General features: G+C 66.5%; 105 protein-coding genes and 3 tRNA genes (2 of these 108 only partly in view). 62 read left to right on the top strand and 46 right to left on the bottom strand.

Annotated elements, in window-relative coordinates; translation table 11 throughout:
- Positions 1-859, top strand: the 3' portion of a protein-coding gene (gene ligA, locus CFB39_RS11510; protein WP_089473102.1) for an NAD-dependent DNA ligase LigA. The gene continues 1,217 nt to the left of window position 1, outside the view; 859 of the gene's 2,076 nt are visible here — the last part of the coding sequence; the start codon falls outside the window, past its left edge; its stop codon occupies positions 857-859.
- Positions 856-1,389: a peptide deformylase gene (gene def / locus CFB39_RS11505; protein WP_089473101.1), complete on the top strand. Its 534-nt coding sequence runs from the start codon at positions 856-858 to the stop codon at positions 1,387-1,389. Before ligA ends, def begins: the two co-directional genes overlap by 4 nt.
- Before the next feature lie 89 nt (positions 1,390-1,478).
- Here the strand turns inward: def and CFB39_RS11500 are convergent, their stop codons facing one another.
- From CFB39_RS11500 to map, 3 genes are read right to left on the bottom strand one after another with little or no spacing between them, the layout of a single operon-like run.
- Complete coding sequence (locus CFB39_RS11500; RefSeq protein WP_089473100.1) at positions 1,479-3,344, bottom strand: pseudouridine synthase; 1,866 nt, start codon at positions 3,342-3,344, stop codon at positions 1,479-1,481.
- A 16-nt stretch (positions 3,345-3,360) separates the two neighbouring features.
- On the bottom strand, positions 3,361-5,937 hold the full coding sequence (locus CFB39_RS11495; RefSeq protein WP_089473099.1) for a [protein-PII] uridylyltransferase: 2,577 nt from the start codon (positions 5,935-5,937) through the stop codon (positions 3,361-3,363).
- Between the two features lie 45 nt (positions 5,938-5,982).
- Positions 5,983-6,798, bottom strand: a complete 816-nt coding sequence (gene map, locus CFB39_RS11490; protein WP_089425689.1) for a type I methionyl aminopeptidase — start codon at positions 6,796-6,798, stop codon at positions 5,983-5,985.
- Between the two features lie 378 nt (positions 6,799-7,176).
- Between map and rpsB the strand changes: the two genes are divergently transcribed.
- From rpsB to CFB39_RS11405, 16 genes are all read left to right on the top strand, one after another.
- Positions 7,177-7,917: a 30S ribosomal protein S2 gene (rpsB, locus tag CFB39_RS11480; protein ID WP_006752149.1), complete on the top strand. Its 741-nt coding sequence runs from the start codon at positions 7,177-7,179 to the stop codon at positions 7,915-7,917.
- 162 nt (positions 7,918-8,079) lie between these two features.
- Positions 8,080-8,961, top strand: a complete 882-nt coding sequence (tsf, locus tag CFB39_RS11475) for a translation elongation factor Ts (RefSeq protein ID WP_089425944.1) — start codon at positions 8,080-8,082, stop codon at positions 8,959-8,961.
- A gap of 163 nt (positions 8,962-9,124) precedes the next feature.
- Positions 9,125-9,838, top strand: a complete 714-nt coding sequence (gene pyrH / locus CFB39_RS11470) for a UMP kinase (RefSeq protein WP_011352459.1) — start codon at positions 9,125-9,127, stop codon at positions 9,836-9,838.
- Positions 9,839-9,929: 91 nt separating this feature from the next.
- Positions 9,930-10,490 carry a ribosome recycling factor gene (gene frr / locus CFB39_RS11465; protein ID WP_039342717.1) on the top strand — a complete coding sequence of 187 codons (561 nt, stop codon included), beginning with the start codon at positions 9,930-9,932 and terminating at the stop codon, positions 10,488-10,490.
- Positions 10,491-10,539: 49 nt separating this feature from the next.
- Entirely contained in the window at positions 10,540-11,322 is a 783-nt protein-coding gene (gene uppS, locus CFB39_RS11460) for a polyprenyl diphosphate synthase (protein WP_048248626.1), read from the top strand.
- Complete coding sequence (locus CFB39_RS11455) at positions 11,316-12,137, top strand: phosphatidate cytidylyltransferase (RefSeq protein ID WP_089473098.1); 822 nt, start codon at positions 11,316-11,318, stop codon at positions 12,135-12,137. Before uppS ends, CFB39_RS11455 begins: the two co-directional genes overlap by 7 nt.
- 15 nt (positions 12,138-12,152) lie before the next feature.
- Positions 12,153-13,349: a 1-deoxy-D-xylulose-5-phosphate reductoisomerase gene (locus CFB39_RS11450; protein ID WP_089473097.1), complete on the top strand. Its 1,197-nt coding sequence runs from the start codon at positions 12,153-12,155 to the stop codon at positions 13,347-13,349.
- An 11-nt stretch (positions 13,350-13,360) separates the two neighbouring features.
- Positions 13,361-14,731, top strand: coding sequence for an RIP metalloprotease RseP (gene rseP / locus CFB39_RS11445; RefSeq protein WP_089473096.1), 1,371 nt, complete (start codon positions 13,361-13,363; stop codon positions 14,729-14,731).
- 61 nt (positions 14,732-14,792) lie between these two features.
- Positions 14,793-17,102, top strand: a complete 2,310-nt coding sequence (gene bamA, locus CFB39_RS11440; protein ID WP_089473095.1) for an outer membrane protein assembly factor BamA — start codon at positions 14,793-14,795, stop codon at positions 17,100-17,102.
- A 64-nt stretch (positions 17,103-17,166) separates the two neighbouring features.
- Positions 17,167-17,664 carry an OmpH family outer membrane protein gene (locus CFB39_RS11435; RefSeq protein WP_174972625.1) on the top strand — a complete coding sequence of 166 codons (498 nt, stop codon included), beginning with the start codon at positions 17,167-17,169 and terminating at the stop codon, positions 17,662-17,664.
- Between the two features lie 16 nt (positions 17,665-17,680).
- Positions 17,681-18,760, top strand: a complete 1,080-nt coding sequence (gene lpxD / locus CFB39_RS11430; RefSeq protein ID WP_089473094.1) for a UDP-3-O-(3-hydroxymyristoyl)glucosamine N-acyltransferase — start codon at positions 17,681-17,683, stop codon at positions 18,758-18,760.
- 129 nt (positions 18,761-18,889) lie between these two features.
- Positions 18,890-19,357, top strand: coding sequence for a 3-hydroxyacyl-ACP dehydratase FabZ (gene fabZ, locus CFB39_RS11425; protein ID WP_011352450.1), 468 nt, complete (start codon positions 18,890-18,892; stop codon positions 19,355-19,357).
- Positions 19,358-19,415: 58 nt separating this feature from the next.
- Complete coding sequence (gene lpxA / locus CFB39_RS11420) at positions 19,416-20,204, top strand: acyl-ACP--UDP-N-acetylglucosamine O-acyltransferase (RefSeq protein ID WP_089473093.1); 789 nt, start codon at positions 19,416-19,418, stop codon at positions 20,202-20,204.
- 3 nt (positions 20,205-20,207) lie between these two features.
- The gene (gene lpxB / locus CFB39_RS11415; RefSeq protein WP_089473092.1) at positions 20,208-21,377 is read left to right on the top strand and encodes a lipid-A-disaccharide synthase; all 1,170 of its coding nucleotides are present in this window, start codon (positions 20,208-20,210) and stop codon (positions 21,375-21,377) included.
- Complete coding sequence (rnhB, locus tag CFB39_RS11410; RefSeq protein WP_089425680.1) at positions 21,374-22,018, top strand: ribonuclease HII; 645 nt, start codon at positions 21,374-21,376, stop codon at positions 22,016-22,018. Before lpxB ends, rnhB begins: the two co-directional genes overlap by 4 nt.
- Positions 22,015-22,797: an RNA methyltransferase gene (locus CFB39_RS11405; protein WP_089473091.1), complete on the top strand. Its 783-nt coding sequence runs from the start codon at positions 22,015-22,017 to the stop codon at positions 22,795-22,797. Before rnhB ends, CFB39_RS11405 begins: the two co-directional genes overlap by 4 nt.
- Positions 22,798-22,893: 96 nt before the next feature.
- On the opposite strand, the gene CFB39_RS11400 is transcribed toward CFB39_RS11405, so the two are convergent.
- Positions 22,894-23,709: a pyruvate, water dikinase regulatory protein gene (locus CFB39_RS11400; RefSeq protein ID WP_011352445.1), complete on the bottom strand. Its 816-nt coding sequence runs from the start codon at positions 23,707-23,709 to the stop codon at positions 22,894-22,896.
- Positions 23,710-24,085: 376 nt separating this feature from the next.
- Here CFB39_RS11400 and ppsA point away from each other — a divergent pair, with 376 nt between their 5' ends.
- The 3 genes from ppsA to CFB39_RS11380 all read left to right on the top strand — a co-directional run bounded on the left by ppsA (position 24,086) and on the right by CFB39_RS11380 (position 28,142).
- The gene (ppsA, locus tag CFB39_RS11395; RefSeq protein WP_089425678.1) at positions 24,086-26,485 is read left to right on the top strand and encodes a phosphoenolpyruvate synthase; all 2,400 of its coding nucleotides are present in this window, start codon (positions 24,086-24,088) and stop codon (positions 26,483-26,485) included.
- A 253-nt stretch (positions 26,486-26,738) separates the two neighbouring features.
- On the top strand, positions 26,739-27,173 hold the full coding sequence (locus CFB39_RS11385) for an NfeD family protein (protein ID WP_046545972.1): 435 nt from the start codon (positions 26,739-26,741) through the stop codon (positions 27,171-27,173).
- A gap of 33 nt (positions 27,174-27,206) precedes the next feature.
- On the top strand, positions 27,207-28,142 hold the full coding sequence (locus CFB39_RS11380; RefSeq protein ID WP_069248266.1) for an SPFH domain-containing protein: 936 nt from the start codon (positions 27,207-27,209) through the stop codon (positions 28,140-28,142).
- Between the two features lie 244 nt (positions 28,143-28,386).
- Here the strand turns inward: CFB39_RS11380 and smpB are convergent, their stop codons facing one another.
- Positions 28,387-28,833 carry an SsrA-binding protein SmpB gene (smpB, locus tag CFB39_RS11375; protein ID WP_039342760.1) on the bottom strand — a complete coding sequence of 149 codons (447 nt, stop codon included), beginning with the start codon at positions 28,831-28,833 and terminating at the stop codon, positions 28,387-28,389.
- Positions 28,834-28,931: 98 nt separating this feature from the next.
- On the opposite strand from smpB, the gene CFB39_RS11370 reads away from it, so the two are divergent.
- Complete coding sequence (locus tag CFB39_RS11370) at positions 28,932-29,369, top strand: type II toxin-antitoxin system RatA family toxin (RefSeq protein WP_034188832.1); 438 nt, start codon at positions 28,932-28,934, stop codon at positions 29,367-29,369.
- A gap of 4 nt (positions 29,370-29,373) precedes the next feature.
- Positions 29,374-29,697 carry an RnfH family protein gene (locus tag CFB39_RS11365; protein WP_043190875.1) on the top strand — a complete coding sequence of 108 codons (324 nt, stop codon included), beginning with the start codon at positions 29,374-29,376 and terminating at the stop codon, positions 29,695-29,697.
- 63 nt (positions 29,698-29,760) lie between these two features.
- Here the strand turns inward: CFB39_RS11365 and CFB39_RS11360 are convergent, their stop codons facing one another.
- The 3 genes from CFB39_RS11360 to CFB39_RS11350 all read right to left on the bottom strand — a co-directional run bounded on the left by CFB39_RS11360 (position 29,761) and on the right by CFB39_RS11350 (position 32,819).
- Positions 29,761-30,744: a DMT family transporter gene (locus CFB39_RS11360; protein WP_089473275.1), complete on the bottom strand. Its 984-nt coding sequence runs from the start codon at positions 30,742-30,744 to the stop codon at positions 29,761-29,763.
- Between the two features lie 136 nt (positions 30,745-30,880).
- Positions 30,881-31,567 carry a DUF5074 domain-containing protein gene (locus CFB39_RS11355; protein WP_089473274.1) on the bottom strand — a complete coding sequence of 229 codons (687 nt, stop codon included), beginning with the start codon at positions 31,565-31,567 and terminating at the stop codon, positions 30,881-30,883.
- 31 nt (positions 31,568-31,598) lie between these two features.
- A complete protein-coding gene (locus tag CFB39_RS11350) occupies positions 31,599-32,819 on the bottom strand; it encodes a helix-turn-helix domain-containing protein (RefSeq protein WP_089473089.1) in 1,221 nt (406 codons plus the stop codon).
- Between the two features lie 114 nt (positions 32,820-32,933).
- On the opposite strand from CFB39_RS11350, the gene CFB39_RS11345 reads away from it, so the two are divergent.
- The 5 genes from CFB39_RS11345 (at position 32,934) to guaA (ending at position 38,640) form a co-directional block, all read left to right on the top strand.
- On the top strand, positions 32,934-33,698 hold the full coding sequence (locus CFB39_RS11345; protein WP_089473088.1) for a DUF899 domain-containing protein: 765 nt from the start codon (positions 32,934-32,936) through the stop codon (positions 33,696-33,698).
- 28 nt (positions 33,699-33,726) lie between these two features.
- Positions 33,727-34,533: a DUF2182 domain-containing protein gene (locus tag CFB39_RS11340; protein WP_089473273.1), complete on the top strand. Its 807-nt coding sequence runs from the start codon at positions 33,727-33,729 to the stop codon at positions 34,531-34,533.
- A gap of 277 nt (positions 34,534-34,810) precedes the next feature.
- Positions 34,811-36,271: an IMP dehydrogenase gene (gene guaB / locus CFB39_RS11335; RefSeq protein ID WP_011352433.1), complete on the top strand. Its 1,461-nt coding sequence runs from the start codon at positions 34,811-34,813 to the stop codon at positions 36,269-36,271.
- 6 nt (positions 36,272-36,277) lie between these two features.
- Positions 36,278-36,904 (top strand): hypothetical protein, encoded by a 627-nt coding sequence (locus CFB39_RS11330; RefSeq protein WP_089473087.1) that lies wholly within the window; start codon positions 36,278-36,280, stop codon positions 36,902-36,904.
- A gap of 116 nt (positions 36,905-37,020) precedes the next feature.
- Positions 37,021-38,640 carry a glutamine-hydrolyzing GMP synthase gene (gene guaA / locus CFB39_RS11325; RefSeq protein ID WP_089431228.1) on the top strand — a complete coding sequence of 540 codons (1,620 nt, stop codon included), beginning with the start codon at positions 37,021-37,023 and terminating at the stop codon, positions 38,638-38,640.
- 131 nt (positions 38,641-38,771) lie between these two features.
- Here the strand turns inward: guaA and CFB39_RS11320 are convergent, their stop codons facing one another.
- The 9 genes from CFB39_RS11320 to CFB39_RS11280 all read right to left on the bottom strand — a co-directional run bounded on the left by CFB39_RS11320 (position 38,772) and on the right by CFB39_RS11280 (position 45,829).
- Positions 38,772-39,389 (bottom strand): PolC-type DNA polymerase III, encoded by a 618-nt coding sequence (locus CFB39_RS11320; RefSeq protein WP_089473086.1) that lies wholly within the window; start codon positions 39,387-39,389, stop codon positions 38,772-38,774.
- Between the two features lie 262 nt (positions 39,390-39,651).
- The gene (locus tag CFB39_RS11315) at positions 39,652-40,116 is read right to left on the bottom strand and encodes an acetyltransferase (protein ID WP_089473085.1); all 465 of its coding nucleotides are present in this window, start codon (positions 40,114-40,116) and stop codon (positions 39,652-39,654) included.
- A gap of 115 nt (positions 40,117-40,231) precedes the next feature.
- Positions 40,232-40,723, bottom strand: a complete 492-nt coding sequence (locus CFB39_RS11310) for an NUDIX hydrolase (protein WP_089473084.1) — start codon at positions 40,721-40,723, stop codon at positions 40,232-40,234.
- 50 nt (positions 40,724-40,773) lie between these two features.
- Positions 40,774-41,688, bottom strand: a complete 915-nt coding sequence (locus CFB39_RS11305) for an NAD(P)-dependent oxidoreductase (protein WP_373452726.1) — start codon at positions 41,686-41,688, stop codon at positions 40,774-40,776.
- A gap of 67 nt (positions 41,689-41,755) precedes the next feature.
- On the bottom strand, positions 41,756-42,043 hold the full coding sequence (locus tag CFB39_RS11300; protein ID WP_089473082.1) for a DUF971 domain-containing protein: 288 nt from the start codon (positions 42,041-42,043) through the stop codon (positions 41,756-41,758).
- Positions 42,040-43,035, bottom strand: a complete 996-nt coding sequence (locus CFB39_RS11295; protein ID WP_089473081.1) for a HEAT repeat domain-containing protein — start codon at positions 43,033-43,035, stop codon at positions 42,040-42,042. The genes CFB39_RS11300 and CFB39_RS11295 overlap by 4 nt, the downstream gene beginning before the upstream one ends.
- 31 nt (positions 43,036-43,066) lie before the next feature.
- Positions 43,067-43,312, bottom strand: a complete 246-nt coding sequence (locus CFB39_RS11290; RefSeq protein ID WP_039342800.1) for a ferredoxin family protein — start codon at positions 43,310-43,312, stop codon at positions 43,067-43,069.
- 10 nt (positions 43,313-43,322) lie between these two features.
- Positions 43,323-45,062: a fumarate reductase/succinate dehydrogenase flavoprotein subunit gene (locus tag CFB39_RS11285; protein ID WP_089473080.1), complete on the bottom strand. Its 1,740-nt coding sequence runs from the start codon at positions 45,060-45,062 to the stop codon at positions 43,323-43,325.
- Entirely contained in the window at positions 45,059-45,829 is a 771-nt protein-coding gene (locus CFB39_RS11280; protein ID WP_089473079.1) for a GntR family transcriptional regulator, read from the bottom strand. Before CFB39_RS11280 ends, CFB39_RS11285 begins: the two co-directional genes overlap by 4 nt.
- A 324-nt stretch (positions 45,830-46,153) precedes the next feature.
- Between CFB39_RS11280 and CFB39_RS11275 the strand changes: the two genes are divergently transcribed.
- The 11 genes from CFB39_RS11275 to CFB39_RS11225 all read left to right on the top strand — a co-directional run bounded on the left by CFB39_RS11275 (position 46,154) and on the right by CFB39_RS11225 (position 56,364).
- A complete protein-coding gene (locus CFB39_RS11275) occupies positions 46,154-47,374 on the top strand; it encodes an MFS transporter (RefSeq protein WP_089473078.1) in 1,221 nt (406 codons plus the stop codon).
- Between the two features lie 282 nt (positions 47,375-47,656).
- Entirely contained in the window at positions 47,657-48,058 is a 402-nt protein-coding gene (locus CFB39_RS11270) for a DnaJ family domain-containing protein (protein ID WP_006478536.1), read from the top strand.
- The gene (tadA, locus tag CFB39_RS11265; RefSeq protein WP_089473077.1) at positions 48,055-48,651 is read left to right on the top strand and encodes a tRNA adenosine(34) deaminase TadA; all 597 of its coding nucleotides are present in this window, start codon (positions 48,055-48,057) and stop codon (positions 48,649-48,651) included. The genes CFB39_RS11270 and tadA overlap by 4 nt, the downstream gene beginning before the upstream one ends.
- Positions 48,652-48,762: 111 nt before the next feature.
- On the top strand, positions 48,763-49,701 hold the full coding sequence (ldcA, locus tag CFB39_RS11260; RefSeq protein ID WP_039342808.1) for a muramoyltetrapeptide carboxypeptidase: 939 nt from the start codon (positions 48,763-48,765) through the stop codon (positions 49,699-49,701).
- Positions 49,702-50,017: 316 nt separating this feature from the next.
- Positions 50,018-50,722 (top strand): GntR family transcriptional regulator, encoded by a 705-nt coding sequence (locus CFB39_RS11255; protein WP_089425662.1) that lies wholly within the window; start codon positions 50,018-50,020, stop codon positions 50,720-50,722.
- A 150-nt stretch (positions 50,723-50,872) separates the two neighbouring features.
- Positions 50,873-52,357 carry an NCS1 family nucleobase:cation symporter-1 gene (locus CFB39_RS11250; RefSeq protein ID WP_089425661.1) on the top strand — a complete coding sequence of 495 codons (1,485 nt, stop codon included), beginning with the start codon at positions 50,873-50,875 and terminating at the stop codon, positions 52,355-52,357.
- Between the two features lie 10 nt (positions 52,358-52,367).
- The gene (locus tag CFB39_RS11245; RefSeq protein WP_089473076.1) at positions 52,368-53,159 is read left to right on the top strand and encodes an aspartate/glutamate racemase family protein; all 792 of its coding nucleotides are present in this window, start codon (positions 52,368-52,370) and stop codon (positions 53,157-53,159) included.
- Positions 53,160-53,307: 148 nt separating this feature from the next.
- Positions 53,308-54,261 (top strand): allantoinase PuuE, encoded by a 954-nt coding sequence (gene puuE / locus CFB39_RS11240; protein ID WP_027787128.1) that lies wholly within the window; start codon positions 53,308-53,310, stop codon positions 54,259-54,261.
- A complete protein-coding gene (gene uraD, locus CFB39_RS11235) occupies positions 54,258-54,779 on the top strand; it encodes a 2-oxo-4-hydroxy-4-carboxy-5-ureidoimidazoline decarboxylase (protein ID WP_089473075.1) in 522 nt (173 codons plus the stop codon). Before puuE ends, uraD begins: the two co-directional genes overlap by 4 nt.
- Positions 54,780-54,841: 62 nt before the next feature.
- Complete coding sequence (gene alc / locus CFB39_RS11230; protein WP_011352409.1) at positions 54,842-55,855, top strand: allantoicase; 1,014 nt, start codon at positions 54,842-54,844, stop codon at positions 55,853-55,855.
- A complete protein-coding gene (locus tag CFB39_RS11225; protein ID WP_089473074.1) occupies positions 55,852-56,364 on the top strand; it encodes an ureidoglycolate lyase in 513 nt (170 codons plus the stop codon). Before alc ends, CFB39_RS11225 begins: the two co-directional genes overlap by 4 nt.
- Positions 56,365-56,445: 81 nt before the next feature.
- Here the strand turns inward: CFB39_RS11225 and CFB39_RS11220 are convergent, their stop codons facing one another.
- Entirely contained in the window at positions 56,446-57,411 is a 966-nt protein-coding gene (locus CFB39_RS11220; RefSeq protein WP_089473073.1) for a LysR family transcriptional regulator, read from the bottom strand.
- Positions 57,412-57,562: 151 nt separating this feature from the next.
- Here CFB39_RS11220 and CFB39_RS11215 point away from each other — a divergent pair, with 151 nt between their 5' ends.
- On the top strand, positions 57,563-57,967 hold the full coding sequence (locus CFB39_RS11215) for a RidA family protein (protein ID WP_089473072.1): 405 nt from the start codon (positions 57,563-57,565) through the stop codon (positions 57,965-57,967).
- A gap of 31 nt (positions 57,968-57,998) precedes the next feature.
- On the opposite strand, the gene CFB39_RS11210 is transcribed toward CFB39_RS11215, so the two are convergent.
- Complete coding sequence (locus CFB39_RS11210; protein ID WP_089473071.1) at positions 57,999-58,814, bottom strand: aminotransferase class IV family protein; 816 nt, start codon at positions 58,812-58,814, stop codon at positions 57,999-58,001.
- Between the two features lie 133 nt (positions 58,815-58,947).
- Between CFB39_RS11210 and CFB39_RS11205 the strand changes: the two genes are divergently transcribed.
- Both CFB39_RS11205 and CFB39_RS11200 read left to right on the top strand, forming a co-directional pair.
- Positions 58,948-59,868 (top strand): LysR substrate-binding domain-containing protein, encoded by a 921-nt coding sequence (locus CFB39_RS11205; RefSeq protein ID WP_089473070.1) that lies wholly within the window; start codon positions 58,948-58,950, stop codon positions 59,866-59,868.
- A gap of 72 nt (positions 59,869-59,940) precedes the next feature.
- A complete protein-coding gene (locus CFB39_RS11200) occupies positions 59,941-60,357 on the top strand; it encodes an ACT domain-containing protein (RefSeq protein WP_089473069.1) in 417 nt (138 codons plus the stop codon).
- A gap of 92 nt (positions 60,358-60,449) precedes the next feature.
- Here CFB39_RS11200 and CFB39_RS11195 read toward each other — a convergent pair whose 3' ends face one another.
- Together CFB39_RS11195 and uraH are read right to left on the bottom strand one after the other, a co-directional pair.
- Positions 60,450-61,643 carry a urate hydroxylase PuuD gene (locus CFB39_RS11195; protein WP_039342830.1) on the bottom strand — a complete coding sequence of 398 codons (1,194 nt, stop codon included), beginning with the start codon at positions 61,641-61,643 and terminating at the stop codon, positions 60,450-60,452.
- A 52-nt stretch (positions 61,644-61,695) separates the two neighbouring features.
- Positions 61,696-62,049: a hydroxyisourate hydrolase gene (gene uraH, locus CFB39_RS11190; protein ID WP_089473068.1), complete on the bottom strand. Its 354-nt coding sequence runs from the start codon at positions 62,047-62,049 to the stop codon at positions 61,696-61,698.
- 510 nt (positions 62,050-62,559) lie between these two features.
- Here uraH and CFB39_RS11180 point away from each other — a divergent pair.
- Entirely contained in the window at positions 62,560-63,972 is a 1,413-nt protein-coding gene (locus CFB39_RS11180; RefSeq protein WP_089425650.1) for an 8-oxoguanine deaminase, read from the top strand.
- 97 nt (positions 63,973-64,069) lie between these two features.
- Here the strand turns inward: CFB39_RS11180 and CFB39_RS11175 are convergent, their stop codons facing one another.
- Together CFB39_RS11175 and CFB39_RS11170 are read right to left on the bottom strand one after the other, a co-directional pair.
- Positions 64,070-64,999, bottom strand: a complete 930-nt coding sequence (locus CFB39_RS11175) for a LysR substrate-binding domain-containing protein (protein ID WP_006762467.1) — start codon at positions 64,997-64,999, stop codon at positions 64,070-64,072.
- 221 nt (positions 65,000-65,220) lie between these two features.
- On the bottom strand, positions 65,221-65,430 hold the full coding sequence (locus CFB39_RS11170) for a dodecin (RefSeq protein ID WP_011352399.1): 210 nt from the start codon (positions 65,428-65,430) through the stop codon (positions 65,221-65,223).
- A 135-nt stretch (positions 65,431-65,565) separates the two neighbouring features.
- On the opposite strand from CFB39_RS11170, the gene CFB39_RS11165 reads away from it, so the two are divergent.
- Positions 65,566-66,459: an NAD(P)-dependent oxidoreductase gene (locus CFB39_RS11165; RefSeq protein WP_089473066.1), complete on the top strand. Its 894-nt coding sequence runs from the start codon at positions 65,566-65,568 to the stop codon at positions 66,457-66,459.
- A gap of 66 nt (positions 66,460-66,525) precedes the next feature.
- Here CFB39_RS11165 and CFB39_RS11160 read toward each other — a convergent pair whose 3' ends face one another.
- The 4 genes from CFB39_RS11160 to CFB39_RS11145 form a co-directional block, all read right to left on the bottom strand.
- Complete coding sequence (locus CFB39_RS11160) at positions 66,526-66,972, bottom strand: hypothetical protein (protein WP_027784713.1); 447 nt, start codon at positions 66,970-66,972, stop codon at positions 66,526-66,528.
- A gap of 332 nt (positions 66,973-67,304) precedes the next feature.
- Positions 67,305-67,736, bottom strand: a complete 432-nt coding sequence (gene mscL / locus CFB39_RS11155; RefSeq protein ID WP_006487991.1) for a large conductance mechanosensitive channel protein MscL — start codon at positions 67,734-67,736, stop codon at positions 67,305-67,307.
- A gap of 232 nt (positions 67,737-67,968) precedes the next feature.
- Complete coding sequence (locus CFB39_RS11150) at positions 67,969-69,135, bottom strand: tetratricopeptide repeat protein (protein ID WP_089473065.1); 1,167 nt, start codon at positions 69,133-69,135, stop codon at positions 67,969-67,971.
- An 88-nt stretch (positions 69,136-69,223) separates the two neighbouring features.
- Positions 69,224-69,904, bottom strand: coding sequence for a PspA/IM30 family protein (locus CFB39_RS11145; protein ID WP_059233905.1), 681 nt, complete (start codon positions 69,902-69,904; stop codon positions 69,224-69,226).
- A 444-nt stretch (positions 69,905-70,348) separates the two neighbouring features.
- Here CFB39_RS11145 and CFB39_RS11140 point away from each other — a divergent pair, with 444 nt between their 5' ends.
- Complete coding sequence (locus CFB39_RS11140) at positions 70,349-72,865, top strand: penicillin-binding protein 1A (protein ID WP_089473064.1); 2,517 nt, start codon at positions 70,349-70,351, stop codon at positions 72,863-72,865.
- A gap of 87 nt (positions 72,866-72,952) precedes the next feature.
- On the opposite strand, the gene CFB39_RS11135 is transcribed toward CFB39_RS11140, so the two are convergent.
- From CFB39_RS11135 to mfd, 4 genes are all read right to left on the bottom strand, one after another.
- On the bottom strand, positions 72,953-73,384 hold the full coding sequence (locus tag CFB39_RS11135) for a DUF3574 domain-containing protein (RefSeq protein ID WP_089473063.1): 432 nt from the start codon (positions 73,382-73,384) through the stop codon (positions 72,953-72,955).
- 145 nt (positions 73,385-73,529) lie between these two features.
- Complete coding sequence (locus tag CFB39_RS11130; protein ID WP_089473062.1) at positions 73,530-74,549, bottom strand: threonine/serine dehydratase; 1,020 nt, start codon at positions 74,547-74,549, stop codon at positions 73,530-73,532.
- Positions 74,550-74,566: 17 nt separating this feature from the next.
- A complete protein-coding gene (gene argE / locus CFB39_RS11125; protein WP_089473061.1) occupies positions 74,567-75,787 on the bottom strand; it encodes an acetylornithine deacetylase in 1,221 nt (406 codons plus the stop codon).
- 105 nt (positions 75,788-75,892) lie between these two features.
- Positions 75,893-79,363, bottom strand: coding sequence for a transcription-repair coupling factor (mfd, locus tag CFB39_RS11120; protein WP_089473060.1), 3,471 nt, complete (start codon positions 79,361-79,363; stop codon positions 75,893-75,895).
- A 108-nt stretch (positions 79,364-79,471) separates the two neighbouring features.
- Between mfd and ispD the strand changes: the two genes are divergently transcribed.
- Positions 79,472-80,182 (top strand): 2-C-methyl-D-erythritol 4-phosphate cytidylyltransferase, encoded by a 711-nt coding sequence (ispD, locus tag CFB39_RS11115; RefSeq protein WP_089425642.1) that lies wholly within the window; start codon positions 79,472-79,474, stop codon positions 80,180-80,182.
- Between the two features lie 27 nt (positions 80,183-80,209).
- The gene (ispF, locus tag CFB39_RS11110; RefSeq protein ID WP_089431208.1) at positions 80,210-80,695 is read left to right on the top strand and encodes a 2-C-methyl-D-erythritol 2,4-cyclodiphosphate synthase; all 486 of its coding nucleotides are present in this window, start codon (positions 80,210-80,212) and stop codon (positions 80,693-80,695) included.
- A gap of 129 nt (positions 80,696-80,824) precedes the next feature.
- On the opposite strand, the gene CFB39_RS11105 is transcribed toward ispF, so the two are convergent.
- From CFB39_RS11105 to ompR, 4 genes are all read right to left on the bottom strand, one after another.
- On the bottom strand, positions 80,825-81,352 hold the full coding sequence (locus tag CFB39_RS11105; protein WP_011352388.1) for a carboxymuconolactone decarboxylase family protein: 528 nt from the start codon (positions 81,350-81,352) through the stop codon (positions 80,825-80,827).
- Positions 81,353-81,428: 76 nt separating this feature from the next.
- The gene (locus CFB39_RS11100) at positions 81,429-81,977 is read right to left on the bottom strand and encodes a peroxiredoxin (protein WP_006478563.1); all 549 of its coding nucleotides are present in this window, start codon (positions 81,975-81,977) and stop codon (positions 81,429-81,431) included.
- 189 nt (positions 81,978-82,166) lie between these two features.
- Positions 82,167-83,528 carry an ATP-binding protein gene (locus CFB39_RS11095; protein WP_089425640.1) on the bottom strand — a complete coding sequence of 454 codons (1,362 nt, stop codon included), beginning with the start codon at positions 83,526-83,528 and terminating at the stop codon, positions 82,167-82,169.
- A 40-nt stretch (positions 83,529-83,568) separates the two neighbouring features.
- Positions 83,569-84,303: a two-component system response regulator OmpR gene (ompR, locus tag CFB39_RS11090; protein ID WP_006478565.1), complete on the bottom strand. Its 735-nt coding sequence runs from the start codon at positions 84,301-84,303 to the stop codon at positions 83,569-83,571.
- Positions 84,304-84,561: 258 nt separating this feature from the next.
- Between ompR and CFB39_RS11080 the strand changes: the two genes are divergently transcribed.
- The 3 genes from CFB39_RS11080 to CFB39_RS11070 all read left to right on the top strand — a co-directional run bounded on the left by CFB39_RS11080 (position 84,562) and on the right by CFB39_RS11070 (position 87,763).
- On the top strand, positions 84,562-84,840 hold the full coding sequence (locus CFB39_RS11080; protein ID WP_011352385.1) for a hypothetical protein: 279 nt from the start codon (positions 84,562-84,564) through the stop codon (positions 84,838-84,840).
- A gap of 132 nt (positions 84,841-84,972) precedes the next feature.
- Complete coding sequence (locus tag CFB39_RS11075; protein WP_089473272.1) at positions 84,973-86,475, top strand: DUF1800 family protein; 1,503 nt, start codon at positions 84,973-84,975, stop codon at positions 86,473-86,475.
- Between the two features lie 67 nt (positions 86,476-86,542).
- A complete protein-coding gene (locus tag CFB39_RS11070) occupies positions 86,543-87,763 on the top strand; it encodes a DUF1501 domain-containing protein (RefSeq protein ID WP_089431207.1) in 1,221 nt (406 codons plus the stop codon).
- Between the two features lie 10 nt (positions 87,764-87,773).
- On the opposite strand, the gene hpnD is transcribed toward CFB39_RS11070, so the two are convergent.
- Positions 87,774-88,607 (bottom strand): presqualene diphosphate synthase HpnD, encoded by an 834-nt coding sequence (hpnD, locus tag CFB39_RS11065; RefSeq protein WP_089473058.1) that lies wholly within the window; start codon positions 88,605-88,607, stop codon positions 87,774-87,776.
- A 241-nt stretch (positions 88,608-88,848) separates the two neighbouring features.
- Here hpnD and CFB39_RS11060 point away from each other — a divergent pair.
- Positions 88,849-88,935 (top strand) — tRNA-Leu (locus CFB39_RS11060).
- A gap of 494 nt (positions 88,936-89,429) precedes the next feature.
- Here CFB39_RS11060 and CFB39_RS11055 read toward each other — a convergent pair.
- Together CFB39_RS11055 and CFB39_RS39325 are read right to left on the bottom strand one after the other, a co-directional pair.
- Positions 89,430-89,987, bottom strand: coding sequence for a DUF4339 domain-containing protein (locus tag CFB39_RS11055; protein WP_089473057.1), 558 nt, complete (start codon positions 89,985-89,987; stop codon positions 89,430-89,432).
- Positions 89,988-90,118: 131 nt separating this feature from the next.
- The gene (locus CFB39_RS39325) at positions 90,119-90,877 is read right to left on the bottom strand and encodes a hypothetical protein (protein ID WP_144030252.1); all 759 of its coding nucleotides are present in this window, start codon (positions 90,875-90,877) and stop codon (positions 90,119-90,121) included.
- Positions 90,878-91,107: 230 nt separating this feature from the next.
- On the opposite strand from CFB39_RS39325, the gene CFB39_RS11050 reads away from it, so the two are divergent.
- The gene (locus CFB39_RS11050; protein WP_089473056.1) at positions 91,108-91,404 is read left to right on the top strand and encodes a hypothetical protein; all 297 of its coding nucleotides are present in this window, start codon (positions 91,108-91,110) and stop codon (positions 91,402-91,404) included.
- Between the two features lie 104 nt (positions 91,405-91,508).
- On the opposite strand, the gene CFB39_RS11045 is transcribed toward CFB39_RS11050, so the two are convergent.
- From CFB39_RS11045 to CFB39_RS11030, 4 genes are all read right to left on the bottom strand, one after another.
- Complete coding sequence (locus CFB39_RS11045) at positions 91,509-91,739, bottom strand: hypothetical protein (RefSeq protein WP_089425634.1); 231 nt, start codon at positions 91,737-91,739, stop codon at positions 91,509-91,511.
- Between the two features lie 114 nt (positions 91,740-91,853).
- Complete coding sequence (locus CFB39_RS11040; protein WP_089473055.1) at positions 91,854-92,963, bottom strand: class II histone deacetylase; 1,110 nt, start codon at positions 92,961-92,963, stop codon at positions 91,854-91,856.
- Between the two features lie 16 nt (positions 92,964-92,979).
- Positions 92,980-94,188 carry an MFS transporter gene (locus CFB39_RS11035; protein ID WP_089473054.1) on the bottom strand — a complete coding sequence of 403 codons (1,209 nt, stop codon included), beginning with the start codon at positions 94,186-94,188 and terminating at the stop codon, positions 92,980-92,982.
- A 19-nt stretch (positions 94,189-94,207) separates the two neighbouring features.
- Positions 94,208-95,254 (bottom strand): porin, encoded by a 1,047-nt coding sequence (locus CFB39_RS11030; RefSeq protein WP_089473053.1) that lies wholly within the window; start codon positions 95,252-95,254, stop codon positions 94,208-94,210.
- 303 nt (positions 95,255-95,557) lie between these two features.
- On the opposite strand from CFB39_RS11030, the gene CFB39_RS11020 reads away from it, so the two are divergent.
- Together CFB39_RS11020 and CFB39_RS11015 are read left to right on the top strand one after the other, a co-directional pair.
- Positions 95,558-96,703 carry a helix-turn-helix transcriptional regulator gene (locus CFB39_RS11020; RefSeq protein ID WP_089473051.1) on the top strand — a complete coding sequence of 382 codons (1,146 nt, stop codon included), beginning with the start codon at positions 95,558-95,560 and terminating at the stop codon, positions 96,701-96,703.
- 109 nt (positions 96,704-96,812) lie between these two features.
- A complete protein-coding gene (locus tag CFB39_RS11015; RefSeq protein WP_089473050.1) occupies positions 96,813-97,811 on the top strand; it encodes a 2-dehydropantoate 2-reductase in 999 nt (332 codons plus the stop codon).
- A 173-nt stretch (positions 97,812-97,984) separates the two neighbouring features.
- Here CFB39_RS11015 and CFB39_RS11010 read toward each other — a convergent pair whose 3' ends face one another.
- On the bottom strand, positions 97,985-98,434 hold the full coding sequence (locus CFB39_RS11010) for a MarR family winged helix-turn-helix transcriptional regulator (protein WP_089473049.1): 450 nt from the start codon (positions 98,432-98,434) through the stop codon (positions 97,985-97,987).
- A 62-nt stretch (positions 98,435-98,496) separates the two neighbouring features.
- The gene (locus tag CFB39_RS11005) at positions 98,497-99,642 is read right to left on the bottom strand and encodes a glycerate kinase (RefSeq protein ID WP_089473048.1); all 1,146 of its coding nucleotides are present in this window, start codon (positions 99,640-99,642) and stop codon (positions 98,497-98,499) included.
- Positions 99,643-100,030: 388 nt separating this feature from the next.
- Between CFB39_RS11005 and tig the strand changes: the two genes are divergently transcribed.
- The 7 genes from tig to CFB39_RS10970 all read left to right on the top strand — a co-directional run bounded on the left by tig (position 100,031) and on the right by CFB39_RS10970 (position 108,795).
- Positions 100,031-101,377, top strand: a complete 1,347-nt coding sequence (gene tig / locus CFB39_RS11000) for a trigger factor (protein WP_046545923.1) — start codon at positions 100,031-100,033, stop codon at positions 101,375-101,377.
- A gap of 140 nt (positions 101,378-101,517) precedes the next feature.
- Positions 101,518-102,171 (top strand): ATP-dependent Clp endopeptidase proteolytic subunit ClpP, encoded by a 654-nt coding sequence (gene clpP / locus CFB39_RS10995; RefSeq protein ID WP_010092137.1) that lies wholly within the window; start codon positions 101,518-101,520, stop codon positions 102,169-102,171.
- A gap of 163 nt (positions 102,172-102,334) precedes the next feature.
- The gene (gene clpX / locus CFB39_RS10990) at positions 102,335-103,606 is read left to right on the top strand and encodes an ATP-dependent Clp protease ATP-binding subunit ClpX (protein WP_006489345.1); all 1,272 of its coding nucleotides are present in this window, start codon (positions 102,335-102,337) and stop codon (positions 103,604-103,606) included.
- A 197-nt stretch (positions 103,607-103,803) separates the two neighbouring features.
- Positions 103,804-106,227 (top strand): endopeptidase La, encoded by a 2,424-nt coding sequence (gene lon, locus CFB39_RS10985; RefSeq protein ID WP_011352361.1) that lies wholly within the window; start codon positions 103,804-103,806, stop codon positions 106,225-106,227.
- A gap of 204 nt (positions 106,228-106,431) precedes the next feature.
- Positions 106,432-106,507, top strand: a tRNA-Val gene (locus CFB39_RS10980).
- Between the two features lie 23 nt (positions 106,508-106,530).
- A tRNA-Asp gene (locus tag CFB39_RS10975) sits at positions 106,531-106,607 on the top strand.
- A 253-nt stretch (positions 106,608-106,860) separates the two neighbouring features.
- Entirely contained in the window at positions 106,861-108,795 is a 1,935-nt protein-coding gene (locus CFB39_RS10970) for a SurA N-terminal domain-containing protein (protein ID WP_089473047.1), read from the top strand.
- Positions 108,796-108,865: 70 nt separating this feature from the next.
- On the opposite strand, the gene CFB39_RS10965 is transcribed toward CFB39_RS10970, so the two are convergent.
- On the bottom strand, positions 108,866-109,540 hold the full coding sequence (locus CFB39_RS10965; RefSeq protein ID WP_089425623.1) for an arylesterase: 675 nt from the start codon (positions 109,538-109,540) through the stop codon (positions 108,866-108,868).
- On the opposite strand from CFB39_RS10965, the gene CFB39_RS10960 reads away from it, so the two are divergent.
- Positions 109,539-110,252 (top strand): ABC transporter ATP-binding protein, encoded by a 714-nt coding sequence (locus CFB39_RS10960; protein ID WP_089456377.1) that lies wholly within the window; start codon positions 109,539-109,541, stop codon positions 110,250-110,252. The genes CFB39_RS10965 and CFB39_RS10960 overlap by 2 nt on opposite strands.
- A gap of 68 nt (positions 110,253-110,320) precedes the next feature.
- Here the strand turns inward: CFB39_RS10960 and pgi are convergent, their stop codons facing one another.
- Positions 110,321-111,796, bottom strand: the 3' portion of a protein-coding gene (pgi, locus tag CFB39_RS10955) for a glucose-6-phosphate isomerase (protein ID WP_089473046.1). Its footprint extends 147 nt past the window's final position; the window shows 1,476 of its 1,623 coding nt (coding positions 148-1,623); its start codon lies beyond the right edge, outside the window; the stop codon is at positions 110,321-110,323.

Below are 111,796 nucleotides of genomic sequence, written 5' to 3'. Positions count from 1 at the left end.
CGCGCTGCTCGACCGGCGCCCGGCCGATGCGGCCGAGTTCGTGATGCCGACCGAATGCCCGGTGTGCGGCTCGAAGATCGAGCGCTTGCCGGACGAGGCGATCGCGCGCTGCACGGGCGGCCTGTTCTGCCCGGCGCAGCGCAAGCAGGCGCTGTGGCATTTCGCGCAGCGCCGCGCGCTCGACATCGACGGGCTCGGCGAGAAGATCATCGACCAGCTCGTCGAGCTGAATCTCGTGCGCACGCCGGCCGACCTGTTCAATCTCGGCTTTGCGACGCTCGCCGAGCTCGACCGGTTCGCCGAGAAGTCGGCACAGAACCTGCTCGACTCGCTCGAGAAGGCGAAGCATACGACGCTCGCGCGCTTCATCTACGGGCTTGGCATCCGCCACGTGGGCGAATCGACCGCGAAGGATCTCGCCAAGCATTTCGGCTCGCTGACCCCGATCATGGACGCGTCGATCGAAGAACTGCTCGAAGTCAACGACGTCGGGCCGATCGTCGCCGAGTCGCTCCATCAGTTCTTCGCGGAAGAGCACAACCGGACCGTGATCGAGCAGTTGCGCGCGCCGGGCAAGGTGACGTGGCCGGAAGGGCCGCCCGCGCCGAAGGCGCCGCAGGGCGTGCTGGCCGGCAAGACGGTCGTGCTGACGGGCACGCTGCCGACGCTCACGCGCGATGCCGCGAAGGAAATGCTCGAAGCGGCGGGCGCGAAAGTGGCCGGTTCGGTGTCGAAGAAGACGGATTACGTGGTCGCGGGCGCCGAAGCCGGCAGCAAGCTCGCGAAGGCCGAGGAACTCGGCATCCCCGTGCTGGACGAAGACGGCCTGCACCAACTCCTGGAGGGTAATACGCCATGATTCGCGAGATCCTGAAGATGGGCGATCCGCGCCTGCTCGAAGTCGCCAAGCCGGTCGAGCGGTTCGATACACCCGAACTGCACGAGATCGTCGCGGACATGTTCGAGACGATGCACCACGCGAACGGCGCCGGCCTGGCCGCGCCGCAGATCGGCATCGGGCTGCAGATCATCATCTTCGGCTTCGGCAACAACAACCGCTACCCGGACGCGCCGCCGGTGCCCGAGACCGTGCTGATCAACCCGAAGATCGAGTACATGCCGCCGGACATGGAAGAGGGCTGGGAAGGCTGCCTGTCGGTGCCGGGCATGCGCGGCGTCGTCAGCCGCTACGCGAAAGTGCGCTACAGCGGCTTCGACCAGTACGGCGAGAAGATCGACCGCGTGGCCGACGGCTTTCACGCACGCGTCGTCCAGCACGAATACGATCACCTGATCGGCAAGCTGTATCCGATGCGGATCACCGACTTCACGCGCTTCGGCTTCACGGAAGTGCTGTTCCCGGGGCTCGATCCGGCTTCCGACGATTGATTGGCCGGCGTTGCCGGCTTCTCGCAGACAAGAAAAAGCCCGCTTGCGCGGGCTTTTTCGTTGCGTCGCGCACGTGTATGCGCCCGCGATCAGAACGTCTCGTCGGCCGACAGATAGCGCCATTGACCCTGCGGCAGGGCGCCGAGCATCACGCGGCCCATCCGGACGCGCTTCAGGCCGATCACGTCGAGGCCCACCAGCTCGCACATGCGACGGATCTGGCGCTTCTTGCCTTCGCGCAACACGAAGCGCAACTGCTCGCCGTTCTGCCAGCTCACCATCGCGGGCTTCAGCGCGACGCCGTCGAGCTCGAGGCCGTGGCGCAGCTTCGCGAGCGATTCCGCGGGGAAGTGCTGATCGATGTCGATGAGCCGTTCGCCGAAGCGCACGCGCACCAGGTACTCCTTGTCGATGTCCGACTGCTCGCCGATCAGCTGCTTCGCGATCACGCCGTTCTGCGTCAGCACGAGCAGGCCGGTCGAATCGATGTCCAGGCGGCCGGCCGGTGCGAGGGCGTGCAGATGCTGCGGCGAGAAGCGCACCGGCGAATGGTCGCCGCTCCAGCGGTTCGCGCGCGTGATCAGCACGGCCGCGGGTTCGTAGCCGTCTTCCGCCTGGCCCGACACGTAGCCGACCGGCTTGTGCAGCAGGATCGTCACTTGCGCGGCCTGCGCGGCGCTCGCGCGTTCGTCGATCTCGATCTTCTGGTCCGCGCGGACCTTGGTGCCGAGCGTGTCGATGCGTTCGCCGTCGACGAGCACCCAGCCCTTTTCGATCCATTCGTCGGCTTCGCGGCGCGAGCACATGCCGAGCTCGGACATCCGTTTCGACAGGCGCATCAGGCCCGATTCGTCACCGTAGTCGACGTCGGCGGCGGCGCGCTTGACCGGTTGCGCGGTCTTGACCGCACCGAACGAGCGACGCTCGCCGTCGCGTGCGGGGCGGGCCGGGCGGTCGCCGAAGCTGCGCTTCGCACCTTCGCCGGCAGGCTTGTCGCGATACGACGGGCGCTTGCCGTCGTCAGCGCCTGCGCGGCGCGGGCGGGCATCGTCATCACGGCGCGGCGGGCGATCGGACGACGTGCGGCGGTCGCCAAAGCTGCGCTTCGCGCCTTCGCCGGCTGCCTTGTCGCGATAAGGTGCGCGTGCGCTGCCTTCACTGGAACCTGCGCGACGCGGACGTGCATCGTCATCACGGCGCGGCGGGCGATCGGACGACGTGCGGCGGTCGCCGAAGCTGCGCTTCGCACCTTCGCCGGATGCGTTGTCGCGATACGACGGGCGCTTGCCGTCTTCGGCGCCTGCGCGGCGCGGGCGGGCATCGTCATCACGGCGGGGCGGGCGATCGGACGACGTGCGACGGTCGCCGAAGCTGCGCTTCGCGCCTTCACCGCCTGCGTTGTCGCGATACGGCGCGCGTGCGCCGCCTTCGCCACCCGCGCGACGCGGCCGTGCGTCGTCATCGCGGCGAGGCGGACGATCCGACGACGTGCGGCGGTCGCCGAAGCTACGTTTTGCACCTTCACCGCCTGCGTTGTCGCGATACGGCGCGCGTGCGCCGCCTTCGCCACCCGCGCGACGCGGCCGTGCGTCGTCATCGCGGCGCGGCGGACGGTCCGACGACGTGCGGCGGTCGCCGAAGCTGCGCTTCGCGCCTTCCCCGGCCGCGTTGTCGCGATAAGGGGCGCGCGTGCCGCGTTCCGCACCGCCGTCACGCGGTGCACGCTTGGCCGATGCGCGATCGTCGCCGGGGCGCTCGGCGCCCGCGGCAGCGCGCGGCTTGAACGTGCGTTCGCCGGCGCCGGCCGGGGGCGCCTTCTTCGGGCGGGCCGGCTTGTCCCCGGCGGGAGGCGTGGCGGGACGCACCGCCTTGCGGGCGACGAGGCTGCCGGAGCGGACAGGGGCGCGGGTCGGCGACGCCGGCTTCGGATTCTTGACGGTTAATTTGGTGCGCATAAACGCTGGAATTCATTCAGACTGCGATCGCACGCAGCAATTCGGTTTCGAGCTGGATCTGCAGGCGGTTGTCGGACAGGCCGGCACCCGCGAGCAGGAAAATGTCCTCGACGCGTTCGCCGAGCGTATTGATCCGCGCCGCGTGGACGCCGATCCGATGCTCGGCGAGTACGCGCGCGATCGAATAGAGAAGGCCCGGCCGGTCGTTGGCCGACACGGACAGGATGTAGTACTGGCCGCGCTCGTCGGCCCGCAGGTCGACGCGCGGCGTGATCGGAAACGTCCGGGACAGCCTCGACAGGCGGCCCTTGGACGGCTCCGGCAGCGGTGCGGTTTCGGCGAGCCGCGACGCGAGTTGCTGCTCGACGAGATTCGCGATGTCGCGATACCGCACGTCACTTTCGGTCTGCGTGACGATGAAGTTGTCGAGCGCATAGCCGTGCCGCGTCGTGCTGACCCGTGCGTCGAGCACCGACAGCCCGTTGCGGTCGAAATACGCGCAGATGCCCGCGAACAGGTCGGGACGATCCTTGACGTACACGAGCACCTGCAGCGCGTCGCCGATCGGCGACGGCCGCGCGCGGACGATCGCGGTTTCGGCATTCACGTGCCGGTACAGCACGCGTGTCTGCCACGCGATGTCGGCCGCGTCGTGACGCAGGAAGAAGCCGACATCGAGCTGGTCCCACAGCGCGCGATGCGCGTCGTCGGGCACGGTTTCGAGACGCAGCAGCGCGAGCGCCTGCTCCTGCCGCGACTTCAGCTCCGAATGCGCGTCGGGATTGGCCCCGCCGAGCACCGCGAGCGTGATGCGGTACAAGTCCTCGAGCAGCTTGCCCTTCCACGTGTTCCATACCTTCGGGCTCGTGCCGCGGATATCGGCGACGGTCAGCAGGTACAGCGCGGTGAGGTAGCGCTCGTTGCCGACGACTTCGGCGAAGCGCTTGATGACTTCCGGGTCGCTCGTGTCCTGCTTTTGCGCGACCTGGCTCATCGTCAGGTGATGCTGGACGAGCCACACGATCAGCGCCGCATCGTCGCCGGCGATGCCGTGCTCGCGGCAGAAGCGCCGCGCATCGGCCATCCCGAGCGTCGAGTGATCGCCGCCGCGGCCCTTCGCGATGTCGTGGAACAGTGCCGCGACGTACAGCACCCACGGGCGCTCGAAGTTGCCGATCAGCTGGCTGCAGAACGGATATTCGTGCGCGTGCTCGGCCACCGCGAAGCGGCGGATGTTGCGCAACACCATCAGGATGTGCTGGTCGACCGTGTACACGTGGTACAGGTCGTGCTGCATCTGGCCGACGATGCGGCGGAAGTTCAGCAGGTAGCGGCCGAGCACGCTCGTCTGGTTCATCAGCCGGAACGCGTGCGTGATCCCTTCGGGTTGCTGAAGGATCCGCATGAACGTGTCGCGGTTCTGCGGATCGCGGCGCCACGTGTTGTTCATGATCTCGCGCGAGTTGTACAGCGCGCGCAACGTACGGGCGGACAGGCCCTTCACGCCACGGGTCGTCTCGTACAGCAGGAACGCTTCGAGGATCGCGTCGGGGTGGCGTTCGAACACGCCGTCGTCGACGATCTCGAGCATGCCCTGCTTCTCGACGAAGCGGTCGGGCGACAGCACGCGCGTGATGCCGCTCGTCGCGGGGAAGAGCTGCGCCTCGATGTTCTGGATCAGGATCGTCGCGAGCTGCGTGACGGCTTTCGCGGCCCAGTAGTAGCGGCGCATCAGCTGTTCGCTCGCGCGCTTGGCCTGCGTCGCCTGATAGCCGAAGCTCTCGGCGGCCTGCGTCTGCAGGTCGAACACGAGCATGTCCTGGCGGCGGCCGGCGATCACGTGCAGCCGCGCGCGCAGCGTCTTCAGGAAACCTTCGTTGCGGCGCAGCTCGCGCGCCTCGCGATCGGTGATGAGACCACGCGTGTCGAGCTCGCGCCAGCTGCTGCCGAAACCGGCCGCGCGCGCGATCCACAGGATCGTCTGCAGGTCGCGCAACCCGCCGGGGCTTTCCTTCACGTTCGGCTCGAGGCTGTACGGCGTGTCCTGGAACTTCGCGTGGCGCTGGCGCATCTCGAGCACCTTCGCGGTGAAGAACGCGCGGGCGTCGAGCGCCTCGTGGTACCGCACCGTGAAGCGTTCGAACAGCGCGGTGCTGCCGACGATGCGGCGTGCTTCCAGCAGCGAGGTCTGCACCGTGACGTCCTGCGACGCCTCCTCGATGCACTGCGCGACCGTGCGCACGCTGCTGCCGATCTCGAGGCCGAGATCCCACGCCATGCCGATGAAGCGCTCGATGCGTGCATCGAGCGCCGGGTCGTGCGCATCGGGCAGCAGCACGAGGATGTCGACGTCGGAATAGGGCGCGAGCTCGCCGCGCCCGTAGCCGCCGACGGCGACGAGCGCGAGCGTCGCGGGCAGCCCGCAGTCGTCCCACACGCGCTTCAGCGCCTCGTCGGTGAGTTTCGACAGCGCGTGCATCAGCGACGCGACGTTCGCCGCGCGGCGAAAGCGCTCGAGCATCTCCGCCTTGGCGGCCTTGAATTCGGCGCGCCGCGACAGCGCTTCGGGCGAGGGGGCAGCGTGAGCGCTCATGGGCGGCCGTTCAGGTGCGGGTGGGGCGGGCTGGCGCGGCGGCGCTCAGACGGCGGCGGCCGGTTGTGAGAACACCGGGCGCGCCGGCGTGCCGGCCGATACGGTCAGCACCTCGTAGCCGGTTTCGGTGACGAGCACCGTGTGCTCCCACTGCGCCGACAGGCTGCGGTCGCGCGTCTTGACCGTCCACTGGTCGGGCATCGTGCGGATGTCGCGCTTGCCGGCGTTGATCATCGGCTCGATCGTGAAGATCATCCCGGCCTTCAGTTCGATGCCGGTGCCCGGGCGGCCATAGTGGACGACCTGCGGATCTTCGTGGAACACCGTGCCGATGCCGTGGCCGCAGTATTCGCGCACGACGCTGTAGCCCTGCGCTTCCGCGTGCTTCTGGATCGCGTAGCCGATGTCGCCGAGGTGCGCGCCGGGCTTGACCTGGTCGATGCCGAGCCACATGCATTCGTAGGTGGTCTGCACGAGGCGCTTCGCGAGGATCGAACCCTCGCCGACGATGAACATGCGGCTCGTGTCGCCGAAGTAGCCGTTCTTGATCACGGTGATGTCGATGTTCAGCGCATCGCCGTTCTTGATCACCTTCTCGCCGGGAATGCCGTGGCAGATCACGTCGTTGACCGAAATGCAGGTGGCCTTCGGGTACGGCGGGTAGCCGGGCGGCTGGTAGTTCAGCGGCGCCGGGATCGTGCCCTGTTCGTTGAGCATGAACTCGTGGCAGAGGCGGTCGAGTTCGGCGGTCGTGACGCCCGCGACGACGTGCGGCGTGATGAAGTCGAGCACTTCGCTCGCGAGACGGCAGGCGACGCGCATCTCGGCGATATCGTGTTCGTTTTTGAGCGTAATAGCCATCGAGGTATGCCTGGAATGCGGTGAATTGACGGATTATCGCACCTTCTGGCAGGCCTCGCAGCCCCTGCCGGCGGTGCGGATGCGGGTTTTCGCGGATTGTCCGGCCGGCTGCCGCGCGGCAAGCGAAAGTGGTGAGCGACTTGAGAGCGGACAAATCGGCGTGCTATACTCTTTGGCTAAGTCGATATCCAATTGCCGAGCTTGCCCCATGTTGGGGCGGCATCGCGGATGGAAGGCTTACGGCACGGGCGTTTGCACGTGTCGAATCGCAAGCCGGCGCAACCAGGGTGCCGGCCGCGCGGAATTCGTGCCCTTCGGGGCGGGATCGCGCGGCGGTACGGCGGCCGGCTTAAGACCCAACCCTCGTGGAGAATTTACATGGCAGTTACGATGCGCCAAATGCTGGAAGCGGGTGTCCACTTCGGTCACCAGACGCGCTTCTGGAACCCGAAGATGGCTCCGTTCATTTTCGGTCACCGCAACAAGATTCACATCATCAACCTCGAAAAGACGCTGCCGATGTTCACGGACGCACAGAAGTACGTGCGCCAGCTGGCAGCGAACCGCGGCACGATCCTGTTCGTCGGCACGAAGCGTCAATCGCGTGACACGATCGCCCAGGAAGCGCAGCGCGCAGGCATGCCGTTCGTCAATGCACGCTGGCTCGGCGGCATGATGACCAACTTCAAGACGCTGAAGGTATCGATCAAGCGCCTGAAGGACATGGAAGCGGCAGTCGAGGCAGGCGAGCTCGAAAAGATGAGCAAGAAGGAAGCGCTGCTGTTCGAACGCGAAATCGCCAAGCTGCAAAAGTCGATCGGCGGCGTGAAGGACATGGGCGGCATTCCGGACGCGATCTTCGTCGTCGACGTCGGCTACCACAAGATTGCTGTCACCGAAGCGAACAAGCTGGGCGTGCCGGTCATCGCCGTGGTCGATACGAACCACTCGCCGGAAGGTGTGGATTACGTGATCCCGGGTAACGACGACTCGAGCAAGGCAGTCGCGCTGTACGCTGAAGGCGTGGCCGACGCGATCCTCGAAGGCCGTGCGAACGCGGTCAACGAAGTGGTCCAGGCCGCACGCGGCGACGACGAGTACGTCGAGGAAAACGCGTAACTGGCCCCGAGCCGGCGCAAAAAGGGGGCTCTCAACAGGCCCCCTTTTTTTAAGCTTGTGCGCCGGACCTGATCGCGCCTGATTGGTGCGGGTCCGGAAACGAATCTCGGCCGTTCGCGTCCAAGCGGGCGGCGTTGTGAATACAGACTCAAGGAGCGAATGATGGCGGCAATTACCGCAAGCATGGTGGCAGAACTGCGCGCAAAGACCGACGCACCGATGATGGAGTGCAAGAAGGCGCTGACGGAAGCCGACGGCGATCTGGCCAAGGCTGAAGAGCTGCTGCGCGTCAAGCTCGGCAACAAGGCGAGCAAGGCGGCATCGCGCGTGACGGCAGAAGGCGTCGTCGCCTCGTTCGTCGGCGGCAACGCAGGCTCGCTGGTCGAACTGAACTGCGAAACCGACTTCGTCGCGAAGAACGACGACTTCCTCGCATTCTCGAAGACGGTTGCAGAACTCGTCGCGACGCAAAACCCGGCCGACGTGGCTGCGCTGTCGGCGCTGCCGCTCGAAGGCTCGACGGTCGACGCAGTGCGCCTGGCGCTGGTCGGCAAGATCGGCGAGAACGTCTCGATCCGCCGTTTCGTCCGTTTCGAAACCGCGAACAAGATCGCAACGTACCTGCACGGCGCGCGTATCGGCGTGATCGTCGAGTACACGGGCGCGGACGAGCAGGTCGGCAAGGACGTCGCGATGCACATCGCGGCAATGAAGCCGGTCGCGCTGTCGTCGGCTGACGTGCCGGCGGAACTGATCGAGACGGAACGCCGCGTGGCCGAGCAGAAGGCTGCGGAATCGGGCAAGCCGGCTGAAATCGTCGCGAAGATGGTCGACGGTAGCGTCCAGAAGTACCTGAAGGAAGTGTCGCTGCTGAACCAGACGTTCGTGAAGAACGACAAGCAGACGATCGAGCAGATGCTGAAGGCAGCAGATGCCGCAGTGCAGAAGTTCGCACTGTTCGTCGTCGGCGAAGGCATCGAGAAGCGCCAGGACGACTTCGCCGCCGAAGTGGCCGCGCAAGTCGCAGCAGCAAAGCAGCAGTAAGCCGTCAGCAGTCAGGCAGTATCCGCGGCGGGCGTCCGCTCCGCCGCGGTCGGCGCCGCCGCCGGCCGGCCGGGAAACCCGGTCCGACCGTCGGCGCTTGCCCGAATCAGTATTTCGCCCCTACAGTTCGTGGTTGTCATCCTCTCGTCGCTCGGAAGCCCCTATGTCCAATGCCTATAAACGCGTCCTCCTCAAACTCTCCGGCGAAGCGCTGATGGGCGACGATGCCTTCGGCATCAATCGCGCGACGATCGAACGGATGGTGGCCGATATCGCCGAAGTCGTGCGTCTCGGTACGCAGCTCGCGGTCGTGATCGGTGGCGGTAATATTTTCCGCGGTGTCGCGGGTGGCGCGGCCGGCATGGATCGCGCGACGGCAGACTACATGGGGATGCTCGCGACGATGATGAACGCGCTGGCGCTGCAGGACGCGATGCGCCACGCCGGCATCGAGGCGCGTGTGCAGTCCGCGCTGCGGATGGACCAGGTCGTCGAGCCGTACATCCGGCCCCGTGCGATCCGCCAGCTCGAGGAAGGCCGCGTCGTGATCTTCGCGGCCGGTACGGGCAACCCGTTCTTCACGACGGACACGGCCGCCGCGCTGCGTGGTTCGGAAGTGGGCGCCGAGGTCGTATTGAAGGCGACCAAGGTCGATGGCGTATATTCTGCCGATCCGAAGAAGGATCCGTCGGCCACGCGTTACACGACGATCACTTTCGACGAGGCGATCAGCCGCAACCTGCAGGTGATGGACGCGACGGCCTTTGCGCTGTGCCGCGACCAGAAGCTGCCGATTCGCGTGTTTTCGATCAACAAGCCGGGCGCGCTCAAGCGCATCGTGCTGGGCGAGGACGAAGGTACGCTCGTCCACGTGTAAACTCCCGCGGATGCGGGTCATCGGCCGCGGCGCACCCGATGCGCCGGGCGGGGCCCGTGTTCTTTGAAGGTTAGAAGGTTCGGAGGTTGAAATGAGTGTCGCTGATACCAAGAAGGGCGTCGAGCAAAAGATGCAGCGCTCGATCGAAGCGTTCAAGAACGATCTGGCAAAGATCCGTACGGGCCGTGCACACACCGGTCTGCTCGATCACGTGCAGGTCGACTACTACGGCTCGATGGTGCCGATCTCGCAGGTCGCCAACCTGACGCTCGTCGATGCGCGCACGATCGGCGTGCAGCCGTGGGAAAAGAACATGGTCGCGAAGGTCGAGAAGGCCATTCGCGAAGCCGACCTGGGCCTGAACCCGGCCACCGCCGGCGACCTGATCCGCGTGCCGATGCCCGCGCTGACGGAAGAGCGCCGCCGCGAGCTGACCAAGGTCGTCAAGAGCGAAGGCGAAACGGCCAAGGTCGCGATCCGCAACCTGCGCCGCGACGCGAACGAAGCGCTCAAGAAGCTCGTGAAGGACAAGGAAATCTCGGAAGACGACGAGCGCCGTGCGAGCGACGACGTGCAGAAGCTGACCGACAAGCACGTGGCCGAAATCGACAAGCTCGTGCAGAGCAAGGAAGCCGAGATCATGACGGTCTGACGACCGTCCTCGCGCGCCGCCTTCTTCCCGCATTACTGTCTCAACGGCCATGACCTATACCAGCTCTACCGTTCGCGTGCCTGACGTCGGCGTCGTGCCGCGTCACATCGCGATCATCATGGACGGCAACGGCCGTTGGGCGACCGAACGCCGCTTGCCGCGCGTCGCGGGGCACACCCGCGGCGTCGATGCCGTGCGGGCGGTGGTCGAAGGCTGCGCGCGCGCCGGCGTCGAATACCTGACGCTGTTCGCGTTCAGTTCGGAGAACTGGCGCCGTCCGAACGACGAAGTGTCGTTCCTGATGCGCCTCTTCATCACCGCGCTCGAGCGCGAGGTCGGCAAGCTTCACGCGAACGGGATCCGCCTGCGTGTCGTCGGCGATCTCGACCGCTTCGAGCCGCGCATCCGCGAGCTGATTCGCCGCGCCGAAACCAAGACGGCGCGCAATACCCGTCTTACGCTCACCATCGCGGCCAACTACGGCGGCCGATGGGACATCCTGCAGGCGACGAAGAAGCTCGTCGAGCAGGCCGTGCGCGAGGGTCGCGAGGTCGAAGTGACCGAGGACGCGTTCGCGCCGCACCTGGCGATGGCCTATGCGCCGGAGCCCGATCTCTTCATCCGTACCGGTGGCGAGCAGCGCGTCAGCAACTTCCTGCTGTGGCAACTCGCGTACGCCGAATTCTATTTCACCGACAAATACTGGCCGGATTTCGACGGCGCGGCGCTGGCCGACGCCATCGCGTCGTATACGGAGCGCGAACGCCGTTTCGGCCGCACGAGCGCACAGCTCGAACCGCAATCGCAGAACGCCGACTCCCTTTCATGCTGAAAACCCGTGTGATCACGGCGATCGTGATGCTGGCGGTCCTGCTGCCGGTGACGCTGTTCGCGCCGCTCACCGCGTTCGGCGCGCTGATCGGCGTCGTGCTCGTGTTTGCCGCGTGGGAATGGGCGCGCCTGCTCAAGCTCGGCGGCGCCGGCCCGGTCGTCTATGCAGTCGTCGCGGCGCTGGCGCTCGCGGCAACGGCGCCGCTCGGCGTCGATGCGGCTTCGTCCCGTCCCCTTTTCATGGCAGCCGGCGTGTTCTGGCTGCTGGTCGGCCCGTTCACGCTGCGGCGCAAGCCCGAGCTCGCGGGCGGCGTTTGGCGGCCGTTCCTGCTCGCGGCCGGCCTCGTGGTCTTCGCGGCCTGCTGGCATGCGCTCGTCGCGGCGCGTGCGCAGGGCGTGCCGTTCGTGCTGTCGCTGCTTCTGGTCGTCTGGCTCGCCGATATCGGCGCATACTTCGCGGGCAAGGCCTTCGGAAAGCGTAAACTGGCCATCACGATCAGCCCCGGCAAGAGCTGGGAGGGCGCGATCGGCGGCTGGCTCGCCGTGATGGTCGTCGCTGGTGTCGCGATGGCCGTGCATGCGTTCGAGCCGACCCTGTTTTCCGCGTTCGCCGTGCGCTACGGGATGCCCGGCGCGTGGGCCGCACTGACGCTGCTGGTCGCGTACAGCGTGATCGGCGACCTGTTCGAGTCGTTGCTGAAGCGGCAGGCGGGCGTGAAGGATTCGAGCGGACTGCTGCCAGGCCATGGCGGCGTGCTCGATCGTGTCGACGCGCTGCTGCCGGTGCTGCCGCTCGCGATGCTGCTGCTTGGTTAAACCACTCATTCTTTTATGCAAAAACGTCTGACATTGCTCGGTTCCACGGGCTCGATCGGAGACAGCACGCTCGACGTGGTCGCGCGCCATCCCGAGCGCTTCTCGGTCTATGCGCTGACCGCACACCGCAACGGCGACAAGCTGGTCGAGCAATGCCTGCGCTTCGCGCCCGAAGTGGCGGTGGTCGGCGATGCCGAGACGGCCGCGCACGTCGACGCGAAACTGCGCGCGGCGGGCAGCAAGACGACCGTGCTGCACGGGCCGCAGGCGCTCGTCGACGTGTCGAAGAGCGATGGCTGCGACACGGTGGTCGCGGCGATCGTCGGTGCGGCCGGCATGGCGCCGAGCCTCGCGGCCGCGCGCGCCGGCAAGCGCATCCTGCTCGCGAACAAGGAAGCGCTGGTGATGTCGGGCGCGATCTTCATGGACGCCGTGCGCGACCATGGCGCGATCCTGCTGCCGGTCGACAGCGAACACAACGCGATCTTCCAGTGCATGCCGCGCGACGCGGCCGAGCATGGCGGGATCTCGAAGATCATCCTGACCGCGTCGGGCGGCCCGTTCCGCACGCGCGAACCGGCCACGCTCGTCGATGTGACGCCGGAAGAGGCGTGCAAGCACCCGAACTGGGTGATGGGCCGCAAGATCTCGGTCGATTCCGCGACGATGATGAACAAGGGCCTCGAGGTGATCGAGGCGCACTGGATCTTCGGGCTGCCGGGCGAGCGCATCGACGTGCTGATCCACCCGCAGAGCGTGATCCATTCGCTCGTGTCGTATCGCGACGGCTCGGTGCTCGCGCAGCTCGGCAACCCCGACATGCGCACGCCGATCGCGCACGCACTCGCGTTCCCCGAGCGTGTCGATGCGGGCGTCGAACAACTCGATCTCGCGCAAATTGCCCAGCTGTCGTTCGAGAAGCCCGATTACGCGCGCTTCCCGTGCCTCGCGCTCGCGCTGAAGGCGCTTGAGGAAGGCGGCATCGCGAGCGCCGCATTGAACGCGGCGAACGAAGTCGCGGTCGAAGCGTTTCTCGAGCGCCGCATCGGCTTCATGGCGATTGCGGCGACGGTCGACGCCGTGCTCAACACGCTGCCGAACCGTACGCCCGACGGGCTCGAGGACGTCCTGGCGGCGGATGCCGAGGCACGCCGCCTCGCCGCCGAGATCATTGCGAAAGCGCCTGCGCCACGCGTGGAGCGCACTGTCTGAATGGGGTGCTCATGAACGTGCTGGTCGAACTGATCGCGTTTGCGGTGGCGATCGGGGTGCTGGTCGTCGTGCATGAGTACGGACACTATCGCGTCGCGCGCTGGTGCGGCGTGAAGGTGCTGCGTTTCTCGATCGGCTTCGGCCAGCCCGTCGCGCGCTGGGTCAGCCGCAGGACGGGCACCGAGTGGACGCTGTCGGCACTGCCGCTCGGCGGCTACGTGAAGATGCTCGACGAGCGCGATCCCGGCCCCGGCATCGCGCCCGAGGAGCTCGGCCAGGCATTCAACCGGCAGTCCGTCTACAAGCGCATCGCGATCGTTGCAGCCGGGCCGATTGCCAACTTCCTGTTGGCAATCGCGCTGTTTTCCGTCGTATTCGCCACCGGTGTAACCGAGCCGGCCGCGATCGTCGCACCGCCGGCCGCCGGCACGGTGGCGGCGCGGGCGGGCTTCGACGGCAGCGAGAAGATCGTGTCGATCCGCAACGCGCAGGGCGGCGAGGCCGAGCCGGTGCGGTCGTGGTCGGACCTGCGCTGGAAGCTGCTGGCCGCTGCGTTCGATCACCGCGAGATCGTGCTCGGCGCACGCGACGGCAACACGACGTTCGATTTCCGCGTCGACCTCCGCCAGGTTCCCGAAAGTCAGCTCGACGACGATTTCATGGCCCATCTGGGCTTCGAGACCGGCGGCGGCACGCTGTCGGTCGCGTCGGTGCAGCCCGGCAGCGCGGCGGAGCAGGCCGGCCTGAAGTCCGGCGACAAGCTGGTCGCGCTCGACGGCAAGCCGATCGGCGGCGCGTCGCGCTTCATCGATTTCGTGAAACACCATGCGGGCAAGCCGCTCGACCTGCAGATCGAGCGCGACGGCGCCGCGCAGACGGTGTCGATCGTGCCGCAGATGCAGCGCGACGACGAGTCGGGGCAGCAGGTCGGCCGTATCGGCGCGGCGCTGTCGATGCATGCGCCGTCCGTCGACGTGCGATATGGGCCGATCGAAAGCCTGCAGCTCGGCGCGCACCGTACGTGGGACATCTCCGTGTATTCGCTGAAGATGTTCGGGCGCATGATCACGGGCAACGCGTCGCTGAAGAACCTGTCCGGACCGGTGACGATCGCCGACTACGCGGGCAAGAGTGCGCGGCTCGGTCCGTCGGCGTTCCTGTCGTTCCTCGCCCTTGTCAGCATTAGCCTTGGCGTCCTGAACTTGTTGCCGATTCCCGTTTTGGACGGGGGGCATCTGTTATATTATGCGGTTGAAGCCGCGACCGGGAAAGCCGTCTCGGAGCGCTGGCAGCTGATTCTGCAAAGAGCCGGGTTGATCTGCATCGTCGCATTGTCGGCGATCGCGCTGTTCAACGATCTGGCTCGGTTAATCCATTTCTGAAGCGTCAGGCGGCCGCCGCTGGGCAGCCGCCTGATTTGATGCAGCTAAATATTGGGGATGCATGTTGTTCAAACCTCATCGCTTTGTACCTAAGACAGTTGCAGCGGCCGCGCTCGCCGCGCACGGCCTCGCGGCCCATGCAGCGGCACCGTTCGTGGTGCAAGACATCAAGATCGAGGGGCTGCAGCGCGTCGAAGCGGGTTCGGTGTTCGCCTACCTGCCGATCAAGCAGGGCGATACCTTCACGGACGACAAGGCATCCGAAGCAATCCGCGCGCTGTACGCGACGGGCTTCTTCAACGACGTACGCATCGCCACGCAGGGCAACGTCGTGATCGTGCAGGTGCAGGAGCGTCCGGCCATCGCGTCGATCGACTTCACCGGCACGAAGGAATTCGACAAGGACAACCTGACGAAGGCGCTGCGCGCAGTCGGCCTCGCCGACGGCCGCTACTACGACAAGGCGCTCGTCGACAAGGCGGAGCAGGAACTCAAGCGCCAGTACCTCACGCGCGGCTTCTACGCGGCCGAGGTCAAGACGACGGTCACGCCGGTCGACGCGAACCGCGTGTCGATCCTGTTCGCGGTGGCCGAAGGCCCGAGCGCGAAGATCCGCCAGATCAACTTCATCGGCAACAAGGCATTCAGCACCAGCACGCTGCGCGACGAAATGCAGCTGTCGACGCCGAACTGGTTCTCCTGGTACACGAAGAACGACCTGTACTCGAAGGAAAAGCTCACCGGCGACCTCGAGGCGGTGCGCTCGTACTACCTGAACCGCGGCTATCTCGAGTTCAACATCGATTCGACCCAGGTGTCGATCTCGCCCGACAAGAAGGACATGTACCTGACGGTCACGCTGCACGAAGGCGAGCCGTACACGGTGTCGGGCATCAAGCTGTCGGGCAACCTGCTCGATCGCGAAGCCGAACTCAACAAGCTGATCAAGATCAAGCCGGGCGATCGCTTCTCGGCCGAAAAACTGCAACAGACCACCAAGTCGATCGTCGACAAGCTCGGCGAGTACGGCTACGCATTCGCGACCGTCAACGCGCAGCCGGACATCGATCAGGCGAACCACAAGGTGAACCTGAACCTCGTCGTCGATCCGAGCCGCCGCGTGTATGTGCGCCGCATCAACGTCGTCGGCAACACGCGCACGCGCGACGAAGTGGTGCGCCGCGAAATGCGCCAGCTCGAAAGCTCGTGGTTCGATTCGAACCGCCTCGCGCTGTCGAAGGATCGCGTGAACCGTCTCGGCTACTTCACCAACGTCGACGTGACGACGCTGCCGGTCGAAGGCACGAACGACCAGGTCGACGTGAACGTGAAGGTCGACGAAAAGCCGACCGGCGCGATCACGCTGGGCGCCGGCTTCTCGTCGACGGACAAGGTCGTGCTGTCGGCGGGCGTGTCGCAGGACAACGTGTTCGGTTCGGGTACCAGCCTGTCGGTGAACGTCAACACCGCGAAGAGCTACCGTACGCTGACCGTCACGCAGGTCGACCCGTACTTCACGGTCGACGGCATCAAGCGGATCACGGACGTCTACTACCGCACGTACCAGCCGCTCTACTACTCGACGAGCTCGAGCTTCCGGATCATCAGCGCGGGCGGCAACCTGAAGTTCGGCATCCCGTTCTCGGAAGTCGACACCGTCTACTTCGGCGCGGGCTTCGAGCAGAACCGCCTCGACGTCGATTCGAACACGCCGCAGAGCTACCAGGATTACGTGAACCAGTTCGGCCGCGTGTCGAACACGGTGCCGCTGACGGTCGCGTGGTCGCGCGACGCGCGTGACAGCGCGCTGATTCCGAGCCGCGGCTACTTCACGCAGGCGAACATGGAGTACGGCGTGCCGGTCGGCAAGATCCAGTACTACAAGGCCGACCTGCAGGCCCAGTACTACTATTCGTTCTCGCGCGGCTTCATCCTGGGCCTGAACCTGCAGGGCGGCTACGGTAACGGTATCGGCAACCCGTACCCGATCTTCAAGAACTACTACGCGGGCGGTATCGGCTCCGTGCGTGGCTACGAGCCGAGCTCGCTGGGCCCGCGCGACACGAAGACGAACGACCCGATCGGCGGTTCGAAGATGGTCGTCGGCAACATCGAGCTGACGTTCCCGCTGCCGGGCACGGGCTACGACCGCACGCTGCGCGTGTTCACGTTCCTCGACGGCGGTAACGTGTGGGGCAACGCGCCGGGCGGCACGAGTACGGGCGCCAACGGCCTGCGTTACGGCTACGGTGTGGGTCTCGCGTGGATCTCGCCGATCGGCCCGCTGAAGCTGAGCCTCGGCTTCCCGCTGCAGAAGCACGAAGGCGACCAGTACCAGAAATTCCAGTTCCAGATCGGGACGGCGTTCTGACCGAACGCATGACAACAGCAACGAGAGGGTAATTTTGCTAACCGGTAAGTTTTCGAAACGAGTGATGTGCGCGCTGACCGTTGCGCTGGCCTTGGGCGCGGCAACGGTGCACGCACAGGACGTCGCCCGCATCGCGGCGGTCAATTCGGATCGGATCCTGCGCGAGTCGGTGCCCGCGAAGGCGGCGCAGACGAAGCTCGAAGCCGAGTTCGCGAAGCGCGACAAGGATCTGCAGGATCTGGCGGCGCGCCTGAAGTCGATGTCCGATTCGCTGGACAAGAACGGCGCGTCGCTGTCGGCGGGCGACCGCGCGCAGAAGCAGCGCGATCTCGCCCAGCTCGATACCGACTTCCAGCGCAAGCAGCGCGAGTTCCGCGAAGACCTGAACCAGCGCCGCAACGAGGAGCTGGCGGCCGTGCTCGAGCGGGCGAACAAGGTCATCAAGCAGATCGCCGAGCAGCAGAATTACGACCTGATCGTGCAGGAAGCCGTGTACGTCAGCCCGCGCATCGACATCACCGACAAGGTGCTCAAGGCGCTCGCGTCCGGCTCGACGAACTGAACGGAGCAGACGACGAATGGCATTGACGCTTGAGGAACTCGTAAAGCGGTTCGGCGGCGAGATCGCCGGCGACGCACAGTGCAAGGTGGGCGGGCTCGCACCGCTCGACCAGGCAGGCCCGCAGCAACTCGCGTTCCTCGCGAATCCGAAGTACCTGTCGCAGGTCGAGTCGACCCGCGCCGGCGCGGTGCTGATCGCGCCGAAGGATCTGGAAAAGCTGGGCGCGTCCGCAAGCGGTCGCAACTTCATCGTGACGCCGAATCCGTACGCGTACTTCGCGCGCGTCGCGCAGATGTTCATCGACCTGGCCACGCCGCAGCGCGCCGCCGGCGTGCATCCGAGCGCGACGATCGATCCGGCCGCGCAGGTCGCCGCGAGCGCGGTGATCGGCCCGCACGTGACGGTCGAGGCCGGTGCGGTGATCGAGGACGGCGTGCAGCTCGACGCGAACGTCTTCATCGGCCGCGGCACGACGATCGGCGCGGGCTCGCACCTGTATCCGAACGCGTCGGTGTACCACGGCTGCAAGGTCGGCCCGCGCGCGATCATCCATGCGGGCGCCGTGATCGGCTCCGACGGCTTCGGCTTCGCGCCGGATTTCGTCGGCGACGGCGATGCGCGCACCGGTAGCTGGGTCAAGATCCCGCAGGTCGGCGGTGTCACGATCGGCCCGGACGTCGAGATCGGCGCGAACACGACGATCGATCGCGGCGCGATGGCGGATACCGTCATCGAGGAATGCGTGAAGATCGACAACCAGGTGCAGATCGGCCACAACTGCCGGATCGGCGCCTACACGGTGATCGCCGGCAGCGCCGGGATCGCGGGCAGCACGACGATCGGCCGCCACTGCATGATCGGCGGCGCGGCCGGGATCGCCGGCCACGTGACGCTCGGCGACTATGTCATCATCACCGCGAAGTCGGGCGTATCGAAGTCGCTGCCGAAGGCCGGCATCTATACCAGCGCGTTCCCGGCCGTCGACCACGGCGAGTGGAACAAGAGCGCCGCGCTCGTGCGCAACCTCGACAAGCTGCGCGAGCGCATCAAGGCGCTCGAAGCCGCGCTCGCCGCCCAGGGCGGCACGGACGCCTGAGCGCATCATGCGAGACCTCGAACCGGGCACGGCCAGCGCAACCGGCCCGGTTTGCCAGACTGGGCCGCACGCCGGCCCGCTTCAGCCTTTGCATCACCACCGCGCAGCCTCTGCGTGAGACGAACCATCATGAGCACTGAAAAAATCAATCTCGACATCCACAAGATCCTCACGCTGCTGCCGCATCGCTACCCGATTCTGCTCGTCGATCGCGTGCTCGAACTCGAACCGCACAAGGGCATCAAAGCGCTGAAGAACGTGTCGATCAACGAGCCGTACTTCCAGGGGCATTTCCCGAAGCGGCCGGTGATGCCGGGCGTGCTGATCCTCGAAGCGCTCGCGCAGGCCGCGGCGCTGCTGACCTTCTCGGAAGAGCAGCCGAAGGATCCGGAGAACACGCTGTACTACTTCGTCGGGATCGACGGCGCGCGCTTCAAGCGTCCGGTCGAGCCGGGCGACCAACTGATTCTGAACGTGACGTTCGAACGCTACATCCGCGGCATCTGGAAGTTCAAGGCGGTGGCGGAAGTGGACGGCAAGGTGGCGGCGGAAGCCGAACTGATGTGCACGGTCAAGACGACCGACGTGGCGCCCTGAGCGACGCGGCACGGACAGGCAACGCAACGCGACACATCACATCGAGAGGCAACGGCGCATGACCAGGATTCATCCCACCGCGATTGTCGAACCGGGCGCGCAGATCGACGAATCGGTCGAGATCGGCCCGTACGCGATCGTCGGTCCGCACGTCACGATCGGCGCGCGTACGACGATCGGCTCGCACAGCGTGATCGAAGGCCATACGACGCTCGGCGAGGACAACCGCATCGGCCATTACGCGTCGGTCGGTGGTCGTCCGCAGGACATGAAGTACAAGGACGAGCCGACGAAGCTCGTGATCGGCAGCCGCAACATGATCCGCGAATTCACGACGATCCACACGGGCACCGTGCAGGACGTCGGCGTGACGACGCTCGGTGACGACAACTGGATCATGGCCTATGTGCACATCGGTCATGACTGCACCGTCGGCAACCACGTGATCCTGTCGAGCAACGCACAGATGGCCGGCCACGTCGAGATCGGCGACTGGGCGATCATCGGCGGGATGTCGGGCGTCCACCAGTTCGTGCGCATCGGCGCGCACTCGATGCTGGGCGGCGCGTCGGCGCTCGTGCAGGACATTCCGCCGTTCGTGATCGCGGCCGGCAACAAGGCCGAGCCGCACGGGATCAACGTCGAAGGGCTGCGCCGGCGCGGTTTCTCGCCCGACGCGATCTCCGCGCTGCGCAGCGCGTACCGCCTGCTGTACAAGAACGGCCTGTCGCTCGAGGAAGCGAAAGTGCAGCTGCGCGAGCTGGCGGCGGCGGGCGGTGAGGGCGACGCACCCGTGAAGGCGCTCGTCGAGTTCATCGACGCGTCGCAACGCGGCATCATCCGCTAAGCGATGCCGCTTCCGACCTCTCAGCTCCGGCTCGCGATGGTGGCCGGCGAACCGTCGGGCGACCTGCTCGGCGCGTCGCTGCTCGGCGGGCTGCGCGAGCGGCTGCCCGAATCGGCCCAGTACTACGGGATCGGCGGGCCGCGAATGATCGCGCAGGGCTTCGACTCGCACTGGCAGATGGACAAGCTGACCGTGCGCGGCTATGTCGAGGCGCTGGGCCAGATTCCCGAGATCCTGCGGATTCGCGGCGAGCTCAAGCGCCAGTTGCTCGCCGAGCGGCCGGACGCGTTCATCGGCGTCGATGCGCCCGATTTCAACTTCAACGTCGAACAGGCGGCGCGCGACGCGGGCATCCCGTCGATCCACTTCGTGTGCCCGTCGATCTGGGCATGGCGCGGCGGCCGGATCAAGAAGATCGCGAAGTCCGTCGATCACATGCTGTGCCTGTTCCCGTTCGAACCGGCGATTCTCGACAAGGCAGGCGTGGCCTCGACCTATGTCGGCCATCCGCTCGCCGACGAGATTCCGCTCGAACCCGACACGCACGGCGCGCGCATCGCGCTCGGACTGCCGGCCGACGGCCCGGTGATCGCCGTGTTGCCGGGCAGCCGGCGCTCGGAAATCGCACTGATCGGCCCGACGTTCTTCGCGGCGATGGCGCTGATGCAGCAGCGCGAGCCCGGCGTGCGGTTCGTGATGCCGGCGGCCACGCCCGCGCTGCGTGCGCTGCTGCAGCCGCTCGTCGACGCGCATCCGCAGCTCGCGCTGACGATCACCGACGGCCGCTCGCAGGTCGCGATGACGGCTGCCGACGCGATCCTCGTGAAGAGCGGCACGGTCACGCTGGAAGCCGCGCTGCTGAAGAAGCCGATGGTGATCTCGTACAAGGTGCCCTGGCTGACCGGGCAGATCATGCGCCGGCAGGGTTACCTGCCGTACGTCGGCTTGCCGAACATCCTGGCGGGGCGTTTCGTCGTGCCCGAGCTGCTGCAGCATTTCGCGACGCCCGAGGCGCTCGCCGATGCGACGCTCACGCAGCTGCGCGACGATGCGAACCGCCGCACGCTGACCGAAGTCTTTACCGAAATGCATCTTTCGCTGCGGCAGAACACGGCCGTGAAGGCGGCCGAAGCGGTCGTGCGCGTGCTCGAACAACGCAAGGGGCGCGCATGACCGCAGTACGTGCACCACGCCGCCGCGCGTCGAGCGACGTGCAGGGCGGTTTCGATTTCAGCCGTCCCGACGAGATCGTCTGCGGCGTCGACGAAGCGGGCCGCGGCCCGCTCGCGGGGCCGGTGGTGGCCGCCGCGGTGATCCTCGATCCGGCGCAGCCGATCGACGGGCTCGACGATTCGAAGGCGTTGTCCGCGAAGAAGCGCGACGCGCTGTACGAGCTGATCGTCGCGCGCTCGCTGTCGTATTGCGTCGCGTCGGCGAGTGTCGACGAGATCGACACGCTGAACATCCTGCACGCGACGATGCTCGCGATGAAGCGGGCGGTCGAAGGGCTGTCGGTGCTGCCGACGCTCGCGCAGATCGACGGCAACCGCTGCCCGACGTTGACCGTGCGCGCCGAGGCGATCGTCAGCGGCGACGCGCTCGTGCCGAGCATCTCGGCCGCGTCGATCCTCGCGAAGGTCACCCGTGACCGCATGCTCGTCGACCTGCACGAACGCTTCCCCGTGTACGGCTTCAACGTGCATGCGGGCTACGGCACCGTGAAACACCTTGCCGCGCTGCGCGAGCACGGCCCGTGCGAAGCCCATCGGCGCTCGTTCGCGCCGGTCCGTGCGGCACTCGACCTGATTCGATGAAAAGCATTACTTCCCGCGACAACCCGCTGTACAAGCGCCTGAAGGCGCTCGCGGGTTCGACGTCCCATCAGCGCCGCGGCGGCCAGGCACTGCTCGAAGGATTCCATCTCGCGAGCGCGTACCTCGACACGGGCGCGACGCCCGAGCTGTGCGTCACGACCGAAGGCGCACTCGGCCATGCCGAAGCGCAGGCGATCGTCGCGCGCATCGATGCGCAGCGGATCGTCACGCTGCCCGACGCGCTGTTCGGGCAGTTGTCGAACGTCGTCAACGGCGTCGGCTTCCTGCTGCTCGTCGACCGGCCGGCGCAGCCGCTGCCGGCGCGCGTGACGCAGTCGTCGGTCGTGCTCGACGGCGTGCAGGACGCCGGCAACGTCGGCTCGATCCTGCGCAGCGCGGCGGCCGCAGGTGTGCGTCACGTGTTCTGTGCGCCGGGCACCGCGTATGCATGGTCGTCGAAGGTGCTGCGCTCGGGCATGGGCGCGCATTTCCTGCTGTCGATCCACGAGGACGTCGACGCCGGCGCGCTCGCCGAGCGCCTCGCTGTGCCGGTCGCGCTGACCGACTCGCACGGCGCGCAGGCGGTCTATGACTGCGACCTGTCGGGGCCGGTTGCCTGGGTGTTCGGCAACGAGGGTGCGGGCGTGTCGGCGTTCTGGCGCGACGCGGCCACGCATCGCGTGACGATCCCGCAACCGGGCGGGATGGAGTCGCTGAACGTCGCGGCCGCGGCTGCGGTCTGCCTGTTCGAGCAGGTGCGCCAGCAGCGGCGTGCGTGACGCCACACGCGCGCTCGTTCCGCACCAAGAAAAAGGCCGCGTTCGACGCGGCCTTTTCGTTTCCAGTGGCGACCAGGCGGCCGCCAGCGCTGCGGCTTAGTACGACTGCCGGTCGAGACGGATTTCCTGCAGGATCGTCGTCGCGATTTCCTCGATCGACTTGTGCGTCGACGACAGCCACTTGATCCCCTCGCGGCGCATCATCGCTTCGGCCTCGTTGATCTCGTAGCGGCAGTTCTCGGGCGCCGCGTATTTGCTGCCCGGCCGGCGCTCGTTGCGGATCTCGGACAGGCGCTGCGGGTCGATCGACAGCCCGAACAGCTTCTCGCTGTACGCGGCGAGCGCCGACGGCAGCTTGCCGCGCTCGAAATCTTCCGGAATCAGCGGATAGTTGGCCGCCTTCACGCCGTACTGCATCGCGAGATACAGGCTCGTCGGCGTCTTGCCGCTGCGCGACACGCCGACGAGGATCACGTCGGCTTCCGACAGGTTGCGGTTCGACTGGCCGTCGTCGTGCGCGAGCGAGAAGTTGATCGCCTCGATCCGGGTCTTGTATTCCTCGGTATCCGCGTTCTGGTGGCCGCGGCCCATCGCGTGGCTCGACTTGAGCTCCAGTTCCTGCTCGAGCGGTTCGACGAAGCGCTGGAACATGTCGAGCACGAGTGCGTTCGAGCGCTTGACGATGTCGTTCGACTCGCTGTCGACGAGCGTCGTGAACACGATCGCGCGGCGGCCGTCGTGCACGGCGGCCTCGTTGATTTTCTCGACGGTCGCATAGGCCTTGTCGAGCGAGTCGACGAACGGCACGCGCACGAGACGGAATTTCTGGTCGAACTGGGAGAGGATCGAATGCGCGAAGGTTTCGGCAGTGATCCCGGTGCCGTCGGAGACGATGAATACGGTAGGCAGCATGAATCTGGGCGTCGAACGTGAAGGGCGGTTGCGCGGGCGGCTGGAGGTTCGCCTCCAGACGCAGTGACAAGGTCGCGCCACATCCGGCAGCCGGCACGGTAGAATAGCGGCAACCTGTTGGATAAGCAATTGCGGGGGCAGGGCGCGAACGGCGCCCCAGGCTTCGCCGCTCGATTCCAAAATTCCCGGCAAGTTTGGCGATTTGTCTGCAAATATCGCCCTTCTGCCGGGATTTTTGTAAATCGGGTCGGAAGATTATCCGCCGCTGCGATTGTTTCTCCAACAGGTTGCGCAAGACGCGCCGCGCCTTTTTGCAAGCGCCCGCGTCCAAGCCCACTTGCGCAATCGAGCATTTTTTTCACACTTAGGGGCTTGTATGACTAACGCAGCAAACGTCGCAAAGGACCAGGCGTATGTAATTCCGTTCGAGCAGTTGCGGATGACCGATGTGGAGATCGTCGGCGGCAAGAATGCGTCGCTGGGCGAAATGATCAGCCAGCTTTCCGAAGCAGGCGTTCGCGTACCCACCGGTTTCGCCACGACCGCGCTCGCGTTCCGCGATTTCCTCAAGCACAACGACCTTACCGACCGCATCGCCAAGCGTCTCGAGTCGCTCGACATCGACGACGTGAAGGCGCTCGCCGAAGCCGGCGCCGAAATCCGCAAGTGGATCGTCGATGCGCCGCTGCAGGCACGTCTCGAGCAGGAAATCCGTGAGCAGTTCGAAACCCTGAAGAACAGCTCGCCGGGCGAGCTGTCGTTCGCCGTGCGATCGTCCGCTACCGCGGAAGACCTGCCCGACGCATCGTTCGCCGGCCAGCAGGAGTCGTACCTGAACGTCGTCGGCATCGAGGACGTGCTCGACCGCATGAAGCACGTGTTCGCGTCGCTGTACAACGACCGCGCGATCTCGTATCGCGTGCACAAGGGCTTCACGCACGCGGAAGTCGCGCTGTCGGCCGGCGTGCAGCGCATGGTCCGCTCGGACGTCGGCGCAGCCGGCGTGATGTTCACGATCGACACCGAATCGGGCTTCAAGGACGCCGTGTTCATCACGTCGAGCTACGGCCTGGGCGAAACCGTCGTGCAGGGCGCAGTGAACCCGGACGAGTTCTATGTGTTCAAGACGACGCTCGCACAGGACAAGTACCCGATCATCCGCCGCTCGATCGGCTCGAAGCTGATCAAGATGGAATTCACGCAGCCGGGCGAGCCGGGCCGCGTGAAGACGGTCGACGTGCCGCACGAGCAGCGCAACCGCTACTCGATCACCGACGAAGACGTGATCGAGCTGGCGAAGTACGCGGTCATCATCGAGAAGCACTACCAGCGTCCGATGGACATCGAGTGGGGCAAGGACGGCCGCGACGGCAAGATCTTCATCCTGCAGGCACGCCCGGAAACCGTGAAGAGCCAGGCGACCGGCAAGGCCGAGCAGCGCTTCAAGCTGAAGGGCCAGTCGCAGGTGCTGGCGACGGGCCGTGCGATCGGCCAGAAGATCGGTGCGGGCCCCGTGCGCGTGATCCAGGATCCGTCGGAAATGGAACGCGTGCAGCCGGGCGACGTGCTGGTGGCCGACATGACCGACCCGAACTGGGAGCCGGTGATGAAGCGTGCAGCCGCGATCGTCACGAACCGTGGCGGCCGGACCTGCCACGCGGCGATCATCGCGCGTGAACTCGGCGTGCCGGCAGTCGTCGGCTGCGGCGACGCGACCGACATCCTGAAGGACGGCGCGCTCGTCACCGTGTCGTGCGCGGAAGGCGACGAAGGCAAGATCTACGACGGCCTGCTCGAGACGGAAGTCACGGAAGTGCAGCGCGGCGAACTGCCGGAAATCCCGGTCAAGATCATGATGAACGTCGGCAACCCGCAGCTCGCGTTCGACTTCTCGCAACTGCCGAACGGCGGCGTGGGTCTCGCGCGTCTCGAGTTCATCATCAACAACAACATCGGCGTTCACCCGAAGGCGATCCTCGAGTACCCGAACATCGACCAGGACCTGAAGAAGGCCGTCGAGAGCGTCGCGCGCGGTCACGCATCGCCGCGTCAGTTCTACGTCGACAAGCTGACGGAAGGGGTCGCGACGATCGCGGCGGCGTTCTATCCGAAGCCCGTGATCGTGCGTCTGTCCGACTTCAAGTCGAACGAGTACAAGAAGCTGATCGGCGGTTCGCGTTACGAGCCGGACGAGGAAAACCCGATGCTGGGCTTCCGCGGCGCGTCGCGTTACATCGCTGAAGACTTCGCGCAGGCGTTCGAGATGGAGTGCCGTGCACTGAAGCGCGTGCGCGACGAGATGGGCCTGACCAACGTCGAGATCATGGTGCCGTTCGTGCGTACCGTGAAGCAGGCGGAGCGCGTCGTCGGCCTGCTCGAGAAGTTCGGCCTGAAGCGCGGCGAAAACGGCCTGCGCCTCGTGATGATGTGCGAAGTCCCGACCAACGCGATCCTCGCCGAAGACTTCCTGCAGTTCTTCGACGGTTTCTCGATCGGCTCGAACGACCTCACACAGCTCACGCTCGGCCTCGACCGCGATTCGGGCATGGAACTGCTGGCCGTCGACTTCGACGAACGCGACCCGGCCGTCAAGTTCCTGCTGAAGCGCGCGATCGATACCTGCCGCAAGATGGGCAAGTACGTCGGCATCTGTGGCCAGGGCCCGTCCGATCACCCGGACTTCGCGCAATGGCTGACGGACGAAGGCATCGTGTCGATCTCGCTGAACCCCGACACGATCATCGATACGTGGCAGGCGCTCGCCAACCGGAAGTAACGGTCGGTCATGCATCCTTGACGGAAGCACGGTGGCACCGTGCTTCCGTTGAAGGCAAAATGCAAGGTTCATGCTATAAACACCCCGGTAGGCACCGGGGTGTTTTTGTTTGTGGGTACGTACCGGGCCGGCCCGTGCGCACTGGCCGTCTCCGCAGGGGCGGCGAGCATGTTGAACCGGAGTCGCGCGCCAACGCGTATTCTGGTTTCCTGCAACGCGAGTGAGCGCGGGGGATGTTTTTCTGGAGACCACAATGATGTCGGGGCATCTGTTCTGGTGGGTCGCGGTGGGCGTGCTGGTCGTGGCCGAGTTGCTGACGGGCACGTTCTACCTGCTGATGATCGCGCTCGGCTTTCTCGCGGGCGGGCTGTTGCAGCTGGCCGGTTTCGCGCCGCATGTGCAGTTCGGTGCGGCGGCGGTGGTCGCAATCGTCGCGATGGTCGTGCTGCGGCGTTCGGGGCTCGGCCGCAAGCAGAAGCGCGACACGTCGACCAATCCCGACGTCAATCTCGATATCGGCGCGACCGTCACGGTCGACGCGTGGCGTGACGGCCGCGCGCGTGTGCAGTATCGCGGCGCCGACTGGGATGTCGAGCTCGAGAACGGCGAGCGCGACGATGCGCACGTGTATCAGGTGAGTGCCGTGCGCGGCAATTGTCTCGTGGTCGTGGCGAAACCCGCGGGCTGATCGTCCGCCGATACAACAAGGAGGGAATATTTCATGGATTCGCTGATCATCTGGGTTGTCCTGCTCGTCATCGCGATCGTGATCGTGTCGAAGACGGTGAAGATCGTGCCGCAGCAGCATGCGTGGGTGCTCGAACGCTTCGGGCGCTATCACGCGACGCTGTCGCCCGGCCTGAACATCGTGCTGCCGTTCGTCGATCGCATCGCATACCGGCACGTGCTGAAGGAAATCCCGCTCGACGTGCCGAGCCAGGTCTGTATCACGCGCGACAACACGCAGCTGCAGGTCGATGGCGTGCTGTACTTCCAGGTGACCGATCCGATGAAGGCGTCGTACGGGTCGAGCAACTTCGTGCTCGCGATCACGCAGCTCGCGCAAACGACGTTGCGCTCGGTGGTCGGCAAGCTCGAACTCGACAAGACGTTCGAGGAGCGCGACTTCATCAACCACAACATCGTGTCGGCGCTCGATCAGGCCGCGGCGAACTGGGGGGTGAAGGTCCTGCGCTACGAGATCAAGGATTTGACGCCGCCGAAGGAAATCCTGCACGCGATGCAGGCGCAGATCACCGCGGAGCGTGAAAAGCGTGCGCTGATCGCCGCATCCGAAGGCCGCAAGCAGGAGCAGATCAACCTCGCGTCGGGCGCGCGCGAAGCGGCGATCCAGAAATCCGAAGGCGAGCGGCAGGCCGCGATCAACCAGGCGCAGGGCGAGGCCGCCGCGATTCTGGCGGTGGCCGAGGCGAACGCGCAGGCGATCCAGAAGATCGCGAACGCGATGCAATCGCAGGGCGGAATGGATGCGGTGAACCTGAAGGTGGCCGAGCAGTATGTCAGCGCGTTCTCGAATCTCGCGAAGCAGGGCAACACGCTGATCGTGCCGTCGAACCTGTCGGATCTCGGCACGGCGATCTCGTCGGCGCTGACGATCGTCAAGAGCGCGGGGGCCGCGTCGGGCGGGAAGGCCTGAGTCCGGATTGGCGCGGGCCGCCGGTGGCCGCCGCGTGTGATCGACGTGCGGCGAATCGTCGCGCAGCCGGAGGCGGATGATGCCCGTGCGGTGCCCGTCGTCGGTGCCTTTGTTCGGCCGAAACCGGCGGCGTGGCGTGCCGAGTATCGCCCGTGTAGCCGCCGCGCCCGATTCACCTGACACCAAAGCAACACGGCCCGCTTCGAGCGGGCCGTGTCGTGTGTGATGCGTGTTGTCGCGCAGGTCAGGTGCCGGCGCGCATGATGCGGGCCTTTTCGCGTTCCCAGTCGCGCTTCTTCTCGGTTTCGCGCTTGTCGTGCAGCTTCTTGCCCTTCGCGAGCGCGATGTCGCACTTCACGCGACCGCCCTTGTAGTGGAAGTTCAGCGGCACGAGCGTGTAGCCGCGCTGCTCGACCTTGCCGATCAGTTTCTTGATTTCCTCGCGGTGCAGCAGCAGCTTGCGCGTGCGAACCGGGTCGGGCGTGATGTGGGTCGAAGCCTCGGGCAGCGGGCTGATATGGGTACCGATCAGGAAGATCTCGGCGTGCTTGATCACGACGTAACCTTCCCGGATCTGGCCGCGCCCGGCGCGCAGCGCCTTGACTTCCCAGCCCTCGAGCACGAGCCCCGCCTCGTAGCGTTCCTCGATGTGATAATCGAAGTGCGCTTTCCTGTTGTCGATGATGCTCATGAAAGGATCGGGCCAACTCGTTTAAAATCACGATTTTAGCAAAGCGGGGCGGGAATCGCCCGGCTTGCGTTCTCACCTTAAGCGATGCCGCGCGATTTATGGCAGATGTCCAGAAAACCGTATTGATCCGTCACTCGGCGGAACAGATGTTCGACCTCGTCACCGACGTGGCCGACTACCCCAATTTCCTGCCCTGGTGCGGCGGCGTCGAGATTCGCCGTCAGGACGAGAGCGGGATGGAAGCGCGCATCGACATCAACTTCAAGGGCATCAAGCAGCATTTCGCGACGCGCAACACGCAGCAGCGCCCGACGCGGATCGACATGGAGTTCACGGACGGCCCGTTCAAGAAGTTCACGGGCTCGTGGCGCTTCACGGCACTGCGTGCCGATGCCTGCAAGATCGAATTCGCGCTGCACTACGAGTTCTCGAGCATCCTGCTCGAGAAGATCATCGGGCCCGTGTTCAGCCATATCGCGAACACGTTCGTCGATTCGTTCGTGAAGCGCGCCGACCAGCGCTACGGGAAGGGGTGACGCGATGCTGTCGATCGAAGTCTGCTACGCGCTGCCGGATCGCCAGACGCTGATTCCGCTGTCGCTGCCCGAAGGGGCGACCGTTCGTTCGGCGATCGATGCGAGCGGCGTGCTCGCGCTGCACCCGGAAATCGATCTCGCGAACGCGAAGACGGGCGTGTACGGCAAGCTTGCGCCGCTCGACGCACCGCTCGCCGACCACGACCGCGTCGAGATCTACCGCCCGTTGATCGTCGATCCGAAGCTCGCGCGCCAGCGGCGCGTCGACAAGTCGCGCCGCGCCGGCTCCATCGAGGGCCGCAAGTGGATGCACAAGGACGCGCGCTGACGCGGCCGATCCGCGCCTTTCGTTCCGATTCGTCTGATTTCGTCTGACCAAATGCCGTGGCGCTCAGTGGGCCGCGGCGTTTGCGCTTGCCGGCGCGCTTCCCGACGTATCGCCGCCGGCGGGCGTGTCGCCGTGCTGCCGCACCGATCCGTAGACGCCCGTGAGCAGCAGCACCAGCGCGGCGATCTCGAGTGCATGCGGCATCCGCTGGTCGTAGACGAACGCGTAAAGCATCGCGAACACGGTTTCGAACACGATCAGCTGGCCCGACAGCGTGAGCGGCAGCCGCTTCGACGCGGCATTCCACAGCCCGTTGCCGAGCCACGATGCGCCGATCGCGAGCACGAGGTTCAGCAGCCAGAACAGCTGCCAGCGCGACGCCGGGACGGCTGCCTGCACGATGCCGGCCGGCAGCGCGAGGATCGCGATCCAGACGAGCCCGCCGATCAGGCCCGTCACGACACCCCACAGCACCGACCACTCGTTGCCGCCGAAATGATGATGGCGCTGCAGATAGCGTGCGTTCGCGACCGCGTACCAGGTCCAGCTCGCGAGCGCGCCGGCCGCGCAGGCCATGCCGGCGAGCTTCTGGCCGAGCGTCGTCGCATGCGCGGCCTCGGAGGTGAACAGGTCGACGTTGATGCAGACGATGCCCGCGATCACCAGCGCGAGCGGGGCCGCGAGCCGCCGCAGCGGCACGGCGCCGTGGTCGCCGAGGCCCGCGAGCGTGACCGTGACGGGCAGCACGCCGACGATCAGCGAACTGGGCGCGATGCCGATCAGGTGCACGGCGCCGGACAGCAGCATGTAGTACGCGACGTTGCCGATGACGGCGAGCCTGACCAGCGCGACGAGATCCTCGCGGGTCAGCCGCGCGAGCAGCGAGCGGGCGGACGGCAGCGCGGCCGCCAGCGACACGAGGCCGTACATCGCGTAGCGGCCGGCGCTCAGCAGCAGCGGCGAGAAGTCGGTCAGCAGCCGAGGAACGAGAAACACCATGCCCCACAGGGCACCTGCCAGGACACCATAGACCACACCGCGTCGCATCGACCGCTCCGAACACATGACTGACGAGCGCGCATCGTAACGACGCGGCTGCCACGTCGTCTTGTTCATTCCTGCACTCGGCGCAGGGCGGCGCGCAGGCGTGCAGCGCCCGGGAGCGATCACGGCAGGCTGCGGATCATTCGTCAGCCGAATCGGGCGGTGCGCCCGCGTTGTGGCCCGACGCCCCGGCTCGCGCGGGCCGACGTACGGCGCGCAACGTGCCGCTGTTGCCGCCGCCGCAGTAGAAGCGGTCGTGGCCGTCGGATTCGAGCCCCGATACGCCGACGCCGGCCGGCATGTCGATCTGCTCGAGCACCTGGCCGGTGCGCGGATCGATGTGCCGCAGGTCGGCCTGGTCGGCTTCCCAGGTGCCGTGCCACAGCTCGCCGTCGACCCACGTCACGCCGGTGACGAAGCGGTTCGATTCGATCGTGCGCAGCACGACGCCCGTTTGCGGGTCCACCTGATGAATCTTGCGTTCGCGGTACTGGCCAACCCACAGCGCGCCTTCCGCCCAGGCCAGCCCGGAATCGCCGCCTTTGCCGGGAGCGGGGATCGTCGCGAGCACGCGGCCCGATTCGGGATCGATCTTCTCGATGCGGTCCTCGACGATCTGGTACAGATGGCGGCCGTCGAACGCCGTGCCCGCATGCGCGGCGACGTCGAGCGAGCGGACGGTCGTGCCGCGTTCCGGGTCGAGCGCATTCAGCTTGTCGCCGGACGCGTACCACACGTACTGCCCGTCGTACGTGACGCCGTGTACGCCGTCGACGCCCGGAAACGGGCCGTATTCGCGAAGGATGTCTGCACGGGAGCGTTTCATGTTCGTCACCTCGTCGTTCGGTGAGGTCATCCTAATCGCCCGGGAGCGGGGCAGGGAGTAACAAGGTCGTCGCGAAACCGGGCAATGGCGGCGTCATCCAGCGGCGCGCGCGGCCGCGGCCCAGCGCCTGGACCTTGTCGGCTTCGGCGAGCGCGTCGAGCGCGCGCTGCACGGTGCGCTGGCTCGCGCCGAGGGCCAGCGCCAGCGCGGAGCTCGACCACGCTTCGCCATCGGCGAGGAGCGCGAGCACGGCCGCGTGGCGATCGTCGACCGGGCGCGCCAGCACGACGGTCTCACGTACGCCAAGCGGTTCGAGCGCGAAGCCGCGCGGCGTGGCGACGACGTTCGCGAGCGGCCGCAGCACCGCGCGCAGCCGGCCGATCTCGACGCGCAGGCGTGCGCGATGCGATTCGTCCGCGTGTTTCGCGCGGAACGCGACGGCGACGAGCGCGTTGCGCGACACGTCGGCCGGCCAGGCCTCGCCGAGCGCGCGGGCAAGCACGAACAGCACGGGCCGCCGCGCAAGCGACACGGTAGTGCGCGCGTCGCGCACCGTGTGGCGGCACGCATCGACGACGAGCGCGTTCGACGCGAATAGCGTCTCGACTTCGTCGAGTTGCACGAGCCGCGATGTACCGCGTGTGATAAGGCGCGCGGCCGGTGCGTCGAGCACGCGTGCCGCGGTGTCGACCTCGGCCGTCAGCGCGGCGATGCCGGCGTCGCGGGCGGCTGCGCGCGCCCGGGCAAGCGCCGCGCGGGCCATGTGCGTGCGGATGCGGCGCATCGCGATGCCGGCCGCGATCAGCTCATGGGCGGCGCGCAATGCGGCCGGCAGCGGCGCGGGATCGAGATTCGCGAGCATCCGCTCGGCATCGTCGAGCTGGCCAATCAGCAGCAGCCGGCGCACGCCGAGATAGCGCGCATGCGCGGCGTTCGCGCGGTCGCCGTGCGCGTCGAGCGTCGCGCACGCGGCATCGAGCGCGCGCGTCGGCCAGCGCAGGTCGCGCGACGCGAGCGCGATCTCCGCTTCCGCGACGACGCAGCGCGCACGCGCCACGGCCTCCTTCGCGCCGAACGCACGAGCGGCGCCGCGCACGAGTGCGCGAGCACGTTCGAAATCGCCGAGCTGCGCCATCGCGATCCCGCGCAGCGCGAGCGCCGGCGCATCGTCGCGCAGCGCGACGCGGTTCAGCGCGCCGAGCGCGTCACCGGCCGCGAGCGCGCGCGCGGCCGCCGTGATCAGCGAATCCATCCGAATCCCGACACACTTGTCACTCCCTCCGGTCCGATGCCCGCCCCTAATCTAGCACCACGCACACGGCACCGGACGCCGTGCCCGGATACCCATCGGAAGGAGGAACCCGCCATGACGACTCATCTCACCGGAACCCGCGACGAATGGCTGGCCGAACGCCGCGCGCTGCTCGACGCGGAAAAGGCGCTGACGCGGCAAAGCGACGAACTCGCGCGGCGGCGCCAGGCACTGCCCTGGGTGCGCGTCGACAAGACCTACCGGTTCGACACCGAAGACGGGCAGGCAACGCTCGACGACCTGTTTCGCGGCCGTTCGCAACTGCTCGTCTATCACTTCATGTTCGGCCCCGACTATAAAGCCGGCTGCCCGTCGTGTTCGTCGATCGCCGACGGTTTCGACGGCTTTGCCGTGCATCTGGCGAACCACGACGTGACGCTCGCCGCCGTGTCGCGCGCGCCGCTCGCAAAGCTGCTCGCGTACCGGCAGCGGATGGGTTGGCACTTCCCGTGGGCGTCGTCGGTCGGCAGCGATTTCAACTTCGACTTCAACGTGTCGTTCACCGAAACGCAGCAGCGCGCCGGCGACGTCGAGTACAACTACGCGCGGGCCGGTCACGCGATGGACATGGATCCGCCGCCGGCACCCGTCGTGGCGTTCGCGGCGACCTGCGGGACCGACGCGGTCACGTATTCGCTCGACCGGCCGGGGATGAGCGCGTTCGTGCGCGAGGACGGTGCGGTTTATCACACGTATTCCACCTATGCGCGCGGCCTCGACGGGCTGTGGGGGATGTACCAGTGGCTCGATCGCGCGCCGCGCGGGCGCAACGAGACCGGCCCGTGGTGGCGCCGTCATGACGAGTACGCACGCGGCTGAGCGCGCCGGCGACGGGCGGGGGCGGGTGATGACTCGTCCCGCGGCCGACGCTGCGGGCCCCGATCCGCGGGCCTTCGCGGTGGCGCTCGCGGCCGTGTTCGCCGTTGCCGTTGTCGCGACCGTGACGCAGCACGCGTCGATGGCCGCGATGGGCGGCGCGCCAGTGTCCGGCGGCTGGATGACGTCGGCGGCATGGCAGCGGCCGTGCGGATGGGGCGCCGGCCGCACGGTCGCGACGTTCGCCGGCATGTGGGGCACGATGACGGTGACGATGATGCTGCCCGTGCTGGCGCCGGTGCTGTGGCGATACCGGCAGCGCGTCGCTTCGCAGACGGCGGCGCGTTCGACCTGGCTCGTCGCCGTGGCAGGCGCCGGATATTTTGCCGTGTGGATGGCAGTCGGAGCGCTCGCGTTTCCGGCCGGCGCCGCGCTGACAAGCGCCGCTGCACGGCTGCCGGTGCTCGCTCGCGCAATGCCGTTCGTGGCCGGCGCGGTCGTATTGGCCGCAGGCGTCCTGCAATTCTCCGGATGGAAGGCGCGCCGGCTGACGTGCTGCCGGCATGCGGCGACCGGCGCGCATCCGCCGCACGCGGAGGCCGGTGCGGCATGGCGGCACGGCGTGCGAGCCGCCATCCGATGCGGGGCGTGTTGCGGGAACCTGATGGCGGTCGCGCTGGCGGCCGGCATGATGGATCTGCGCGTGATGGCGTTCGTGACGGTTGCGATCGCCGCCGAGCGCCTGGCGCCGGCCGGCGGGCGGGTTGCGCGGATCGTCGGCTGCGTCGTGGTCGGCGGTGGCATGGTGATGATCGTCCGCGCGGCCGGGCTGCTATGAGGCCGGACGGTGGGCCCGTCCGGCCCATTGCCGGGCCGGGCTTCATCGTCGCCGCCGCCGCTCCGTGGCCCGTCCGCAACAGGCGGATGGGCCGTTTCGCGGTCGGTTGCGCGAATGGCTCGATGCGGCGGTGAAACGAAAGGCGATCGAAAACGAACCGAACGGCGATCCGAACGATTCGGCCCCCGAACGGCCGAAACCGGCTAAGCCGTTGTTCGTGTTGTGAAAATTCGCGGCGCTTCGCGTATAATTCGCTTTTGCGCCCATAGGATTTGCCATGCGTCTGATCCAAAAAGCACTCACTTTCGATGACGTGCTCCTCGTTCCCGCCTTCTCCGACGTTCTCCCGCGCGACACCAGCCTCAAGACCAAGCTGACCCGCAACATCTCCCTGAACATGCCGCTCGTGTCCGCCGCGATGGACACGGTCACCGAAGGTCGCCTTGCGATCGCGATGGCCCAGCAGGGTGGCGTCGGTATCGTCCACAAGAACCTCACGCCGGCCGAACAGGCCCGCGAGGTCGCGAAGGTCAAGCGTTTCGAATCGGGCGTCGTCCGCGATCCGATCACGGTGCCGCCGCAAATGAAGGTGCGCGACGTGATCGCGCTGTCGCGCCAGCATGGCATCTCCGGCTTCCCGGTCGTCGAAGGCCCGCAGCTGGTCGGCATCGTCACGAACCGCGACCTGCGTTTCGAAACCCGCCTCGACGAGCCGGTCAAGTCGATCATGACGCCGCGCGAGCGCCTCGTCACGGTCAAGGAAGGCACGCCGCTCGCCGAAGCGAAGGCGCTGATGCACAGCCACCGCCTCGAGCGCGTGCTGGTCGTCAACGACGCGTTCGAACTGCGCGGCCTGATGACCGTCAAGGACATCACCAAGCAGACCGAGCACCCGGACGCGTGCAAGGACGAACACGGCAAGCTGCGCGCAGGCGCGGCGGTCGGCGTCGGTCCCGACAACGAAGAGCGTGTCGAGCTGCTGGTGCAGGCCGGCGTCGACGTGATCGTCGTCGATACCGCGCACGGCCACAGCAAGGGTGTGCTCGAGCGCGTTCGCTGGGTCAAGCAGAACTTCCCGCACGTCGAAGTGATCGGCGGCAACATCGCGACGGCCGCCGCCGCGAAGGCGCTCGTCGAATACGGCGCGGATGCGGTCAAGGTCGGTATCGGCCCGGGCTCGATCTGCACGACGCGGATCGTTGCCGGTGTCGGCGTGCCGCAGATCAGCGCGATCGCGAACGTCGCGGAAGCGCTGAAGGGCACGGGCGTGCCGTGCATCGCCGACGGCGGCGTGCGCTTCTCGGGCGACGTGTCGAAGGCCCTCGCGGCCGGCGCGAACGCGGTGATGATGGGTAGCATGTTCGCGGGCACCGAAGAGGCGCCGGGCGACGTGTTCCTGTACCAGGGCCGCCAGTACAAGTCGTATCGCGGCATGGGTTCGGTCGGTGCGATGAAGGACGGCGCGGCAGACCGCTACTTCCAGGACAACTCGGCGAACATCGACAAGCTCGTGCCGGAAGGCATCGAAGGGCGTGTCGCGTACAAGGGCTCGGTCAACGCGATCCTGTTCCAGCTGGTCGGCGGCGTGCGCGCGAGCATGGGCTACTGCGGCTGCAAGACGATCGACGAGCTGCACGACAAGGCTGAATTCGTCCAGATCACCGCGGCGGGCATGCGCGAGTCGCACGTGCACGACGTGCAGATCACGAAGGAAGCGCCGAACTACCACGTGGACTGATTGCCGATGAAACCGCTGCTGCGAGCCATGCTGATCATCGATGCCGTCCTGCTGCTGGCGTTCGGCGTGCTGTTCGTGCTGACGCCCTGGCAGTCGCTCTTCAACGCGCTGCAGCTTGCGAACGTCCAGCCGGCGATGCTCGGCCAGGCGTTCGGCATCGCGTTGCTCGGGCTCGCGTGGCTCGCGTTTCATGCAGCGTTCAACGGGGATCTCACGGCGCCGGTCGCGCGTTCGGTCGGCCATGTGTATTGGCTGACCGGCGCGCTGACGATCGTCTGGTCGATCGGTACCGGCAGCGGTCCCGCGCTTGCGGCCGCCGGCCGCGTGCTGTCGGCCGTGGCCGGCGTCGCGCTGATCGTGCTCGGCCTCGGCGGCGTGCGACTCGCATCGGCCGTACGCCGGCGCGAAAAGGAGCAGGCGCTCGAGGCGCGGGAGCAGGCGCTCGAGGCGCGCGCGCCTGCGCAGCGTCCGGCCGAGCCGGCGATGGCGCCCGCGTCGTCACCTGCACCGCAGCGTGTCGAACCCGTCGTCAGCCGTCCCGCAGCGTCCGCTGCATCGTCGTCACCGGCCGCATCCGGCCCATCGTCGTCCGGCACCGTCGCACTCGACGAGCGCCCGCCGATGCAGGATTGACCGGCCATGCGTCGCGCGTGCTGCCTTCCGCCCGACGCCGCTGTCCATGCTATTGACGCAGCGCATGATGAAAATGATGCGCTGCTTTTCTTATTCTCTTCATCCCGTCCGCAGCCATGCACGACAAAATCCTGATTCTCGACTTCGGTTCGCAAGTCACCCAACTGATTGCGCGACGCGTGCGCGAAGCGCACGTCTACTGCGAAATCCATCCGAACGATGTGTCCGACGACTTCGTCCGCGAGTTCGCGCCGAAGGCGGTGATCCTGTCGGGCAGCCACGCGAGCACGTACGAAGACCATCAGCTGCGCGCGCCGCAGGCCGTGTGGGATCTCGGCGTGCCGGTGCTCGGCATCTGCTACGGCATGCAGACGATGGCCGTGCAGCTCGGCGGCAAGGTCGAGTGGAGCGACCACCGCGAATTCGGTTACGCGGAAATGCGCGCACACGGCCATACGCGCCTGCTCGACGGCATCGAGGACTTCAAGACGGACGAAGGCCACGGGATGCTGAAGGTCTGGATGAGCCACGGCGACAAGGTTGCCGAGCTGCCGCCGGGCTTTGCGCTGATGGCGTCGACGCCGAGCTGCCCGATCGCCGGCATGGCCGACGAGGCGCGCGGCTACTACGCGGTGCAGTTCCATCCGGAAGTCACGCATACGGTGAAGGGCCGCCAGATCATCGAGCGCTTCGTGCTGCAGATCGCCGGTGCGAAGCCCGACTGGATCATGAGCAACCACATCGAGGAAGCCGTCGCGAAGATCCGCGAGCAGGTCGGTGACGAGGAAGTGATTCTCGGCCTGTCGGGCGGTGTCGATTCGAGCGTCGCGGCTGCGCTGATCCATCGCGCGATCGGCGACCAGCTGACCTGCGTGTTCGTCGACCACGGCCTGCTGCGCCTGAACGAAGGCAAGATGGTGCTCGACATGTTCGAGGGCCGCCTGCATGCGAAGGTCGTGCACGTCGACGCGTCCGAACAGTTCCTCGGCCACCTGGCCGGCGTGACCGATCCGGAAGCGAAGCGCAAGATCATCGGCCGCGAGTTCGTCGAGGTGTTCCAGGCCGAGGCGCAGAAGCTGTCGAAGGCGAAGTGGCTCGCGCAGGGCACGATCTACCCGGACGTGGTGGAATCGGGCGGCACGAAGACGAAGAAGGCGACGACGATCAAGAGCCACCACAACGTCGGCGGCCTGCCGGAAACGCTCGGTCTCAAGCTGCTCGAACCGCTGCGCGACCTGTTCAAGGACGAAGTGCGCGAGCTGGGCGTTGCGCTCGGCCTGCCGCCGGAGATGGTGTACCGCCATCCGTTCCCGGGCCCGGGCCTCGGCGTGCGGATTCTCGGCGAAGTGAAGCGCGAGTTCGCGGACCTGCTGCGCCGCGCGGACGCGATCTTCATCGAGGAACTGCGCAACACGACCGCGACCGCGCAGGATGCGGCTGCCGGCCTGTGCGGCGAAGCCGATGTCGGCAAGAGCTGGTACGACCTGACGAGCCAGGCGTTCGCGGTGTTCCTGCCGGTGAAGTCGGTGGGCGTGATGGGCGATGGCCGCACGTACGACTACGTGACGTCGCTGCGCGCGGTGCAGACGACCGACTTCATGACCGCGCACTGGGCGCACCTGCCGTATGCGCTGCTCGGCCGCGCGTCGAACCGGATCATCAACGAGGTGCGCGGGATCAACCGTGTGGTGTACGACATCTCGGGCAAGCCGCCGGCGACGATCGAGTGGGAGTGAGTATTGGTTGCTGAATCGGCGTTCGGAAGCGGACGGCCGATTCGGTTTGCATGCTGCCCGGGCTCAGGCGCGGACTATAAACGGCTTGGCGATTGCCAAGCCGTTTTACGTTAACGCGCTGCGTGCATGCATCACGCGTGTGCGCCCACGAGCGAACGCAGGTAGGTCGGCACTTTCGCCTTCGCCGTGGCCTGCACACGCGTCATGAGCGCGTGATCGATACGATTCAGTCCGTACGTCCGCGCAATGTCGTGCTGCAGCCGGCACCACAGGTGTCCGGCCATCTCGGCATCGACCATCGCCCGGTGCGCACGGCCCGATTTGGGCAACCGCAGCATATCCACCAGGCTCGACAGGCGGTGACTCCGGGCATCCGGATAGATACGTCTCGCCACGAGCATCGTGCACGCAAACGCATGCTCGGCCGACACGCCAAGCAGCCCGAGCTCTGACTGCCAGAACCGTTTGTCGAAACCGGCGTTGTGAGCGACGACCGCATGCTTGCCGACGAACGCCGCGGCTTCCTGCATGACGGTCGACGCCGGCGGCGCCGCTGCGATCATCTCGTTCGTGATGCCGGTCAGCGCGACGACATCGGACGGTATGCGTCTGCCTGCATTCATCAGGCTCTGGAAACGGTCGACGATTTCACCGTCCCGGAGCAGGATGACGGCGATTTCGGTCGCTCGGTCGCCCATATTCGGCGAAAGTCCGGTTGTTTCGAAGTCCAGTACCGCAACGGTTTGCATGTTCGAATCCTGTGGCTTCACGCGGTGTCGTTAGAGTGGCCGAGAGGTTAGCATCTCCCGGCCCGCGACAGGCGCGTTCAGTCCGGGAAACGACCATCCGTGCAAGGGGCGAGCGCGTGGTACCGGTGCGTCATGCATGACGCGTCACGTGGCCGCATGCGGCATGCGGCATGCGTGGAGTGGACCTGGTATCAGGTCGCCGCGTTCGCGTGCTCGGAGCGCATGACGTGGAGGGCGGCGCGCTATCCCGCGCCGGACACGGTTATGCGTGCTGTGGCGAGGAGGGTGGTGCCGCGCGATAGCGCAGGTGAATCAGCGGATAGGTGCGCCCCTGCCCATCGATCGCCGATCGCCCGGTGCGCTCGAAGCCGAGCCGTTCATAGAATCCCGCTGCCGATTCGTTCTGCTCGTTGACGTCGGTCGACAGGTCGGGATAACGCTTGAGCGCGTCTTCCACCAGCAGGCGCCCGACACCCGCGCCGTGGTGAGCGGGATCGACGAACAGTGCTTCCATGTGACTACCGTCGAGCAACATGAAGCCGATTGCGCGGCCGGTATCGTCGACGGCGAGATCGAGCGGCGCACCGGGCAGGAACGCGACGACTTCGGATTCGATCGCGCGACGGTCGTCGTTGCTGAGGAAGTGGTGCGTGGCGTCGACCGCGTTGCGCCAGATATCCAGCACGCGTGCGCCGTCGGCCGGAGTGGACTTGCGAATGCTGATCATGGCTTGGCCCATCTTTGATGTGTAATTGGAGGTTCGTCGGTGCGTAGCCGGCACTGTCATGGTCCCGATCGGCCGCTCGCAAGCGCTGCGAGAAAGACAGCGGTGCTTCACGCATTCAAGTATTGGCCGGACGCTGCACGTGACCAAGTGCCGCCGCACGCTCGATCGCACGTCGCGCGACATCACGAACGCCTGCGCTCATCGGCAAGTCATCGCGATCGAGTTCGGCGAGATCGAACCAGCGCGCGTCGAGCGCATCGTCGCCGGCGGCAGGTGCGCCGCGCAGCCATCGGCACAGCACCGCGACCATCACGAAATGCTGACGCAGGTCGCCGCCGGCATCGTAATCGAACGCATCCAGCGCGGTAAAGGCGTCGAGCGCTTCGACGTCGACGGTGGTTTCTTCCGCGATCTCGCGCACGACCGCGTGCGCAATCGATTCCCCCGCATCGATCTTGCCGCCGGGAAAGCCCCAGCAGCCCGCATCGGGCGGATTGGCGCGACGCACCAGCAGCACGTCGCGCTCTCGCAGGACGATGCCGATCACGGCAGGAACCGGGCGGACGGAAGCGGGGACGCTGGTCGGGGAGCGGGGTGAGTCGGACATGGGACGCTACGTTCGGGTGCGTTCGAATGTATGGGGTGGCCGGCGACGATTCATTGCGCGCCGTCGGTGCGCTGCTCGATCGCGCGGATCACGGCGACCATGTCGTCCGCGCCATGTCCGGCCCGCTCGGTCTCGCCGTACAGCGCATGGCAGATGTCGAGCAGTGGCGAAGCGATGCCGATGCCGCGCGCGGATTCGGCGACGAGGCGCGCATTCTTCAGCACGTCGGTGATCGCGGCCTGCACCGAGAAATCGGCCGCGACGAGTTTGCCGAGCTTCACGCGCGACACGTCGCTCGCCATCGGGCCCGCGTTCAGCACGTCGGCGAAGCGGGCGAGATCGATGCCGTGGCGTTGCGCAAAATGCGTGGCCTCGGTCAGGCCGGTGACCATCGTGATCAGGAACAGGTTCACGGCGAGCTTCATCGTCAGCGCCGACGGTACGTCGCCGCACACGAAGCTGTCGCGGCACAGCGGCTTCACGAGTGCGCGGACGGCGTCGACGTCGTCCGGCGCGCCGGCGAGCATCACCACGAGTTGCCCGGCTTCGGCCGGCTTGCGCGACCCCGACACGGGCGCTTCGACATAACGACCCGACGCGGCAGCGATGTCGTCGGCCAGTGCGCGCGAATACTCGGGTGCGTTCGTGCCCATGTTCACGATGGTGTGGCCGCCGACACGGGCGGCGAAACCGTGCGTGCCGCGCCCGAGGGCGCCGTCGATCGCCGCGTCGTTCGCGAGCATCAGGATCACGGTGCGGCAGGTCGCAAACACGTCGTCGATGTGCTCGGCCACGCGCGCGCCGGCGTCGCGCAGTGCATCGTCGTTGCCGTGCGACCGGCTCCATACGACGAGCGGCGTGCCGGCCCGCGCAAGATTGAGCGCCATCGGCGTGCCCATCACGCCGAGGCCGATGAATCCGACTGCGGTTTGCATGTTCTGGCTCCCACGGTGGGTGGAGACGATCGTGGGCGTCAGTATCGCAGCGTTTCCGCACGCCTGCTATTTCGTCCGCGCAGCCGCCGGCGCTACGTCACGGCCGCGCGGTCATGCCCGCCAGATACGGCCACGGATAGATGCCGCGCGCATGACCGTCGCCGAACAGCACGCGGATGCCGTAGCCGGCCGTTTCCAGGCTGTCCAGCGTCAGGTCGGGCCGCGCATCGACACGACCGCCGTCGTGCCGGATCCTCCGGCATTCGGCACACGGGCAATCGCCGCGCAACCGTGCATAGCTGACGCGCTGCGTGTGACCGTCCGGCCAGCGGAGTGTCAACGTGCGCGCCGGATGATCGAGCACGATTTCGGTCGGGGAGATCATCGCGACGCCTCGTCGATCTGTCGGATCGCGATTCGCACGGCCTTGCGGACTTCCGGATCGTGATCCTCCAGTGCGTGGGTCAGTGCGGGTAACGTCGCGCGGTCCCGCAATTCGCCGAGTGCAAGCGCGGCTTCCTTGCGCAGGTTGCTGATCGAGTGCGAGAGCAGCGCGACGACGTCCGGCGCCGCGGCCGCGTCGCGCAGTTGCCCGAGCGCACGCGCGGCACGCAGGCGCACCTGCCAGTAGTCGTCGTCGAGCGCGGCGACGAGCGGTTCGCGCGCGGTCGCAATGCGCAGCTTGCCGAGCGTCGTGGCCGCTTCCTCGCGCACCTGCCATTCGCGGTCGCGCAGCGCGGCGAACAGAGCGTGGATGACGGTCGCGACGTCGGGTGTCGCGAACCCGATCGCGCCGACCGCAATGCGTCGCACGTCCGCTGCGGCATCGGTTGTCGCGATGGCTGCAAGCGGTGGCAGCGCACGCGGATCCTTGAGCCAACCGAGCACCGCCACGGCTTCGGCGCGCACCTCGGCGTGTTCGGCATCGAGCGCGCGCAGCGCGGGCGCGAATGCGCCGGGGTCGCGCAGCTCGCGCAATCCGCGCAGCACGGCACGGCGCACGAACGGCTCGGGCCGGTCGGCCCATCGGCACAGCACGGCGCCCGATGCCGCGTCCTTCAGTTCGGACAGGCTCTGCGCGGCGGCGGCGCGCACGTCGTCGTCCGGATCGAGCAATGCGCCGCACAGCGCGTCGACGACGTCGGACTGCTCCCATGCGCCGAGCACACGGGCGGCTTCGCCGCGCACGTCGGCCGACGGATCGTCGCGCAGCGCGGCGACGAACGCGGGTACGAACCCGGGGTCCTCGAGGTCGGCGAGTTCGAACAGTGCGACGCGACGCACGGCGGCATCGGGCGCGGCGAGGCGGGCGACGAGTGCGGCTTCGTCGGGGGCGTCTGCGCGCGGCAATACGGGAGCGAAGGAGGGGTTGGTCATCGGCGACTCAAATGAGCGTTGAGGGACGCGGTCAGCGCAGCAGGTAAGGGATGTCGACCTTGACCGCGCCGGTCGGGCAATCGCGTTCGCACGGCATGCAGTACCAGCATTCGTCGAACTGCATATAGGCCTTGCCCTTGGTCACGTCGATCGCGAGCAGGTCGAGCGGGCATACGTCGACGCAGACGGTGCAGCCCTTGTCGGCGATGCAGAGGTTCTCGTCGATCGTCACGGGTGCGCTGCTGCGCTGGAAGATGTCGTGCGGGGTATGGGGCATGGCAGGTTCCTCAAAGGGCGGCCGCGAGCGCGGCCGGTTCGCGGATGCGCAGATTCGTGTAGGCGCCGCGCTCGTCGTCGGCAAGCGGCACGACGTACGGTTCGACCGGACGCTTCTCGCTGTGCATCGCGCCGTTGGCGTCCTTGCGCAGCCAGGTGTGGCAGAACCATTCGGCGTCGTTGCGATGCGGAAAGTCGACGCGGTGGTGGTACAACCCCCAGCGGCTCTCGGTGCGGAACAGCGACGCGCGCGCGGCCATTTCCGCGCAGTCGCGGATCGCACGTACTTCGGCGGCGCGCATCAGTTCGTGCGGATGGTTCGCTTTTATCTCTTCGATATCCTCAGTAATTTCATCGAAGCGTTGCAGCCCGATTTCCATCTTGCGCGTCACCTTCGGCGGTTGCAGATAGTCGTTCACCATGCGGCGCAGCTTGTATTCGACCTGCGCCGGTGCGAGGCCACGCTCGCGCAGCAACGGCGCAAGCACACGGGTGCGTTCGGCGGCGACCTGTTCGTCGTCCACCGGCGCATGCTCGCGGCCGGCCACGTAGTCGGCCGCGTTCTGGCCGGCAAACCAGCCGTACGTGAATGCGCCGAGCATGTAGTTGTGCGGGACGGCCGCCATGTCGCCGGCCGCGTAGAGCCCGGGCACGGTCGTCTCCGCGCGGGCGTTCACGTACACGCCGGACGCGCTGTGGCCGCTGCAGAAACCGATCTCGGAGATGTGCATCTCGACCATCTGGCTGCGGTAATCGGTGCCGCGCCCGGCATGAAAGCGGCCGCGGCTCGGCCGCTCGTTCGTGTGCAGGATCTGCTCGATGGTCTGGATCGTTTCTTCCGCGAGATGGTCGAGCTTCAGGAACACGGGGCCGTTGCCGCTTTGCAGTTCCTGGTAGAACTCCCACATCATCTGGCCGCTCCAGTAATCGCATTCGATGAAGCGTTCGCCCTTGCCGTTCGCGGTGAAGCCGCCGAGCGGGCCGGTGACGTACGCGCACGCGGGGCCGTTGTAGTCCTTGATCAGCGGATTGATCTGGAAGCATTCGAGATTCGCGAGCGCGGCACCGGCGTGATACGCCATCGCGTAGCCGTCGCCCGCGTTGGTCGGATTCTCGTAGGTGCCCATCAGGTAGCCCGAGGCCGGCAGGCCGAGGCGACCGGCCGCGCCGCAGCAGAGAATCACGGCCTTCGCGCGGATCACGTGGAACTCGGCGGTGCGGCAGTCGAAGCCGAGTACGCCGCTCGCGCGGCCGTGCGCATCGGTCAGCACGCGCGTTGCGACGATCCGGTTCGTGATCGCAATGCGCGCGCGCTTCAGTTGCCGGTACAGCACCTTCTTGATGTCATGTCCTTCCGGCATCGGCAGCACGTACGAGCCCATGTGATGGACCTTCTTCACCGCGTAGTCGCCGGTGCCGTCCTTCTCGAACTTCACGCCCCAGCGGTCGAGCTGCTCGATCGTTTCGAAGCTGTGCGTCGCATACGCGTACACGGCCTCCTGGTCGACGATGCCGTCGTTGGCGATCGTGATCTCGCGCGTGTACTGCTCGGGCGTCGCATGCCCGGGGATCACCGCGTTGTTCAGGCCGTCCATCCCCATCGAGATCGCGCCGCTGCGCTTCACGTTGGCCTTTTCGAGCAACAGCACGCGCAGGGACGGGTCGCGCTCCTTCGCCTTGATCGCCGCCATCGGGCCGGCCGTGCCGCCGCCGACCACGACGATGTCGTATTCGAGCACATGGGTAGTCATCGCTGTTTCCTTGCAGGTTGGCGCGGTTTCTGCCGGTCGATGCGCAGCCGGTACTGGAAGGCGTCGCCGCGGAAGTAGAGGTATTCGAAGTCGATCGGTGTGCCCGACGCATCATGCGTGAGGCGCTCGATGCGCAGCACGGGGCTGCTTTCCTCGACGTGCAGCGCATCGACGATCTCGTCGTCGGCGAGGATCGCGTCGATCGATACGTCGGCATGGCCGAGCGGGATGCCGCAGTCGTTTTCCAGGACCAGGAAAATGTCGCGGGTCGCGAGATCGGCGCCCGCGAGGCGCTTGCCGAGGGCTTCGGGCACCCAGGTCTGTTCGAGCGACACGGGCTCGCGATTGAGCAGCCGCACGCGATGGATCTCGACGAGCGGCGCACCCTCGGGCACGTTCAGCTTCGTCGCGAGATGGCGGTCGGCCTTGACGGTGCGGAAGCTGCGCACCTGGTTGACGATCTCGTAGCCCATCGACGACATCGCCTCGGCGAAGCCCTGCAGCGACGTCACGTTCTGGAACGCCTTCGGCTTCGACACGAAGGTGCCCTTGCCGTGCAGCTTGAACAGCAGTCCTTCCTTTTGCAGATCGCCGAGCGCCTGGCGCACCGTGATACGACTGACGTCGAACATCGCGCAGAGTTCGTGCTCGGATGGCATCCGGCTGTGCGGCGCATAGGTGCCGTCGAGAATGCGTGCGCGCAGCGTGTCCTTGATCTGCACGTAGAGCGGGGCCGCCGACAGCGGCACGACGTTGGGGGAGGTCATCGGTCAACTTGTTATGACAAGATCGCTCGAGTGTAATCAGCCGGATCGCGCGGCCCAACCAACTATTTCTGATTTCGACTTTCCGATTCTGGAAAAGCGCGGCGGCAGGGGGCAGATCGAACAGTCGATCCGGCGTGCGGCGCCGGCCCGGCCCACCGGTTGCGTGCGGAGCGGATCGGCCGACAATGAAAAAATTCGCCGGCGTGTGTGCCGCTCATGTCGATTTCCCGATGCGTCGCCCGTCGCATCCATGTCGACCGGGCATTGCGCGAAGCAGGTGGCGCCCGGTTCCCGAGGATCGCCATCACGACAAGGAGGCACCCCATGCCGGATTCCCGATACCGCTGGGTCATCGTCGCCGCGGGCGGCCTGATGGGCTGCATCGCGATCGGCGCGATGTTTTCGCTGCCGGTGTTCCTGCGCGCGATCGCGCGCGACACGGGCTGGTCGATGACCGGCATTTCCGGCGCGATGACGCTCGGCTTCATCGCGATGGCCTTCGCGAGCATGGCATGGGGCAGCCTGTCGGACCGCATCGGCACGCGCCCGGTCGTCATCACGGGCGCCGTCCTGCTGTCGGCAAGCCTGGCGCTGGCGAGCCGCGCGCCGTCGCTGCTCGCGTTCCAGCTCACGTTCGGCCTCGCCGTCGGCGGCGCGACGGCTGCGATATTCGCGCCGATGATGGCGTGCGTAACCGGCTGGTTCGACACGCACCGCAGCCTCGCGGTGTCGCTCGTGTCGGCCGGCATGGGGATGGCGCCGATGACGATGGCCCCGCTGGCCGCGTGGCTCGTGTCGGTGCGCGACTGGCGCACGTCGATGCTGCTGATGGCGGCGCTGGCGGCCGTCGTGATGATTCCGGTGTCGCTGCTGGTGCGCCGGCCGCCCGCGCTCGACGGCACGCGGGCGGCTTCAGCGGTGCCGGCGCCCGACGGCGGGCCGGCGGCGATGTCGGTCGCGGACGCGTTGCGTTCGCCGCAGTTCATCGTGCTGCTGCTGACCAACTTCTTCTGCTGCGCGACACATTCGGGCCCGATCTTCCATACGGTCAGCTACGCGGTGACGTGCGGGATCCCGCTGATCGTCGCGGTGTCGATCTACAGCGTCGAAGGGCTCGCCGGCATGGGCGGCCGGATCGCGTTCGGGATCCTGGGCGACCGCCTCGGCGCGAAGCGCATGCTGGTAGCCGGGCTGCTTGCGCAGGCGCTGGGTGCGCTCGGGTACTACTTCGTGCGCACGCTCGACGGGTTCTACGCGGTCGCGGTCGTGTTCGGCTTCATCTACGCGGGGGTGATGCCGCTGTATTCGGTGCTGGCGCGCGAGAACTTCCCGCTGCGGATGATGGGCACCGTGATCGGCGGCTGCGCGATGGCCGGCAGTCTGGGGATGGCAGCGGGGCCCGTCGCCGGCGGCCTGATCGTCGATACGCTCGGCAGCTACGGCTGGCTGTATCTCGGCTCGTTTGCGATCGGTCTCGGCGCGTTCCTGATCGCAATGATGTTCCGCCCGTTCGCGAACGCGCGGCGGGAAGCGGCGGCTGCCTGAACCAGGAAAACTGGAAGCAGGGCCGTGTCCGTTTTTCCGGGACGGCACGGTTCGATTGGCATCGTCGCAAATAAAAACAGGGCCTGGCACCGGCCGCATTTGCCGGTGTCCAGACGGCTCGCGGCCCGCTGCAGCGCAGCAGAGCGGCATATGAGACCAATCAGCGCGCATGCCCCGCGATTCGGCCCCTAAAAAACACAATATCGAGCATATATTCGAAGGGCCTGTCATACCCGCGTCACCCTGCTAGAATTCGGCCTGCCGCATTGTTCCGATTGACTGATGAGATTGCTTGACGCCCTGGTCGAACAACGTATTGCCGCCGCCGCCGCGCGGGGCGAGTTCGACGATTTGCCGGGTACCGGCGCGCCACAGGCGCTGGATGACGACCTGCTCGTGCCCGAGGAGGTGCGGGTGGCCAACCGTATCCTGAAGAATGCGGGCTTCGTGCCGCCGGCCGTCGAGCAATTGCGCGCGCTGCGCAACCTGCATGACGAAGTGCAGGCGGTCAGCGACCGCGCCGCGCGGTGCCGGCTGCAGGCGAAGATCCTTGCACTCGACATGGCGCTCGAATCGCTGCGCGGCGGCCCGATGGTGATGCCGCGCGACTACTGCCGGCGCATCGCCGAGCGCCTGTGCGAGCGCGGGCTCGACGAAGCGTCCGCCGAAGCGGGGCCGATGTGACGTCCGACGCGCTGCACGACGCAGCCCGGTCGGCAGCCGCCCCGGCGGCCGAACCCGCCGCCGATTCCCCCGTTCCCGAAGCCGCGCCCGTATCGGCGCGTGACCTGCATTTCATGCGTCTTGCGCAGGCTGCCGCCGAAGAGGCGCGCGCGGCCGGCGAAGTGCCGGTTGGCGCGGTGCTCGTGCGTGGCGACGAAGTGATCGCACGCGGCTTCAACCATCCGATCGGCGGGCACGACCCGTCGGCCCATGCGGAAATGGCCGCGCTGCGCATGGCCGCGCAGCATCTGCAGAACTACCGGATGCCCGGCTGCGAGTTGTATGTGACGCTCGAGCCGTGCCTGATGTGCGCGGGCGCGATCATGCATGCGCGCATCGCGCGGGTCGTCTACGGCGCCGCCGATCCGAAGACGGGCGCGTGCGGCAGCGTGATCGACGCATTCGCGAATCCGCAACTGAACCACCATACCGAAGTGACCGGCGGCGTGCTCGCCGACGAGTGCGGCGCCGCGCTGAAGTCGTTCTTCGCCGACCGCCGTCGCGCGTTGCGCGAAGCACGGCTCGCCCGCGACGCCGACTCCGGCGCGTCATAGGCGCGCCCGCCGCGCCCGTCGCTCGACCCGAGCCGGGCGTGCACGGTTCCGTGAACCGGAGACGGTTCGGACCCTCTAAGCAGGTTTGACGACCCGACACCTCTCTTCGCCATGTCCTTCCAGCCCGCCGCGTCCTACACCATCCGCCTGCTTGCGCCGTCCGGCTATCCGCACGATCCGGACGCGATCAATCGCGCGCTCGAGCGCCTCAGCACCGCGCAGCACCGCATCGAGAACATCGAAGCGACGCAGCGGCGCTTCCAGCGGTTCGGCGGTACCGACGGCGAACGGGCAGGCGACCTGAACCGTCTTGCCGATCCCGAGCGGCCGCTGCCGGACATCGCGCTCGCGGTGCGCGGCGGCTATGGCGCCGCGCGCATCCTGCACGGACTCGACTATCGCGGGCTCGAGCGCCGGCTGCGTGACCAGCCGGTCGCGCTCGTCGGCCACAGCGACTTCACGGCGCTCCAGCTTGCGTTGTACGCGAAGGCGCGCATCAAGACGTTCGGCGGCCCGATGCTGTCCGCCGACTTCGGCGCGGAAACGCCGAGCGACTTCACGATGCAGCACTTCTGGCAGACGCTGACGCAGCCGAGCACGACGATCATCGCCGAAGCGCCGCAGGTGCAGAGCGTGAACGTGACGGGCACGCTGTGGGGCGGCAACCTCGCGATCCTCACGTCGCTCGTCGGCACGCCGTACATGCCCGACATCGAAGGCGGCATCCTGTTCATCGAGGACGTCAACGAGCAGCCGTTCCGGATCGAACGGATGATCTATCAACTGCATCTGTCGGGGCTGCTCGCGCGCCAGCAGGCGCTCGTGCTCGGCCAGTTCACCGGTGCGCGGCCGTTCGAGTACGACAACGGCTACGACATGCAGGCGATGATCGACCAGGTGCGCGCGGTGATCGGGATTCCGGTCGTGACGGGGCTTCAGTTCGGCCACGTGCCCGACCTGCTGACGTTGCCGTTCGGCGCACAGGCGCAACTGGTCGCGAATGCGCATGGTTTCCGGCTCACTTTGTCGGACTATCCGCACCTCGGTTGAGGCGGGCGCAGTCGGTCGAAAGGCGGGGGCAGCTCATTCCCCGCCTTTTTCTTTATATAAGCGCGCAACTAACGGTCAAGTATTTTCGTCGGCATCTGCAAGCTCGCCGCCGGATCCTGCACCAGTTTTGTCAACAAAATGACCGGAAGGGTATACGACGAGAAGCACACCTGTCATACGTCTCAGCCTTGACATGCATGGATTTGACGCATCGTGCACCGAACGAGGTCGTGGCGATGCACGCCGATTGTGCGCAATGCTTGAAAAGAATTGTTGACAATCTTTATGTCCACCCTAGGATGAGGATCATCACACGATGCCGATCATGAACGAGCCCGAATCCCACCCGTCCGGTGCAGCCAGTCCCGAAGCGATCGCCGAGCGGATCCGCACGGCGATCCTCGAGCATCGGCTCGCGCCGGGCGCGAAGCTGACGGAGGCGCAGCTCTGCGACGTGTTCAACGTGAAGCGCGGGGCGATCCGCCAGGCGCTCGCGCAGCTCGCGACCGACAAGCTGGTCGATCTCGAGCCGAACCGCGGCGCGTTCGTCGCGAGCCCGACGCTGCAGGACGTGCACGAAGTGTTCGAGATGCGTCGGATCATCGAGCTCGCCGTGGTCGAGCGGCTCGCGACCGGGCCCGGTGCGAAGCGGCTGAAGGGCGTCGCCTCGCTGATCGAGAAGGAACGCAAGGCGTTCCAGCGGCAGGACTTCGCGGCCTGGATCCGCCTGTCGGGCGAATTCCATACGGCGCTCGCGACGCTGATGGGCAATGCGACGCTCAGCGCGTGCCTCGAAGGGCTCGTCGCACGCTCGACGCTGATGTCGGCGCTGTACGAGTCGCACGGGCGCAGCCCGTGCTCGTGCGACGACCACGACGAGATCCTCGGTGCGCTGGAGGCCGGCGATCCGAAGCGGGCGGTGACGCTGATGGCGCACCACCTGCAGCATGTCGAACTGAAGATGCTGGACCGGCCCGCACAAGGGCAGGTCGATTTGCGCGAAGTGTTCGGCGGCGCCTGAGCGGCGACGCGAACCCGGCCACGCGCCACAAGAACGAGCGAAATGCAGGCCCGCGGCGTGTGCCGCGGGCCGCTGGTCCGACTCCGGGCGTCGATCCGGAGCGATATCGATGACGGTGGAGCGGCCTCCCGGCCGCGTCAAGGAGAAGTCATGGCTCAGTTCAGTGTGGCGCACGACAGCGCCTATCCGGCGGACGAAGGCGGCGAGGGCGGTGACCCGACACTGCCGAATGGTTACAGCGAACGTCTGTACAACGAAGATTTGGCACCCCTGAAAAATCAGACATGGGGCTCATACAACATCTTTGCGTTCTGGATGTCGGACGTGCACAGCGTCGGCGGCTACGTGTTCGCGGGCAGCCTGTTCGCGCTCGGGCTGACGAGCTGGCAGGTGCTGATCGCGCTGATCGTCGGGATCGGCTTCGTGAACCTGCTGTGCAACCTGATCGCGCGGCCGAGCCAGCAGATCGGCGTGCCGTATCCGGTCGCGTGCCGCGCGACGTTCGGCGTGCTCGGCGCGAACGTGCCGGCCGTGATCCGCGGGCTGATCGCGATCGCGTGGTACGGGATCCAGACCTATCTCGCGTCGAGCGCGCTGGTGATCGTCGTGCTGAAATTCTTCCCGCAATGGCTGCCTTACGCGGACGTGCATCGCCACGGCTTCCTCGGGCTGTCGGCAGTCGGCTGGGCCGGCTTCATGCTGCTGTGGGTGCTCCAGGCGTTGGTGTTCTGGAACGGGATGGAGACGATCAAGAAGTTCATCGACTTCGCAGGGCCGGCCGTCTACGTCGTGATGTTCATCCTCGCCGGCTACATGGTGTGGCGCGCGGGCTGGCGCAACATCGGCCTCAACCTCGGCGGCGTGAAGTACCACGGCGCGGAAGTGATTCCGGTGATGATCACGGCCGTGTCGCTGGTCGTGTCGTACTTCTCCGGGCCGATGCTGAACTTCGGCGATTTCTCGCGCTACTGCCGCTCGTTCGGCGAAGTGAAGCGCGGCAATTTCTGGGGGCTGCCGGTCAACTTCCTCGCGTTCTCGCTCGTCACGGTGATCACGACGGCCGCGACGCTGCCGGTGTTCGGCGAACTGATCACCGACCCCGTCGAGACGGTCGGCCGCATCGACCATCCGACCGCGGTGATCCTCGGTGCGCTGACGTTCACGATCGCGACGATCGGCATCAACATCGTCGCGAACTTCGTGTCGCCCGCGTTCGACTTCTCGAACGTCGCGCCGCGCCTGATCAGCTGGCGCGCGGGCGGGATGCTCGCGGCCGTCGCGTCGATCTTCATCACGCCGTGGAACCTGTTCAACAACCCGGCCGTGATCCACTACACGCTCGACGTGCTCGGCGCGTTCATCGGCCCGCTGTACGGCGTGCTGATCGCCGACTTCTACCTCGTCAAGCGCGGCCGGCTCGTGCGCGACGACCTGTACACGATGTCGGAAAGCGGCACGTACTGGTACACGGGCGGCGTGAACCGTCGCGCGCTCGCCGCGCTGTTGCCGGCCGCGGTGATCGCGATCGTCTGCGTGATGGTGCCGGGCTGGCAGGGCGTCGCGAACTTCTCGTGGTTCATCGGCGCCGGGCTCGGCTTCGTGTTCTACCGGCTGCTCGTGAGCGCGAAGGCCTGAGGAGCATGCGATGAAGATCCGACTGATCAATCCGAATACGACCCAGCGGATGACCGACGCGATGGGCCGCTGCGCGCGTGAGGTCGCGGCCGCCGGCACGGAGATCGTCGCGGTGAGCCCGCCGATGGGGCCGCCGTCGATCGAAGGGTATTACGACGAGGCACTGGCGACGCCGGGGCTGCTCGCCGAGATCGTTCAGGGCGAGCGCGACGGCTGCGATGCGTACGTGATCGCGTGCTTCGGCGATCCGGGCCTGTACGCGGCGCGCGAGCTCGCGCGCGGGCCGGTGATCGGCATTGCCGAGGCCGCGATGCATGCGGCGAGCGTGCTCGCGCCGGGCTTCTCGGTCGTCACGACGCTCGCGCGCACCTGCGGGATGGCGTGGCATCTCGCCGAGCGCTACGGGATGAAACGGTTCTGCCGCAACGTGCGCGCGACCGACGTCGCGGTGCTCGAGCTCGACCGGCCGGGCTCGGCCGCGCGCCGGATCATCGTCGACGAATGCCGGCGCGCGCTCGACGAGGACGGCGCCGACGCGATCGTGCTCGGTTGCGCGGGGATGGCCGAGTTCGCGCACGAGATCGAGCAGCAGATCGGCGCGCCGGTGGTCGAGGGCGTCACGGCGGCCGTCAAGTGGGCCGAGGCGCTCGTCGCGCTGCGCCTCGCGACCGCGAAGCGCGGCGACTACGCGCGCCCGCTGCCGAAGCGCTACGACGGCGCGTTCGCCCGCTTCAGCCCGCTGGACGGGGATCAGGCGGAACCGGTGCCGAATTTGCCGCAACCGCACATACACACCGTCTGACACGCACTATCTGCGCCGCTGTATGGGCGCGTATGGGCGTTTTCGCTAAACTGGGCCGTCATCGCATCGGCTTGCGCAGCCGGCCTCCGGCACCCGCGCAGTCGATGCGAACCCATTATTTCAGCGAGCTTTCGCCGCACTTCGAACCATGTCACTCGATCCCAACTATCCTCGCGACCTGATCGGCTACGGCCGCCATCCCGTTCAGGCGAACTGGCCGGGGCGCGCCCGCGTCGCCGTGCAATTCGTGCTGAACTACGAGGAGGGCGGCGAGAACTGCGTGCTGCACGGCGATCCGGGCTCCGAGCAGTTCCTGTCGGAAATCGTCGGCGCGGCCGCGTATCCCGACCGCCACATGAGCATGGAGTCGATCTACGAATACGGTTCGCGGGCCGGCGTGTGGCGCATCCTGCGCGAATTCGAGAAGCGCGGGATGCCGCTGACGGTATTCGGCGTCGGCATGGCGATCGAACGCCATCCCGAGCTCGCGCGCGCCTTCGTCGAGCTGGGCCACGAAATCGCGTGCCACGGCTGGCGCTGGATCCACTACCAGAGCATGACGCCGGAACTCGAGGCCGAACACATGCGCCTCGGGATGGAAGCGATCGAGCGCGTGACGGGCGAGCGCCCGCTCGGCTGGTACACCGGCCGCGACAGCCCCAATACGCACCGCCTGGTCGCGGAATACGGCGGCTTCCTGTACGACTCCGACAACTACGGCGACGACCTGCCGTTCTGGATGGACGTTGAAGTATCGGGCGGCAAGACATCGCCGCAGCTGATCGTGCCGTACACGCTCGACACGAACGACATGCGCTTTGCGACGCCGCAGGGCTTCAACACCGGCGATCACTTCTTCGACTACCTGCGCGATGCATTCGACGTGCTGTACGCGGAAGGCGACGAAGCGCCGAAGATGCTGTCGATCGGCATGCACTGCCGGTTGCTCGGCCGGCCAGGCCGGTTCCGCGGGCTGCAGCGTTTCCTCGATCACATCGAGAAGCACGATCGCGTATGGGTGACGCGCCGTGTCGATATCGCGCGTCACTGGCGTGAACATCATCCGTATCAGCCCAATCATCGAAACGAAGGGAAAGCATGAAGGCGATGCGCTACACGTTGGAACAACTGAATACGATGGCGCCGAGCGCATTTGTCGCGGCACTGTCGGGGATCTTCGAACATTCGCCGTGGGTGGCCGAAGTCGCCGCGGGCCAGCGGCCGTTCGCGAGCATCGACGCGCTGCACAAGACGATGTCGGGTGCGGTGGAAACGAGCGGCGAAGCGCGCCAGCTCGCGCTGATCAACGCTCACCCGGAGCTGGCTGGCAAGGCTGCCGTGCGCGGCGAGCTGACCGCCGAGTCGACGCGCGAGCAGAGCGGCGCGGGCCTCGACCAGTGCACGCAGGAAGAGTTCGACAAGCTGCTGACGCTGAACCGCACGTATCGCGAGAAGTTCGGCTTCCCGTTCATCCTCGCGGTGCGCGGCTATGACCGGCACGGCATCATCGCGAACTTCGAGTCGCGCGTGAATCACTCGCGCACCGAGGAACTGCGGGCGAGCCTCGACCAGATCTACCGGATCGCACGCTTCCGCCTCGACGACCTGATCGACGCCTGACATCGCAATACGGCCTGCTGCGTCGCAGCGGCCTGATCGCCTCACTGAAACAAGGAAACATCATGGCTGTTCCGCTTCTCGATCCCAACGCACCCGACTTCACGCGGCGCTACGTGAACCTGGCCGACCCGCGTCTCGGTGCGCAGGCGCTCGAAGCCAGCGACGATTTCTTCGCGCCGAAGGACCGGATGCTGAACCCCGAGCCGGCTGTGTTCATCCCCGGCAAGTACGACGACCACGGCAAGTGGATGGACGGCTGGGAAACGCGCCGCAAGCGCACGACGGGCTACGACTGGTGCATCGTCAAGCTCGCGCGCCCGGGCGTGATCAAGGGCTTCGACATCGACACGAGCCACTTCACCGGCAACTTCCCGCCGGCCGCGTCGATCGAGGCCGCGTTCGTGGCCGACGGCGCGCCGACGCACGCGACCGAGTGGGTCGAGATCGTGCCGTCGACGACGCTGCAGGGCAACAGCCATCACTATGTCGAAGCGAGCGATGCGCGTGCCTTCACGCACCTGCGCGTGAACATCTATCCGGATGGCGGCATTGCACGCCTGCGCGTGTACGGCCAGCCGCAGCTCGACTGGGCCGGCGCGAGCGCGACCGAGCAGTTCGATCTCGCGGCGATGGAAAACGGCGGTTACGTGGTGGCCGCGAACAACCAGCACTTCGGCGTCGCGTCGAACCTGCTGCTGCCGGGCCGCGGCGTGAACATGGGCGACGGCTGGGAAACCCGCCGCCGCCGCGAACCCGGCAACGACTGGGCGATCATCGCGCTCGCGCAACCGGGCGTGATCCGCAAGATCGAAGTCGATACCGCGTTCTTCAAGGGCAACTACCCGGATCGTTGCTCGATCCAGGCCGCGTACGTGTCGGGCGGCACGGACAGCTCGCTGATCACGCAATCGATGTTCTGGCCCGTGCTGCTCGGCGAACAGAAGCTGCAGATGGACAAGCAGCACTACTTCGAACAGGACATCGCGTCGCTCGGCCCCGTCACGCACGTGCGACTGAACATCATTCCGGACGGCGGCGTGTCGCGCCTGCGTCTGTGGGGGACGCTCGACAAATGAAGACGCTTGCCATCGAACCGCTGACCAAGGAAGCATTCGCGCCGTTCGGCGACGTGATCGAAACGGAAGGGGCTAAGCAGATCCCGATCAACCTCGGCACCACGATCCGCTTTCACGATCTCGCTAAAGTCGACGTGACCGATGAAGACGGCCGCACGCTCGTCAACCTGTTTCGCGGCCAGCCGCGCACGCTGCCGTTCGAAGTGAAGATGCTCGAGCGGCACCCGCTCGGCAGCCAGGCGTTCGTGCCGCTGAACGACCAGCCGTATCTCGTCGTCGTCGCGCCCGCGGGCGATCTCGATCCGGCGAAGATCCGCGCGTTCGTGACGAGCGGCTGGCAGGGCGTCAACTATGCGAAGGGCGTGTGGCATCACCCGCTGATCGCGCTCGGCGGCGTCAGCGACTTCATCGTCGTCGATCGCGGTGGCGATGGCCTGAACCTGAACGAGCAGGACCTGCAGGAATCGCTGTGGCTCATCGACGAGGCGCTGCACGCGCTGACGGCCTGAGTCGCCGGCGTTTTTGCCGGCGTCCGACGAAACCCGCGCATCATGCGCGGGTTTTTTTATGTGCGGCCAGTTCGGCGAGATTCAGGTCGCCGCGTTTGTGCGCGTGTCGCGCGAGCGGCCGGCGCCGCGACGCCGGTTCGCAACCGGTGCATGCTGCGCCATCAGCTCGGCGACCCAGTCGATGAACACACGCAGCTTCGCGCTGACGTGCCGGTTCGGCGGGAACGCGACGTACATCGGCATCGGTTCGAGTTGCCATTGCTCGAACAGCGGCACCAGTTCGCCGCGGGCGCGATGCGCGCCGGCCATGTAGTCGGGCAGCCACAGAATGCCCAACCCGGCGAGGCCGGCCTCGAGGTACGCATTGCCGTCGTCGACCGCGAGCACGTAGCGTCCGCGCACGGTGACCTGCTCGCCGTCGCATGTCATCGCGAACGGCAGCGCCTTGCCGGTGCGCGCCCACAGAAAGCCGACGATCCGGTGATGCGTATCCTCCAGCTCGTCCGGATGCGTCGGCGTGCCGGCGCGAGCGAGGTAAGCCGGCGACGCATACACGCCGAGCCGCAGGTCGCCGACGCGCCGCGCGACCAGCGAGCGGTCGGTCGGTTCGCCGCCGCGCACGACGCAGTCGACGTTCTCGCCGATCACGTCCACCACGCGGTCGCTCACGCCCATGTCGAGCTGGATGTCCGGATAGCGCGCATGGAACGCGGGCAGCGCGGGGATCAGGATCAGGCGCGCGAACGGGCTCGGCACGTCCACGCGCAGCCGCCCGCGGGGCGACGCGGAAGCCGCGGACAGGCTCGTTTCGGCATCGTCCATGTCGGCCAGCAAGCGCACGACGCGGTCGTAGTACGCGGCGCCGTCCGCGGTGACGACGACCTTGCGCGTCGTGCGATTGAACAGCTTCACGCGCAGCCGCGCTTCGAGCTGCTGCATGAGTTGCGTGACGGTGGTGCGGCTCATGTGCAGCGTCTCGGCCGCCTTCGTGAAACTGCCGGCTTCCACCACGCGGGCGAACGCCTGCATTGCGTCGAATCGATCCATCGGGTCAGGGCTCCGCGTCGGTCGGAATTGTTTGGTGCGTGCAAACAGTGTTGGACAGGGTTGCCGGTTTATTCGCCGCGCAACGATCCCTAAAGTGCCTTCATCGTTGATGCCGGGGCGGCTTCGCCCCACCAACCGAAGGAGGTAGGGGATGGTAAAGCGTAGCGTGGTTTTCCCGCCCGGTCGCCGGGCACTGTACGACCGCAACCGCTATTCGCCGGCGGTGCGCTCGAACGGCTTCCTGTTCGTGTCCGGGCAGGTCGGCAGCCGCGATGACGGCTCACCGGAGCCGGAACTGGGTGCGCAGGTCCGCCGCGCGTTCGACAACCTGAATGCGGTGTTGCGCGCGGCCGGTTGCACGTTCGACGACGTCGTCGACGTGACGGTGTTCCTCGTCGACCCTGAAGCGACGTTCGAGCGGATCTGGGAGATCGTTCCCGAATACTGGGGCGACGCGCCGCATCCGACGCTGACCGCGGTCGGCGTGACCTGGCTGTATGGGTTCCAGTTCGAGATCAAGGCGATCGCGCGGCTGCCGGAGACGGTCGACGGGTGAGCAGGGCGCGCGCGGCGCGTGGGGGCGCGCGTCACGGCGCGACGGGCGGCTCCTGTTCGTATGCGCGATGCAGCAGCGCGACGAACGACGATGCGTCGGGCAGTGTCGTCGCGCCCAACCGGCGCACGGCGATCCCGGGCGTCCACGAATTCATCACGACGGCGCCGGCCATCGACGGCAGGTCGGCCGGCGTCAGTTCGCGATCGTGCTGCGCGACCCCCAGGCGCGCCAGTTGCCGGCGCACGATGCGCATCGTGACGCCGCCGAGCATGCCGGCCACCGGCCACACGACCGCGTCGCCGGTCCAGAACGCGAGATTCCAGATCGAGCCTTCACTGATGCGCCCGTGGCGATCGACGAACGCCGCGTCGTCGAAACCCTGCGCGATCGCGCGGCGCAGGAAGTGCGTTTTCGCGACTTCGCCGACGTGCTTGATGTCCGGCAGCACGCGCTCGTATTCGAACAGCGCGAGATCGAGCGGGCCCGCGGGCCCCGACGATGGCGCGGCGGTGCGGACCAGCACGTCGAGCGTTTCGTCGTCGCGCGGCGCGACGAATTCGCCCGTCGTCGCATGCACGGTCGCCGTCAGCGACAGCGCCGACGGCGCGCGCTCGAGCGCGGCGCGCAGGAGCGTGCGAATCCGGTCGTCGGGCAGGGCCTGGCCGAACAGCGTGTTCGACGCATCGCGCAGCCGCGCGAGATGCAGGTCGAGGCCGCGCACGTGGCCGTCGCGTACCTGCATGGCGGTGAAATGCGCGTGGCCCGCGAAAGCCAGCGCAGCGAGCGCGTCGGACGTGGCGGCGACGCCGTTGATCTGGGCGACGGACGGGAATGGTGCAGCGGTCATCGGCGACTCTCCAGGTTGGCCGCGGGCTCGGGGCAGCGCGCGACATCTTCAAGAAAGCCTATTGTTTGCCGATTGATGCTGTCTTGAAAAACGAGTAGTTTTGGAACGGTCATCAAATCCGGTTTGAAGATCGATGGAACGCATGTGGCCCGGTACGCGCGCGCTGAGGACGTTCGATGCTGCGGCGCGGCACCTGAATTTCTCGCGAGCGGCCGACGAGGTCGGGCTGACGCCGGCGGCCGTCAGTCACCAGATCAAGGAAATCGAGGCGCAGCTCGACATGGTGCTGTTCGTCCGCACGAGCCGCAGCATCCGGCTGACGCCGGCCGGTGTCGTGCTGGCTGCCGCGGCCGCTGATGCGCTGGCGGGCCTGCAGCGCGCGACTGCCCGGGCACGGCGCGTCGCACGGGAGCAGACGGAGTTGCGCGTATCGGTCGGCGCGCGCTTCGCGACGCACTGGCTGCTGCCGCGCCTGCCGCGTTTCAGGGCCGAACATCCTGCGTTCGAGCTGTCGTTCGATATCACCGACCGGTTGCGCGATTTCGATGACGACGACGTCGATGCCGCGATCCGCTTCGGCACCGGGCGTTATCGCGATGCGTGCGCGCAGCGCCTGTTCGATACGTCGGTCGTTGCGATCTGCAGCCCGGCGTTGTTGTCGGCCGGGCCGCCATTGCGCAAGCCGCGCGATCTGCTGCGCCACACGCTGTGCCACGTGGACTGCGAAGTCGATGGCGTGATCTGGCCGCGCTGGTCCGCATGGATGGCCGCTGCCGGCATCGACGGTTTCGACGACAGCCGGTGCGTCGCGTTTCCGGATTCGAGCCACGTCGTGCAGGCCGTGACGGATGGCACGGCGGTCGGCTTGGCGGAGCCGCACATGATCGCGCGCGATCTCGCGGAAGGGCGCGTCGTGCAACTGTTCGACGTGAACGTCGACGTGGCGCCGGGGCTCGCCTATCACGTCGTGTATCCGGAGCACACGCAGGACGATCCGCGCATCGTCGCATTGCGCGACTGGCTCGCGGATGAAGTCGCGACGATGCACGCGTAGCGGTGACGGTGGCGCGTGCTATCGTGCCCGCATCTCCACCGCGCGACGCCCGATTCCGGGCATGTTCCTCCGATGAGCCAACCTGAAAACGACCTGGCGATCCTGCTGAGCACGATGCAGCCCGAATTGCATCCTGGCGCGTTCGCCTTCGTATCGCTGCCGACCGGCGCAGACGTATCGTTATCCGAAGTGATCGCAACGTTTCGCGAAGCGGAAGGGCTGACGGTCGTGGTCGAAGAGGAGACGGCGGCGCGTCACGGCTGGCCCGTGCTGTTCCGCTCGGCCTGGATCACGCTGACCGTGCATTCCGACCTTGCGGCTGTCGGCCTCACGGCGGCGTTCGCACGCGCGCTCGGCGCGGCCGGCATCAGTTGCAACGTGATGGCGGCTGCCTGCCACGATCACATCTTCGTGCCGTTCGACGATGGCCCGCGCGCACTCGACGCGCTCGTCGCGCTCCAGCGCGACGCGATGCGCGGTGAGCGCTAGCAACGCCGCTGCAACACGCAAAAAAAACGGGCCCGTAACGGGCCCGCGAACGGAAAGGATTGCGCCGGAACACGACCCCGGCGCACGGCGGCTTACTTGTTCGCGCCACCCTCGAACCACGCGGCGAGCTTCGTGCGCTCGTCGTCGGTCATGTGCGTGACGTTGCCGATCGGCATCGCCTTCAGGCGCACGGCCTGTTCATAGATACGCTGCGCGTTCTTCGACACTTCGTCCGGCGTGTCGAACATCACGCCCGCGGGCGCGCTGCCCATCAGCGTCGGCTTTGCCGAGTGGCACTCGACGCAGCGCTGCTGCAGGATCGGCATGATGTCGTTGATCACGACCTTCGGCGCGTTCGCGGCCTGCGCTTCCGGCGCGACCGGCTTCGGCGTCGTCCAGACCAGTGCGCCGGCCAGCAGCGCGACGCCGCCGATCGGCAGGTACCACAGCTGCTTGCCGCGGTGGCGCATCACGAAGAACTGGCGAATCAGCGCGCCGGCCAGCATGATCAGCACGAGCACGACCCAGTTGAACTTGTTCGTGTACGTCATCGCATAGTGGTTCGACAGCATCGCGAACACGACCGGCAGCGTGAAGTACGTGTTGTGCACCGAGCGCTGCTTGCCGCGCTTGCCGTAGATCGGGTTCGGCTCTTCGCCCTTGAGCATCTTGTCGACCATCTTGCGCTGGCCGGGGATGATCACGAAGAACACGTTCGCCGACATGATCGTCGCGAGCATCGCGCCGACGATCAGGTAGGCGGCACGACCCGCGAAGATGTGGCACGCGAGGTACGCGGCGGCGACCACGTAGATGCCGACGCAGATGCCGAGCACGCGGTCGTTGGTGCCGAGGATGCGGCACAGCGAGTCGTAGACGATCCAGCCGGCCGCGAGGAAGCCGAGTGCGGACGCGACGGCGACCACCGGGCCCATGTCGAGCACGCTCTTGTCGATCAGGTACGTGTTCGGTGCGAGCAGGTACAGCACGAAGAACAGCGAGAAGCCCGACAGCCAGGTCGTGTACGACGGCCACTTCGACCAGTGCAGGTCATCCGGCATTTCCGGCGGGGCCACCGTGTACTTCTGCATGTTGTAGAAGCCGCCGCCGTGGACGTGCCACAGCTCGCCGAACACACCGCGCTTGCGCTGGTTCGGGTCGGTCGGCGGTTTCAGGCTGTTGTCGAGCGCGACGAAATAGAACGACTCGCCGATCCACGCAATGGCGACGATGACGTGCAGCCATCGCAGCGCGAGGTTCAGCCAGTCGGTGATGAAGCCTTCCATGAAACTCCTCCAGACTCAAATCGTTTGTTTGATGCGGGCGCTGATTCGAATGTCAGCTGCCGCGATAGGTGCTGTACGACCACGGCGACACGAGCAGCGGCACGTGGTAGTGCGAGCCGGTGTCGGCAATGCCGAAGCGGAGCACGACGCGATCGACGAAACGGGGTTCGGGCACCTTCACGCCGAGCGACGCGAAGTAGTCGCCGGCATGGAACACGAGTTCGTATTCGCCGGCGGCGAGCGCGGCGCCTTCGAGCAGGGGGGCGTCGCAGCGGCCGTCGCTATTGGTCAGCACGGTCTTGATCGCGCGGCGCGATTCGCCGTCCAGCGCGTAGAGGTCCACCTTGATTGCAGCGCCGGGACGGCCGTGCGCCGTATCGAGTACGTGGGTAGTGAGCTTTCCCATTCGTTGTGTCCTTGTGTGAATGCGAGGTTCGGCGGCGACTCGATCCATTGACTGTGCGGCGGATCGAGGCTCCACGTCACGTGGCTACATACCCGTCGGCGAGATTGAAGCGAGCGCCGTGCAGGCATTGTAAAAAGGTTCCCCGCGCAAATACGGGCGCGATATCAAAGATAATGCGCCGCGCATGAGCGGCTGTCGACGGCACGCCGGAGACGGTTTCCGGCGTGCGTCTCGGGCCGTCGGCGGGGCGTTGCGCGGCGTACCATATCGAAACCGTGAAACGCAGTATTCCGGATCGCGCATTGTGTGCGGCGCGCGCTTGGGCGATCCTCCCGCCGTGCGCGTCGGCTCGTGGCCCGCGCGTACCCCGAAGACGGCGAGCACGCCGGGTAACCGGGCCAGGGCGTTCGAACGGACGCAGGCACCGGAGCGTGCCGCGATTCAGCGTTCGAACGGCTGTGTGACCGCTCCCAGGATCCGCCCCTGGGGGCAGACCGACGCGGAGAACGCATGAACCTCGAGCAGCACGCTGGCGCACGCGCGCCGAACCCCTCCTCATCCCGCCCGACAACCCTGCTGGTCAAGCACGCCGACGTGCTCGTGACCATGGACGACACGCGCCGCGAGCTGCGCGACGCGGGGCTCTACATCGAAGACAACCGGATCGTCGCGGTCGGCCCGACCGCCGAGCTGCCCGAGACGGCCGACGAAGTGCTCGACCTGCGCGGCCACCTCGTGATCCCGGGGCTCGTGAACACGCACCACCACATGTACCAGAGCCTCACGCGCGCGGTGCCGGCGGCGCAGAACGCCGAGCTGTTCGGCTGGCTCACGAACCTGTACAGAATCTGGGCGCATCTGACGCCCGAGATGATCGAAGTGTCGACGCTCACCGCGATGGCCGAGCTGCTGCAGTCGGGCTGCACGACGTCGAGCGATCATCTGTACATCTACCCGAACGGCAGCCGCCTCGACGACAGCATTGGCGCCGCGCAGCGGATCGGCATGCGTTTTCACGCGAGCCGCGGCGCGATGAGCGTCGGCCAGCGCGACGGCGGGCTGCCGCCCGATTCGGTCGTCGAGCGTGAGCCCGACATCCTGCGCGACACGCAGCGCCTGATCGAGACCTATCACGACGAAGGCCGTTACGCGATGCTGCGCGTGGTCGTCGCGCCGTGCTCGCCGTTCTCGGTGAGCCGCGACCTGATGCGCGACGCGGCCGTGCTCGCGCGCGAATACGGCGTGTCGCTGCACACGCACCTCGCGGAGAACGTCAACGACATCGCGTACAGCCGGGAGAAATTCGGGATGACACCAGCGGAATATGCGGAAGATCTCGGCTGGGTCGGCCACGACGTGTGGCATGCGCACTGCGTGCAGCTCGACGATGCGGGTATCAGCCTGTTCGCGCGCACCGGCACGGGCGTCGCGCACTGTCCATGCTCGAACATGCGGCTCGCGTCGGGTATCGCGCCGGTGAAGAAGATGCGTCTCGCGGGCGTGCCGGTCGGCCTCGGCGTCGACGGCTCCGCATCGAACGACGGCGCGCAGATGGTCGCGGAAGTGCGGCAGGCGCTGCTGTTGCAGCGGGTCGGCTTCGGGCCCGATGCGATGACTGCACGCGAAGCGCTCGAGATCGCGACGCTCGGCGGCGCGAAAGTGCTGAACCGCGACGACATCGGCGCGCTGAAGCCTGGCATGGCCGCGGACTTCGCCGCATTCGACCTGCGCCAGCCGCTGTTCGCGGGCGCGCTGCACGATCCGGTCGCGGCGCTCGTGTTCTGCGCGCCGTCGCAGACGGCGTACACGGTCGTGAACGGGAAGGTGGTGGTAAGGGAAGGCCGTCTGGCGACGCTCGACCTGCCGCCCGTCATCGCGCGTCACAACGCGCTCGCGCAGGCACTGGTGGAGGCATCGCGCTGACGGAAGGCTGAGGCGCCATCCGGCGGCCGTGTTGCCGCCGGGGCAGGCCGCCGGCTGTCGCCGCGCCGCGCAGAAACGGCGCGGGCGGTGCGCGCCGTTACGCTTCGATCAGCGTGCGGGTGGCTTCGGCGACGAGGCTGCGCAGCCAGCGTACTTCGTCGGAGTAATGGCAGCGCTCGTGCCACAGCTGGTAGTACTGCATCGGCGGGAAGTCGAGCGGCGCCGGCACGACCGACAGCGGCAGGAACTTCGCGTAGTGATCGGCGAACAGTCGCGTCGTCGTGAAGATCAGGTCGGACTTCACGAGCACGTACGGTGCGAGGTTGAAGTACGGCAGCGTGACGACCACGTGGCGCTTGAGCCGTTCGCGCGCGAGATGCACGTCGATCGCGCCGCGCTGGCCGACCGAGTACGGCGTCGGCGCGAGATGCGGTGCGTTCAGGTACTGGTCGAGCGTGAGCCCGCCGCGCTTCGCGAACGGGTGCGTGTTGCTCATCAGGCAGACGATCTCGTCGACGAACAGGTTCGACAGGTGCAGCTGCTCGGGCGGCTCGGGCCAGTTGCCGACGACGATGTCGAGCTTGCCGTCTTCCAGCGCAAGCTCGTAGTCGAACGCGGGGCCGAGCGAATGGAACTCGAGCGTCGCGTTCGGCGCGGCCTGGCGGAAGCGCTCGACCACGGTCGGCACGAACAGCACGTTCAGGTAGTCGGGGCAGCCGATCCGGTAGCAGCGGATCGACGTGGCCGGGTCGAAATTGTGCTGCTGGAACTTGATGCGCTCGATTTCACGCAGCGCGTTCTGCACGGGCTCGAGCAGGCGCAGCCCGTATTCGGTCGGCACCATGCCGGATTTGCCGCGCACCAGCAGAGGATCGCCGGTGATGTCGCGCAGGCGCCGCAGCGCGGCGCTGATCGCCGGTTGCGACTGGTTCAGTTTGACGGCCGCGCGCGTGACGCTGCGCTCCATCAACAAGGTGTGCAAGACGCGCAAGAGGTACGTGTCGATCGCCTCGCGTTGCTGACTCATGTTATCTCCGGTTTATATGGCTGGGCTGATCGAGGGGTGGGGTGGGTATATTGTTTTTAATATGAACGAAAATCAGCGTCAAGAGATGGATACCCGCAGGTACCCGCCGGCCGGGCCGCGACAAGGGGCCTGAACGGGTGCGAAGTGAGGCGCGCGGCGCCGCGCGGAAAGCGCGTTGCACGGATCCGGTCAGCGGCGCGGCGTGTGATGCAGGGGGCGCGTCAGTCGTCGATGCGCATGCCGACTTTCAGCGTGACCTGCCAGTGCACGACCTGGTCGCCTTCGATGTGGCCGCGCGTTTCGGTCACCTGGAACCAGTGCAGGTTGTGCAGCGTCTTGCCGGCTTTCGAGATCGCGTTACGGATGGCGTCGTCGCTCGATTGCTTCGACGAGCCGGTCAGCTCGATCATCTTGTACACGTGGTCGCTCATGATGCGCTCCCTGGGATGTCGGTATGGATGGCCGGCGCAAGCCGTGGTCCCGAAGCGGCGCCGCGCGTGCCCGGCTTCTTGAGTGATAGGTATGATGGGCGGCAAGTTCAACCCATATCGGAGACGAGGAGCATCGTGGAAGTCGGATTTTGCGGACCGGGATTGATGGGCGCGCCGATGATTCGGCATTTGCTGGCGGCAGGGCATCGGGTCAGCGTGTGGAATCGCTCGCGCGACAAGGCCGAGGCGCTCGTGAAGGACGGCGCGCAGGTGGTCGGCACGCCGCGCGAACTGGCGGAGCGCGTCGAGACGGTATTCGTGTGCGTGCTCGACGGCCGCGCGGTGGGCGATGTCGCGTTCGGCGAGCACGGCCTGCTGTCCGGCGATGCGCGTGCGCGTCGCCTGCAGCGCATCGTCGATCATTCGAGCATTGCGCCCGCCGCCACGCGCGATTACGCGGCGCGTGCAGCGGCGCTCGGCGTCGGCTGGGTCGATGCGCCGGTGTCGGGCGGCGTGCCCGGCGCGCAGGCCGGCACGCTCGCGGTGATGGCCGGCGGCCGCGCGGCCGATCTCGACGCGGTGCGGCCGCTGATCGACGCGTATGCGTCGCGGATCACGCACATGGGCGATGCGGGCGCGGGGCAGACGGCGAAGCTGTGCAACCAGGCGATCGTCACCGCGACGGTGACCGCGATCGCCGAGGCCGTCGGTCTGGCGCAGGCGAGCGGCATCGATGCCGCTCGGCTCGCCGAAGCGCTGGCCGGCGGCTGGGCCGATTCGGTGCTGTTGCAGACGTTCGTGCCGCGCATGACGTCGGGCGGTCATGCTCCGATCGGCGCGCTCGGCACGTTCCAGAAGGATGTCGATGCGATCGCCGACGCGGCGCGTGACACGGGCGCCGTGATGCCCGTATCGGCCACCGTGCAGCAGGTGTTGCGGCTTGGCGCCGCGCAAGGGCTCGCCGGTGCCGATTTCGCCGCATTCGTCGACATCGTGCGACCCGGCAACAGGCGTCAGCAGGTGTCGTGACGGGCAAGCGGGGCGCGTGAATGACAGATGGGCCGCCCGGAGGCGGCCCATCGAATGGCACGGTGATCAGCCGAGGGAGCGTGGTGTCGTGTCGCCGGCGTTCTGGCGACCGAGCCCGCCGCGCAGGCTCGCTTTCGTGCCTGCACCAAACTCGGGCAGGATGCGCGCACGCGCACGGCTGGCAAACACGAGGAAGCCGAAGCCGTTTGCTTCATACCAGTATCCGCCGTTCTCGAGGCCGTCCAGCGGTTGCTCGAGCGCGTTGGCGATCGATTCGATGCAGCGCTTGCGCAACTCGGCGATGGCGGGATAAGGCGGCTGGGCGCCGCGTACGCTGCACAGGAGCACGTCGAGACCGGGCAGCACATGTGCGTACAGGACGGGTTCGTCCTGCGCACGGGCGCGGGCAATCTTGGTGTCGAGCTGGGCAAACGGTTTCGAGTGGCGCAATACCGCGAGGAATGACTCCTGGCCATCCTGCTGGGCACGCCGACGTTTTTTCGGGAAGGACATAAACACTCGCCTCAAAAACAATTGCAAGAAATGCGGCACTTTCATGCGACCCACTCCCGGCTATGTACGCCGCATGTCGATCCTTTATAGCACACGAAAATGCTGCCTTCGTGCAGTACGACGATCAATGTCTCCCGTCGACCTGCTCGCCATGATCGACACAGCCAGCGTCTTGGCGCCCGTACTGTCGTTTAGTCTCCATCATAGACCTGCTTTCCCCGCACGTGCATTCGCCCGTCACAAAAAAGTGAGATAGGCCGCATGCGGCGGTGCATCGCGCGCGCAATAAAAAGGCCCGCACGGGGCGGGCCTGGCTGGCGGGGCGCTGGGCTTCAGCGCTGCTTCAGCGAATCGCGGATCTCGCGCAGCAGCACCGTATCTTCCGGCGTCGCGGCCGGTGCGGCTTCTTCCGGCTTGCGCAGCTTGTTGATGAATTTCACCATCAGGAAAATGATGAACGCGAGGATGACGAAATTGATTGCCACCGTGATGAACGAGCCGTAGCCGAACGCGGCGACACCCGCGGCCTGCAGGTCCTTGAACGAATCGGGATTACCCTTGAACGTCGGGGGGATGGTGCCGAGCAGAACGAACTTGTTCGAGAAATCCAGGCCGCCGGTCAGCACGCCGATGACCGGCATGATGAGGTCTTTCACGACCGAGTCGACGATCTTCGAGAACGCGCCGCCGATGATCACGCCGACGGCGAGATCCATGACGTTGCCCTTGACGGCGAACTCCTTGAATTCCTTGATGATGCTCATGAGCGGCTTTCTCCTGTTGGGGGCGAGAGGAGGCGTGCCGCGACGCGCAGGGATGCAGAGCGTCGAATGAGGGTCGGTGGCACGCCGATGGCCGCATGATAGCGAACGCTCCCCATTGCCGGTAGTCCATCTTGAAATGATTGACAAATCCGCGCGTCGGCGCGGCCGGCCCTGCAGGGGAGCGTGGCGTGCAATGCAGCGCGTCGCGGGGGCGTCGACGCGCTGCGTAGCGTCAGGTGTTGTCGTCGGTCCAGCCGTCGTCGTTGCTGCCGAGATCCATGCCGCCGCCGCCACCGTTGCCGTCGCTCCAGTTCGAACTGTCGCCGCGGCCGAGGTCGAAGCCCGGGTCGTTCTCCTGCCGGCGGCGCTCGCCGTCGACGATCACGTCGCGTTCGACCACGCGCTCGCGGCCGCCGGACATCGCCTCGCCGAGCAACACACCGGTCAGCAACCCGCCCATGCCGCCGCCGAACCCGCCGCCGCCTTGCTGGATCACCACCGGCGGTTGCTGTTGCGGGTAGGGCTGCTGAGGATACGGCTGGCCTTGCGCGCCCGTCATGCGATCGGCTTCCTGCGCATACACGGAGCCGCTGCCGTTCGCCGGTGCCGCCGGTTGCGCGGCCGGGTCGGGACGGCCTTCGACGCGTGCCTTCACGCTTGCATGACGCTGTTCGAGTTCATCGACGCGATACGGCGGCACCGGGTTCTTGCCGTTCGACAGCGTTTCGACGAGCGTGCGCGCATCGGTCTCGATCGCTTCGAGTTCGCCCGTGAGCGCCGCGGCGCCGGGCGCCGTCGACAGCTTCGCGTCGAGCTTCAGCGGGCGGATGTCGTTCAGCACGTCGGTGGCGCGCTTGAGCTGAGTGCGGCGTTCGTCGTCGGCGCGGCTGTCGTCGGCCGTGCGTGCGCGCCGCAGCGTCCAGCGCAGCACCAGCGCGATCACCGCGGCGATCAGCCCGAAGCCGATCCACATCCCGGTCGACGGGCCGTGTTTTTCGGCCGGCGCGACAGCGGGCGCGAGCCCCGGCTGCAGCGTCACTGCCTGCGTGGCCGACGGCACGTTGCCGCTCACGCGCGCGGCGTCGGCGCGGATGCGCGACTCGGTCTGCGCGAAGCGCGATGCGTCGGTGAACTTGAGTTGCGGATCGAGCGTCTTCGCGCGCCGCAGCTGCTCGAGTGCGTCGGACGCGCGACCTTCGCGATCCAGCACCTGTGCGTACAGGTAGCGCGCATGCGCGTTGTTCGGATGGGCGTCGATGACTTGCGACAGCTGCGTGTCGGCTTGCTGCCAGTTGCGTTGCGCGATCGATTGCTCGACCTGCTGCAGCGACGGGACCGCAAACGCGGCGGACGACAGCACCATCAGCGAGAGGCCGAGTGCGGCGAGAGATTTCTTCATGGTCGAACCGGGCGCAGGCGCCCGTCTCCTGACGATCGGTTCGCGCCGCGCCCGGGGCGGGCGGCGGCGCGGTTGCCCGCAGTGGCCGTTACTGCGCGGGCGTGTCCAGCTGCTTCTTCAGCGCGGCGAGGCGATCCTCGACCGACGGGCCCTTGTTCAGCGCGGCGAGCTTGTCGTCGAGCGCCTTGCCGCTCGACGTGTCGGCCGAATTCAGGCGCGCGTCCGAGCGGGCGTTCTGCAGCGCGACCTTGTCCTCGAGCTTCTGGAAGTCCTCGGACAGGTTCTTGCCGCCGATGCCGCCCAGGGCGCTGGCCGCGACGTCCTTCGCCTGCGCGATTTCCTGCTTGGCCTGCAGGATGTTCGAGCGTGCATTCAGGTCGTTGCGGCGCTGACGCATGTCGGCGATCTGCCCCTTCAGCTTGTCGACCGACGGTTCGAGCGTCGTCAATTCGGCTGCGAGCGCGTCACGCTCGGCTTCCGCGTTCGACTGCGCGGCGAGGGCCTCGCGGGCGAGCGCTTCGTCACCGGACTGCAGCGCGCGCTTCGCGCCGTCCTCGTACTTCTTCACCTTGTCGTCGGCCGCATCGCGCTTGCTGCGCTGGGTCGCGACCTGTGCCTCGATCTCGATCAGCGAATTCTCGGCACGGCCGATGCTGTCGTCGAGCTCCCGCACGATCTGCCGTGCGTCGCGCGACGGATCCTGTACCGAATCGGCCGCATCGTTCAGCAGGCCTTTGATCGTGCGCGAAACAGAGTCGAAAAGCGACATGAAATCCTCCGTGGTTGAAAGGCGCCGCGTGAGAGCGGCAGTGCCCGTTGCGAGCCGGTTCCGACCCGCATGAGCCGGCGGATATTACACCACCGGTTCACTTAAATACGGCTTAAACGCGCGAGTTCAAGCGGCTTGCGCATCACGATGTCGAACCTTTCGCGATTGAAAGAAAGCCGGCGCGTGCGCGCGATATTGCGTGTCCATGATAGGCAGAGGATGCCGACAATACGTTCCTTAAATCACGGCATTGCGGGAATTTTTACAAAAAATCGCGAAGGCACCCGGTCGATTTCATTAAAATGCGCTGTCACGTCGCGGGAACGGATCGCCGCGCGGCGGGGTCTGTCGACGTGACAGCCGCATCACGCTGTATCCGCTCTGATTCATTCGCCTGCATTTCCGCATGCGTCCGAGGGCGCCACGACCGCCCGCCATTCCGACATGCCAATTATCAAACGACCGCCTTCTTCTTCCGACAGGAACGAACCCCACTACACGCTGCGCCGTTCGCCGTCCGGAGCCTATTACCCCGATGACGACGATCGCGACGACGACCGCCGCACCCAGCGCAGCAGCGGCGGAGGGCGTGGTCGCTCGTTCGGCTCGCGCGTCATGCTGTGGTTCGCCGGCCTCATCGCGACGCTGGCGATCGTCGGCGCGCTGATCGTCGGCTACGCGCTGGTCGTGATGGCGCCGCAACTGCCGTCGCTCGATGCGCTGACCAACTACCAGCCGAAGGTGCCGCTGCGCGTGTTCACGGCCGACCACGTGCTGATCGGCGAGTTCGGCGAGGAGCGCCGCAGCCTCGTGCGCTTCCAGGACATTCCGGACGTGATGAAGAAGGCGGTGCTCGCGATCGAGGACTACCGCTTCTACGAACACGGCGGCGTCGACTTCGTCGGCATCCTGCGCGCGGGTGTCGCCGACCTGATGCACGGCGGCGCGCGCCAGGGCGCGAGCACGATCACGATGCAGGTCGCGCGCAACTTCTTCCTGTCGAGCGAGAAGACCTACACGCGCAAGATTTACGAAATGCTGCTCGCGTACAAGATCGAGAAGGCCCTGACGAAGGACCAGATTCTCGAGCTGTACATGAACCAGATCTATCTCGGCCAGCGCTCGTACGGCTTCGCGGCCGCCGCGCGCGTGTATTTCGGCAAGGACCTGAAGGACATCACGCTCGCGGAAGCGGCGATGCTTGCGGGGCTGCCGAAGGCGCCGTCCGCGTATAACCCGGTCGTCAATCCGAAGCGTGCGAAGGTGCGCCAGGAATACATCCTGAAGCGCATGCTCGAGGTCGGCTACATCACGCAGCCGCAGTACGACGAGGCCGTGAAGGAAGAGATCCACGTGCGCACGCCGGGCAACCAGTACGCGGTGCACGGCGAGTACGTCGCCGAGATGGTGCGGCAGATGATGTACCAGCAGTACAAGGACGAAACCTATACGCGCGGGCTGACCGTCACGACGACGATCAACTCGTCCGACCAGGAAGCCGCGTACCAGGCCGTGCGTCGCGGCATTCTCGACTACGAGCGCCGCCACGGCTATCGCGGGCCGGAAGCGTCGATCAAGCTGCCCGCGGCCGGCGACGACCGCGACGAGGCGATCGACGACGCGCTCGCCGATCACCCGGACAACGGCGACCTGCAGTCGGCGGTCGTGCTGTCGGCATCGCCGAACGCGGTCGAGGTGCAGTTCGTCGGCGGCGCGACCACGACGATCGGCCCGGCCGGGCTGCGCTTCGTGGCGGGCGCGCTCAGCCCCCGCGCGAACGACACGCTGCGCATCAAGCCGGGCTCGGTCGTGCGCGTGCTGAAGGACGGCAAGACGGGCTGGCAGGTCGTGCAGCTGCCGCAGGTCGAAGGCGCGCTCGTCGCGATCGCGCCGCAGGACGGCGCGATCCGCTCGCTCGTCGGTGGCTTCGACTTCAACAAGAGCAAGTTCAACCACGTGACGCAGGCCTGGCGGCAGCCGGGCTCGTCGTTCAAGCCGTTCATCTACTCGGCGTCGCTCGACAAGGGGCTCGGGCCGGCGACGATGATCAACGACGCGCCGCTGTACTTCCCGCCGAGCGTGCCGGGCGGCACTGCCTGGGAGCCGAAGGACGACGACCAGCCGGACGGCCCGATGACGATGCGCACCGGCCTGCAGCGTTCGAAGAACCTCGTGTCGATCCGGATCCTCGCGTCGATCGGTACGCAGTACGCGCAGCAGTACGTCACGCAGCGCTTCGGCTTCGATCCCGCGAAGACGCCGCCTTACCTGCCGATGGCGCTCGGCGCGGGCCTCGTGACGCCGCTGCAGCTCGCGACCGGCTATGCGGTGTTCGCGAACGGCGGCTACAAGGTCGATCCGTACCTGATCGCCGAGGTCGACGACGCACGCGGCCAGGCGCTGCAGAAATCGCAGCCGGTGCTCGCGGGCAGCACGGCGCCGCGCACGATCGAAGGCCGCAATGCGTACGTGATGAACAGCCTGCTGCATTCGGTCGCGACGGCCGGCACGGGCGCCGGCACCAACGCACTGGGCCGCAGCGACCTGCAGGGCAAGACGGGTACGACGAACGACGCGAAGGACGGCTGGTTCGCCGGCTACCAGCAGTCGCTCGTCGCGGTCGCGTGGATGGGCTTCGATCAGCCGAAGAGCCTCGGCAGCCGCGAATTCGGCGCACAGCTCGCATTGCCGATCTGGGTGAACTACATGCGCACCGCGCTGAACGGCGTGCCCGAGCAGCAGATGCCGATGCCGGACGGCCTGACGTCGATCGACGGCGAGCTGTACTACGCCGATCGCACGCCGGGCAACGGCTTCGTCGCGAACGTCGACATCAACCCGGCCGAGAATTCGATCAGCGCGAACGACGCACTCGGCTCGGCTGGCGCGGCGGGGCTTGCGCCGCCGCCCGTCACGCCGCAGGAGAAGCAGCAGATCATGGACATGTTCGAGAGCAAATAAGCGGCACGCCGCGGTTCCGGCATGCGACGGGCGCCTTCGGGCGCCCGTTTTTTTTGCGCGAATGGCCGGCAGACGGAGAGGGGTGAATCAGAACGATGCGCAGGCCGGCACGACCGTCATGCCGACCGATTGCTGGTGGAAGCGCTGCATGTACGCTTGCCGGATCGCGGCGAGCCGCGCACGTGTATCGGGCGTATCGTCGGCGATGATACGGATCGCGAAGCTGTCTTCGCGCGTGATCCCGCCGCTTGCCCGGTCGCGCCACTGGCCGTGCGTGTCCCAGTAGGTGAGGCCGTCGGGGAACCGTGGTGTGACCGTGTCGGCGAGGAATGCCGCGCGCTCCGCCTCGGTGACGGGGCCGCGCCCAGTGATGTCGCGCCCGAACAGCAGGTCGGCCTGCAGCATGCGGTTTTCGCCGGGCTGCGTGCAGGCTGGCGGTGCGTTGACGACGGGCGACGGCGGTGCCGCGCAACCGGCGAGCAGGGCGATCGCCATGACGCAGGCGGCCAGCGAGCGCATCTGCCCATTTCGTGACGATCGACCTCCGCGCGCGCAAAACGCTGCGCGCTCAACCACTTGCGTGCTTGTCCGGCGGGTTATCAACAGGGCTGTCAACATAATCTGGGGATAACCCTAGGTTCGTCCGCGCGTGCCCGATGTGGGGTCAGTGCTGCAGTGTCGCGTGCGCGAGATGCATGCCGAGTGTGGCGGGGTCGGTACTGGTGCCCGACAGCAGCACGCCGACGCGCTTGCCCTGCAGCGTTTCGCGCAGCGGGCCGAGCAGGGCGGCCAGCGCAGCCGCGCACGCCGGTTCGACCGACAGTTTCAGCTGCGAGAACAGGAACAGCATCGCGGCCCGCAGCGCGTCGTCGGACACGGTGACGACGCGGTCGACGTGGCGCCGGCACAGCTGGTAGCTGTATTCCTCGGTATGCGGCGCCATCAGCGAATCGGCGATCGTCTGCATCGCGCTCATCTTGATCGTGTGATTCGCCGCGAAGCTGCGGCTCATCGCGTCGGCGCCTTCCGGCTCGACGCCGTACACGTGCACACGCGGATTCGCGAGCCGCAGCGCGGTCGCCATGCCGGCCGCGAGCCCGCCGCCGCCGATCGGCACGATCACCGCGTCGAGGTCGGGCGTCTGGGTCGCCCATTCGTAGCCGAGCGTCGCGGTGCCGAGGATCGTGTGATAGCCGTTGAACGGATGGATGAAGAAGCGGCCTTCCTCGGCCTCGATCCGCCGGACCAGATCGAATGCCTGCGATGCGCTGCCGGCCAGCACGACTTCCGCGCGGTACTGCTTGCACTGCGCGATGCGCGACGGGCTTGCGGTATGGAACATCACGACCTTCGCGCTGCTGCCGAGCCGCATCGCCGCGTACGCGACGGCCGCCGCGTGATTGCCGGCCGATACGCAGGTGACGCCGGCGTTCCTGCGCGCCTCGTCGAGCGCGAGCACGTGCGTGAATGCGCCGCGCGCCTTGAAGCTGCCGCTGACCTGCAGCAGCTCGAACTTGAAGTTGACGTGCGTGCCTTCAAGCGATGGCAGGTCGGCGCGTTCGAACACGGGCGTGCGCGCGACCCACGGCGACAGCGCGAAATGCTGTGCGGCGATTTCGTCGAGCGTCGGGATCGGCTCGCCGTCGATCGTCGTATGGGCGGCGCCCTGTTGTTCAGTCGACATGACGTGGCGGGAGGCAGTCAGTGTGCGTCGACCGACATGCTGCGGATGAACTTGCGCAGGAACTGTTCGCAGCCGGCGAGCTGCACGAGCTCGACATATTCGTTCGGCTTGTGCGCCTGCTCGATGTTGCCGGGCCCGCACACGACGCTCGGGATGCCCGCGCGTTCGAACAAACCGGCCTCGGTGCCGTACGCGACCTTGCGCTTGTCCTGGTCGGCCGTCAGCGCGCGCACGAGCTGCGTGATCGCGGCCTGTTCGGTGGCGTCGAGGCCGGGCGCCGCGGCGATCTTCGAGAACTCGATCGCGGCATTCGGATGCTCGCGCAGCATCTGCGGCAGCAGCGTGTCCCGTGCATACGCTTCGATGCGCGTGAAGATCTGCTCGGGATCGAGCGTCGGCAGGTTGCGGAATTCGAAGTCGAAGCGGCACTCGGCCGGCACCGTGTTGATCGCGTTGCCGCCCTGGATCGTGCTCGTCTGCGCGGTGGTGAACGGCACGTCGTACAGTTCGTCGAACGGGCCTTCGGCGCGGAAACGCTCGGCGATGTCGCGGATGTGGCAGATGAGGCGCGCCGCATATTCGATCGCGTTCAGCCCCTTCGGCGTGAGCGACGAATGCGCCGCGTGGCCGCGCACGCAGCAGCGGTAGGCATTGATGCCCTTGTGCGCGATGATCGGCCGCATGCTGGTCGGCTCGCCGACGATGCAGCCGGACGGCTGCACGCCGCGCTTGACCAGATCCGCAATCATCAGCGGCGCGCCGGCGCAGCCGATTTCCTCGTCATAGGACAGCGCGAAATGGATCGGCTTCGCGAGCTTCGCTGCCTGCATCTCGGGCAGCAGCGCGAGCGCGGCGCCGATGAAGCCCTTCATGTCGCAGGTGCCGCGGCCGTACAGGCGGCCGTCGCGGATTTCCGGCGCGAACGGGTTGCTGTCCCATTGCTGGCCGTCGACCGGCACGACGTCGGTATGCCCCGACAGCACGATGCCGCCGTTCGTCGAGCCGTCGTGCGCGGGCACGGTGGCGAACAGGTTCGCCCAGCCTTCACGCGGATCGTGCGTGATCGTCGATGCGATGCCTTTCGCGGCGAGCGCGTCACGCACCGTTTCGATCAGGCCGAGGTTCGGCACGCGGCTCGTCGTGTCCATCGACACCAGTTGCTTGATCCAGGGCAGGCTGACGAGCGACGCTTCGCCTTGGGGTGCGGCGGACGGCGCTGTCGCGTCGAGAGTGGACATGGCAAGACTCCGTCTGATGAATGGGAAAATCATACTCAAAAACGCGTCGGCCCGCCCGCGCCGGGCGCGGTGCGGTGCAGCAACGCCGCGCCCGTCAGTATCGCGTCAGCGCACGGCGGCAGCCGCTCCCTGCTTGGGTCCGAGCGCGCGCAGCGTTTCCTTGATCGTCGACACGCGGATCGCGAGATCGGGCGAGCGCGTCTCGATGCGCAGCTTGTCCTGGCCCGCGAGCTTGATGTGCCGATGCTTCTGCACCATCTCGATGATCCGCATCGGATCGATCGGCGGATTCGGCTCGAACTGCAGCCCGATCGCCACCTCGCTCGCGTCGATCTTCACGATGCCGAGCGGCTTCGCGGCGATCCGCAGCCGGTGCGTCTCGACGAGCGCGTGCGCCTGCGGCGGCAGCTTGCCGAAGCGGTCGATCAGCTCTTCCTGGATGCCGTCGATCGCGTCGCCGTGCTCGCAGTTCGCGAGACGCTTGTACAGCGACAGCCGCTCCTGCACGTCCGCGCAGTAGTCGGCCGGCAGGATCGCCGGCGCATGCAGGTTGATTTCGGTCGTCGCGGCGAGCGGGGCGGTGAGGTCGGGCTCCTTGCCGTTCTTCAGCGCCTTCACCGCGTCGTTCAGCATGTCCGTATAGAGCTGGAAGCCGATCTCGTGGATCTCGCCGGATTGCTTGTCGCCGAGCACTTCGCCGGTGCCGCGGATCTCGAGGTCGTGCATCGCGAGATAGAAGCCCGAACCGAGTTCCTCCATCTGCTGGATCGCTTCGAGCCGGCGCTGCGCCTGCTTGGTCAGCGCCTGCGGATCGTGGACCAGCAGGTACGCATACGCCTGGTGGTGCGAGCGGCCGACGCGGCCACGCAGCTGGTGAAGCTGCGCGAGGCCGAACTTGTCCGCGCGATGCATGATGATCGTGTTCGCGCTCGGCACGTCGATGCCGGTCTCGATGATGGTCGTGCACAGCAGCACGTTCGCGCGCTGCGCGACGAAATCGCGCATCACCCGTTCGAGTTCGCGTTCGTGCATCTGGCCGTGCGCGATCACGATGCGTGCTTCGGGCACGAGCGCCTCGAGCATCGCCTTGCGGTTCTCGATCGTCTCGACCTCGTTGTGCAGGAAGTACACCTGGCCGCCGCGCTTCAGTTCGCGCAGCATCGCCTCGCGGATCACGCTTTCCTCCTCGCGGCGCACGAAGGTCTTGATCGCGAGCCGCTTCTGCGGCGCGGTGGCAATGACCGAGAAATCGCGCAGCCCTTCGAGCGCCATCCCGAGCGTGCGCGGGATCGGCGTCGCGGTGAGCGTCAGCACGTCGACTTCCGCGCGCAGCGCCTTCAGCGCTTCCTTCTGGCGCACGCCGAAGCGGTGTTCCTCGTCGATGATCACGAGGCCGAGGCGCTTGAACTGCACGTCCGACGACAGCAGCTTGTGCGTGCCGATCACGATGTCGACGCTGCCTTCGTTGATCTGCGCGATTGCCGCGTTGACTTCCTTCGCGGTCTTGAAGCGCGACAGCTCGACGATCTGCACCGGCCAGTCCGCGAAGCGGTCGGCGAAGGTCTGCGTGTGCTGCTCGGCGAGCAGCGTGGTCGGCGACAGCAGCGCGACCTGCTTGCCGCCCAGCACCGCGATGAACGCGGCGCGCAGCGCCACCTCGGTCTTGCCGAAGCCGACGTCGCCGCACACGAGGCGGTCCATCGGCTTGCCGCTCGTCATGTCGCCGATCACGGCCGCGATGGCGGCCGCCTGGTCGGGCGTTTCCTCGAAGCCGAAGCTTTCCGCGAACTTCACGTAGTCGCGCGGATCGAGCGAGAACGCGTGGCCTTCGCGGGCCGCGCGGCGTGCGTAGAGGTTCAGCAGCTCGGCGGCGGTATCGCGGATCTGCTGCGCGGCCTTGCGCTTCGCGCGTTCCCACTGGCCGGAGCCGAGCGCGTGCAGCGGCGCGCTGTCGGGATCGGCGCCGCTGTAGCGCGAGATCACGTGCAACTGCGCGACCGGCACGTAGAGCTTGCTGTCGCCCGAGTATTCGAGATGCAGGAATTCGGTTTCGCCTTCGCCGAGATCCATCGACACGAGGCCCATGTAGCGGCCGATGCCGTGCTGCGCGTGGACGACCGGGTCGCCGACCTTCAGCTCCGACAGGTCGCGCACCATCGCGTCGACGTTGCTCGCCTGTTCCTGCCGGCGGCGGCCCGTGCGGCGGCCGAGGGCGCCGTACAGCTCGGTTTCGGTGACGACCGCGTAGCCTTCGCCCGGCACCGCGAAGCCGTTCGCGAGCGGCGCGACGCCGAGCGCGAAGCGTGCGTCGCTCTCGAGCCAGCCGGCGAAGTGGTCGTTCGACGCGGGGCGCAGATGGTGTTCGGCGAGCAGTTGCAGGATCGTCTCGCGGCGGCCGGCCGATTCGACCGTCAGCAGCACGCGCTTGCCCGACGATTCGACGAACGTGCGCAGCGACGCGAGCGGATCGTCGGCATGGCGGTCGACGGTGAGCTCGGGCAGCGCCGTCGCCCAGCCGCCGGCCGGCTGCGCGGGCAGCACGACGCGGGCGAACGGCTTCGCGAACGCGAAGAAGTCCTCGTCGGACAGGAACAGGCGCTGCGGCTCGAGGATCGGCCGCTCGCGATCGTGCGCGAGGAACGCATGGCGCTGCTTCGTGTCGGCCGTGAAGCGGCGGATCGACGCCTCGAGATCGCCGGTGAACACGAGGTGCGCATCCTGCGGCAGGTAGTGGAACAGCGTGGCGGTTTCGTCGAAGAACAGCGGCAGGTAGTACTCGATGCCGGCCGACGGCACGCCGTTGCCGATGTCCTTGTAGATCGGCGCGCGGCTCGGGTCGCCTTCGAAGGTCTCGCGCCAGCGGCTGCGGAAGGCCGTGCGGGCGGCTTCGTCGAACGGAAACTCGCGGCCGGGCAGGAGGCGCACGTCGCGTACCGGGTAGAGGCTGCGCTGCGTGTCCGGGTCGAACGCGCGGATCGAGTCGACCTGGTCGTCGAACAGGTCGATCCGGTACGGCAGCGGCGAGCCCATCGGGTACAGGTCGATCAGCGAGCCGCGCACGCAGTATTCGCCGGGCCGCACGACCTGGCTCACGTGCTCGTAGCCGGCCAGCGTGAGCTGCGCCTTCAGCTTCGCCTCGTCGAGGCGCTCGCCCTGCGCGAATGCGAACGTGTACGCGGCCATGAACGACGCGGGCGGCATCCGGTACAGCGCGGTGGTCGCGGGCACGAGCAGGATGTCGCAGCGGCCTTCGCCGAGGTCGTGCAGCGTGGCCAGCCGCTCGGACACGAGATCCTGGTGCGGCGAGAACGTGTCGTACGGCAGCGTTTCCCAGTCCGGCAGCAGGCGCACGCGCGCGTCGGGCGAGAAGTAGCGGATTTCCTGCGAGAGCCGCTGCGCGTCGACTGCGTTCGCGCAGATCACCGCGAGGAGCGGCACGTCCTGGCGGTTGTCGGCGAGATAACGGGCGATGGCGAGCGCGTCGGCGGAACCATGCGCGCCGTCGAAGGCGAAGCGCTGGCCGGGCTTGACGCGGGCAACGGGCGAGGCGGACGGGGTGGAAGCGTTATCTGGCATAGGGACGACAGGGGGTGGCGTGCACGGGCGCATCGCGGTGCGCCGGTCGAGACGAAAGACCTATTATAAAATCCGCTTCTCGATTTCATCTTTCCGGCGTTTCCCTTCGTGACTCCCCGACTTTTCGCCCTGATTCCCTGTGCCGGCACCGGCAGCCGTTCCGGCTCGGCCGTGCCGAAGCAATACCGCACGCTGGCCGGCCGCGCGCTGCTGCATTACACGCTTGCCGCGTTCGACGCGTGCAGCGAATTCGCGCAGACGCTCGTCGTCCTCGCGCCCGACGATTCCCACTTCGATGCGCGCCGCTTCGCGGGCCTGCGCTTCGCGGTGCGCCGCTGCGGCGGCGGCTCGCGCCAGGCGTCGGTGCTGAACGGGCTGCTCGAACTGGCGGAATTCGGCGCGACCGACCACGACTGGGTGCTGGTGCACGACGCCGCGCGCCCGGGCATCACGCCGGAGCTGATTCGCACGCTCGTCGCGACGCTGAAGGACGATCCGGTCGGCGGCATCGTCGCGCTGCCGGTGGCCGATACGCTCAAGCGCGTGCCGGCCGGCGGCGACGCGATCGCGCGCACCGAGTCTCGCGACGCGCTGTGGCAGGCGCAGACCCCGCAGATGTTCCGCATCGGCATGCTGCGCGAGGCGATCCTGCGCGCGCAGCGCGAAGGGCACGACCTGACCGACGAGGCGAGCGCGATCGAATGGGCCGGCCATACGCCGCGTGTCGTGCAGGGCAGCCTGCGCAATTTCAAGGTCACGTACCCGGAAGATTTCGCGCTCGCGGAAGCGATCCTCGCACGCTCCTCGAACGCTTCCTGACTTTCACCCCTCACAATCGGAATACGCATGGATTTCAGAATCGGACAAGGCTACGACGTGCACCAGCTCGTCGAGGGGCGCCCCCTCATCATCGGCGGCGTGACGATTCCGTACGAACGCGGCCTGCTCGGCCACTCGGACGCGGACGTGCTGCTGCACGCGATCACCGACGCGCTGTTCGGCGCGGCGGCGCTCGGCGACATCGGCCGCCACTTCTCCGACACGGACGCGGCGTTCAAGGGCGCCGACAGCCGCGTGCTGTTGCGCGAGTGCGCCGCACGCGTCAAGGCTGCCGGCTTCACGATCCAGAACGTCGACAGCACCGTGATCGCGCAGGCGCCGAAGCTGGCGCCGCATATCGACGGGATGCGCGCGAACATCGCGGCCGATCTCGGGCTGCCGCTCGATCGTGTGAACGTGAAGGCGAAGACCAACGAGAAGCTCGGCTATCTCGGCCGTGGCGAAGGGATCGAGGCGCAGGCCGCCGCGCTGCTGGTGAAGCAGGGCGGCTGACGCCGGGCGGCGGCGGCGCGCGGTTCGCCCGTCGCGCTGCGGAAATGAAAAATGCCACGCGGGTGCGTGGCATTTTCGTTTGGAGCGGCGACCGGGCCGGCGCGGTTGCCGGCCGGGTGGTGCAACCGCTTATTCGCCTTCTGCGGCGATCACCTGCGCGGCGGCGTTGATCACCGACGCGATGCGGCCGACGTCGCGCAGCTGCGTGACGGTCATCCCTTGCTCGTTCTTCAGCAGCGCATAGTGGGACTTCACGCAGAAGTGGCACTTGCCGACGATCGACGCGGCGAGCGCGTACATCTCGAACTTGCGCTTGTCGACGCCACCGTGCGTCGCATACGCGCCCATCCGCAGCTCGGCGCGTTGCGTCTTCAGGTCGGCATCGTCGGCCATCTCGACATACGGATACCAGGTGTTGTTCATCCCCATCAGCGCGGCCGCCGTCAGCACGGCGTTCGTCTCTTCGGGCGACAGGACGCCGGCTTCGCGGATCGTCTTGATGAGCACCGTGCTCTTCGCCGCGATGGCCGCCGCCAGCGCGACGCCCACCGCGTCGGTGCCTTCGAGCGACGAGCGCGAGATCGTGCCGTCGAGGTTCAGGCGAATGTCCTTCGCGTAATCGGGAATACGTGCCTTAATCGAATCGATGAATTCCATTGATATCTCCTATGGGTTGGCCGTTAAAAAAGCCCGCAGGCAGGACGTGCGCCGCGGGCTTCGTGCATCGATGCGCTTACAGCGTTGCGCCGCCGACTGCACGGTTGCACGGGCACAGTTCGTCCGTTTGCAGGCCGTCCAGAATCCGCAGGACTTCTTCCGGGCTGCGGCCGACGTTCAGGTTGTTCACCGAAACGTGCTGGATCGTGTTGTCCGGATCGACGATGAACGTTGCACGCAGGGCCACGCCGGCTTCCTTGTCGCGCACGCCGAGCTGGTCGATCAGCTCGCCCTTGACGTCGCCGAACGAGTAGTGGTTCAGCTTGTCGAGGTCCTTGTGCTCACGGCGCCATGCGAGCTTGACGAATTCGTTGTCCGAGCTGCCGCCCAGCAGGACGGCATCGCGCTCTTCGAACTGCTTCGTGAGCTTCGCGAATTCGACGATTTCCGTCGGGCACACGAACGTGAAATCCTTCGGATAGAAGTAGATGATCTTCCACTTGCCCGGGAACGACGCTTCGGTGACGGTCTCGAACGCCGACTGGCCGTTTTCCTCGTGATTGTTGAAGCCCGGCTTCGCGGCTACGACGGTGAAAGCTTCGAGTTTATCGCCCACGGTTTTCATGCGGATACTCCTGTATGAGTTGGGAAGAAGACTGAGTCAAGCTACCTCGGTGCTGCAACGATGATGTGACAGCATGGGTAAAACTATAACACTATTAGCTATGCGCTTCAATAGATTTTGGCTAACGATCCTCATAGCTTTTTTCAACCGGATCGATAGTGTGCAGCGCAAGAAGCGTGCGCGAGCGCGTCACGCAGTCGCACGCGCCTTGCCGGCGCCGGGGAATTCGAGCGTAACTTCGAGGCCCGCTTCCGGGTTGCGGTTGCGCAGCCGCAGCGCGCCGCGATAGCGGCCGACGAGGCGCAGCACGATCGCCATCCCGAGGCCCGTGCCGTCCGCCTTGGTGCGGGCGGTGTCCACGCGGTAGAACGGCCGCATCACGAGCGGCAGCTGATCCTCGGGAATGCCGGGGCCTTCGTCGCTCACCGACAGCTCGACGCGCGCGTGCGACACGCGCGTCTCGAGCGTGATGCGCGACACGCCGTCCTGCGTGCTCTGGCCATACTTGCGCGCGTTCTCGACGAGGTTGCCGATCACGCGGCGCATGTCGGTCTCGTCGGCTTCGATCACCGCGCTCGGCGCGAGCCGCGTGCGGATCTCGACGCCATCCTCGCCCGACACGCGGGCGGCGACTTCCTGCGCGATCGACGACAGATCGACGGGCTCGGGCTTGCGTTGCGACGGGCGGGCGTAGTCGATGAAGGCCGCGATGATGCGATCCATCTGCTCGATGTCGTCGACCATCGCGTCCTTGGTCGCCTGGTCGGACGGGCTCATCTCGGTTTCGAGCCGCAGCCGCGCGAGCGGCGTGCGCAGGTCGTGCGAGATGCCCGCGAGCATCAGCGCGCGGTCGGCCTCGAGCTGCTCGAGGTCACGCACCATCTGGTTGAAGCTGCGATTGGTCTCGGCCGCGACGCCCATCCCGCGCTCGGGCAGTAGCTCGGGCGTCTGGCCCGAGCCGATCTGCCGCGCGGCGAGCGCGAGCCGCGAGAACGGCCGGTTCACCAGGCTGGTGATGAACGCGGAGCCGAATAGCGACAACGCGAGCGCGAACAGCCCCCAGCCGGCCCACTGCAGGCCCGTGACGTTGTCGAGCTGGTCGCGGTCGAGCGCGACCCAGTAATCGTCGTCGTCGATCTTGAAGCTGATCCACACGCCGGGAATGTCGTTGACCGACTGGGCGATCACGGTATCGTCGCCGAGGCGGCTGCGGATGTCGTGTTCGATCAGGCGGTTCAGCGATTCGTCGGGCTGCAGCTTGAACTTGTCGGTCTTCTCGCGCGGGTATACGCGCACGCCCTCGTTGCTCTCGAGATCCTGCAGCAGCGCGCGCCGCAAATCGGGATCGGAATAGAGCAGGGCGGTGCGCGTGAGCTTCACGATCGCGACGAGCTGGAGAGCCACGCGCTGCGCACGCGGCTCGCGCTCGATCACGCGAAAGCTCTGGAACCACGCGGCGAGACTGACCGAGATCAGCAGCGCGATCAGCAGGAAGGTGCGCCAGAACAGCCCGCCGAACGCGAGCTGAAGGAGGCGCCGGTCGATACGCATGGGACGGGCCGTGGGCGGGCGAAACCGGAAAGGAAAAAGATCAGGCGGCGCCGTCCGGGATGAACACGTAGCCGAGGCCCCAGACAGTCTGGATGAAGCGCGGGCTGCCCGGATCCGGTTCGATCAGCTTGCGCAGGCGCGAGATCTGCACGTCGAGGCTGCGGTCGAACACTTCGTATTCACGGCCGCGTGCGAGCTCCATCAGCTTTTCGCGCGACAGCGGCTGGCGCGGATGACGCGCGAACACCTTCAGCACCGAGAATTCGCCGGTGGTGAGCGGAATTTCCTGGCCCGACTTCGTCAGCGTGCGCGTCGCGAGGTTCAGCGAGAACTCGCCGAACTCGAACACCTCGGTGGTTTCCGACGGCGCGCCCGGCAGTTCGGCCGGCGCCTGGCGGCGCAGCACCGCATGAATGCGCGCCACGAGTTCGCGCGGGTTGAACGGCTTCGGCAGGTAATCGTCGGCGCCCATCTCGAGGCCGACGATGCGATCCACGTCTTCACCCTTCGCGGTGAGCATGATGATCGGCGTGCGGTCGTTGCTGCCGCGCAGGCGGCGGCAGATCGACAGGCCGTCTTCGCCCGGGAGCATCAGGTCGAGCACGAGCAGGTCGAAACGCTCGCGCACCCAGAGCTTGTTCATTGCGGTCGCGTTTTCCGCGACGTAGACATTGAAACCCTGCTCGCCGAGATAGCGGCGCAGCAGATCGCGCAGGCGCGGGTCGTCGTCGACGACGAGAATCTTGGAGGGGTTTTTCGTTTCCATGATCGGCATCTTATCGCGAATGGGAATTGACGCACGGTCGCGTATTTTCGTGCGTTACAGTCGGTTACAAAATTTACCCGTAGTGTCGCGCCGAGTAAAGGCAGGCTATAGAGATTCCTTTACTCGAAGCCGAAATTCGGTAGATACTCCCCTGCACTCCATCATTCATCTTTGCACACCCGAATTCCGCAGGGTTTTTCAAGTACCAGAGGTAGCCGGTTGCCGCGTGACGAAGGGAACAAATCGACCAAAGAAGCGAGGACGGTCATGCGATCTGCCCGGATTGCACTGATGCTGACGATCGCGCTTGCCGGTCCGTATGCGTCGAACTTCGCGTATGCGCAGCGCCCCGAGCAGGGCGCATCGTCGCGCAAGCTGCCGCGCGGCAAAGCGCCGCAGTCCGATCGTACCGCCGAGATGACGGTCCGTTCCGCCGTGCCTCCCGATCTCGAACAGCGCCGCCGCGACGGGCACATGACGCCCGAGGAACGCCACCTTTTGCGCCAGCACATCGAAGACGCCGTTCGCGAGCTGTACAAGCGCTGACACGCCGTCCTTCGCACCACGCGAAATTCGTCGCGCGGAAAAGATTCGTAGCAATTTTTCCGTCAACTTTCGCCTGCCGATTGCCGTTGTACCGGCATCCGCACCGCCGGTGCGCTCCGGGAGTCCATGACGATGAAAGCGAACGCTGCCGCACCGGCGCCGTCGCCCGCCATGCAGTCGCCGCTCGATGCGGACGATGCATTGTTTTTCCTGAGTCGTACCGGTTTTTCTCCCGCGCCCGCCGATGTTGCGCGCGTCGTCGGCTTGACGCGCGCGCAGGTCGTGGCCGACACGCTCGGCAACGTTCGCCGCGACCCCGTCACGACCTGGCCCGACTGGATCGCCGAGTTGCCGCCGACGCGCGCGCAGCGCCAGGCGCTGACGCCCGACATGCGGCGCGACGAGCAGCGCGAGCGCAACGTTCGGTACGATGCGCTGCGCGCGGCGTGGGTCAACGAGATGATCGTCACGCCGTCGCCGCTCACCGAGCGCATGACGCTGTTCTGGCATGGGCATTTCACGTCGGGGCAGGACAAGGTGCCTTATCCGCAGACGATGGCGGCGCAGAATGCGCTGTTTCGCCGCGAGGCGCTCGGCAACTTCGGCGTGCTGCTGCATGCGGTCGCGAAGGATCCGGCGATGCTGCAATACCTCGATGGCGCGAGCAATCGCAAGGGGCGCCCGAACGAGAATTTCGCGCGCGAGGTGATGGAGCTGTTCACGCTCGGCGAAGGGCATTACACGCAAAACGACGTGACCGAAGCCGCGCGTGCGATGACGGGCTGGACGGTCGATCCCGATACGTATCGCTTCGAGGTTCGGCCCGATCTGCACGACGCCGGCGACAAGACGATCCTCGGCGAAACGGGGCCGTTCGATGGCGACGGCTTTCTCGACATCCTGCTGAAGCGGCCCGGTACCGCGCGTTTCATCGCCGCCAAGCTGTGGCGCGAGTTCGTGTCGGATACGCCCGATCCGGGCGCGCTCGATGCGGTGGCCGAACGGTTTCGCTCGAGCGGCTACGACATTCGCGCGGCGCTCGCCGCGCTGTGGTCGACCGACGCCTTCTGGGATCCTCGCAATCGCGGCGTGCTGGTCAAGTCGCCGGCGGAGTTCGTCGTCGGGTCGGTGCGGCTGTTCGACGTGTCATACGGCGATCCGCAGATGCTCGCGAACACCGTGCGCACGCTCGGGCAGAACCTGTTCTATCCGCCGAACGTGAAGGGCTGGCCGGGCGGCGCGCTGTGGATCAACAGCACCACGCTGCTCGCGCGCAAGCAGTTCGTCGAGCAACTGTTCCGCGCGACGGAGACGGCCGGCATGCACCCGCCGGCGCATGCGATGGTGCCGCCGCCGAATGCCCGCGCGCATGCGATGCCGGTGGTCGAGACGGCGTCCGCTGCCGGCATGCACGGACCGCCTGCCAAGCCCGCGCGCGCCGGCCTGCGTTTCGACCTCGAGCGCTGGCTTGCGCAATATCGCGCGCGGCCGCAGGCGATCGCCGGTTTGTCGACCGAGCTTCAGTTGCAGCATGCGGTGCTGCAACTGTCGCCGGTCGCGGCGATCGACACGGATTCGACCGGCAGCGCGTATCTCGAGGCGCTGCTGATGGATCCGGCCTATCAACTGAAATGATTCGAACGACGATGAAGCGGGGAGCCGGTGCGGCAAAGGTGTCGGACGGTGAACCAAAGGATGCGCGATGAACCGACGTGATTTTCTGACGCTGACAGGTGCTGCGGCCGCGGCCGGCGTGTCGATGTGGCAGGCGCCTGCGATGGCGGCTGCCGTGGCGCAGGCGGGGCGCCAACCGGCGGCCGGGTACGCGAACGTGCTGATCCTCGTCGAACTGAAAGGCGGCAATGACGGCCTCAACACGGTCGTGCCGTATGCGGACCCGCTGTATTACCAGTTTCGCCGCAGCATCGGCATCAAGCGCGAGCAGGTGCTGCAACTCGACGCGCACACGGGGCTGCATCCATCGCTCGCGCCGTTGATGCCGCTGTGGCGCGACGGGCAGGTCGCGGTCGTGCAGGGCGTCGGCTATCCGCAGCCGAACCTGTCGCATTTCCGCTCGATCGAGATCTGGGATACCGCGTCGCGCTCGGATCAATATCTGCACGAAGGCTGGCTGACGCGCACGTTCGCGCAGGCGCCCGTGCCGCCCGGTTTCGCGGCCGACGGTGTCGTGCTCGGCAGTGCCGAGATGGGGCCGCTCTCGAACGGTGCGCGTGCGATCGCGCTCGTCAATCCCGCGCAGTTCATTCGTGCGGCCCGGCTTGCCGAGCCGTCGTCGCTGCGCGAACAGAACCCCGCGCTCGCCCACATCATCGACGTCGAGAACGACATCGTGAAGGCGGCCGACCGGCTGCGTCCGCGCGGCGGGATGCGTGAATTCAGGACGGCCTTTCCGGCCGGCGCGTTCGGCACGTCGGTCAAGACCGCGATGCAGGTGCTGGCCGCGTGCGAAGCGTCCGGCCCGGGTGCGCAGGATGGCGTCGCGGTGCTGCGCCTGACGCTCAACGGCTTCGATACGCACCAGAACCAGCCGGGGCAGCAGGCCGCGCTGCTCAAGCAGTTCGCGGAAGGGATGAGCGCGATGCGCGGCGCGTTGATCGAACTCGGGCGCTGGAACCAGACGCTCGTGATGACGTATGCGGAATTCGGGCGGCGCGTGCGCGAGAACCAGAGCAACGGTACCGATCACGGCACGGCCGCGCCGCATTTCGTGATGGGCGGCCGCGTGGCCGGCGGGCTGTACGGTGCGCCGCCGGCGCTCGGGCGGCTCGACGGCAACGGCAACCTGCCGGTCGCGGTCGATTTCCGCCAGCTCTACGCGACCGTGCTCGGGCCGTGGTGGGGACTCGACGCGACCCGCGTGCTGCAGCAGCGCTTCGATACGCTGCCGTTGCTGAAGGCGTGAGGCGTGAGGATCAGCGGCGGCGCGCGGTGCGCCACGCGATCCACAGCTTGCGGATCGGCGTCAGCGCGATGCGCTGATGCAGCACCTGGTAGCCGTCGCGCTCGATTTCGTCGAGCAGCGAGCCGGCCAGTGCGATCTGCGCGCGCAGCGTGCGCTGGGCGCGGCGTTCAGATGCGGGGATCGCCGCTTCGGCGGCCACGAGCGCTTCGCGCGCGCGGGCCGTCTGGAATTGCAGCAATTCGGTGAAGGCCGGGCTGTAGCGGCGGTTCAGCAGATCGGCCGCGGTCACGTTGTAACGCTGCAGTTCGTCGATCGGCAGATAGATGCGGCCGTGGCGTGCGTCGTTGCCGAGATCCTGCACGAACTGCGCGAGCATCAGCGCGCGGCCGGCGTCCGCGGCCCACGGTTGCGGGTCCGTCGGGTTTGGCGAACTTGCGCGCGCGACCAGCGACGCGAAGGTGCCGCCGACCTGTGCGATATAGCGCTGCAGGTTCGCGAAATCGAGGTAGCGCGCCTGTTCGAGATCCATCCCGTAACCGTTGACGAGCGTACGGAATGCATCGGCCTCGGCGGCGATCGCCGGATGATGCTGCGCGAGCGCCTTCGTGACCGGATGCGACGGCTGCCCGTCGGCCAGCGCCGCGAGTTCCTTGTGCCACCACGCGAGCTTCGTGTGTCCGACGGTCGGGTCGCTGGTTTCCTTGACGGTTTCCTCGAGTTCGCGGCGTAGCGCGAACAGCGCGGTCAGGCGCGGCTGCGTGGCGTGCGGCGCCTGGCGCAGCGCGTAGTAGACGCTGGAGCCCGCAGGGGCGGCCTTTTGCTGACAGTAGTCGTCGAAGTTCACGGGCGGAATCGTGTGGGGAGGCGGGTTCGGGGGACGCGCGGCGGCGCGGTGCCGAAACGTCGAGCGCGGCATTCTAGCATCGCTGCACGACGGGTGCCGGCAGGGGCGAGACAAGCCCGCGCGGATCGGGTAGAATCTCGCGCTCGCCTGATCGGGCGTGCCGGTTACAAACCAACCGGCGCGATGTCCCGGGCGCGTGGTCACGCATCTTTCGTGCCGCGTGGTCAGGCGACAGAAATGCGCGTGAGTGGCGAAATTGGTAGACGCACCAGGTTTAGGTCCTGACGCCCGCAAGGGTGTGCCGGTTCGAGTCCGGCCTCACGCACCACATATCCTGCCAAGCATTCCCAAGTTTGGCCAAAGAGCCCCGTCAGTCAAGCACTTACGGGGCTTTTTGTTACCAGCTTTGCCCAACGTTTTTCCATTGATACCCGCGGAATCGGGGGCATCGCAGGGGGCAGTTTTCCTGATCTGGGGCACGTAAATGCGCCCATGACCCAATGCCCCTTACCGATGTCGCCGTCCGTGCGGCGAAGCCCCGCGAAAAGTCCTGCAAGCTTGCTGACGGCCAAGGCATCTCACGCTGGATCCGGTGCAAATGGGTCCAGCGGCAGAAGGGTGATCGAATGCAATCCATCAGTCGATGGTGGGTGTCGATTCAGGGCGAAGTGCTTGGCGGGGTAGTAAGAGGCGCGCCAACTCGAAACGCCTCTTACTCACATGCAAATCAAGTGCGTTTGAGAGGATCAAACTGGTCGAAGTCTGGCAACATCGCGTTCGAAAGGCGTTTAAGACCGATGACTATCACCAGCGAGAAGCCGATCAGGCAGCTTCGATCAGCGAAAGTACGAAGAGAACGATCCACGTCCAGAAATACGCGGGTGTCTGGCGCAGGGATTGGGCGCGTTTCCAAAGATAGACCGGCACGACAAACACCAGCTTGCCGAACTGCGACGTGTCGACGCCCGCGCGCTTCAAGCGTCGTTCGTCGACCCAGCTCAGGCCGATGTTCAGCAAGAGCGTGATCCACCAGTACTGGCCGGACTTGACTGCGATCTCGCCGGCCAGCCCGGCCATGTCGTCGGTCGGCGCTAGTGCTCCGCCGATCATTGCCTGCAACATCAGGCCGATGATCGGCGCGAATGCAAGAATCCAGACGATGGCATTGCTGATCTTCGTGTTCGGCAATGCAGGCGGCGTGGTGGAGGTTTCGAGATGCGAGGCGAGTTCGGTGTCGCCCAGCGTGCGCCAGTCGACAAAGCCTTGCTTCCATACAAGCGTGCCAAGGGTGATGACGCGTTCCTGAATGAGACGCCGCATCTCGTCATTCGAGACCGGCCCGACGCGTTGGCCGCCTTTTTCATAGTGCCAAGTATTCATGGTTGTTGCTTCTTGTACAGGACGTGGAAAGGTGATCGTGTTGGCGATTGAACTTGCAGCTGACCCATGGCGCAACTGCCTATGTCGCAGCACAAACCGGGAGCATAACCGGTGCATACCGGCTGCTAACCTTAGCCGATCTGTTGTCTCGAACAGGCTTTTCGGGCTTCCGGTGAGATTTTCCATTCAATGCCGTTCTTCGATACGAACCAATGGCGGGAGACATCGGACGAGATCGGCTGATTGTTGCGGTCGTAAAGTGCAACCTGATGGGCCTGGATCGCCCAAGCGACTTCTTTGAGCGTGCGAATCGTCTGGCGGCCTTCCGCGAAACCGTCCGCATGTGATCCGTTGGCCTCGTAGACGCCATACGCAAACGTGCAGGCGGTTGGCGCCGCCTGAGCGATCGGCCGTTCACCTCGGATCGCGTCACGAAAACCTTGCAGTTCTGCCTTGCTCGGATCATGCGAATTTCCGATGCAGTACGTCGTCAACCCGTTCTCGCCGCCTTTGGGGTCGACGTCATGGTGTGCGAGTGCATCTGTTGCGCATTGATACGCATTTCGATAGTCGGGGGTATTTTTGATATTGCCCGCAGCATAACTCGATGAGGGGATCGCCGAGAGGGTGACGACAACGGCGGCGAAAAAATTATTCACGATGAGGCTTCCAGTTGAAATTCTAGTTGGTCGGAGCGAGGCTGCTATTGGGAATAGTTGCCAGCCCTTGTCTGATTTCATCATGTGAATTTCGATATTGCTGGCTGCACGTTTGATATCGGCAGCGAAATCTCCAACTTTATAGTCGGAATCTGCCAGCGAATGACGGCGCCCGATGACTTGCTTGACTACTTCGATCTTGAACTCGTCCGTGTAGCGCTTGCCGCTCATGCTAATCTTCTCGTTTGCCATAAATTCTGGCTCGAAGATTTCTGCGAGAGGGCGGCCTGTCCATACCCGAAAAGCGCCGCCGGTCGGCTTGCCACAGCCCTTTTTTGTTTAGGCCGTGTTTTTCTCCAGCATGCAAATCCGTACGAGCAGACACGGAAACTCGGCCGCACGTAATATCGTGACCACTGCTCATTCACACACGAAGCACAATTACACCGAGGGGTCGGCCAATGAAAAATACCGTACGCATTCCATTTTCCGTTCTGACGCTGATACTGGCTGCGCCGGCATTTGCCAATACGCCTGCCGAGAACATCGCATGGAGTGCCAAGCCCGTGCAGACGGTTGCATCGGCGTCGTCAGCGTGCTCCGCGTATTCGGGGCGCGTGATGTCGAGCGGCGAGACGTTCTCTACGGAAAACGTGCTGAAAGCGCTTGGCACGTCGCTGGCTGGCGCCGCGCTGGGCGCCGTCACGGGTGGATATCAGGGCGCAGCCCCCAATCCGTGTGCCCGACCGGGCCTGTGACCGGCCCGCAAGCGAACCGCGGGAATTCCCGCTTCATCTGAAACAAGCCGGATACCAGTGCCGCGCGTCGCCCGACCCGCGGCGCTGCGTCATTCCAGGCATGCCTATTCCCAGAAGCTCCGGATCGCGACCGCCACGATCACCGGCACCGAGAACACCAGCGGGATCGCGAAATACTGCGCTTCGCGATCGACGACCCAGCTATAGATCACCCACGCCGCGCCGATCGCGAACGTGATGAGGCCGACCGTCACGGCGGCGATGTTCAGGACCAGCTTCGAAGGCTGGCGGCGCGTCTTGGTATCGTCATTGTGATCGCGCGGGGACGATTTCATCGGAAGAGTGCGGCTTCGGGCCGGAACGGGGATAAAAGCACAGGAAACCCCATCCGCACCGATCGCGCAAGAGGGCCGGCGCTGGCCGGCCCTCGTCGCGTCCGCCGGCGCGCTTTACAACCCGAACGACGTAGCCAGTTCGTCGAGCAGTTCGCGCTGGAACGCAACGAACCGCGCGCCTGGCTGCTGCGCGATCGCGAGGTCGAGCATCGGATCGGCGACGTCGGTGCGAACATCCGCCAGCGCCTCGACGATCGCGAGCCCGCAGAACGGCACGTACGCCTCCGAATAGCCGCCCTCGTGCACGATCACGAGCCGCCCGTCGCAATGGCGTTGCGCGGCCTCCTTCACCGCACGCGTCATGAACCGGTAGCTGTCGGTATGCAACTGCATGCGTGCGAGCGGATCGACCGCGCTTGCGTCGAGGCCGCTCGCGACGATGATCAGCTCGGGCCGGAAACGCTCCAGCGCCGGCAGCACGATTCGTTGGAACGCGTAGCGATACGCATCGTCGCCGCTGCCCGCGAGCAGCGGCACGTTCAGGTTCGCGCCGACGCCTGCGCCTTCGCCGCGGTCGTCGGCGCCGCTGTAGCCGGGCGGGAAGCAGCGATCCTGGTGCAGCGAGATCGTCAGCGTGTCCGGATCGTCGTAGTAGATCGACTGCGTGCCGTTGCCGTGGTGCACGTCCCAGTCGATCACCGCGACGCGCTCGATGCCGTGTTTCGCACGGGCGGCCTCGATCGCGATCGGGATGTTCGCCAGCAGGCAGAAGCCCATCGGGCGATCGCGCAGGCAATGATGGCCGGGCGGCCGCGACAGCGAGAAGGCGTTCGCCGCACGTTCGCCGAGGACCGTATCGACGGCCGCGATCGCGAGTCCGGCCGACAGCGCGGCGATCTCGTAGCTGCCCTTGCCGAACGGCGCGAGATCGCCGAGGTCGCCGCCGTTCGCGTCGCTGAGTGTGCGGAACGCGTCGAGATAGTGCGCGGGATGAATGCGCAGCAGGTCGGCGGTCGAGGCCGGCTCGGCGCCGCGCAGGTCGAGCTGTGCGGCCAGGCCCGAGGCCTGCACGAGCGACAGGAAACGGCGCTTCGAATCGGGCGATTCCGCGTAGCCCGCGCTCGACGGCGGCTGGACCCAGCCGCCGACCGGGAAGAACAGCGCGTGCGTGCCGCCGGTATGCCAGAAAGTGCGTTCGTCGGTGAAGAAGGCAGTGCGATTCATGGATGTGCGTGACCTGTCACGGTTGGGTGGAAATGGAAGGGCGCGTGCGGCGATCGATGTGGCGCAACGCGGCGAAAGACACGATTGCGACGGCCGTCGCGGCCGTGAACAGCGCGCGCATCGTGCCGCCGGCATCGAGCATCAGCCCGGCGAGCAGCGGGCCGGCCGCGAGGCCCGCGCCGATCACGAAATTGAGCGTGGCCACGAGGCGGCCCGACGTGTCGATCTGCGCGACGGTCGCGAGGATGAACGGCAGGACGAACGTCCACGCGAACTTGAACGCGAAGATCGCCGCGCTGTAGCCGCCGGCGTGCCGCATGACCGCGAGCGCGACGAGCGAGGCCGCCAGCAGCGCGTAACCGGCCGCGAGCATCGCGCGCCGCGCGAGCCGGCCGCCTGCGCACGACGCGAGCGCCGCACCGGCGATCCCCATCACGCTTGCGATCGCGAGTACGTTGCCGGTCGACTGCGGATCGAGCCCGGCTTCGGTCGCGGCGCGGCTGGCGAACGTCCACACGCTGCCGATCGCGAGATAGAACGTCAGCACCGCGCCGATCGCGAGCACGACGAAGCTTTGCGGTGTCCGCGCCGCAGCGTTGCGCGCGTTCTGCGCGGGTGCGGCTCGCGTGCCCAGCGTGGACGGAAAGCCGCGCGACAGCGGCGCCGCGACCAGCGCGAGCGCGGCGAGTGCGACATACAGCGCGCGCAACCCGAACGCAGCGAACACATGCGGCAGCACGAACAGGCCGATCGCGCCCGCGATCAACTGGCCGACGACCCACAGGCCGTACACGCGGTCGCTGTTCTCGCTCGTCGCGGCGCTCGTCATGCAGAGCACCATTAGCGAGCCGCCGCCGAGCGCGGTGACGGCGCGCAGCGCGAGCAGCGCGACGAAGCCCGGCATCCACAGCGCGGTCAGCAGGTTGCCCGCGCCGAACAGCGCGATGGCGAACGCGGCGACGCGGCGCGCGTCGACCCGGCCGAGCCACAGGTACGACGGCACGGTCGCGAGGCTGAACGCGCCGAGTTCGACGAAGAAGTAGGTGCCGATCTGCGACGCGGACAGCCCGAGCTGCGTCGCGAGCTGGCCCGCGACGGCGGGTGCCACGAGCAGCAGCAGCGGCGTGATGGCCGCGAACACGACGAGCGCGACGAGCGTCGAGCGCGCGAAGGTCGACGCGCGGCCGTCGGACGGGAGTGCGGCATCCGGTGAAAGGGTTTTCATGGCGGGTTCTCGTGTGGGATCAGAACAGGTGGTACATGCCGACCATCGCGCCGAACTGCGATGCGCCGGCGAGCGTCGTCGGGTCGTATTCGTAGACGGTCTGCGAACTCTGGCTGCTGTTGCGTGCGTAGCCGAGGTTCACGTACGCGACGGTGCGTTTCGACAGCGCGTACGTGGTGCTCGCGATGAACAGCGTCGGGTGGCCGATCGCCGGCGTGCGCGAGTCGGTGTGGTAGACGCCCGCGTTCAGGCCGATCTCGCTCGACATCTGGTAGCGCGCGCCGCCCCAGACGATCGTGCGTGCCGCGTCGAGATCGCCGGTCAGGCGTTCGACGCCCGCATAGACGGTGAGCGGCAGTGTGGCGAACGCATAGCGCGCGGCGAGCGTGCCGAGTTCGCGGCGGCGCGCCGACGTGTCGTCGGCCGCCGAAACCTCGCCATGTGCCTGATGCAGTACCGCGCTGACCGACAGGCCGTTGCTCGTGAACTGGCCGCCGAGTTCGAGCACGCGTCCGGCGCGCGTATTGCCGGCGACGCCGGACGTCGCGGCAAGCGCCTCCACGTCGAAGCCGGCGAACGTCGGCGACTGGTACTTGGCCGAGTGGTCGATGAAGTTCGCGCTCATCGGCACGATGACGCCCTGGCCGCTGTACGACGCATACCAGAGCGGGTCGTAGAACAGCGTCTTGTCGAACAGCACGCTGAACTGCCGGCCGAGCGTGACGGTGCCGACGGGCCCCGCGATGCCGACGTACGCGCCGCGGAAGAAGGCATAGCCGGGCACGGTCGCGGTGCCGTCGTTGAGGTTGAGGCCCTGTTCGAGCTTGAACAGCGCACGCCAGCCGCCGCCGAGATCCTCGTGACCTTTCAGCCCGATCTGCGAAGGCAGGATGCCGTAGTTCTGCAGTTGAACGGCCGAGTGGCGCCCGTCGGCATGCGTCAGGTATTGCACGCCGGCGTCGAGCGCGCCGTACAGCGTGAGACTCGACTGCGCGTGCGCGGCAGCGTTGCACGCGGCAAGCGTCGCGACGGCCGCGGCCGTGCGGATGAAGCGGGGTTTCGTCACGTGGGGTTCTCCATACCGTCCTGCATCGGTTTGTCGTTGGTGTTGTCGCGACGCAGTGTCCGCAGCGGGAAAACCTTCGAACAGTCGTACAGATGAACGGTGTGGAAAACCCGTGGTGCGCGACACACAAGCGGCGCGGTGCCGTCGCGCGGCGTGCTGCGGAGCAGCAACGTGCCGTGCACCGTTCAAATGGATGGGGCTGGCGCCCGTTCCGGCACCGTGGCCCGTCAAAAAAGCCGATCGCTATAATCGATCGGTGTCGTTGCGCACATCAGCAGCCCGATCGGGCAGGGGAGCGGGAAGGTGAGGATCACGACGGATTTCGGGCAGGATCTCGATGCGCTGCGCGACGTGCCGGCCGCCATCGTGCTCGACGACTTCGCCTGGCCGCCGCTGCCGTCCCGGCGCGCCGATTTCGACGGCGTCACGCGCGGCGACGCATCGCAGCGCGAACTCGGGCTGATGCTGCTCGACCTGTACGCGGTTGCCGCACGGTCCGGCATCGGCGAATTCGAATATCGGTTCTTTTCGCTGCTGCAGGCGCTCGTCCCGTTCGACGCCGCATGGACGGGCGTCGCGACCCACGTGCCGACCGGCCCGGTGATGCACAACAGCTTCCTGTACCGCCTGCCGCACGCATTCTTCAGCGACTGGAAGCGCGTGCGCGATTGCGACCCGCTCGCGCACCGCACGCTGCGCGGCGCGCATGGCCATGCGGTGCGGCTGTCGGTCGTCGAACCGGGGCTCGATGCCCGGTTTCGCGACTGGTGCGTGAAGTACGGGCTCGCACAACTGATGTGCGTGTGCACGCTCGATCGCCGGTTCGGCCTGACGACGTTCATGTCGATCTACCGCCAGGGCCTGAATCGCCCGTTCAGCGATGACGATGCACGCCGCTTCGAGGAAGTGATTCCGCATCTCGCGGCGGCGCTGACGATCAATCGCGCGGCGCAGCTCACGCGCGAACGCGGCGAGACGGTCGCGCCGGCGGCGCGTGCACTGTGCGATAACTTCGGCGTGCTTCACCACGCCGATCACGGTTTCGACGACGTGCTGCGCACCGAATGGCCGGCATGGGCCGGTGCGCGCGTGCCGGAGCCGCTCGTCGCGCATTTGCGGCGCCAGTCGGGTCAGCCATTCGTCGGCGATGCGCTGCGAATCCAGTGCGTGCCGGTTGCGGGCCTGTTCCAGATCGAGGCGCGGCCGCGCTCGCTGCTCGACCGGCTGAGCCCGCGCGAGCTCGCGGCGATCCGCTATTACGGCGCAGGGCGCTCGCACAAGGAAGTCGCGCAACAGATGGCGATTTCGCCGACGACTGTGCGCCACTACCTGCGCTGCGCGTACCGCAAGCTCGGCATGCACGACAAGAGCCAGATCGCCCGCGTGCTCGGCGCAACGGGCAGTGCGGCCGACGACGAGCCGGTGGAAGCCGGTGGCGAGTCGCGCTGAATTGCGCTGCGTCGCGCGACCGCCGCACGTTGCATGCGGTCACGCGAATGGTTGTGCCCGCAACTATTGAGCGTTATGCTCGTCAGCTCCCAGGAGACGGAATTCCATCATGAACGACACGAATTCAGGGTCGGTGCGCGCGGCGGTGGTCGGGGTCGGCGCGATCGGCGGGTTGCTGGCGGCCGCGCTGTCGCGGGCCGGCATGATCGTGAGTGCGTATGCGCGCGGCGCGACGCTCGATGCGCTGAATGCGCACGGCGTGCGTGTGATCGACGAGGCGGGCGAGACATCGTCGGTTCCGGTGCGAGCGAGTGACGATGCGGCCGCGCTCGGCGTGCAGGACTACGTGGTGATCGCCCTGAAGGCTCAGGTGCTGCCGGCGCTGGCCGCCCGAATTGCGCCGCTGGTCGGGCCGGACACCGTGATCGTCGCGGCGATGAACGGCCTGCCGTGGTGGTTCACGCACGGGCTCGAAGGGGCGCTCGACGGCGTGCCGCTCGATGCTGTCGATCCGGCCGGCGCGGTGTCGGCGGCGTTGCCGCCCGCGCAGGCGATCGGTTGCGTCGTGCACCTGTCGTCGAGTACCGACGCGCCGGGCATCGTGCGCCGTGGGCGCGGCAACCGGCTGATCGTCGGTGCACCCGATCAGCGGCTTGACGTCGCCACGGCCCGGCTCGCCGCGGCGCTCGCGGCGGGCGGTTTCGACGTCGAGTCGACGCCCGCGATCCGGACCGAGATCTGGGCGAAGCTGTGGGGCAACATGAACATGAATCCACTGAGCGCGCTGACGGGCTCGACGGCCGAGCAGCTGCTCGACGATCCGTTCACGCAGGATCTCGCGTTGCGGATGATGGAGGAGGCGGCCGCGATCGGCGCAAGGCTCGGTCTGTCGACGGGAATGAGCGGGCCCGAGCGGATCGCGGTCACGCGCAAGCTCGGCGCGTTCAAGACGTCGATGCTGCAGGATTTCGAAGCGGGGCGCGCGCTCGAGATCGGGCCGATCCTCGGCGTGTTCCCTGAACTCGGGCGCAAGCTCGGCGTGCCGACCCCGTATTGCGACGCGGTACTCGGGTTGCTGCGCCAGCGCGCGGCGAACAGCGGGCTGTAGCGCGGGCGGGGCCGCTGCATGCGCGACGCCGGCGAGACGGAGCGCTGCAGTCCGTTTGGATCGCGTAGCGCCGCATAACGCAAAGCGGGCCGCCCGCGTCGCCGGTGAGGCGACCGGGGCGGCCCGTCAAATTCGTCGGATCAAACCTGCGGGCGCCGTGCCCGTGTTGCGGCTCAGTCGTCCCGCTCGGTCGCGTGCGCGACGACCTTGTCGAGCAGCCGTTCGAACGTCTGGCGTTCGCTGTCGGACAGGCACGCGAGCAAGCTGTCGTTCCACTTGCGCACGATCGGCATGATCTTGCGATGCAGCGCGCGGCCGTCGGCGGTCAGCGCGATCAGCACGATCCGGCCATCCTCCTCGCTCGCGCTGCGTTCGAGCAGCCCCTGGCGCAGCAGCGCCTCGGCTGCCCGGCTCGCCTGGCTCTTGTCGAGATTGGTGTGGCGTGCGAGATCCATGATCGAGAACGGGCCGAAGGCGCCGACGGCGGCGATCACGCGCGCCTCGGGCAGCGAGATGTCGAGCTTGTGCCGGTACACCTCGCCGATCCCGCGGTCGGAGCGCTTCGTGAGCGCGTGGAGGCGATAGGTCAGAAACTGATCGAGCCCGGCTTGACGGCCTTTCATGTCGAATCCTGAAGAAAAAGGGCGGGCCCGATTGTTCCTGTATCGCGCGCTCGGGTCAACGGTCAGTGTGCGCCGTACTTCAGGCGTGTCAATTGCTCCGCTTCGTTCGCGAGCAGATCGACCGCGTCGCGGATCGCGACGTCGAGCGTGATCGGCCCGGGAGCCGGCGAGAAGCAGCCGGAAAAATGTTCGGACAGGCGCGGCAGCGCGGCCGGGTCGACCGCGCCCGACAGCAGCGATGCGGGCACGCCGGCGGCCCGCGCGTGCCGGCATGCGATGAACGGCGCCTTGCCGTGCAGCGTCTGCACGTCCGAGCGGCCTTCGCCGGTGATCAGCCAGTCGGCGCCGGTGAGCGCCGCATCGAGCCCGACCTGCCGCGCGACCACTTCGGCGCCCGCTTCGAACTGCGCGCCGAGCATGTGCAGCGCGAAACCGAGGCCGCCCGCGGCGCCGGCGCCCGGCAGGTCGCGGCTGCGACGGTCGAGCGCGGCTTCGAGGAGGTCGGCGAAGCGGGCGAGGGCGGCGTCGAGGGTCGCAACCTGCCCGGGCGTCACGCCCTTTTGCGGGCCGAACACGGCGGTCGCGCCGTGCGCGCCCGTCAGCGGGTTGTCGACGTCGGACATGCCGATGAATTCCGTTTCCTTCAGCCGCGGGTCGAGCCCCGACGCATCGATGCGCGCGATGTCGGCGAGCCGCGACGGCACGGGCTCGACCGGCTGGCCAGCCGCGTCGAAGCACTGCAGGCCGAGGCCTGCGAGCAGCCCGGCGCCCGCGTCGTTGGTGCTGCTGCCGCCGAGTGCGACGAAGAAGCGGCGCACGCCTTCGTCGAGCAACGTGCGGATCGCTTCGCCCATCCCGCGCGTGCTGCGTGCGTCGACCGGCACGCTCATGCCGACCGGATCCGTAATGCCGACGATCTCGGCCGTCTCGACGATCGCGGTGCGCGCGTCGATCACACCGACCGCCGCGTCGCGTGCCGCGAGCGACGCGCCGGCCACCCGCAGTGCGCGCCGCGTGCCGCCACTCGCCAGCATCGCGTCGAGCGTGCCTTCGCCGCCGTCGGCCATCGGGCAGCAGCGCACGACAGCGTCGGGCCGGGCGCGGCGGATGCCGGTGGCGATCGCGTCCGCGACCTGCTCGGCGGAAAGCGAGCCTTTGAACGAATCGGGCGCGATGACGACGACAGGCGCGGACGGGTGTTGCGGCATGGTGTCTCCGGAAGGCGTGATTGGTGTGAAGAATGGTGGGGCCGCGACGGCGGCGACCCTTCAATTGGAGCTTACAGGATGGCGGGCCCGTGGTGGATACGGCGTTCGGCATAGCGGCGATCCGCTTGCATTGCCGTGCAAAGGGCGGTTGACGCGGCGCGGACGCACGCGCGTCGCGCCGATCTGGCGGTGTGATGAAAATTGTTTGCTAGAATAGTCGATTCTTCCGGCCAAAGCCGTGCTCCGAGCCGCTTGCGCTAGCCATCCGGCGCGTGCAGGGATGGCGTGGCGCTCCGGCGCGGCGAGTGGATGTGACACACATCACGCCGCAGGCAGGCACGGCAAGGAAAACCCGATTCGCTCGAATAATTTTAGGACGATTGAAGCCATGGCTAACGTTGTTGAGAACCTCGGCAAGCTTGAACGCCGCGTGACGATTTCCCTGCCGAAAGACACCGTGCAGAAGGAAATCGACGCCCGTATCCAGAAACTCGCGAAGACCGTGCGCATGCCGGGTTTCCGCCCGGGCAAGGTGCCGGTGAAGATGGTCGCGCAACAGTACGCGGGCCAGGTCGAGGCGGAAGTGCTGAGCGACAAGATCGGCCAGGAATTCTTCACGATCAGCCGCGCGGAAAACCTGCGCGTCGCTGGCCAGCCGAGCTTCGAGCCGAAGCAGGAGCAGGCTGAAGGTGCATACGCGTTCGACGCGACGTTCGAGGTCTACCCGGAAGTCAAGATCGGCGATCTGGCGACGGCTGAAGTCGAGCGCTCGACGACGTCGATCGGCGACGCCGAAATCGACCGCACGCTGGACATCCTGCGCAAGCAGCGCGTGCACTTCCACGCACGTGGCGAAGCCGGCGAGCACGGCGACGGCGGCGCGGACACCGCAGCGAAGAACGGCGACCGCGTGACGGTCGACTTCGTCGGCAAGATCGACGACGTCGCGTTCCAGGGCGGCACGGCTGAAGATTTCCCGTTCGTGCTCGGCGAAGGCCGCATGCTGCCGGAATTCGAAACCGCGGCGCTGGGCCTGAAGGTCGGCGAATCGCGCACGTTCGATCTGGCGTTCCCGGAGGACTACCACGGCAAGGACGTCGCGGGCAAGACGGCGCAGTTTACGGTCACGATGAAGAAGATCGAGTGGCCGCACCTGCCGGAAATCGACGCGGAATTCGCGAAGTCGCTCGGCATCGAAGACGGCGACCTCACGAAGATGCGTGCCGAGATCAAGGAAAACCTCGAGCGCGAAGCGAAGCGTCGCACGCAGTCGATCGTCAAGAACCAGGTGATGGACGCGCTGCTGAAGATTTCCGAACTCGACGTGCCGAAGGCGCTGATCGAGCAGGACCAGCAACGCCTCGTCGAAATGGCTCGCCAGGATCTGGCGCAGCGCGGCGTGCCGAACGCGAAGGACGCACCGATCCCGGCCGAGATGTTCACCGAGCAGGCAGAACGCCGCGTGAAGCTGGGCCTCGTGCTGGCCGAGCTCGTGAAGTCGAACGGCCTCGAAGCGAAGCCGGAACAGATCCGTGCGGAAGTCGACGAGTTCGCGAAGAGCTACGAAGACCCGAAGGAAGTGGTCCGCTGGTATTATTCGAACCAGCAGCGCCTCGCCGAGATGGAAGCGTTCGTCGTTGAAAGCAACGTCGTCGATTTCGTGCTGGGCAAGGCGAAGGTGACGGACAAGGAAGTGAGCTTCGAAGCACTCGCGAGCGCATCGGCGCAAGCGTAAGTGTTGCTCTAGCGGCGTGCCGGCTGTCGGAGCGACGGCCCGCACGCCGTTTTTACGTCAAGCGCACGGTTGCCATTAATATGGCGATTGAGCGGGCGGCTTCCTTCCGTTCAATTTTCCATTCGAACAAGGTTCATTGAATGATCACTCGCGCTGAATTGCTGGACATGCTTGCTTCGAACGCGCCGCAGGGTTTCGAGGCGCAAGCGCTGGGGCTGGTGCCGATCGTCGTCGAAACGAGCGGCCGCGGCGAGCGTTCGTACGATATCTACTCGCGTCTCCTGAAGGAGCGCCTGGTGTTCATGGTCGGCGAAGTGAACGACCAGACCGCCAACCTCGTGGTCGCGCAACTGCTGTTCCTCGAGAGCGAGAATCCCGACAAGGACATCAGCCTGTACATCAACAGCCCGGGCGGGTCGGTGTCGGCCGGCATGGCGATCTACGACACGATGCAGTTCATCAAGCCGGACGTGTCGACGCTGTGCATGGGCCTCGCGGCCAGCATGGGCGCGTTCCTGCTCGCGTCGGGTGCGAAGGGCAAGCGTTTCGCGCTGCCGAACTCGCGCGTGATGATTCACCAGCCGCTCGGCGGCGCACGCGGCCAGGCATCCGACATCGAGATCCAGGCACGCGAAATCCTCTACCTGAAGGAGCGGCTGAACCAGTTGCTCGCGCAGCACACGGGCCAGGACGTCGAGCGCATCGCGCGCGACACCGACCGTGATAACTTCATGTCGAGCGAGGACGCGAAGGCGTACGGGCTGATCGATCAGGTGCTGTTGAAGCGCCCGTGAGCTTAAACGGGGTGCCGCCCCGATTCGGGCGGCGCCCTCAAACGTCCCGAGTGCCCTGAGCATCTGCGGCAAGCGCATCCAGCCGGCTCCGGTCGCGCCCTAGGCGCGGCGTCCGGAGCAATCGGCGTATCATGTCATCTACCTGTCCGGAGGCTCTACATTCATGGCGGACAAAAAAGGTTCGAACAGCGAGAAGCTGTTGTATTGCTCGTTTTGCGGGAAAAGCCAGCATGAGGTGAAAAAACTCATCGCGGGCCCGTCGGTGTTCATCTGCGATGAATGCATCGACCTCTGCAACGAAATCATTCGCGACGAGGCGGCTGCCGCCGGCGTCGAGGCCAGCCTGTCCCGGTCGGATCTCCCGAGCCCGCAGGAAATTCGCGACATCCTCGATCAGTACGTGATCGGCCAGGAGCGCGCGAAGAAAATCCTCGCGGTGGCCGTGTACAACCACTACAAGCGCCTGAAGCATCTCGACAAGAAGGACGACGTCGAGCTGTCGAAGAGCAACATCCTGCTGATCGGCCCGACGGGCTCCGGCAAGACGCTGCTCGCGCAGACGCTCGCGCGGTTGCTCAACGTGCCGTTCGTGATCGCCGATGCGACGACGCTGACCGAAGCCGGCTATGTCGGCGAGGACGTCGAGAACATCATCCAGAAGCTGTTGCAGAACTGCAACTACGAGGTCGACAAGGCCCAGCGCGGGATCGTCTACATCGACGAAATCGACAAGATCAGCCGCAAGTCGGACAACCCGTCGATCACGCGCGACGTGTCGGGCGAGGGCGTCCAGCAGGCGCTGCTGAAGCTCGTCGAGGGCACGATGGCGTCGGTGCCGCCGCAGGGCGGCCGCAAGCACCCGAACCAGGATTTCATCCAGGTCGACACGACCAACATCCTGTTCATTTGCGGCGGTGCATTCGACGGCCTCGAAAAGGTGATCACCGACCGTACCGAGAAAACCGGTATCGGCTTCGGCGCGACGGTCAAGAGCAAGCAGGAACGCGACGCGGGCGAAGTGCTGCGCGAGACGGAGCCGGAAGACCTGATCAAATTCGGTCTGATCCCCGAATTGATCGGCCGCCTGCCGGTGGTCGCGACGCTCGGCAAGCTCGATGAAGCCGCGCTGATGAAGATCCTGGTCGAGCCGAAGAACGCGCTCGTCAAGCAGTATCACAAGCTGTTCGCGATGGAGCGCGTCGAGCTGGAGATCCGGCCGGGCGCACTGCAGGCGGTCGCCCGCAAGGCGATCCGCCGCAAGACCGGCGCGCGCGGTTTGCGTTCGATCATCGAACAGGCGTTGCTCGACGTGATGTACGAGCTGCCGACGATGAAAGGGGTCAGCAAGGTCATCATCGACGAGAACGTCATCGATGGCGACGGCAAGCCCTTGCTGATCTACGAGGACACGCCGAAGGTGGCGGGTTCGAACTGACCGGCTTGCCGACGATGTTCTGCGAAAAAGGCCGTTCATGAGACCGTGGGCGGCTTTTTTTCGTTTATCTTGTGGGTAACTCTGACTCGACACGCGGTGGTTACTTTCTTACCGAATATTTCCCGCACTTGAAGGCTTGCAATTCGTTGTGGCGGCCTCAATTACCGAACAATTGATTCCACTCATGGGGAAATGAAATGTCAGGCACCCAACTTCTCCCGCCGGAACGCATCACGCTCCCGCTGCTGCCGCTGCGGGATGTCGTCGTTTTCCCGCACATGGTGATTCCGCTCTTCGTGGGCCGGCCGAAATCGATCAAGGCCCTCGAAGCAGCGATGGAAGGCGGCAAGCACATCATGCTCGTCGCCCAGAAAACCGCGGCCAAGGACGAACCGACCGAAAAGGACATGTACGAGGTCGGTTGTATCGCCAACATCCTGCAGATGCTGAAGCTGCCGGACGGCACCGTGAAGGTGCTCGTCGAGGGCCTGCAGCGCGCGAAGGCGTTGTCGATCGAAGAGCAGGAAACGCAATTCTCCTGCGAAGTGATGCCGCTCGAGCCCGATCATGCCGACAGCGCTGAAACGGAAGCGCTGCGCCGCGCGATCGTGTCGCAGTTCGACCAGTACGTGAAGCTGAACAAGAAGATCCCGCCGGAGATCCTCACGTCGCTGTCGGGCATCGACGAAGCGGGCCGCCTCGCCGACATGATCGCCGAGCGCCTGCCGCTGAAGCTCGACCAGAAGCAGCACATCCTCGAGATGTTCCCGGTCATCGAGCGCCTCGAGCACCTGCTCGCGCAGCTCGAAGCCGAGATCGACATCCTGCAGGTCGAAAAGCGCATCCGCGGGCGCGTGAAGCGCCAGATGGAAAAGAGCCAGCGCGAGTACTACCTGAACGAACAGGTCAAGGCGATCCAGAAGGAACTGGGCGAAGGCGAAGAGGGTGCGGATCTCGAGGAGCTCGAGAAGCGCATCAACGCCGCGCGCATGCCGAAGGAAGCGAAGAAGAAGGCCGACGCCGAGCTGAAGAAGCTGAAGCTGATGTCGCCGATGTCGGCGGAAGCCACCGTCGTGCGCAACTACATCGACACGCTGATCGGCCTGCCGTGGCGCAAGAAGAGCAAGGTCAACAACGACCTGTCGAACGCCGAGCAGGTGCTCGACGAGGATCACTTCGGCCTCGAGAAGGTGAAGGAACGCATCCTCGAGTATCTCGCGGTCCAACAGCGCGTCGACAAGGTGAAGGCGCCGATCCTGTGCCTCGTCGGGCCCCCGGGCGTCGGCAAGACCTCGCTCGGCCAGTCGATCGCCCGTGCGACGAACCGCAAGTTCGTCCGGATGGCGCTCGGCGGCGTGCGTGACGAAGCCGAGATCCGTGGTCACCGCCGTACGTACATCGGTTCGATGCCGGGCAAGATCCTGCAGAGCCTCACGAAGGTGGGCGTGCGCAATCCGCTCTTCCTGCTCGACGAGGTCGACAAGATGGGCATGGATTTCCGCGGCGATCCGTCGTCGGCGCTGCTCGAAGTGCTCGATCCGGAACAGAACCACACGTTCGCCGACCACTACATCGAAGTCGACTTCGACCTGTCGGACGTGATGTTCGTCGCGACGTCGAACTCGCTGAACATCCCGCCGCCGCTGCTCGACCGGATGGAAGTGATCCGTCTGTCGGGTTACACGGAAGACGAGAAGGTCAGCATCGCCCAGCGTTACCTGCTGCCGAAGCAGAAGAAGAACAACGGGCTGAAGGAAGGCGAGATCGAGGTCACCGAGCAGGCGATCCGCGACATCATCCGCTACTACACGCGTGAAGCCGGTGTGCGTTCGCTCGAGCGGGAAGTGTCAAAGATCTGCCGCAAGGTCGTGAAGATGCTGCTGCTGAAGAAGGCATCGGGTGCGATCAAGGTCGATGGCGAAAACCTCGATACGTTCCTCGGCGTACGCAAGTACGACTTCGGCCTCGCGGCGAAGGAAAACCAGGTCGGTCAGGTGACGGGCCTCGCGTGGACGGAAGTCGGTGGCGATCTGCTGACGATCGAAGCCGCGGTGATGCCGGGCAAGGGCAACGTGATCCGTACGGGTTCGCTCGGCGACGTGATGAAGGAGTCGGTCGAGGCGGCACGTTCGGTCGTGCGCTCGCGCTCGCGTCGTCTCGGCATCAAGGACGAAGCGTTCGAGAAGCAGGACATCCACATCCACGTGCCGGAAGGCGCGACGCCGAAGGACGGTCCGTCCGCAGGCGGTGCGATGACGACCGCGCTGGTGTCGGTGCTGACGGGTATCCCCGTGCGTGCCGATGTCGCGATGACGGGCGAAATCACGCTGCGTGGTGAAGTCCTGCCGATCGGTGGTCTGAAGGAGAAGCTGCTCGCCGCGCATCGCGGTGGCATCAAGCTCGTGCTGATCCCGGAAGAGAACGTGAAGGATCTCGCCGAGATTCCGGACAACGTGAAGAACGCGATCGAGATCGTGCCGGTCCGCTGGATCGACAAGGTGCTGGAACTCGCGCTCGAGCGTTCGCCGACCCCGCTGCCGCCGGAAGAAGAGGCGAAGGCGGCGGCACCGGTCGCCGATGCGGCGAAGGATGCCGGCTCGACGGAATTCGTCAAGCACTAAGCATCGGAACATCGTCGTTCCTGACGGTTGTTCACGAAACCCGCGGCATGGCCGCGGGTTTTTTTATGCGTAGCCGATTCGTGTGCGCGAACGTTTAAAAAATTCGCGTCAGGGCTTTGCAAAATGATCGGGGATGAATTAAACTTGCGGGCTCGCTGGTTGTTGATGCCGAAACGCAGATCGCAGCCAGAACGAATCGGAAACGGGTGCTTAGCTCAGCTGGTAGAGCGGCGCCCTTACAAGGCGTAGGTCGGGGGTTCGAACCCCTCAGCACCCACCAGTTTCCTGATTCAGCCAGACCAAGGAGCGGTAGTTCAGTCGGTTAGAATACCGGCCTGTCACGCCGGGGGTCGCGGGTTCGAGTCCCGTCCGCTCCGCCAGAAAATGAAAAAGCCCGCCTTGTGCGGGCTTTTTCATTTGCGTTTAGGGCTGCGCCTGCAAGCGCTGCCGCGGTCTGCAGGCAGGCGAGTCTCGTCCGCTCCGCCAAACAAACGAAAGTGCCTGCCGAGTGCGGGCATTTTCGTTTTGTGCGCCTGTTTGCCGCGCCGTACTCGCCCACGCTACGTCTGCTTTTCTCCCGTCCCACCCCGTATGTTGTAATATCGGACGTTTTGTCCAATTTTCCCGTCACGCATGCTCGATTTCTTCCGTAATCACCAGCGCCTGATGATGGCGCTCCTGCTCCTGATCGTGTTGCCGGGGCTGGGTTTCGTCGGGATCCAAGGCTTCCGCGGCTTCTTCGACGACAGCGCGAACGTCGCGGCAGTCAACGGGCACAAGATCACGCGGGTCGAATTCGACGGCGCGTTCCGTCAGCAGATCGACCAGGCGCGTCAGGCGCTCGGCGGGCAGTTCGACATCAAGATGTTCGATACGCCCGAGCACCGCAAGCAGGTGCTCGACGGCCTGATCCAGCAACGCGTGCTGGCCGACGAGACCCAACGCCTGCACCTGACCGCCTCCGACAACGCCGTGCGCGACGCGCTGATGAGCGACCCGATGATTGCGTCGCTGAAGAAGCCCGACGGTTCGATCGATGTCGAGCGCTATGCGCAACTGCTGTCGTTCCAGGGGATGACGCCCGAGCAGTATCAGGAGCGCGTGCGCTACAGCCTCGCGCTGCAACAGATTCCGGCCAGCATCGTGTCGAGCGCATTCACGCCGAAGAGCCTCGCGCAACGCCTGTCCGAACTCGCCGCGCAGCAGCGCGAAGTGCAGGCGCTCGTGCTGAAGACGAGCGACTTCGCCGCGAAGGTCCAGCCGACCGATGCGCAGCTCGCCGCGTACTATGACGCGCACAAGCAGAGCTTCGCGACGCCGGAGACCGCGACGATCCAGTACCTCGTCTATTCGCCGGCCGCAGCGGCCGCGAGCGCGCAGCCGACCGAGGCGGACATCAAGAAGTTCTACGATGACAACCCGACGCACTTCCGCACCGAAGCGCAGGTGCGCGTGAGCCACATCTTCATCGCCGCGCCGGGCAGCGCAAGCGCGGCCGACAAGGCTGCGGCGAAGACGAAGGCCGAGCAGCTGCTGGCCGACGTGAAGGCGCATCCGGACCAGTTCGCGCAGATCGCGCAGAAGAGCTCGCAGGACGCACCGTCGGCGGCGAAGGGCGGCGACCTCGGCTTCATCACGCGTGGCTCGACGGCGGGCGGCAAGGCGTTCGACGATGCCGCGTTCGCGCTCAAGCAGGGCGACGTGAGCGGTGTCGTGCAGTCGGATCTCGGCTTCCACATCCTGAAGGCAACGGAAGTGAAGCCGGCGGCGGTCAAGCCGTTCGCGGATGTGAAGGACCAGATCGCAGTCGACCTCAAGCAGCAGTACGCATCGAAGGCGTTCACGGACAACGCGGAAGGCTTCACGTCCACCGTCTACGAAAAGGCGAAGACGCTGCAGCCGGCCGCGGACAAGTACAAGCTGACGATCCAGACGGCCACCGTCACGCCGACGCCGAATCCGCAGCTGCCGCCGACGAGCCCGCTGAACAATCCGAAGTTCCTGGCCGCCGTGTTCGCCAACGACTCGGTGAAGAGCCAGAACAACACGCAGGCGATCGACGTCGGCAACAACACGCTGATCTCGGCGCGCGTGACCGACTACAAGCCGGCCGCCGTGCCCGCGCTCGACGCGATCAAGGACGTCGTGCGCCAGAAGGTCGTGGCCGAACAGGCTGCGGAACTCGCGAAGAAGGACGGCGCGGCGAAGCTTGCCGAACTGCAGAAGTCGAAGTCGGTCGACGGGTTCGCGGCCGCGCAGAAGGTGTCGCGCACGCAGTCGCAGGGCCTGACGCCGGCTGCACTGAGCGCCGTGTACAAGGTCGATGCGAAGACGCTGCCGGCGTACGTCGGTGTCGATCTCGGCGCGGACGGCTACGCGATCTACCGCGTGAACGCGGTGATCCCGGGTTCGGCGGTCGATCCGCAGCAACTGGCCGCCGCGCAGCAGCAGATGGCGCAGGTCGACGCGCAGAGCGAAGGCGAAGCGTATCTCGCCGCACTGCGTGACCGCTCGAAGGTGAAGCTGTACGGCTCGACGGCCAGCCAGTCGCAGGACGGCGAGAACTGAGCGTCGTTTCGCACGCAACAAAAAGCCCCGCTTCATGCGGGGCTTTTTGTTTTCCGGCGGGGCGGCAGCGTCAGCCGCGCGGCTTGCCGAGCAGCGGCTTCAGCGCAGGCCAGACGTTGTCGAGCAGAATGCCTTGCGCCTGTTGTGCCGGGTGCATCTGGTCGGCCTGGAACAACTCCGGCTTGTTCTCGATGCCGGCCAGCAGGAACGGCACGAGGGGCACGCCGAGATCCTTCGACAGCCGCGTATAGACGGCGTGGAACTTCTGCGTGTAGTCGGGGCCGTAATTGGGTGGCACATACATGCCGACCAGCACGACCTTCGCCCGCGCCTGTCGTGCGCCGGCGATGATGTCGCGCAGGTTCTGCTCGGTCGTGGCGAGCGGCACGCCGCGCAGCGCATCGTTCGACCCGAGCTCGACGACGACGATCGACGGCTTGAGCCGTTGCAGCACCGCGGGCAGCCGCGCACGGCCGCCGCTCGTGGTGTCGCCGCTGACGCTGGCGTTCGCGACGCTATAATCGATTCGCTCGGTCGTGAGCCGTTGCCGCAGCAATGCCACCCAGCCGGTGTCGCGCGGCAGCCCGTATTCGGCCGACAGGCTGTCGCCGAGCACGACGATCACGGGCTGGCCTGATGTCGCCGCCGGCGTCGTTGCGGCGCGCGCCGGCACGGTGGCAGCGAGCAGGGTGCCCAGCAGCGCGGCGACCGCCGCGCGTCTTTTCCAGCGAAATGTCGTGTCCATGTTCAAGATTACCGATCCGATCATCGAAGTCCATGACGTATGCAAGCGGGTCGCCGATGCAACGGGCGAGCTGACGATCCTCGACGGCATCACGCTCGCCGTGCAGCCGGGCAGCAGCCTCGCGATCGTCGGCGCGTCGGGGTCGGGTAAATCGACGCTGCTTGGCCTGCTTGCTGGGTTGGACAGCGCGACGAGCGGCACGGTTCGCCTGCTCGGTCGTGCGCTCGACCAGCTCGACGAGGATGCGCGCGCGGCGCTGCGCAACGGCGCAGTCGGGTTCGTGTTCCAGTCGTTCCAGTTGATGCCGCACTTGACGGCGCTCGAGAACGTCATGCTGCCGCTCGAGCTGCAGGGAGGCATCAGCGCGCGTGAAGCAGCCGATCGTGCCCGGGCGCTGCTCGTGCAGGTCGGTCTCGGCGAGCGTACTGCGCATTATCCGAAGCTGTTGTCCGGGGGCGAGCAGCAGCGTGTCGCGCTTGCACGCGCATTCGTCACGCGCCCGGCGATCCTGTTCGCCGACGAGCCGACCGGTAGCCTCGATGCGGCCACCGGCCATGCGGTCATCGACCTGATGTTCGAGCTGAACCGCACGCATGGCGCCACGCTCGTGCTCGTCACGCACGATGTCGAACTCGCGCGCCGCTGTGCGACGACCGTGACGATCGACGCCGGCCGCATCGTCGAGCCGCACGCGGAGCAGCGCGGCACCTGAATTGAGCGGCCGGCCGCGCAAGCAGGGCTGCGCGGCCGGCATCGGCATGACGCCGATACCCGAGCGCGTCAGCGCTTCAGCGCCGCGCGGGCGCGCTCGATCAGCGCAGTAGTCGACGAGTCGTGCCTGGCCGGATCGACCGACTCGGCCGTCAGGTCGCCTTCCACCACCTTGCCGAGAATTTTGCCGAGCTCGACGCCCCACTGGTCGAACGGATTGATGTCCCACACCGTTGCCTGCACGAGCACCTTGTGTTCATACAGCGCGATCAGCGCGCCGAGCGTGCGCGGCGTCAGCGCATCGACGAGCAGTGTCGTCGTCGGGCGGTTGCCCGGGAACGTCAGGTGCGGCGCGAGCGCTTCCTTGCCCGGCCCCGCGACCTTGCGCGCTTCGTCGAGCGTGCGGCCGAGCATCAGCGCCTCGCTCTGCGCAAAGCAGTTCGCCAGCAGCTTCGGATGATGGCTCGCGAGCGGATGCTCGGGCGTCAGCACCGCGATGAAGTCGATCGGCACGATCGTCGGCCCCTGGTGCAGCATCTGGAAGAACGCGTGCTGGCCGTTGGTGCCCGGCTCGCCCCACGTGACGGCGGAGGTCGGGTAGTCGACGAAGGTGCCGTCCAGGCGCGCGGATTTGCCGTTGCTCTCCATTTCGAGCTGCTGCAGGTACGACGGCAGGTAGTGCAGCGCTTCCGAATACGGTGCGACGAGATAGCTCTGCGAACCGAAGAAATTCCGGTACCAGATGCCGATCAGGCCGAGCAGCACGGGCAGGTTGCGCTCGAGCGGCGCTTCGCGGAAATGTCGGTCCATGTCGTTCGCGCCGGCCAGCAGCTCGTCGAACTGCTCGGGGCCGATCGCGATCATGATCGACAGGCCGACTGCCGACCACAGCGAGTAACGGCCGCCGACCCAGTCCCACATTTCGAACACGTTGTCCGCGGCGATGCCGAACTTCACGACTTCCGCCGGGTTCGCCGACACGCCGACGAAGTGCTTCGCGAGCGCGTCCTCGGGGCAGCCGCGCGCGACGAACCAGTCGCGCAGCGAGCGTGCGTTCGTCATCGTCTCGAGCGTCGTGAACGTCTTCGACACGATGATCGCGAGCGTTTCCTCCGGATCGACCTGCTCGAGTACGCGCGCGAGATCGGCGCCGTCGACGTTCGACACGAAGTGCGTGGTGATTTCAGGCGTCGCGACGTGGTGCAGCGCATGCACGACCATCTTCGGCCCGAGATCGGAGCCGCCGATGCCGATGTTGATCACGTGGCGGATGCGCTTGCCGGTGTAGCCCGTCCACGTGCCGCTGCGCACGGCGCGCGCGAAGGTCGCCATCTTCGCGCGCTCGGCGCTGATCTGTGCGTGGAACGGCGCTTGCGGATCGGTCGCGCGCAGCGCGGTGTGCAGCGCGGCACGGCCTTCGGTCGGGTTGACGATCTCGCCCGCGAACATCGCGTCGCGGCGTGCTTCGACGCCCGCGTCGCGCGCGAGCTGCACGAGCAGGCGCAGCGTGTCGTCATTGATGCGGTTCTTCGAGAAATCGGCCGC

The sequence above is a fragment of the Burkholderia sp. AU6039 genome (assembly GCF_002223365.1).
Classification (GTDB): Bacteria; Pseudomonadota; Gammaproteobacteria; order Burkholderiales; family Burkholderiaceae; genus Burkholderia.
This window is presented reverse-complemented; position numbering and strand designations above follow the sequence as displayed.

What these genes read in the sequence shown, in the direction of transcription:
- rpsB (WP_006752149.1), top strand. Translation starts at nt 7,177, where the DNA reads ATGGCAGTTACGATGCGCCAAATGCTGGAAGCGGGTGTCCACTTCGGT.
- CFB39_RS10970 (WP_089473047.1), top strand. Translation starts at nt 106,861, where the DNA reads ATGCTCGATTTCTTCCGTAATCACCAGCGCCTGATGATGGCGCTCCTG.
- CFB39_RS11080 (WP_011352385.1), top strand. Translation starts at nt 84,562, where the DNA reads ATGCGATCTGCCCGGATTGCACTGATGCTGACGATCGCGCTTGCCGGT.
- ispF (WP_089431208.1), top strand. Translation starts at nt 80,210, where the DNA reads ATGGATTTCAGAATCGGACAAGGCTACGACGTGCACCAGCTCGTCGAG.
- frr (WP_039342717.1), top strand. Translation starts at nt 9,930, where the DNA reads ATGAGTGTCGCTGATACCAAGAAGGGCGTCGAGCAAAAGATGCAGCGC.
- lpxA (WP_089473093.1), top strand. Translation starts at nt 19,416, where the DNA reads ATGACCAGGATTCATCCCACCGCGATTGTCGAACCGGGCGCGCAGATC.
- CFB39_RS11500 (WP_089473100.1), bottom strand. Translation starts at nt 3,344, where the DNA reads ATGCGCACCAAATTAACCGTCAAGAATCCGAAGCCGGCGTCGCCGACC.
- CFB39_RS11320 (WP_089473086.1), bottom strand. Translation starts at nt 39,389, where the DNA reads ATGCAAACCGTTGCGGTACTGGACTTCGAAACAACCGGACTTTCGCCG.
- uppS (WP_048248626.1), top strand. Translation starts at nt 10,540, where the DNA reads ATGACCTATACCAGCTCTACCGTTCGCGTGCCTGACGTCGGCGTCGTG.
- CFB39_RS11145 (WP_059233905.1), bottom strand. Translation starts at nt 69,904, where the DNA reads ATGTCGCTTTTCGACTCTGTTTCGCGCACGATCAAAGGCCTGCTGAAC.
- ompR (WP_006478565.1), bottom strand. Translation starts at nt 84,303, where the DNA reads ATGCCGATCATGGAAACGAAAAACCCCTCCAAGATTCTCGTCGTCGAC.
- CFB39_RS11100 (WP_006478563.1), bottom strand. Translation starts at nt 81,977, where the DNA reads ATGAAAACCGTGGGCGATAAACTCGAAGCTTTCACCGTCGTAGCCGCG.
- uraH (WP_089473068.1), bottom strand. Translation starts at nt 62,049, where the DNA reads ATGGGAAAGCTCACTACCCACGTACTCGATACGGCGCACGGCCGTCCC.
- mscL (WP_006487991.1), bottom strand. Translation starts at nt 67,736, where the DNA reads ATGAGCATCATCAAGGAATTCAAGGAGTTCGCCGTCAAGGGCAACGTC.
- CFB39_RS11035 (WP_089473054.1), bottom strand. Translation starts at nt 94,188, where the DNA reads ATGAAAACCCTTTCACCGGATGCCGCACTCCCGTCCGACGGCCGCGCG.
- CFB39_RS11380 (WP_069248266.1), top strand. Translation starts at nt 27,207, where the DNA reads ATGGATTCGCTGATCATCTGGGTTGTCCTGCTCGTCATCGCGATCGTG.
- ppsA (WP_089425678.1), top strand. Translation starts at nt 24,086, where the DNA reads ATGACTAACGCAGCAAACGTCGCAAAGGACCAGGCGTATGTAATTCCG.
- CFB39_RS11295 (WP_089473081.1), bottom strand. Translation starts at nt 43,035, where the DNA reads ATGACCAACCCCTCCTTCGCTCCCGTATTGCCGCGCGCAGACGCCCCC.
- CFB39_RS11010 (WP_089473049.1), bottom strand. Translation starts at nt 98,434, where the DNA reads ATGAAAGGCCGTCAAGCCGGGCTCGATCAGTTTCTGACCTATCGCCTC.
- CFB39_RS11360 (WP_089473275.1), bottom strand. Translation starts at nt 30,744, where the DNA reads ATGCGACGCGGTGTGGTCTATGGTGTCCTGGCAGGTGCCCTGTGGGGC.
- map (WP_089425689.1), bottom strand. Translation starts at nt 6,798, where the DNA reads ATGGCTATTACGCTCAAAAACGAACACGATATCGCCGAGATGCGCGTC.
- CFB39_RS11220 (WP_089473073.1), bottom strand. Translation starts at nt 57,411, where the DNA reads ATGGATCGATTCGACGCAATGCAGGCGTTCGCCCGCGTGGTGGAAGCC.
- CFB39_RS11405 (WP_089473091.1), top strand. Translation starts at nt 22,015, where the DNA reads ATGAAAAGCATTACTTCCCGCGACAACCCGCTGTACAAGCGCCTGAAG.
- CFB39_RS11105 (WP_011352388.1), bottom strand. Translation starts at nt 81,352, where the DNA reads ATGGAATTCATCGATTCGATTAAGGCACGTATTCCCGATTACGCGAAG.
- lon (WP_011352361.1), top strand. Translation starts at nt 103,804, where the DNA reads ATGTCAGGCACCCAACTTCTCCCGCCGGAACGCATCACGCTCCCGCTG.
- ldcA (WP_039342808.1), top strand. Translation starts at nt 48,763, where the DNA reads ATGTCCTTCCAGCCCGCCGCGTCCTACACCATCCGCCTGCTTGCGCCG.
- CFB39_RS11350 (WP_089473089.1), bottom strand. Translation starts at nt 32,819, where the DNA reads ATGGATTCGCTGATCACGGCGGCCGCGCGCGCGCTCGCGGCCGGTGAC.
- lpxD (WP_089473094.1), top strand. Translation starts at nt 17,681, where the DNA reads ATGGCATTGACGCTTGAGGAACTCGTAAAGCGGTTCGGCGGCGAGATC.
- CFB39_RS11495 (WP_089473099.1), bottom strand. Translation starts at nt 5,937, where the DNA reads ATGAGCGCTCACGCTGCCCCCTCGCCCGAAGCGCTGTCGCGGCGCGCC.
- CFB39_RS11370 (WP_034188832.1), top strand. Translation starts at nt 28,932, where the DNA reads ATGGCAGATGTCCAGAAAACCGTATTGATCCGTCACTCGGCGGAACAG.
- CFB39_RS11340 (WP_089473273.1), top strand. Translation starts at nt 33,727, where the DNA reads ATGACTCGTCCCGCGGCCGACGCTGCGGGCCCCGATCCGCGGGCCTTC.
- lpxB (WP_089473092.1), top strand. Translation starts at nt 20,208, where the DNA reads ATGCCGCTTCCGACCTCTCAGCTCCGGCTCGCGATGGTGGCCGGCGAA.
- CFB39_RS11365 (WP_043190875.1), top strand. Translation starts at nt 29,374, where the DNA reads ATGCTGTCGATCGAAGTCTGCTACGCGCTGCCGGATCGCCAGACGCTG.
- CFB39_RS11400 (WP_011352445.1), bottom strand. Translation starts at nt 23,709, where the DNA reads ATGCTGCCTACCGTATTCATCGTCTCCGACGGCACCGGGATCACTGCC.
- CFB39_RS11200 (WP_089473069.1), top strand. Translation starts at nt 59,941, where the DNA reads ATGAGCCAACCTGAAAACGACCTGGCGATCCTGCTGAGCACGATGCAG.
- CFB39_RS11355 (WP_089473274.1), bottom strand. Translation starts at nt 31,567, where the DNA reads ATGAAACGCTCCCGTGCAGACATCCTTCGCGAATACGGCCCGTTTCCG.
- mfd (WP_089473060.1), bottom strand. Translation starts at nt 79,363, where the DNA reads ATGCCAGATAACGCTTCCACCCCGTCCGCCTCGCCCGTTGCCCGCGTC.
- tig (WP_046545923.1), top strand. Translation starts at nt 100,031, where the DNA reads ATGGCTAACGTTGTTGAGAACCTCGGCAAGCTTGAACGCCGCGTGACG.
- clpP (WP_010092137.1), top strand. Translation starts at nt 101,518, where the DNA reads ATGATCACTCGCGCTGAATTGCTGGACATGCTTGCTTCGAACGCGCCG.
- CFB39_RS11040 (WP_089473055.1), bottom strand. Translation starts at nt 92,963, where the DNA reads ATGAATCGCACTGCCTTCTTCACCGACGAACGCACTTTCTGGCATACC.
- CFB39_RS11210 (WP_089473071.1), bottom strand. Translation starts at nt 58,814, where the DNA reads ATGACCGCTGCACCATTCCCGTCCGTCGCCCAGATCAACGGCGTCGCC.
- CFB39_RS11180 (WP_089425650.1), top strand. Translation starts at nt 62,560, where the DNA reads ATGAACCTCGAGCAGCACGCTGGCGCACGCGCGCCGAACCCCTCCTCA.
- CFB39_RS11330 (WP_089473087.1), top strand. Translation starts at nt 36,278, where the DNA reads ATGAAACCGCTGCTGCGAGCCATGCTGATCATCGATGCCGTCCTGCTG.
- def (WP_089473101.1), top strand. Translation starts at nt 856, where the DNA reads ATGATTCGCGAGATCCTGAAGATGGGCGATCCGCGCCTGCTCGAAGTC.
- CFB39_RS11285 (WP_089473080.1), bottom strand. Translation starts at nt 45,062, where the DNA reads ATGACTACCCATGTGCTCGAATACGACATCGTCGTGGTCGGCGGCGGC.
- CFB39_RS11215 (WP_089473072.1), top strand. Translation starts at nt 57,563, where the DNA reads ATGGTAAAGCGTAGCGTGGTTTTCCCGCCCGGTCGCCGGGCACTGTAC.
- CFB39_RS11095 (WP_089425640.1), bottom strand. Translation starts at nt 83,528, where the DNA reads ATGCGTATCGACCGGCGCCTCCTTCAGCTCGCGTTCGGCGGGCTGTTC.
- CFB39_RS11300 (WP_089473082.1), bottom strand. Translation starts at nt 42,043, where the DNA reads ATGATCTCCCCGACCGAAATCGTGCTCGATCATCCGGCGCGCACGTTG.
- CFB39_RS11005 (WP_089473048.1), bottom strand. Translation starts at nt 99,642, where the DNA reads ATGCCGCAACACCCGTCCGCGCCTGTCGTCGTCATCGCGCCCGATTCG.
- CFB39_RS11310 (WP_089473084.1), bottom strand. Translation starts at nt 40,723, where the DNA reads ATGTCCGACTCACCCCGCTCCCCGACCAGCGTCCCCGCTTCCGTCCGC.
- fabZ (WP_011352450.1), top strand. Translation starts at nt 18,890, where the DNA reads ATGAGCACTGAAAAAATCAATCTCGACATCCACAAGATCCTCACGCTG.
- CFB39_RS11130 (WP_089473062.1), bottom strand. Translation starts at nt 74,549, where the DNA reads ATGTCGACTGAACAACAGGGCGCCGCCCATACGACGATCGACGGCGAG.
- CFB39_RS11435 (WP_174972625.1), top strand. Translation starts at nt 17,167, where the DNA reads ATGTGCGCGCTGACCGTTGCGCTGGCCTTGGGCGCGGCAACGGTGCAC.
- CFB39_RS11315 (WP_089473085.1), bottom strand. Translation starts at nt 40,116, where the DNA reads ATGATCAGCATTCGCAAGTCCACTCCGGCCGACGGCGCACGCGTGCTG.
- CFB39_RS11135 (WP_089473063.1), bottom strand. Translation starts at nt 73,384, where the DNA reads ATGCGCTCGCTGGCCGCCTGCGTCATGGCGATCGCCCTGCTCGCCGGT.
- CFB39_RS11195 (WP_039342830.1), bottom strand. Translation starts at nt 61,643, where the DNA reads ATGGAAGGCTTCATCACCGACTGGCTGAACCTCGCGCTGCGATGGCTG.
- CFB39_RS11450 (WP_089473097.1), top strand. Translation starts at nt 12,153, where the DNA reads ATGCAAAAACGTCTGACATTGCTCGGTTCCACGGGCTCGATCGGAGAC.
- smpB (WP_039342760.1), bottom strand. Translation starts at nt 28,833, where the DNA reads ATGAGCATCATCGACAACAGGAAAGCGCACTTCGATTATCACATCGAG.
- CFB39_RS11345 (WP_089473088.1), top strand. Translation starts at nt 32,934, where the DNA reads ATGACGACTCATCTCACCGGAACCCGCGACGAATGGCTGGCCGAACGC.
- CFB39_RS11015 (WP_089473050.1), top strand. Translation starts at nt 96,813, where the DNA reads ATGAACGACACGAATTCAGGGTCGGTGCGCGCGGCGGTGGTCGGGGTC.
- CFB39_RS11290 (WP_039342800.1), bottom strand. Translation starts at nt 43,312, where the DNA reads ATGCCCCATACCCCGCACGACATCTTCCAGCGCAGCAGCGCACCCGTG.
- CFB39_RS11150 (WP_089473065.1), bottom strand. Translation starts at nt 69,135, where the DNA reads ATGAAGAAATCTCTCGCCGCACTCGGCCTCTCGCTGATGGTGCTGTCG.
- rnhB (WP_089425680.1), top strand. Translation starts at nt 21,374, where the DNA reads ATGACCGCAGTACGTGCACCACGCCGCCGCGCGTCGAGCGACGTGCAG.
- CFB39_RS11075 (WP_089473272.1), top strand. Translation starts at nt 84,973, where the DNA reads ATGAAAGCGAACGCTGCCGCACCGGCGCCGTCGCCCGCCATGCAGTCG.
- CFB39_RS11455 (WP_089473098.1), top strand. Translation starts at nt 11,316, where the DNA reads ATGCTGAAAACCCGTGTGATCACGGCGATCGTGATGCTGGCGGTCCTG.
- CFB39_RS11175 (WP_006762467.1), bottom strand. Translation starts at nt 64,999, where the DNA reads ATGAGTCAGCAACGCGAGGCGATCGACACGTACCTCTTGCGCGTCTTG.
- CFB39_RS11160 (WP_027784713.1), bottom strand. Translation starts at nt 66,972, where the DNA reads ATGTCCTTCCCGAAAAAACGTCGGCGTGCCCAGCAGGATGGCCAGGAG.
- CFB39_RS11140 (WP_089473064.1), top strand. Translation starts at nt 70,349, where the DNA reads ATGCCAATTATCAAACGACCGCCTTCTTCTTCCGACAGGAACGAACCC.
- CFB39_RS11045 (WP_089425634.1), bottom strand. Translation starts at nt 91,739, where the DNA reads ATGAAATCGTCCCCGCGCGATCACAATGACGATACCAAGACGCGCCGC.
- argE (WP_089473061.1), bottom strand. Translation starts at nt 75,787, where the DNA reads ATGTCCACTCTCGACGCGACAGCGCCGTCCGCCGCACCCCAAGGCGAA.
- CFB39_RS39325 (WP_144030252.1), bottom strand. Translation starts at nt 90,877, where the DNA reads ATGAGCGGCAAGCGCTACACGGACGAGTTCAAGATCGAAGTAGTCAAG.
- CFB39_RS10965 (WP_089425623.1), bottom strand. Translation starts at nt 109,540, where the DNA reads ATGGACACGACATTTCGCTGGAAAAGACGCGCGGCGGTCGCCGCGCTG.
- guaB (WP_011352433.1), top strand. Translation starts at nt 34,811, where the DNA reads ATGCGTCTGATCCAAAAAGCACTCACTTTCGATGACGTGCTCCTCGTT.
- CFB39_RS11270 (WP_006478536.1), top strand. Translation starts at nt 47,657, where the DNA reads ATGAGATTGCTTGACGCCCTGGTCGAACAACGTATTGCCGCCGCCGCC.
- CFB39_RS11250 (WP_089425661.1), top strand. Translation starts at nt 50,873, where the DNA reads ATGGCTCAGTTCAGTGTGGCGCACGACAGCGCCTATCCGGCGGACGAA.
- uraD (WP_089473075.1), top strand. Translation starts at nt 54,258, where the DNA reads ATGAAGGCGATGCGCTACACGTTGGAACAACTGAATACGATGGCGCCG.
- CFB39_RS11170 (WP_011352399.1), bottom strand. Translation starts at nt 65,430, where the DNA reads ATGAGCGACCACGTGTACAAGATGATCGAGCTGACCGGCTCGTCGAAG.
- CFB39_RS11280 (WP_089473079.1), bottom strand. Translation starts at nt 45,829, where the DNA reads ATGACCTCCCCCAACGTCGTGCCGCTGTCGGCGGCCCCGCTCTACGTG.
- CFB39_RS11385 (WP_046545972.1), top strand. Translation starts at nt 26,739, where the DNA reads ATGATGTCGGGGCATCTGTTCTGGTGGGTCGCGGTGGGCGTGCTGGTC.
- bamA (WP_089473095.1), top strand. Translation starts at nt 14,793, where the DNA reads ATGTTGTTCAAACCTCATCGCTTTGTACCTAAGACAGTTGCAGCGGCC.
- CFB39_RS11050 (WP_089473056.1), top strand. Translation starts at nt 91,108, where the DNA reads ATGAAAAATACCGTACGCATTCCATTTTCCGTTCTGACGCTGATACTG.
- clpX (WP_006489345.1), top strand. Translation starts at nt 102,335, where the DNA reads ATGGCGGACAAAAAAGGTTCGAACAGCGAGAAGCTGTTGTATTGCTCG.
- CFB39_RS11205 (WP_089473070.1), top strand. Translation starts at nt 58,948, where the DNA reads ATGGAACGCATGTGGCCCGGTACGCGCGCGCTGAGGACGTTCGATGCT.
- CFB39_RS11255 (WP_089425662.1), top strand. Translation starts at nt 50,018, where the DNA reads ATGCCGATCATGAACGAGCCCGAATCCCACCCGTCCGGTGCAGCCAGT.
- tsf (WP_089425944.1), top strand. Translation starts at nt 8,080, where the DNA reads ATGGCGGCAATTACCGCAAGCATGGTGGCAGAACTGCGCGCAAAGACC.
- CFB39_RS11225 (WP_089473074.1), top strand. Translation starts at nt 55,852, where the DNA reads ATGAAGACGCTTGCCATCGAACCGCTGACCAAGGAAGCATTCGCGCCG.
- puuE (WP_027787128.1), top strand. Translation starts at nt 53,308, where the DNA reads ATGTCACTCGATCCCAACTATCCTCGCGACCTGATCGGCTACGGCCGC.
- rseP (WP_089473096.1), top strand. Translation starts at nt 13,361, where the DNA reads ATGAACGTGCTGGTCGAACTGATCGCGTTTGCGGTGGCGATCGGGGTG.
- guaA (WP_089431228.1), top strand. Translation starts at nt 37,021, where the DNA reads ATGCACGACAAAATCCTGATTCTCGACTTCGGTTCGCAAGTCACCCAA.
- alc (WP_011352409.1), top strand. Translation starts at nt 54,842, where the DNA reads ATGGCTGTTCCGCTTCTCGATCCCAACGCACCCGACTTCACGCGGCGC.
- CFB39_RS11055 (WP_089473057.1), bottom strand. Translation starts at nt 89,987, where the DNA reads ATGAATACTTGGCACTATGAAAAAGGCGGCCAACGCGTCGGGCCGGTC.
- CFB39_RS11245 (WP_089473076.1), top strand. Translation starts at nt 52,368, where the DNA reads ATGAAGATCCGACTGATCAATCCGAATACGACCCAGCGGATGACCGAC.
- CFB39_RS11070 (WP_089431207.1), top strand. Translation starts at nt 86,543, where the DNA reads ATGAACCGACGTGATTTTCTGACGCTGACAGGTGCTGCGGCCGCGGCC.
- CFB39_RS11275 (WP_089473078.1), top strand. Translation starts at nt 46,154, where the DNA reads ATGCCGGATTCCCGATACCGCTGGGTCATCGTCGCCGCGGGCGGCCTG.
- CFB39_RS10960 (WP_089456377.1), top strand. Translation starts at nt 109,539, where the DNA reads ATGTTCAAGATTACCGATCCGATCATCGAAGTCCATGACGTATGCAAG.
- pyrH (WP_011352459.1), top strand. Translation starts at nt 9,125, where the DNA reads ATGTCCAATGCCTATAAACGCGTCCTCCTCAAACTCTCCGGCGAAGCG.